We start from the raw sequence: 109,527 nt of genomic DNA, 5'->3' as shown, positions 1-109,527 counted from the left end.
CCTGTTCACCGGATCCGGCAAGGGCTCGATGGGGCCGCTGATGAAGCTGAACATGCGTACGGTCACGGTAACCCGGGTCGGCACCTTCGAGGGCTGCCCGCGCACCGAACGCCGCGTCGCCTCGCGCTGACATGATCGTCGTCACGGGCTGGATCCTCGCCAGGCCCGAGACCCTTTCCGACCTCATCGCCCTCGGCCAGGACCACAGCCGGCGTTCGCGCGCCGAGCCGGGCTGCCTCAGCCATGACCTGTACATCGACAGCGAGAACGGCCTGAAGCTGTTCTTCTTCGAGCGCTGGGCCGACCGCGCGGCGCTGGAGGCGCACTTCGCCGTGCCGGAGTCGAACGAATTCATGCGCAAGGTTCGAAGCCTTTCCGCGGGCGGCTCCCGCGGGCCGGAAATTTTCGACTTGGGCAGCTAATCAGGGGACAGCGTACCTATTTCACGCCCTGCGCGCCGGGCCACGCCGGGGGGGGGAGAAATAGGTAAGCTGTCCCCTGATTAGCCTCTGGCTCGCCTGCGCTAGATATCCCCGCCGACGTTCGGCGGTGACGGGGCGCGGGCGACGTGGATGCCGCACTCGGTCTTGTCCTGGCCCGCCCAGCGACCGGCGCGCACGTCCTGGCCCTCCTCGACGGGCTTGGTGCAGGGCCAGCAGCCGATCGACGGGAAGCCCTGGGCGACCAGCGGATGGGCCGGCAGGTCATACTCGGCGACATAGGCGTCGAGGTCTTCCTTGCCCCAGTTGGCCAGGGGGTTGAACTTGATCTGGCGGTCGGTCTCCTCGACCACCGACAGCCGCAGACGGTCGCCGCCATGGAAGCGCTTGCGGCCCGTGATCCAGGCGTCGAAGCCCTCCAGCGCCTTGTCGAGCGGGATCACCTTGCGGATCTCGCAGCAGGCGTCCGTGTCGGTCTTCCACAGGTCGGCCTTGGGGTCGTGCACGGCGATGTCGGCGAAGCGCGGACGCAGGTCGCGCACGTCGGTCAGGCCCAGCCGGGCGGCCAGCTGCTTGCGGTAGTCGAGCGTCTGGCCGAACAGCATGCCGGTGTCGAGGAACAGCACCGGGATGTCCTTGCTGACCTGGCTGGCGAGATGCAGCAGGACGGCCGACTCCGCGCCGAAGGACGAGACCAGGGCCAGCTTCGGCCCGAACGTCTCCAAGGCCGACTCGATGACGGTGCGCGGGTGGGCCGCGCGCAACTCGGCGTCCAGCCGGGCGGCCAGGGTCGGTGACCGCTCGAGTTGATCGAAGGGCATCAGCCACGCTCCTCGAAGACCGGCGGGCGGCTGTCGACCGCGCGCTGGTAGACATGACGGTAGCGGCCGGCTGCGGCGGCCCAGTCGTCGGCCGTCGCGCCGTCGGCCGGGACGAAGGCGTCAAAGCCGCAGCGGACCATGTTGAAGGCCTGCTCGCGCAGGACATCGCCCACGGCCCTCACCTCCCCCGCGTAGCCGAAGCGCTGGCGCAGCAGGGCGGCGGAGCTGTAGGCCCGGCCGTCGGCGTATTTCGGGAAGGCCAGCGCGACCACGGCGAGCCGCGGCAGGTCATAGGCTAGGTCCTCGACCGCCTCGTCGGGCAGGACGCGCACGCCCACCGGCCGGCCGGCCGACAGCAGCGCGTCGCCCTCGGCCTGGAAGCGGGTCAGGGACAGGATCACCGGCCCCTCGGGGATCGCGTCCTCGTCGGCCACGGTGGTGAAGCTGTCCTCGGCGGCGGCGTAGCGGCCGTCGGAGAGCTTAATGAGCGTCGGCATAGACGGCCTCCTTGAACGGGGCCATGCCCACGCGACGCACGGTGTCGAGGAACCGCTCCTCGCCCTGACGGACGGACAGATAGGTGTCGACGAGGGTCTCGATGGCGTCCGGCACGCGCTCGGCCGACATGCCGGGGCCGAGGATCTGGGCCAGCGAGGCGTCTTCCTGGCCCGAGCCGCCGAGGCTGAGCTGGTAGAATTCCTCGCCCTTCTTGTCGACGCCGAGGATGCCGATGTTGCCGACATGATGGTGGCCGCAGGCGTTGATGCAGCCGCTGATCTTGATCTTCAGCTCGCCGATCAGCTCGGCCCGGTCGGCGTCCTCGAACCGCTGGGCGATGGCCTGGGCGATCGGGATGGCCCGGGCGTTGGCCAGGGCGCAGTAGTCGAGGCCCGGGCAGGCGATGATGTCGCTGATCAGGCCGATGTTCGGCGTGGCCAGACCGGCCGCGGCCAGGGCCGCGTGCACCGCCGGCAGGTCGTCCAGCTTGACGTGCGGCAGGACCAGGTTCTGCTCGTGCGTCACGCGGATGTCGTCGAGGCTGTAGCGCTCGGCCAGGTCGGCCACGAGGTCCATCTGGTCGGCCGAGGCGTCGCCCGGCGTCGCCCCGTGGGCTTTCAGCGAGATCTCGACGATGCCGTAGCCGGGCTTCTTGTGCGGCTTGACGTTGTTGCGGGCGAACCGCGCCAGCGCCGGGCTGGCGGCCCTGGCCGCCTCGAAGGCGTCCGACCGCGCCGGCAGGGCCTCGAAGGCCAGCGGCGTGAAGGCGCCGCGGATGCGGGCCAGCTCGGTGTCGGGCAGGTCGGCCCGGGGCGAGTCGATCTTGCCCCACTCCTCCTCGACCTGGCGGGCGAACTCCTCCGCGCCCAGCGAGGCGACGAGGATCTTGATCCGCGCCTTGTACTTGTTGTCCCGCCGGCCGTGGCGGTTGTAGACGCGCAGGATGGCCTGCAGGTAGCTCAGCAGGCTGTCGACCGGCAGGTGCTCGCGGATGGTCGGGCCTACGTAGGGGGTGCGCCCCTGCCCGCCGCCGACGATCACCTCGAAGCCCAGCGATCCGTCGCGCGCCCGGCGCAGCACCAGGCCGATGTCGTGCACCCGCGCCGCGGTCCGGTCCTTGGCCGCCGCCGTGACCGCGAACTTGAACTTGCGCGGCAGGTAGCTGAACTCGGGATGCAGCGTCGACCACTGGCGGATGACCTCCGACCAGACGCGCGGGTCGTCGATCTCCTCGGCCGTGGCCCCGGCGTAGGGGTCGGCCGTGACGTTGCGGATGCAGTTGCCGCTGGTCTGGATGGCGTGCAGGTCGACCTCGGCCAGCAGGTCGAGGATGTCCGGCACCTGGCCGAGCTTGATCCAGTGCAGCTGCAGGTTCTGGCGCGTGGTGAAGTGGCCGTAGCCCTTGTCGTAGACGCGGGCGATGTGGGCCATCCGGCGCATCTGCCGGCTGTCGAGCGAGCCGTAAGGAATGGCGATCCGCAGCATGTAGGCGTGCAGCTGCAGGTACAGGCCGTTCATCAGCCGCAGCGGCTTGAACTGGTCCTCGGTGATCTCGCCGGAAAGCCGGCGCGCGACCTGGCCGCGGAACTCGGCGGCCCGGTCGGCGAGGAATTCCTTGTCGATGGCGTCGTAGCGATACATGCGGGACTACTTCCTGCGGATCAGGTCGACACGGCCGGTCGAGCGGGCCGCGCCCGTGGCCGCGAGGATCGCCTCGATGCCGGCGCCGCCCTCGGCCTGCTTGCCGTGCGTGGGTTCATTGGTGGGGCCGAGCGCGCGCAGGCGCTCGCGATAGCTGACGGGGGCCCAACCGCCCGGCGCCTCGACGACGTCGATCAGATAGGGTTCGACCACGACCGTGGACTGGGCGAGCGCGGCGTCAACCGCGGCCGGGCCGGCGGCGTCGTCATCGGCGAACCGCTGCGCGTCGGCGAACCGCTCGACCCACTGGCCGTCCAGCCAGAACACGACCTCGCCATCGATCAGGCGGTTTGCGGTGAGAGCTTTCATTGGACGCCTTGCGTGGTTCGAGACGCTCGCCTGAGGGCTCGCTCCTCACCATGACGAACAGTGTGCAGCCCCCCCTGCGCGTCATCCTGAGGAGCTGACGAAGTCAGCGTCTCGAAGGACGCAGGGAGGCCTTGCGAAACAGCCAGCGCCATCGCCTCGCCGACAATCAGCAGCGCAGGCCCGGAAAGCCCTTCCGCCGCGCCGGCGAGCGCGCCGAGCGTCGTCGGATAGCGGGCCTCGTCGGCGCGGCTGGCGTTGACGACGATCAGGGCCGGCGTCGCGGCGTCGCGGCCGGCGGCCATCAGGCGCCCGGCGATCAGGCCGGCGGTCGAGAGGCCCATGTAGATGACCACGGTCTGGTTGGCCCGGGCCAGATGATCCCAGTCGAGGTCCGGCTCGCCGTGTGCGGCATGGCCGGTGACGAAGGTCACGGCCTGGGCCAGGCCCCGGTGGGTCAGCGGCGCGCCGGCGCTCGCCGAGGCGGCCAGGGCGGCGGTCACGCCGGGCACGACCTCGCAGGCGACGCCCGCCGCGCGGCACTCTTCGAGTTCCTCGCCGCCGCGGCCGAAGATGAACGGGTCGCCGCCCTTCAGCCGGACGACATCGAGTCCCTGAAGCGCGAACGCCACGAGCAGGCGGTTGATGTCGTCCTGCGGCAGGGTGTGGCGGCTCTTGCGCTTGGCCACGTCGATCAGGCGGGCGCCCGGCGAGGCCATGGCGAGGATGTCGGCGGAGACCAGGCCGTCATGGACGATGACCCCGGCCGCCGCGATCAACCGCGCGGCCTTGAGCGTCAGCAGCTCGGGATCGCCGGGACCGGCGCCGACCAGCCAGACCTTGCCGGGCGTGGCGTGCGTCGTCGCGCCGTCGAGGGCGACCAGTCCATGCGGTCGGGATGTGCGGGAGGCCCGGGACATTTCGCGATAGTTTCTCTATAAGCCTGACAAATCGGAGCGGGGCGGACCGTGAAGGCCCGCCCCGCCACTTGTCCGGCGGCGAAAAGGGCCGATGCACCGCCGGACAGTTGCAAACTGGGAGCGAGGCGCCCACTTCGCAAACCAAGAGTTCTGCCGGGGGCTTCAGGATTTCTATGGAACGATCGAACGAGCGCCGACGGCTGCCGCCGCTGAACGCCCTGAGGGCTTTCGAGGCCGCCGCGCGCCACCTCAATTTCAGCCGCGCCGCCGACGAACTGTCGGTGACGCCGGGCGCCGTCAGCCAGCAGATCCAGAACCTCGAGGACTATGTCGGGGCGGCCCTGTTCAAGCGCACGCCCAAGGGTCTGTTGCTGACCGACGCGGCCCAGACCGCCCTGCCCGCCCTGCGCGAAGCCTTCGACCGGCTGGCCGAGGCCGCCGGCCTGCTGACCGCCGCCGTCGACGGTCGCCGCCTGACCCTGACCGCCGCCCCCTCCTTCGCCGCCAAGTGGCTCGTGCCCCGGCTCGGCAAGTTCGAGGAGGCCCAGCCGCAGGTCGACGTCTGGCTCAGCGCCGGCATGGAGGTGGTCGACTTCGCCAGCGGCGAGGTGGACCTGGCCATCCGTTACGGCGGCGGCCGCTATCCGGGCCTGGAAGTCACCCGCCTGCTCAGCGAAACTGTGATTCCGGTGATCAGCCCGGCCCTGCTGGCGACCAATCCGCTCAACGATCCGTCCGAGCTGACCGGCCATATCCTGCTGCACGACGGCTCGCCCGACGCCGACGATTCCTGTCCCGACTGGGCCATGTGGCTGGCCGCCCGCGGCGTGAAGACGGTCGACGGCACGCGCGGTCCGCGCTTCAACCAGTCGAGCCTGGTCATCGAGGCGGCGGTCAACGGCCGGGGCGTCGCCCTGGCCAAGCGCACCCTGGCCCAGGCCGACCTCGACGCAGGACGCCTGGTCACGCCGTTTCCCATCGCCACCGCCGTGGACTTCGCCTATTACGTCGTCCATCCCAAGACCAAGGGACGGCTGCCGCAGGTCAAGGCGTTCGTCTCCTGGCTCTCCCAGGAGGCCGCCGCCCATGAGGCGGCGCTCCAGACCATGGACAACGGCGCCGGTATCTGACGTGGCCAAAGATGTATTGAACGCGACCGACATCCTCGCCGAGGGTGGGCGGATCGCGCCGCTTGATTGCACCACCATGATCGAGGTCCGGCAGGGCGTCGACGCCCTCGACCGGGCGCTGGTCGCCCTGCTCGCCGAGCGGCAGGGCTACATGGACGCCGCCGCCCGCATCAAGCCGGACCGCAGCGTCGTGCGCGACGTGGCGCGCATCGAGGACGTGGTCAGCAAGGTCAAGGCCGCCGCCCGCGAGGCCGGCCTGTCGGAGGCCATCGCCGAGCCTGTCTGGCGCACGCTGGTCGACCGCTGCATCGCCTATGAATTCAGCGTCTGGGACCGCACCCGGACCTGATCGCCCCCTAGCCTGACCACCCGGAATGGGACACCCTGCCGGCTCGCGGGGGGATTTCGCATGCGGCGCTGGACGATGGGTCTCATCGGACTGATCGGGGTGGCCCTGATCGTCTGGGGCGTCACGCAGAACTCCACGCCCACGAAGGCGCCTGTAGCCACGACCGGCGGCCCGTTCGCCCTCGCCGATCTGCATCGCCTGGCCGACGTGGCCGAGCCGGTGTTCACGCCCGACGGCGCGGCCCTCGTCTACAGCGTCACCACCGACAATCTCGAGGCCGACCGCCAGGTCAGCGACCTCTGGCGCGTCGACTGGACCACCGGCCGCGCAAGGCAACTGACCCGCACCGCCAGGGCCAGCGAATGGGCCCCGTCGTTCAGCGCCGACGGTCGCTGGCTGGCCTTCCTGTCGGACGGCGACGGCGACAGCGACGTCCAGCTCTGGCGCATGGCCGGCAAGGGCGGCCATCCCCGACAGGCCAGCAAGGTTCCCGGCGGGATCAGCGACTACGCCCTGTCGCCGGACGGACGGAAGGCCGTGGTGGTGGCCGAGACGGGCGGCCCAGCCGCCAACGCCGCCGGCACGACCCCGCCGGTGGTCATCGACCGCTTCCAGTTCAAGGAAGACGGCCGCGGCTATCTCGACGCCCGTCGCCAGCAGCTGCTGATCGTCGACCTGAAGACCGGCAAGGCGACGCCGCTGACCCAAGGCGACTACGATCACTGGCTGCCCAGCTGGTCGCCGGACGGCCGCAGCATCGCCTTCGTCTCCAAGCGCCGCGGCCCCGATCCCGACCGCAATCTCGACTTCGACGTGTTCGTGGTTCCGGCGACCGGCGGCGCGCCGCGCCGGATGGGCGACTTCGCCGGCTCGGACATGGACCCGACCTGGGAGTCGCGGCCCGACTGGTCGCCGGATTCGAAACGGCTGGTCTGGCTGAGGTCGGCCGAGGACCGGTGGATCTACTACGCCCCGCAGCAGATGGTCGTCGGCGACGTCGCCACCGGCCAGGCCCGGCCCGTCGCCTGGATCGACCGCTCGGTTTACCAGCCGCGCTGGTCGGCGGACGGCCGGTCGCTGCTGGCGTTGATCGAACAGGACCGGGACACCTGGCTGGCGCGCATCGACCCGGCGAGCGGCAGGGTCCGCTACCTGACCGGCGGCGCGCGGTTCGCGACCGACTTCGCCATCGGGCCCGGCGGGCGGCTCGCCGTGCTGGACGGCGACAGCGGCCATCCGCCGGCCCTGCGGACGGTCGAGGCGCGCGCCCGCGCCCTGACCCGCGCCAACGCCTGGCTGGCCGACCGCAAGCTGGCCACGACCCGCGACGTGAGCTTCACCAGCGACGGCGTCGAGATCCACGGCCTGCTGACCCTGCCGCCGCGCTATGACCCCGCGAAGCGCTACCCGGTCATCGTCCGGCTCCACGGCGGGCCGGTCTATCAGTTCAGCCACGAGTTCATGGCCGACTGGCAGCTCTACGCCGCCCGCGGCTACGTCGTGCTGGGGATCAACCCGCGCGGCTCATCGGGGCGCGGGTTCGACTTCGCCCGGGCCATCTACGCCGACTGGGGCAATGTCGACGTGCGTGACGTGAAGGCGGGGGTCGACTGGCTGATCGGCGCGGGCATCGCCGATCCGGACCGTCTGGGCGTCGGCGGCTGGAGCTACGGCGGCATCCTGACCAACTACGTCGTCGCCAGCGACCCGCGGTTCAAGGCGGGGATCAGCGGCGCGGGCATGAGCAACTTCCTCGGCGGCTACGGCGCCGACATGTACGCGCGCGAATACGAGCTGGAACTGGGCCTGCCCTGGCAGACCCCCGAGACCTGGACCAGGCTCAGCTATCCGTTCCTGCACGCCGACCGGATCACCGCGGCGGTGATGTTCCAGTGCGCCGGCGCGGACACCAACGTCCCCTGCATCGGCGCCGAGCAGATGTACCAGGCGTTGAAGTCGCAGGGCCGCCAGACCCGGCTGGTCGTCTACCCCGGTGAAAACCACGGCCTGTCCGTGCCCAGCTACCGCGAGGACCGGCTGGCGCGGAACCTCGCATGGTATGACCGCTACCTGAAGCGGTGAGCAGGCTCCCGCTGCGTTTTTCGGCGCCCAGGGATACCATCGCCCGCTGACGCGCTTAGGAGGCGGGCCGGACGTCGCCGGCCCGCTGGACCGTGTCATGAGCCAGACCCTGTTCGAAGACCGCGTGGCGGTCGTCACCGGCGGCGAGTCGGGCATCGGCGCCGCCTGCGCCCTGGCCCTCGGTCAGGCCGGCGCCCGGGTGGCGATCACCTGGTTCCAGGACCAGGCCGCGGCCGACCGGATCTGCGCCGCCATCGGCGGACCCGACCGGGCGCTGGCCGTCCAGGTCGATGTCACGGACGAGGCCGCCGTCGAGCGGTTGTTCGTCGCGGCCGAAGCCGCCTTCGGCCCGGCGTCCCTGCTGGTCAATTCCGCCGGCCTGAACATGAGCGGGGCAAACGTGGTCGACATGTCCCTGGCCCAGTTCGACCGCGTGGTGCGCACCGATCTCTACGGCCCGTTCCTGACCTGCCGCCGGTTCGCCCGCGCCCTGGAGACGGCCGGCCGCGGCGGCCGGATCGTCAATATCTCGTCGATCCACGAGCGGGCCCCGCGCGCGGGCGGCGCGGACTATGACGCGGCCAAGGGCGGCCTGTCGCAACTCACGGCGACGCTGGCCCTCGAACTCGCTCCACGCGGCATCGCCGTGAACGGGGTCGCCCCGGGCATGATCCTCAGCCCGATGAACGCCCGCGCGGTGGCCGACGCCGATTATCGCGCGTCGCTGGAGGACCACATCCCGTGGGGCCGCGCGGGCCGGGCCGACGAGGTCGCCCGCCTGGTGCTGTTCCTGCTGTCGCCGGACGCCGACTACATCACCGGCGCGACCGTGGTGATCGACGGCGCCCTGTCCCTGACGGTCGCCCAGGGAGCCTGACGCCATGACGACCTACAGCATCGAGACGATCGAGGAGGTGACCCTGGCGGAAGGGTCGTCACTCGAGGGCATGGACCTGATGAGCCCCTTTGTCTGGCGGGAGGGCGAGCGCTATCGCATGCTGGTGCGCCGCGTGCCCCGCCCGCTTCGCGATACGGACCCCACCGGGATCATCTGCGGCGGGGAAAGCGCCGACGGCCTGCTGTTCAACATGGATCTGAAGCCGGCCATCCTGCCCGGCCCCGAAGCGTTCGACGCCGGCGGTTGCGAGGATCCGACCGTGCTGGTGCTCGACGACGGCGGCTACCGGGTATTCTACACGGGCGTCGACGCCGGGCGGCGGCAGGGATCGCTCCTCGTGGCGGAGGGGCCCGATCTGATCCACCTCGTCAAGCGGCGGGTGATGCTCAAGGCGCCGCCCGGGGAAGGCAATATCAAGGAGGCGACCCTGGCCCGCGCCGCGTCCGGGGACTGGCGTCTGTTCTACGAATACGCCGCCCATGACGCCTCGCGCATCGGAATGGCCAGCGGGCCCACGCCGCAGGGGCCCTGGACTCTGCTGCCCAACCCGTTTGGCGTTCGCGAGGACAGCTGGGACAACTGGCACCTGTCGACCGGGCCGATCGCCATGGTGGAGGGCGAAGATCCGGTGATGTTCTACAACGGCGCGACGGTGGATGCGCGCTGGCGGATCGGCTGGATCACCTTCGATCCGGACTTCACCCGCGTGACCGGCCGGGGGCTGGAGCCGCTGCTGCTGCCGCCCCCCGCGAAGGACCGGGCCGCCACCGACATCGCCTTCGCCGCCTCGGCCGTCGTCGAGGACGGCCTGATCACCCTCTACTATTCGCTCGAGGACGCCGTCCTGCGCCGGGCCAGGGTCGGCCGCTTCGCGGCCATCGAACCGGCGCGGACGCTCTCGCCGAGCAATTCGGCTGCGCCGGACTCCGGCGTCCCGGTCGACTGATCAGCCCTTCAGCGAGCGCAGCGCCTTCTCGTGGCGGTAGGCGGCGATGTCGAACAGCGCCGCGTCGAGCGCCGCGTGCACGTCGGGCAGCGCGTGCACGCCCTGGATCTCGGCCCGCTCGCAGGCGTCGCCCAGCGCATGGGCCCCGACGCCGCGCGCCGCGCCCTTGACCGTATGCAGCGCGTCACGCCAGCCGTCGGAGGCGGCGTTGATCAGCGGCGACCACATCTGGGCCTGCTCCTGGAACAGTTCCAGCACCTCGTCGACGACCGCGGAATCCCCGGCCGCGAACTGCTCCAGATAGGGAAAATCGACCGCGCCGGTAATGTCTCGTCTGGCCATCAGTATCGCCCTTGCGTCCCCGGTCTTTTCGGCTATGTTCCGCGCCCTCGCCGCCGGGTCCCGCAGGGCTCCCGACCGTCGATACGGGTGCATAGCTCAGTTGGTAGAGCAGCTGACTCTTAATCAGCGGGTCGTAGGTTCGAATCCTACTGCACCCACCATTCCCCTGGTGGATTTCCCTCATTTTCTCTCGAAAGCCGTGTTCCGGGCGCGTGTTGCCGCTTGCGCGGGCAGGACCGACGAGGCGACATCGCGCCCGACGACGCGCGCCGAATCAACCGGGCGCCGCGCGTGAGGGGAAGGAAACCACCATGTTCTCGCACATCATGATCGGCACCAACGATCTGGACCGCGCCAAGAGCTTCTACGACACCGTGCTCGGCACGCTGGGCGTGCCGCCGGCGCACGTCGACGGCCACCGCATCTTCTACATGACGCCGACCGGCGTCTTCTCGGTGTCGAAGCCGATCAACGGCGAGCCGGCCACGGCCCCGAACGGCGGCACCATCGGCTTCGCCTGCGCCTCGCCCGAACAGGCCGACGCCTGGCATGCGGCGGGCCTGGCGGCGGGCGGCACGACCTGCGAAGACCCGCCCGGCGTGCGCGAAGGCGCCACTGGCAAGATGTATCTCGCCTACCTGCGCGACCCGGACGGCAACAAGCTGTGCGGCCTGCACCGGATGTAGGACGGCCTTCGCCGACAGTCCGCTAGGCGCCTCGCGCCGGCGGACTGTCGCGCAACCGATCGCGGGCGGCTTTCACGAAGGCCGCCACGTTCGGAGACGCCGCGCGCCGCGCGGGATAGAGCGCCTGGACCGGCAACCGCGCGGCGCTGAAGGCCCCGAGCAGGGGGACCAGCCGGCCGGCCCCGATGGCCTCCTCGACCTGATAGGACAGCGCCCGGGTGACGCCCGCGCCCTGCTCGGCGGCGGCGATGGCCGCATCGGCGCTGTTGACGACCAGCCGCGGCTCCAGCCGCACGGCGGCGGCGTCGAACCGCCAGTCATTGGTCGTATCGATGGCCTCGAAGGCGACGATGTCGTGGGTCGCAAGATCGGCCGGCGTCTCCGGCGCCCCCCGTCTCCGCAGGTAGTCCGGGCTGGCGACGATGACCCGGCTGACCTCGCCCAGCCTGGCGGCGATCAGGCTGCTGTCCGTCAGGGCTCCGATGCGCACGGCCACGTCGATGCCGTCCTCGACCAGGCGGGTGTTCCGGTCCGACAGGACGAGCCGGACGTTCAGGTCGGGATAGGCCGCGAGCAGCCCGGTCACGACCGGCAACACATGCAGTCGCCCGAACACGACCGGCGCGGCGATGGTCAGATCGCCCCGCGGCGCGGCGTCCTCGCCCCGGACCTGACGCTCGGCCAGATCGAGGTCCTCCAGAATGCGGCAGCAGCTGTCGAGGTAGATCCGGCCCCGGTCCGTCAGCTTCACCGACCGCGTCGTGCGGTTCAGCAGGGTCAGGCCCAGGCGTTCCTCGAGATCGGCGACCGATCGCGTGACGGCGGACGGCGACAGGCGCAGGCGACGCGACGCCTCCGCGAAACTGCCGAGCGTCGCGACGGCGACAAAGGTCCGCATGGCCTGGAGGTGATCCATGCATAATTTCATCACGCGCAATAATGACTTGTCAAATTGCTCAATTATCACGGCAATGGCGAGGCCGTAGGTATCCGGAACCGCCGGCCGAGCCGGCTCATCACTCCGGAGCCTCCCCATGTCCCGCATCGCCATTCCCGCCCGTGCAAGCGCCCTCGACGCCACCCGCCCCCTGCTCGACGCCGTCGAGAAGCAGCTGGGCGTCGTGCCGAACCTGTTCCGCCTCGTCGGCCTCAGCCCGGCCGCCCTGCAGGGCATGCTCGGCCTGAGCGGCGCGCTGTCGAAGACCCTCGACGTCAAGACGCGCGAGCGGATCGCCCTCGCCGTCGCCCAGGTCAACGGCTGCGACTACTGCCTGTCGGCCCACACCTACCTGGGCCTGAACCTGGCGAAACTCGACGCCGCCGAGATCGCCCTGAACCGTCGCGGCGCCTCGTCTGATCCGAAGGCCCACGCGGCCGTGCGCTTCGCCGCCACCGTCGCCGAGACCCGCGGCAAGGTCAGCGACGTCGACCTCCAGGCCGTGCGGGTGGCCGGCGTCAGCGACGCCCAGATCATCGAGATCGTGGCGCTGGTGGCCGAGAACGTCCTGACCAACTTCATCAACAACGTCGCCCGGACGGACATCGACTTTCCGGTCGTCCTCGCCGCCGAGGCGGCCTGATCCCTCCGGCGCCGGCGGTCAGCACCGTCGGCGCCGGCCATCCCCGGGGAGCCACCATGACACGCCGATTTCTCGACATCACCGCGACGCCGGCCGTGATCGACGCGCGAAAGGCCCTCGGCAGCTTCGCGGCCTACGACGGCCCGCCGGCCGGCGACGCCCTGGATCTGCTGACCGACGACGAGGCCGACTTCATCGCCGCGCGGGACAGCTTCTACCTGGCGTCCCGATCGGAGAGCGGCTGGCCCTACGTGCAGCATCGCGGGGGGCCGCCGGGCTTCCTGAAGGTGATCGACGCCACGACGCTGGCCTTCGCCGATTTCCGGGGCAACCGGCAGTACCTCAGCCTCGGCAACGTGACGGCCGACGAGCGGGTCGCCCTGATCCTGATGGACTACCCCAACCGCCGCCGGCTCAAGGTGCTCGGGCGCATGACCGCCAGGAATCTGTCGGACGACGCCGGCCTTGCGGCGCGGCTGGCCCTCCCAGACTACCGGGCCCGGGCCGAACGGGCCTTCGTGATCCAGGTCGAGGCCTTCGACTGGAACTGTCCGCAACACATCACCCCGCGGTTCACGGTCGCCGAGATCGAGGCCGCCACCGCGCCGCTTCGCCAGCGCCTCTCGGCGCTCGAGGCCGAAAACCTGACCCTGCGCGACCGGCTCGCCGGCGCCGCCCCGGAGTCCTGACCATGACCGAACCGACCCTTCGCCCACCCCTTCCGCCGTTCACCCGCGAGACCGCGATCGAGAAAATCCGCAAGGCGGAAGACGCCTGGAACTCGCGCGACCCGGAACGCGTCGCCCTCGCCTATTCGCCCGACAGCCGCTGGCGCAACCGCGACGTCTTCCTGCGCGGACGCGCCGCCATCGTCGCCTTTCTCACGGACAAGTGGGCGCGGGAGCGGGAGTATCGCCTGATCAAGGAGCTGTGGGCGTTCACCGACTCCCGTATCGCCGTCCGCTTCGTCTATGAATGGCGGGACGCGGAAGGCCGGTGGTTTCGCGCCCATGGCAACGAGAACTGGCTGTTCGACGCCGCCGGCCTGATGACCGAACGGCACGCCAGCATCAACGACAGGCCGATCGCCGCCGCGGATCGCCTGTTCTTCTGGGACAGGTCCGCCCCCCGCCCGGATGACCACCCCGGATTGACCGAACTGGGCCTATAGTGGGCTCGCAAAAAACTTTCGTCAGCCAGGGAACCATGGTCCGCGAGCCGCGTTACGGGCGCAGTATTTCCTGCGGTGAGGTGACACCCGCGTGAGACTCGCGCGCCGGCCGCAAAGCCGGCACCCGCCGCGGAAGGTGTCGCCATCGCCACGATCCTCATTCTTGAAGACGACGTCTTCATTCTGCAGCTGGCGGAAATCCTCATCGGCGACCAGGGCCACGTGACCCTGTCCGCCAGAGACGTCGGGGAGGCGCTGGCCCATCTGGCGGCCCCTGGCGTCATCGACATGCTGGTCACCGACATCCGGCTCGAAACCTCGGTGCTGGCGGGGTTCGACGTCGCCCGCCAGGGTGTCGCGCTGCGGCCCGACATGCGCGTGCTCTATGTCAGCGGGTCGGAAATGACCAACGAGACCAATGCCCTGTTCGTCCAGGGCGCGACGTTCCTGCGCAAACCCTACGGCGAGGCCGAGCTGAAGACCTCGATCGACGCCGCCCTGCACTAGCCGGCCCCGTCCGGCCGCCTGGCCGGCGCGATCAGGACCCGTTCCAGGGTCCATAAGGACACGGCGTGAACACCATTTTCGACGACGGCGCGACGTCGCCCGACCGGCCGGGCGCGACCGACAGCCTCTCGCTGCGGCTCGCCGAGGAGAGTCTGCTCAAGGCCGGCGCCCTGCAGAGCGCCATCTTCAACAGCGCCAACTTCTCCTGCATCGCCACCGACGCCCGGGGCGTCATCCAGATCTTCAACGTCGGCGCCGAACGCATGCTCGGCTACGCCGCCGCCGACGTGGTCAACAGCATCACCCCGGCCGACATCTCCGACCCCGCCGAGCTGATCGCCCGCGCCAAGGCGCTCAGCGTCGAGCTGGGCGCCGCCATCACGCCGGGCTTCGAGGCGCTGGTGTTCAAGGCCTCGCGCGGCATCGAGGACATCTACGAGCTGACCTACATCCGCAAGGACGGAACCCGGTTCCCGGCCGTGGTGTCGGTCACGGCCCTGCGCGACGCGGATGAGGCGATCATCGGCTACCTGCTGATCGGCACCGACAACACCGCCCGCAAGCTGGTCGAGGAAGAGCAGCAGCGGTCCGACCAGCGGCTGCGGGACCAGCAGTTCTACACCCGCTCGCTGATCGAATCGAACGTCGACGCCCTGATGACGACCGACCCGCACGGCATCATCACCGACGTGAACAAGCAGATGGAGGCGTTGACCGGCTGCACGCGCGACGAGCTGATCGGCGCGCCGTTCAAGGACTATTTCACCGATCCCGAGCGGGCCGAGGCCGGCATCCGGCGGGTGCTCAGCGAGCGCAAGGTCACCGACTACGAACTGACCGCCCGGGCGCGGGATGGCCAGCAGACCGTGGTCTCCTACAACGCCACCACCTTCTACGACCGCGGCCGCACGCTGCAGGGCGTGTTCGCCGCCGCGCGCGACGTCACCGAGCGCAAGCGGGTCGAAGCGGAGCTGCAGCAGGCCAAGGCGGCGGCCGAGAGCGCCAGCCGCTCGAAGTCCGACTTCCTGGCCAGCATGAGCCACGAGATCCGCACGCCGATGAACGCCATCATGGGCATCGCCGACCTGCTGGCGCAGACGGACCTGACCGACGAGCAGGACAAGTACGTCCAGATCTTCCGCCGCGCCGGCGACAATCTGCTCAACCTGATCAACGACATCCTCGACCTGTCGAAGGTCGAGGCCTCGCAGCTGGAGCTGGAGCAGACCGGCTTCGTGCTGGCCGACCTGCTGGACAAGGCCGTCGAGATGGTCGCGCCCCGCGCGCGGGAGAAAGGTCTGGCCCTGAGCTGCGAGATCGCGCCGGGGACGCCGGCGGACCTGCTGGGCGACCCCACCCGGCTCAGCCAGGTGCTGCTGAACCTGCTCGGTAACGCGGTGAAGTTCACCGAGGCCGGCCGGGTCAGCCTGCGCGTTGAGCCTGACGGCGATCCGTCCACGCCGACCGGTCTGCGTTTCACCGTCTCGGACACCGGCATCGGCATCGAGGAGGACAAGCTGGGCCGCGTCTTCGAGCGGTTCACCCAGGCGGATTCCTCGACCACCCGCCGGTTCGGCGGGTCGGGCCTGGGGCTGACGATTTCGCGCCGCCTCGTCGAGCTGATGGGCGGCCGCATCTGGGTCGAGAGCGAACCCGGCGAAGGCAGCGTGTTCGCCTTCGCCGCGCCGTTCGAGGTCTGGGCCTCGCAGAACCGGCCGGAAGTCCTGGCGGTCGGGGCGGAAGCCGCCGCGCCGCTCGACGCGCTGCATATCCTGCTGGTCGAGGACTCGCCGGACAACTGCACGATCATCACGGCCTATCTGGCCGACACGCCCTATCGCGTTTCCATGGCCCCCACCGGGGCTATCGCCTGCGACATGTTCCTTCTCGGCGACTACGACCTGGTGCTGATGGACCGCCAGATGCCGGTGATGGACGGCCTGACGGCGACGCGGAAGATCCGCGCCTGGGAAAAGGAGTCGGGGACCGGCTCCGTGCCCATCATCGCCCTGACCGCCTCGGCGCTGAAGGGCGACCGAGAAACCTGCCTCGCGGCCGGCTGCACCGCGTTCCTGACCAAGCCGATCAAGCAGGACGTCCTGCTGCGGGCGATCCGCGATGTCATGACCTCGTCCCGCCGCGCCGCGTCGAGCCGCCATCGCGGGTCGGCGAAGGCCCCGCCCCTCAATGCGCGCATCGCCGAGCGCGTGCCGGCCTATCTGGAAAACTGTCGCGAGAACGCCCTGGCGATCCACGCGGCGCTCGGGCGCGACGACCTCGCCCGCGTCGTCCATCTGGCCCACAACCTGCGCGGCTCGGGCGGCGCCTTCGGCTTCCCGGGCATCACCGAAATCGCCGGGGCGCTCGAGGCGGCGGCCGGTCAGGCCGACAGAATGGCCGCCGGTGTGTCGGCGACGGCCCTGTCGGCCTGCCTCGACCAGATCAGCGCCGACCGCAAGCGATCAGCCCTGGCCCCGGCCTGACGTCCGCCGTCTACCTGTAGGTGAAGGCGGCGTCGTCGAGGTCGATCTTCGGCAGTTCGTCCTTCTCGACCCAGTAGTCCTGGGTGTGCTGCCACTCGGGCTTGTCGCCCTTCTTCGGCAGCAGGTGCATGCCGCGCATCAGGTAGCCGGGGTTGAAGTTCTCCGGATCCATCCAGTCGCTCAGCGGCATGTCCTTGTCTTCCGGCCGCAGCTTCACCTCCACGACCGAGACGCCCTTCTTCTGCATGTGGTTCAGCAGGCGGCAGACGAAGTCGCCGATCAGGTCGGCCCGCAGGGTCCAGCTGGCGCGGAAGTAGCCGAACACCCAGACCATGTTGGGCACGCCGGTGAACATCATGCCGCGGTAGGTGACCGTGTCGTGGAAGTTCAGCGGCTTGCCGTCGATGACGAACTTGATGTCGCCCAGGACGCTCAGGTTGAAGCCGGTGGCGGTGATGATGATGTCGGCTTCCAGCTCCTGGCCGGACTTCAGCAGGATGCCCTTCTCGGTGAAGCGCTCGATCTCGTCGGTGACAACCGAGGCCTTGCCCGCGACCACGCCCTGGAACAGGTCGCCGTCCGGCACGAAGGCGATCCGCTGGCGCCACGGGCGATACTTCGGCGTGAAGTGCTTCTCGATGTCGAAGTCGGGCCCGACGAAGGCGCGAACGCCTTCCAGCAGCTCGTTCTTGACCGCCTCGGATTCCTCGACGGCGCGCTTGGTGAAGGCGGCCTGGTCGAACAGCACCTTGCGGCGGACGATGTCGTGCACGAGCATCGGGTCGAGATCCAGCTCACGCAGGACGTTGGCCAGCTCGTTCTCGTTGCGGCCCGGAATGAAATAGGTCGGCGAGCGCTGCAGCAGCGTGGTGTGGGCGGTGTCGCCGGCGATGGCCGGCACCAGCGTCGCGGCGGTCGCGCCCGAGCCGATGACGATGACCTTCTTGCCCTTGTAGTCGAGGTCTTCCGGCCAGGTCTGCGGATGGACGATCTTGCCCTTGAAGGTCGACATGCCTTCCCACTCGGGCGTGTAGCCCTCGGAGTGGCGGTAGTAGCCCTGGCACATCCAGAGGAAGTTGCAGGTGAAGCGCACCGCCGCGCCGGTGTCCTTGCGGACGCCCTCGATGGTCCATTGCTTGTCCGCGCTGGACCAGGTGGCCGAGGTGATCTGGTGGCCGTAGCGAATGTGCCTGTTGAGATCGTTCTCCTCGACGACCTCGCCCATGTACTTGAGAATTTCCTCGGCGCTGGCGATCGGCGCGCCGACCCAGGGCTTGAAGCGGTAGCCGAAGGTGTAGAGGTCGCTGTCCGACCGGATCCCGGGATAGCGGTGCATCCACCAGGTGCCGCCGAAGTTCTCCAGCCCCTCGAGCACGACGAAGCTCTTGTCCGGGCACTGGGTCTTCAGGTGATAGGCGCCGCCCACCCCGGAAATGCCCGCCCCGACGATCAGGACGTCGAAGTGTTCGGTGGTCGTGGCGGCAGGCCGCGCGAGCGTGGCGGTATCGGTCATGAGCTGTTTCCTCTGCCGGCTTGTGCCGGACGATCTGTTCGGCGCCAGAGTTCGGCGCCGCTGATAGGTTATCGTTGATCAGGATCAAACGGGACGCAATCCCGGCCGGGCATTTTCGTGGTCTCGCCGGGCTCAGACCGGCTCGTCGTTGAACCGGATATTGCCGCGCTCGAGCCCTTTCAGCACGACATCGATGCCGCCCGATCGGATCATCCACTCCAGCCGGTGGTCGCGGTACTGGCGCTTGAACAGGCCGGCGTCGACGATCCCGGCAACGGCGGTCATCGCCTTGACCGCGTCGCGGGCGGCCTCGAACGCCGCGGCGACCGATGGCCGGGCCCGGGCCCGCTGCAGCCAGCCGTCCAGCGGCGATCCGGCGGCGGGCGCAAAGCCGAACCCCGCCGCGCCCTGGACAAACGGCGCGGCGCTGAGGTCGGCCCAGCCGAACGTCTCCCCGCCGAACCAGTCGGCCTCGCCCAGCTGCTTTTCGAGCCAGGCGTTCAGCCGGCCGATCTGCTCGCCGGCCGTGGCCAGCATCGCCTCAGCCAGCGCCCCGTCCGCGCGGCGGAAATAGGTGATCTCCGACAGGCCCCAGTTGATCGCCTCGTAGTGGGTGTCGCAGACCTCCTCGAGCATCCGCGCCCTGGCCCGCGCCAGCGGGTCGGCCGGCAGAAGCGCCGGCGTGGGGAAGCGGTCCTCGATGAACTCCAGGATCACCGTCGAGTCGAAGATGGCGCCGCCGTCGGCGAACAGCACCGGCACCTCGCCGCGCGGGCTGGCGGCGCGGAAGTCGCCGGGGGTCGCCCCCGATCCGATCGCGTCAGGCGTGCGGACGGTGAACGGAACGCCCTTCTCGGCCAGGGCGATCTTGACCTTCTGGGCGTAGGGCGACAGCGGGTGTTCGAGGAGCTCTATCATCCCGGCAGTGGGCGGGATCGCGCGCGGCCCGTCAACAACGACGCTGGGGAAGCCGGAGAAGATAGCCCCGGCCCGACGCGCTCGAACCGGGGCCTTCTCACGGCGGGTCGCCCGGACAAGACGACCCGCAAGGACCCGGACCCCCTCCGACAGGAAACCAGGCCCCTTCAGTGAAGACCGGGAATCGCCGGCCGTCAGCCGCGCCGGACCCGACCGGCGGCGTCGCGGGCGAAAAGGCCCCCGACTGCACAATATGGGGGCGTCCCGAGGCCCCTCTGCGCAGGGGACGATCAGAAATCCGAGCAGGACCGGCCCGGCCGCGCCGGTTGCGTCGTCCCGCCTATTTTGCGATGCAGCGTCCCCACATGACCCAGCCCGCCCCCTCACAGCGACGCGCTGACCTAGACTGGATCCGCGTGGCGGCGTTCGGGCTGCTGATCCTGTTCCACGTCAGCCTGGTCTACGCGCCGTGGGACTGGCACGTGCACAGCAAGCACACCTTCGGCTGGCTGGAGGAAGCCACGGCCGCCACCGGCCCCTGGCGGCTGACCCTGCTGTTCCTGGTGTCCGGCGCGGCGCTGCGGTTCATGAGCCGCCGCTATTCCCCGGGCGAGGTGCTGCGCGCGCGCATGGCGCGGCTGGTGCCGCCGCTGCTGTTCGGCGTGCTGGTGCTGGTGCCGCCGCAGTCGTGGCTCGAGGCGGTCGACAAGGGCAGCTGGACGGCCGGTCTCATCCCCTGGTGGCTCAGCGAGTTCAGCCCGCGCGGCCTGGCCGACGGCGTGCCGCTCAATCACCTGTGGTTCGTTGAATACATCGCCGTCTACAGCCTGTTCGCCGTGGCGCTGATGACCCGGCCCGACTGGCTGGCGAAGCTGGAGGCCGCGGTCGAGTGGCTGTTCGGCGGCTGGCGGCTGCTGGTGCTGCCGCTGGTGTTCTTCGCCCTCGCCCGCCAGCTCGCCTATCCGCACTTCGGCCAGACCAACCAGCTGCTGAACGACTGGTACAACCACCTGACCTCGCTCAGCGCCTTCCTGTTCGGCTTCGCCGTAGCCGGCCGCGAGCCGGTGTGGAAGACCTTCGAGGCCAACCGCCGCGCGGCCCTGGCCACCTTCCTCGTCTCCACGCCGCTGCTGATGGCCGTCACCGCCCATCCCGGCGGGATGGCCTTCCATGGCTGGGTCAAGCACGCCCTGTATGGCGTCGAACAGTGGTCGGCGATCGCCGCGGCCCTCGGCTTCGGCAGCCGCTACCTGCGCAACACCGACGGCCCGGCGCTGCGCTACCTGACCGACGCGGTGTTCCCCTGCTACCTGGCGCACCAGACCCTGCTGGTCATCGCCGTCTGCCTCGCCAAGCCGCTGAACCTGCCGGCCCCCGTCGAGGCGTTTGTGCTGCTCACCGCCACCCTGGGCGGCAGCCTGCTGGTCTATGAGCTGGCGCGCCGCAGCGGCCCGCTGCGCCCGCTATGGGGTCTCAAGCGCCATCCGGTCGTCCGGACCGCCGCCGCGCCGCCGGCCGCCGGGACGACGGTCTCCCAGCCGGGCGAACGGCCCGCCGGGGCAGCGTGACCCCCTTCCGGCGCCGACGGATCCTGCTGCGGATCGGCATGGCCGCGCCGGTGCTGGCGCTCGTCACCACCCTGATCGCCGTCGCCCTGTTCCCCGGCTTCGACCACGCCACCCAGTTTCTCAGCGAACTCGGCGCGGGCGGGGCCAGGCATCCGCAGGTGTTCAACGCCGGCGTCGCCTTCTCGGGGATAGGCGCCGGCATCGCCGGCGTCGGCTTCAGTCTGGCTGTCCTGGCTCTCGGCGGGCCGCGCGTCCCGGCGGCGATGACGGCCCTGGCCTTCGTGCTGGCGGCGATCGGCCTGGTGGTCTCGAGCCTCTATCACTGGCCCGACCCGCGCCATCTGGCGATCAACCTGGGCCTCGGCATCCAGCTGGCGCCGCTGTTCCTGCTGTGGGGGCTCGCCCGGGCCAGCGGCGTGGACCGGCTGCGCTGGTTCCTCGTCGCCGTGTTCGTGCTGATGGCCGTGCTGACGGTGATCACCAAGCACCTGGTGTTCAAGGGCACGGTGAACCCGCAGAACGTCGGCTGGTGGGAGCGCGCCTTCGCCATCGTGCTGGTCGGCTGGGTCGGCGTGGCCGCCTTCCTGCTCGAAAAGCGACTCATCCTGCTGGCGAGGGAGACCGCGGAGGCTGACGCCTCGCAGGCGAATCGTCTACCGAACGAGGCGACCGTGATCACGGCGACCTCTCAATTGCGTGACTGACGTTCGATCACGAACTGATCACGACCGAATTTGCGGCATCATCGCAAAAAAGCGCTCGTTTTGCACAGGTTTTGGACAAAACCGCTTGCGCCATCGCACCGCAACATAACATAAGCGTGATCACATTTCGGGTCTGCTTCAGTCCCCGAATTCCCTCTTCGATCACGGCGGTCTTCATGGACGGCACGAGCAACCTGGCGATCCAGTACGACGTTCCGGCCTACTCGCCGTCGTACGCCTCCGCGCCCGAACGCGAGCACCTGCCGGCGGCGGCTCCGCTGTCCATGCCGCGCCAGCCGCTGATCGACGGCGGCGTGATCGCCGACCGTACGCCGGGCACCTCGCCCGCCGACATCAAGCGCCGCCGCACCATCCTGTTCACCGCCACCCTGCTGCTGACCTGCGTCGCGGCGTGGGAGCCGGTTCGGCTGTACGCCAAGGACGGCTTCATGCCGTTCGAGGTGCTGGGCCTGTCGCTGTTCCTCGTCCTGATCACGGCCATCTCCTGCTGGTTCTGCAGCGCCGTCATCGGCCTGACCCTGCTGCTGACCCGCGGCGACAAGGACGAACTCGGCTTCGGCGCGGTCGCGCCGCGCCCGTCGGTCCGCACCGCCCTGCTGATGCCGCTGTACAACGAGGACGCCAAGGCCTCGTTCGGACGCCTGGCGCAGATCGAGCGCTCGCTGGCCCAGCTCAACGTCACCCAGGCGTTCGACATCTTCGTGCTCAGCGACAGCACCGACGACCGCGTCGCCGCCAGCGAGTGGGCCTTCTTCCAGACCTTCCGCCTGCAGTCCAACTGCCGCGTCTACTACCGCCGTCGCCGCGAGAACACCGAGCGCAAGGTCGGCAACCTGTCGGAATGGGTCCGCCGCTTCGGCGGGGCCTACAGCCACATGATCGTGCTCGACGCCGACAGCACCATGACCGGCGAGACCATTCTGCATCTGGTCGACGGCATGGAGCGTCATCCGGACATCGGCCTGATCCAGACCACCCCGGCGATCGTCGAGGGCAAGACCCTGTTCGCCCGCGCCTCGCAGTTCGGCGTGCGCCTGTACGGCCGCGTCGCCTCCGCGGGCCTCGCCTGGTGGTCGGGATCGGAAGCCAGCTACTGGGGTCACAACGCCATCGTCCGCGTCCGCGCCTTCGCCGACTGCTGCGGCCTGCCGAGCCTGCCGGGCCGCAAGCCCTTCGGCGGTCACATCATGAGCCACGACGTCGTCGAGGCCGGCCTGCTCCGCCGCGGCGGCTGGGGCGTGCACGTGACCCCGACCCTGACGGGCAGCTACGAAGAGACCCCGCCCAGCATCCTCGAATTCATGAAGCGCGAGCGCCGCTGGTGCCAGGGCAACCTGCAGCATATCGCCCTGCTTCGCGCGCCGGGCCTGCACTGGATGAGCCGCTTCCAGCTGGTCGTCGGCCTGCTGGCCTACCTGGCCTCGCCGATCTGGCTGATGTCGCTGGTCGCCGGCCTGTACATCCAGATCCACAACAAGCCCGACTGGGGCTCGTGGTGGTACTTCCTGCATCCGCAGCTGAACCCGATGCTGTGGGCCTCGCTGATCACCACCGGCATGCTGCTGGGCCCCAAGCTGATGGGCGTGGCCCTGGTGCTGAGCCGCCCGCACGAGCGCCGCGCGTTCGGCGGGACCAAGGTCCTGATCAAGAGCGTGGCGGCCGAGATGATCCTCTCGGCCCTGACCGCCCCGATCTACATGATCGGCAACACCCGCGCGGTGTTCGAGATCCTCATGGGCAAGGACGCCGGCTGGGTCAGCCAGAACCGCGACGCCGACGGCCTCGACATCGCCGACGCGAAGGTCGCCTTCCGCAACGAGTTCTTCGCCGGGATGTTCTTCCTGGTGCCGTTGCTGATGCGCCCGGACCTCCTGATGTGGATCTGGCCAATCTTCGTGCCGATGCTGTTCGCCCCGCGCATCGCCGCCTGGACCTCCAGCCGCGCCGCCGGCCTGAAGGCCTTCAACGCCGGCCTGCTGATCACCCCGGAAGAACGCGCCGCCCTGGCCGTTGAAGCCGCCGAGCCGCACCACGGCGGCGAGGTGGTCCCCATGCCCGTCCGCGCCGCCAACCCGGCGCTGATGGCGGCGGAATAGACCAGTCACCGCCCGGCCCACGGCCGCCGGCGTTTCGCGATAAAAAAAGCGCCCCGGTCCATGGCCGGGGCGCTTTTCTGTTCTCTGCCGGGAAGACGGCGGGACGGCTCCTACGCCGGTTCGGTCACCTTCGCCGCCGCGCCTTCCAGCCGGGCCTTGAGCGCCGTCAGCTGATCCCACAGTTCCTTCGGCATGCGGTCGCCGAACTTCTCGTAGAAGGCCGGGATCAGCGAGGCTTCCTCGCGCCAGACGTCGACGTCGACGGTCTTGAGCAGCCTGATCTGCGCCTCCGTCAGGCCCAGGCCCACGGTGTCGAGCGAACCCGGCGCCGGCACGCGGCCGATCGGGGAGTCGACGGCTTCGGCCTCGCCTTCGAGGCGGTCGAAGATCCACTTCAGCACGCGGCTGTTCTCGCCGTAGCCCGGCCAGACGAAGCGGCCGTCCTCGCCCTTGCGGAACCAGTTGACCATGAAGATGCGCGGCAGCTTGGCCGCGTCGGCCTTGGCGCCGACGTCCAGCCAGTGGCCGAAATAGTCACCCATGTTGTAGCCGCAGAACGGCAGCATGGCGAACGGGTCGCGGCGCAGCTCGCCGACCTTGTTCTCGGCCGCGGCGGTGCCTTCGGAGGCGACGGTCGAGCCCATGAACACGCCGTGCGCCCAGTCGAACGCCTCGGTGACCAGCGGCACGGCGCTGGCGCGGCGGCCGCCGAACAGGATCGCGCTGATCGGCACGCCCCGGGGATCGTCCCATTCGCTGGCGATGACCGGGCACTGGCCGGCCGGCACCGTGAAGCGGGCGTTGGGATGAGCCGCGGGATCCGGGCTCTCCGGCGTCCAGGGCCGGCCGCGCCAGTCGGTCAGGTGCGCCGGCTTCTCGTCGGTCAGGCCTTCCCACCAGACGTCGCCGTCATCGGTCAGGGCCACGTTGGTGAAGACGGTGTTCTTGTGCAGCGCCTCGATGGCGTTGCGGTTGGTGCCCATGCCGGTGCCCGGCGCCACGCCGAAGAAGCCGGCTTCCGGGTTGATGGCGTAGAGGCGACCGTCGTCGTGGAAGCGCATCCAGCAGATGTCGTCGCCGATCGTCTCCGCCTTCCAGCCGGGAATGGTCGGCTGCAGCATGGCCAGGTTGGTCTTGCCGCAGGCGCTGGGGAAGGCCGCCGCCACGAAGCGCACCGCGCCCTTGGGGCTGGTCAGCTTGAGGATCAGCATGTGCTCGGCCAGCCACCCCTCGTCGCGGGCCATGACGCTGGCGATGCGCAGGGCGTAGCACTTCTTCCCGAGCAGGGCGTTGCCGCCGTAGCCCGAGCCGTAGGACCAGATCTCGCGGCTTTCCGGATAGTGGACGATCCACTTGTCGTCGTTGCAGGGCCACGGCACGTCGGCCTCGCCGGGGCTCAGCGGCGCGCCGAGCGTGTGCACGGCCGGCACGAAGAAGCCGTCGTCGCCCATCATGTCGAGGGCCTGCTTGCCCATGCGGGTCATCACCCGCATCGAGATGGCGACGTAGGCGCTGTCGGTGATCTCCACGCCGAGCGCGCTGATCGGCGAGCCGATCGGGCCCATGCAGAACGGCACGACGTACATGGTGCGGCCGCGCATGCAGCCGTCGAACAGACCGGCCAGGCGGTCGCGCATCTCTTCGGGATCGGCCCAGTTGTTGGTCGGGCCGGCGTCGATCTCCTTCTCGGAGCAGATGAAGGTGCGGCTCTCGACGCGGGCGACGTCGCGCGGGTCGGAGGCGGCGTAGAAGCTGTTGGGGTGCTTGACCGGGTCCAGGCGCTTGAGCGTGCCGGCCGCGACCAGCCGGTCGGTCAGCAGCGTCCACTCCTCGTCGGAGCCGTCGCACCAGTGGATGGCGTCAGGTTTGGTGAGCGCCGCGACAACCCGCACCCAGGCGAGCAGTCGCGCGTGTTTGGTCGGAGCCTTGTCAAGGCTCTCAGCCGTCGTTTCGCCGCCCATCACCGGCGTCCTCCTATGTAACGGGCGTCGGAGAACAGGCCACTTGCTGTGGCTCTTGAAACGACGCCTTGCGCGGGGTTCTGGGTAACCGCCGGGGGGGCCGCGGGCAAGCCGAAAGCGACCTGCCGGACCCTCCGACCAAGGACTTTGGGGAGGAAAAATCCCGTGCCGGGGCCAAACGCCGGCGCCTGCCGGTGACGTTTTCCCTACGTCACCGGTGGGGACACCCCCTTCATTGCGTGTCCCCCTGCTGGTTGCGGCCTCGCCCGGTTGGGAACAGGATCGCCGTCAATATCCGGGGGGAGTCGCATGCGTTGGATCTGGAGAGTATTGCTGGCCATTGTCGGGCTGGCGGTGGGCGCCGCGATCACCCTGGCGCTCAGCAGCCTGGCGACGGCGCCGCGCATGCCGCCGCTGACTCCGCTGATCGAGAAGGCGCGGGCCTATGACGTGGTCATCCGCCGTGACCGCTTCGGCGTGCCGCACATCCTCGGCAAGACCGACGCCGACGCCGCCTTCGGCCTGGCCTTCGCCCACGCCGAGGACGACTTCGAGACCATCCAGACGGTGGCGCTGGCCACGCGCGGAACGCTGGCCGCCAGCGAGGGCGCAAAGGCCGCGCCCGGCGACTACATCGTCAATCTGCTCGGCGTCTGGAACGCCGTGAACGCCCGCTATGACAGGGACCTGCCGCCGGACGTGAAGGCGGTGCTGCAGGCCTACGCCGACGGGGTGAACTACTATGCCGCCCGCAATCCGGGAAAGGTCACTCCCGGGCTGCTGCCGCTGACCGGCAAGGACATCGCGGCCGGCTTCGTGTTCAAGACGCCGTTCTTCTACGGCCTCGACGGCGAGTTGAAGCGACTGACCAACGCGACGGACGACGGCCTGCCCAAGGGCTCCAACGGCGTGGCCGTGGCCCCGTCCCGCTCGTCCGACGGCGCGACGCGGCTGCTGGTCAACTCGCACCAGCCCTATACCGGCCCGGTGGCCTGGTACGAGGCGGTGGTCGAGAGCGGCGAAGGCTGGCACGTGGCCGGCGGCTTCTTCCCCGGGTCGCCGTTCATGCTGCACGGCCACAACGCGCACCTCGGCTGGGCCAACACCGTCAACAATCCCGATCTCGTCGACGTCTACCGCCTGACGATCAACCCGGCGAACAAGGACGAGTACCGGCTCGACGGCAAATGGGTGAAGTTCGAGAAGGGCGTGGCCAGGCTGCGCATCAAGCTCTGGGGGCCGTTCAGCTGGACGGTGAAGAAGGAGGTCCTGCGCTCGGCCCACGGCCCGGCCATGCGGACGAAGGGCGGGGTGTTCGCCATCCGCTACGCCGGCATGGATACGGTGCGCCAGCCGCTGCAGTACTGGCGGCTCGACAAGGCCGAGACCCTCGACCAGTGGCGGGCGGCCATGGCCCTGCAGGCCCTGCCGAGCATCAACTACGTCTACGCCGACGAGAAGGGTAACATCGGCTACGTCTACAACGGCCTGTTCCCCAACCGCCGCGAGGGCGTCGACTGGTCTGGCGTCCTGCCGGGTGACCGCTCGGACCTGATCTGGAAGGGTTATCTGCCGTTCGACCGCACGCCGCAGGTCTGGCAGCCGAAGGGCGGGCTGGTGTTCAACGCCAACAACACGCCGTTCCAGGCCACGGCCTTCGGCGACGGCCTGGACCCGTACGCCTTCAGCCCGACCATGGGCATCCAGACCAACATGACCAACCGCGCGCTGCGCGAGACCGAGACCTTCGCCGCCGACGACCAGATCACGCCGGAGGAGTTCCGCGCCTACAAGTTCGACGTGACCTACAGCCACCGCTCGGCCGTGGCGGCCTTCGTCGGTGAACTGCTGGGCCTCGACCCCAAGGGCGACGCCGACATCGCCGCCGCCCAGGCCATCCTGGGCCGGTGGGACTACACGACCAGGGTGACCAGCCGGGGCGCGGCCCTGGCCATCCTGACCGCCCAGCCGGTGATCACCGCCCGCGACAGCCATGACCCGAAGGCCCCGACCGCCCGCCAGGCGCTGCTCGACACGATCAAGCTGCTCAAGACCCATTACGGACGGCTCGACCCGGAATGGGGCCAGGTCAACCGTATCCGCCGCGGAACCGTCGACCTGCCGATCGACGGCGGGCCGGACACCCTGCGGGCGGTCTACGGCAAGCCTGGCGACGACGGCCGGCTGACGGCGCTGGCCGGCGACACCTTCATCATGTTCGTCACCTGGGACCGTGACGGCGTGCTCTCCAGCCAGAGCATCCATCAGTTCGGGACGGCGACCCTCGACGCGAAGGCGCCGCACTACGCGGACCAGACCGCGCTGTTCGCGGCCCAGCGGTTCAAGCCGGTGCTGTTCACCGAGGCCCAGCTGGCCGGCAACGTCGTCGAGACCTACCGCCCGGGATTCCGCGCCCACTGACGCGGGGTCACGGTTGCCACGCCCGCCGCCGGGCCTACGATCCCGGAAAAATCCGGGAGGACAGGACATGACGGGCAGGCACGAGGTGGTGATCGTCGGCGGCGGCGTCGGCGGATCGGCCCTGGCGGCCAGCCTGGCCGCGGCCGGCGTCGATGTGCTGCTGCTTGAACAGACCGACGTCTACCAGGACCGGGTTCGTGGCGAATGGATCGCGCCCTGGGGCGTGGCCGAGGTGCGCCGCATGGGCCTGCTCGACACCCTGCGGGGCCCGGGCGGCGGCCACTATGTCACCCGCCACGTGACCTATGACGAGAGCCGCACGCCACAGGAGGCCGAGGCCGCGACCCTGCCGCTCGGAATGTTCGCCGCCGACATTCCCGGCCCGCTGACCCTCGGCAACCCGCACCACTGCCAGACGCTGTTCGACGCGGCCACCGGGCGCGGGGCGACCACCCTGCGCGGCGCCATGGTGACGACCATCACGCCCGGCGCCGATCCGTCGGTGACGTATCTGCACAATGACGTCGAGCACACCGTCCATTGCCGGTTGATCGTCGGCGCCGACGGCCGCGCCTCCGCCGTGCGCGAGGCCTGCGGCATCCCCCTGCACCAGGACCGGCCGCACCACTGGTTCGCCGGCATGCTGGTCGACCAGGCGCCCGACTGGCCCGAAGACCTGCAGGCCATCGGCACCGAGGACGACTTCGGCTTCCTCGCCTTCCCGCAGGGCGACGGCAAGGTGCGGCTGTATGGCAGCTACGCCCTCGAACAGAAGCGCCGCTTCGCCGGGCCGGACGGGCCGCGCCAGTTCCTCGACGCCTTCAACGTCGCCTGCAGCCCGATCAACGAGACGCTGGTCGCCGGGACCCCCGCCGGCCCGGTCCTGAGCTTCTTCAACAACGACACCTGGACCGACCAGCCGTTCACCGAGGGCGCGGTGCTGATCGGCGACGCGGCCGGCTGGAACGATCCGATCGTCGGCCTCGGCCAGTCGATCACCTATCGCGACGCCCGCACGGTGCTCGAGGTGCTGACCGGCGGGACCGACTGGTCGCCGGCGGCCTTCGCCGACTACGCCGCCGAACGGGACGAACGCCTGCGCCGCCTGCGGTTCTGCGCCAACATCACCTCGGTGCTCGACGCCGAGTTCGGTCCGGATGCCAGGGCCCGCCGGCGCCGCCACTTCGAGCGCACCCTCGCCGACCCCACGCTCGGCATGCACGGCTTCGCCGTCATGGCCGGCCCGGAGACGCTGCCGCCCGAGGTCTTCACCCCCGAACACCGCGCCCGAGTCCTGGAGACCGCCTGATGGATATCGAAGACTTCAACCGCCGCTGGCTGGCCGCCTGGACCGCCAAGGACGTCGAGGCCCTGATCGGGTTCTACGCGCCGGGCTGCACCTACAAGGACCCGCAGACCGCGGCCGGCATCGTCGGCCATGACGCCCTGCGCGGCTACCTGACCGGCCTGTTCGCCGCCACGCCGCCGATGACCTACGAGCCGGAAACGGTCTGGGCGATCGACAAGGGCTTCTGCGGCCGCTGGTACTGCACCATCGACGGCCCGGACGGCCCGACGCGCATGCGCGGCTTCGATCTGGTCGAATTCGACGGCGACCGCATCGGCTGGAACGAGGTCTACGTCCACCCCCTGCCCTGAAAGAATGGAACCGGCGTCGCCGCGCGGGGTTTCCCGCCCGCATGGCCCGCCTGACCATCTTTCACGAGACGCGCTACAGCTACGAGCGGCCGGTCCGCTTCGGCCAGCATCGCCTCATGCTGCGCCCGCGCGACAGCCACGCGATCCGCGTCATCGAGGCCAGGCTGACCCTGTCGCCGCCGGGCAAGACGCGCTGGGTCTATGACGCGCTCGGCAACTGCGTCTGCCTGTTCGCGCCGGACACGCCGGGGCGGACCCTGTCGATCGTCAGCCGGCTGGTCATCGAGCGGTTCCCCGCGCCCCTGACGCCGGACAACCCGCATACCGCCCTGCCGATCCGCTACCCCGCCGAGGACCGCCTGCTGCTCGCGCCCTTCATGACGCCGGCCACCGACGACGAGGACCCGCGCCTGCTGGCCTGGATGGCCGACCAGGCCGGCCGCCCCGGCGAGCCGGCGCTCGACCGGCTGATGCGCATGACGGCGGCGATCCACGCCGCGTTCGACTACCAGGAACGCCACGCCGAGGGCGTCCAGTCCCCGGCCCGCACGCTGGCGCTCGGCAGCGGCGCCTGTCGCGACTTCGCCTGGCTGATGATCGAGACCCTGCGCCGCCAGGGCTACGCGGCGCGGTTCGTCAGCGGCTACATCAACGGCGGCGCCCGCAAGGGCGGCGGCGCGACCCACGCCTGGGTCGAGGTCTTCCTGCCCGATCTCGGCTGGACCGAGTTCGACCCGACCAACGACCTGACCGAGTCCCCCGACCTGATCCGCGTCGCTGTGGCCCGCACCCCGGCCGAGGCGGCGCCGGTCAGCGGGACGATCTTTGGAAATCCCGGCCCCTCGGAACTGGATGTCACCGTAACGGTTTCGCCAGTGGAGGCCGTCGAGGCCGCCTGATCCCCCGTAAGCGTACCCAGGAGCGGCCCATGACCAGCGGCTTCCAGCAGCAACAGACCCCCCACGGCGCCTTCGCCGCGCCCCGCTCGGCCCCCACGCCGCAACACGGTCAGAAGTCCGACCAGGCCTGCGCCCGCCCTCTGCCGAAGCGCGTCATCGTCCCGCGCCCCGGCCACTGATCCGATACCGCATCGCAGCAACCCGGATTGGGCCAAAAATGTCGCCTGATCGGGATGTTAATCACTCGCGCGCGTCGCGAGCGGGCTTGTTTGTCGTAAAGCCGTGGTTAACGTGCGGCGTGAGGAGCAGGTGGGGAGCTGCGCTTTCATGCGCGCGAGAACAGCCACGGCGGTGTTCACGGTCACGGTGTTGGGGGCGGCAGCCTTCGGCGCCGCGTCGAGCATGAGCGCGGCGACCGACGGCCTGTCCTCGGACTCCCTGATGGCCGGCGCCCACATGGGAGACGCCTTCAGCGGCGCGACCGCGCGCGCCGCCGATGATCCCGACGCCCCGATCGCCACCGGCCGCTGGGCCGAGAACGCCGCGCCGGTCGAACTGGCCGGCGGCCCGTCCGCCCAGACCCCGACCGCCGCGCCCGCGCCCGAACCGATCCGCCTGTCGCGGCCCGCGGCGCCTGCCGCGTCCGGAACCGCCCGTCTGGCCCTGCTGGAGCCGGCGCCCGAACAGGCCGCCCGCGCGCCGGTCAGCGTACCCCTCTCCCGTCTCGCCCTGTCGTCGCCCGCCGGGGCCGCGCCGGCGGCGCCCGAGCCGCGCATCCAGCTGGCCATCAGCGAACAGGGCCTGATCCCGCCGGGCGCGGGACTCGATCTCGGCTCCAGCGTGTTCAGCGAACCGATCGTCAGCCTGCGTCCGTCGCGGCAGTCGGTCGACATCAAGCGCATGACGCTGCGCGTCGGCCCCAGCCGGGTCGGCAAGAAGGGCCGCTGGTTCGTCTTCGCCGCCGGCTCCGGCCAGGCGTTCGGCCTGAACCTGCTGCGCGATCCGCTGCGCGGCTGGAAGCCGGCCGGCTGGTCGGTCGAGCAGCTGGCGGAATTCGGCAAGGCCCAGCTGGGCATCGGCTGGCGCAGGGATTCCCGACAGCTGGCGGTCAGCGTCGCCCGCCGCGAACTGGGCGCCTACGGCATCTCCCGCGAGGACACGGTGTTCGGGATCAGCTTCACCGTCAGCGGCAAGCCCGCGCCGAAGACCCGCTTCGAGCAGCGGCTGCCCCGCGCCCACTGATCCCTTTCCGGCGGTTATTGCGACCGTTTCGCTGATTCCGTTTGAAGCGCGGTCGCGGGCGGCGTTAACACCGGATCGTGCCAGACAGCGAGCCCATCCTGGCGGCGTCCGATGCGCCGCTCCCGCCGCCGCCCCGTGACGTGCCGCGCATCGCCTATCTCGCCGTCGCCAGCGCCCTGTTCATGGAGTTCATCGACTCCACGGCCCTGTCCACCGCCCTGCCGACCCTGGCCCGCGCCTTCCACGCCGACCCGGTTCACCTCAAGCTCGCGCTGACCTCCTACATCCTGGCCCTGGCCGTGTTCGTGCCGATCAGCGGCTGGGCGGCCGAACGCTTCCAGCCGCGCCGGGTGTTCCTCGGCGCGATGGTCGTGTTCCTCGTCGGCTCCGCCCTGTGCGGCTTTTCGACCAGTCTCGGCGAGCTGGTCGCAGCCCGCATCATCCAGGGCGCCGGCGGCGCGTTGATGACCCCGGTGGCGCGGCTGATCGTGGTCGGCTCGGCCCCGCGCAACGACCTGATCCGCGCCATGGGCTGGTTCACAATGCCGGCCCTGGCCGGACCGCTGATCGGGCCGCCGCTGGCCGGCTTCGTGCTGTCGGTGGCCGACTGGCCGTGGATCTTCTTCATCAACATCCCCATCGGCCTGCTGGGGATGATCGCGGTGCTGCGTTTCGTGCCGCGCCTGCCGAGCCTCGACCCCGGCCGGTTCGACTGGAGCGGCTTCTTCCTGTCGGCCGCCGCCATCACCGGCATCGTGGTGGTCGCCGAGACCGGCGGCCTGAGCCTGATCCCCTGGTGGGCGCAGATCGGCCTGGTCGCCGCGTCGGTCACGGCCGGCTGGGGCTATCTGAAGCTGGCCCGGACCAAGGCGCGGCCGATCCTCAATCTCGGCCTGCTGCGCTATCCGACCTTCCGCGCCAGCCTGCTCGGCGGCACGCTGATGCGGCTGGGCGTCGGCGCGGGGCCGTTCCTGATGCCGCTGCTGCTGCAGGTGGCGCTCGGCTGGACGCCGCTGCAGGCGGGCTCGGTGACCCTCGCCGGCGGCCTCGGGGTGTTCGTCTCCCGACCGTTCGCCGCGCCCATGCTGAAGCGCTGGGGCTTCCGCGCGACCCTGCTGACGCTCGTCGCCCTGACCGCCATCCTGACGGCCATGCCGGGCTTCTTCCGCGAGGCCACGCCCGTCTGGCTGATCATGATGTCGCTGGGCCTGTCGGGCTTCATGCGCTCCAGCCAGTTCATCGCCACCAACACCATCGCCTACGCCGACGTGCCGCAGAGCGAGATCGCCCAGGCCTCGACCCTGTCGGTGGTGACGCAGCAGATCGGCCTGGCCCTTGGGGTCAGTTTCGGCGGCATGATGCTGCATCTGGCGCGAGGGTCCGGCGGCGTGCTGACGCCCGACCGCTTCACCCTGCCCTATCTGGCGATCGGCGCGACGACCCTGCTGTCGGCGCTGGTTTACTACCGCCTCGACCGCAACGCCGGGGCGGCGATCAGCGGCGCAAAGTAAGGCTCAGGCGGCTTTCTTCGCGGCCACGGCCCCGGCGATGCGCGCCTTGGCCATCTCGTCGGCGACTTCGTGGGTCGGACGCGTCTCGGCCAGCGAGCGGTCGAGAATCTCGCCGAGGGTCGCGGTCAACCGGGTCAGCTTCGCCTCGACCCAGGCCGGGTCGAATGCGGTTCCCGCCTCGATGGCGGCGATCTCGGCCGCCACATTGATGATGCCGCCGCCGTTGATGACGTAGTCGGGCGCATAGAGCAGGCCGCGCTCGAACAGCAGCGCGCCGATCTCCGGCGAGGCCAGCTGGTTGTTGGCCGCGCCGGCGACGACCCGGCCCTTGATCCGCGACAGGGTTTCGGCGTTGACCGCCCCGCCCAGGGCGCAGGGGGCGAACACCTCGGCCTCGACGTCGAAGATCGCCGCCGGCGGTACGATGGTCGCGCCCGTCCGGGCGGCGACCCGGGCCAGGGCGGCCTCGTTGACGTCGGTGATGATCAGCTCGGCGCCGGCGTCGGCCAGCTTTTCGGCCAGGTAGGCGCCGACATGGCCCACGCCCTGGATCGCCACGCGCACGCCCTTGAGATCGCGGCCGTAGGCGCGCTCGACGCACAGCCGCACACCGCGGAACACGCCCTCGGCGGTGACCGGACTGGGATCGCCCGAGGCGGCCGGATGGCCCTCGAGGCCGGCGACGTAGCGGGTCTGCTTGCGGGCGCTCATCAGGTCGTCCGGCGAGACGCCGACGTCCTCGGCGGTCCAGTACCTGCCGCCCAGACCATCGACCGCGCGGCCGAAGGCCTCGAACAGCGCCGGCGTCTTCTGGGTGCGGGCGTCGCCGATGATCACCGACTTGCCGCCCCCCAGCGGAATGTCGGCCATGGCGTTCTTGTAGGACATGGCCCGCGACAGCCGCAGGGCGTCAGTCAGGGCCGCGTCGTCGGATTCGTACGGCCACATGCGGCAACCGCCGGCGGCCGGTCCCCGCGCCGTGGAGTGAACGGCGATGATCGTCTTGAGGCCGGTCGTTTCGTCAAAGACGGCATGGACGCCTTCGTGGTTCTCGAAGGCGGGATTATCGAAAACAGACATGCCGGGTTCCGGACTGATCAGGGGGAAATCGTGCGCGCGGGTTTACGCTTCGCCAGCCGCCCTCACAACCCAAAACGAGCGATCAGGCGCGGGGTTGCGGCCCGGGCGGCGGGATGGGCGGCGCGTCCGACGGCAGCGGCGCAGCCGGATCGAGGATGAAGCTCTGGATGTCGGCGATCACCACCTCCCGCTGCAGGTCCCGGGTCAGCAGGTGCCAGCCGTGGGCGTAGTAGGCGGTGCGGTCGGCGGCCTTCAGGCGGCTCGCCGCCTTGAAGGCGGCCACCTTGGGGATGACCTCGTCATGGGCCCCGTAGAAGTAGCCGACCGGCGCGGCGATGCGGCCGGTGGACTCCCAAGCCGTCTGCATCAGGTCGACGAGGCCGTAGAGGGTGTCGTTGCGCGCGCCCCAGATCATCATCGGGTCGCGGCCCATGGCGATCAGCTCCTCGCGGTTGTCGCTGGGATGCACCCGGTCGACGACCCACGACGGCGGCCGCAGCACGGTCTCGCCGGCCAGATGGGCGGTGAACCACAGGGCCGTCTTGAACGGCAGCGGCTGGGCCGACCAGCCCCAGACGGCCGGCGCCATCAACACCACGGCGTCGGCGGCCGGCGGGCGGTCCGAGGCGAAGGCCGCGATGGCCACGCCGCCGCCCATGCTCTCGCCGGCCACGACCAGTCTCGCCTTCGGATGGCGCTGGCGCAGCAGGGCGACGAACACCCGCAGATCCTCGGTCATCAGCGCCTCGCCGGCCCAGACCCCGCGCCCGGGCGAGCGGCCGAAGCCGCGCTGGTCGAAGGCGTAGGTGGCGATCCCCGCCTTCGCCCAGACCGGCGCGGCGAAGTGGAAGGCGTTGGAATAGTCGTTCATGCCGTGCAGGGCGGCGACCACCACCGTCGGCTCGCCGTCCGGCAGCCAGCGCTTGAGACCCATCCGGCTCCCGTCGAAGCTGACGAAGGTGTCGTCTTCCAGCCTCGGCCCGCTGAAGCCGACCTCCGGCGCGCCGGCCATCTGAACCATCGGCGCGCAGCCGGTGACGGCGGCGCTGGCGGACAGGAGGAACAGGCGTCGGTTCATGCCGCCAGCATGCCCGCGACCGTCTGGCGAATAAAGGGCGTGACCTCGTCCTCGAACCATGGATTGCGGCGAAGCCAGGCGGTGTTGCGCCACGAGGGATGCGGCGTCGGCAGATAGCCGAGCGGCAGGAAGGCGCGCCACGCCCGCACGGTCTCTGTCATGTTGCCCTTCATCCGGTCGCCGAGCGCCCAGGCCTGGGCGTAGCCGCCGACCAGCAGGGTCAGCTCCACCTTCGGCAGCGCGGCCAGCAGCGGCTTGCGCCAAAGCGCCGCGCATCGTGGCGGCGGCGGATAGTCGCCGCCCTTCGGACTTGTGCCGGGGAAGCAGAACGCCATCGCCGCCACCCCGAACGCCGGATGGCCGTAGAAGGTCTGACGGTCCACGCCGAGCCAGTCCCGCAACCGGTCGCCCGACGGATCGTCAAACGGCAGGCCGCTCTCGTGCACGCGCCGGCCCGGCGCCTGGCCGCAGATCAGCAGCCGCGTCTGCGCGGTGACGCGCACCACCGGCCGCGGCGTGTGGGGAAGATCATCGGCGCAGGCGCGGCAGGCGCTGATGTCGGTGAGGATGGTCTCGAGACTCATCCTCCGGATATGGGTCAGGGCAGACGCAGGCGGTAGACGCCGCGAAAGCTGTCGGGGTCCGCCGGCTTGCCGTGGCGGGTGATGACCACGGTTCCTGCGCGGGCCATGCCGACGGCCGTCGACCGCACCTGGCCCAGCACCCGCTGCCAGCGCTCCGGCTGGATGATCTTGGCCACCTCGGACGGGTCGATACTCTTGCCGGGCGGCAGCGCCTTGAGCAGGTCCAGGATGGTGTCTTCAATCGGAGAGGTCATGGCGAAACCCGTACTACGCCCTGCTCGCTATGGGGCCGCGCCGTCGCTATGAACGGCGCGCGCGGCGATAACAAGCGCCCGGCGCCCGGCGCCTCGGCCGTCCGGCGCGACAATCCGCGCGACGGTCGTGTGAAATCGGCGATTTGCAAAGCCCGCACGCAACCCTAGGGTCTTCCGGCGGCGGAGCTTGACCATGCTGGACGACACGACGCGAGCCACGGTCTTCCGCTTCCTGCAGGACGCCCAGGGCATCGCCACGCTCGAGGACCTCAACGACCGCTTCACCGGCGCGGTGAAGGCGCTCGGGTTTTACGGCGCCGTCTATATCCGCCTGTCGGCGGATGGCCGCCTGCTGCCGCCCCGGCCGGTGTTCGGCGATCCGCCGGAAGGCTGGGTCGACCACTACTTTGCCAACAACTACGCGCGGTTCGACACGGCCATCCCGATGTCGTTCCAGTCGCGCGAGCCGTTCACCTGGAGCGAAGCCGCCGAGCGCGGCATGGAGCGCAAGACCCAGACCCTGTTCGGCGAGGCCTATGAGTGGTGGCGGTCCGAGGTGCTGATCTGCCCCGTTCGGGGAATCAACGGCGGCCTGTCGATCATCGACCTGACCATGGACCGCGGCCGCCGTCTGGCCCCCGAGGAACGCTCGACCGCCCATGCCCTGGCCAGTCTCTACGCGGTGGCGGGCGAGGGCTTCCTCGAACGGCCCGAGCCGCCGCAGGAACTCGACCGTCCGCTCACCTGGCGCGAGGCCGAGTGCGTCTACTGGGTCTGCCTCGGCAAGTCGGACGAGGAGATCGGCCGCATCCTGTCCATCTCGCGCAAGACGGCCAACCACCACGTCGAGTCGGCCAAGACCAAGCTCGGGGTCGCCACCCGCGCGGCGCTTTCCTGGAAGGCCTTCGCCCTGGGGCTGGTCCAGCCGCCGGTGTTCTGACCCAACAATAGGGTGAACGCCCCATAGTGGGGCGGCCGGGCCTGAACGACGCTCGCCTCCACCAGGAGGCAGGCCATGATCCATGTTGTGACCCATGCGCTGCGCGGGGTTTACGCCGACCAGATCGCCGCCATGCATCGCATGCGACGGGAGACCTTCATCGTCGCCCGGGGCTGGGCCCTCGAAGAGCGCGACGGCGGCGAATACGACCGCGGCGACGATGAGCAGGCCCTCTATTTCATGATGCTCGACGAGGACGGCGGCCTGCAGGTCAGCATCCGCGTAAGGCCGGTGCTGGACTGGAGCATCCTGATCGACGAGATGCCGGCCTGCGTCGAGGGCGACGCCGAGGCCCTGCGTCGTCCGGACGTCTGGGAGATGGCCCGGCACCTGGCCAGCGGTCAGGGGCGGTCGGTCGGCGAGGCCAGGCGGCGCGCGGCGGAATTCCGCATCGCCATGCTCGAGGCGGCCCGGGCGCGGGGCGTGACCCGCATCGTCGGCTCGGTGGACGTCGGCCTGCTGGCGCACGGAGTCCGCTCCTGGTTCGACCTGAAGCCGCTCGGGCTGCCGGTGGTCTACCCCGAGGGCGGCGCCGCGGTCGGCTACGAGATTCCGGTCACCGACGATCTGATCCACCGGCTGCGGCGGGCCAACGGCCTGCTGACGCCGGCGGTGTTCGAACTGTCGCCCGACGCGGCCTCGGCGCTCACGCCGGCGCAGCTTGAACGGGCGCATCGCGCCGCCAACACCATGAGTGACACCCCGGCATGATCCCGCCCGACGAAGACTTCGCCAGCCTCGCGATCGATCACCGCGTGTTCCTGGATCTGATGGACCGGCTTTCGCCCGACCGCCGCCGTGTGGTCGGGGTGTTGCTGCAGAAGGTCGCCCTGCTGGAAGCCGAACAGGGCGAATCCGCGGCCCTGTCCCTGATCGACGACATCTCGCTGATCCTCTCCAGCGCCGAAACCACCCACTAGACTCGGTCAGCAACTCGACTCACCATCCGAGTACAGAGCCATCCAGAAGGGCTCGACGGGGGAGATGCTTGGAGAATGCCTGATCCTATTGATGTCGGCGTCGGCGCGCGGATACGCATCCGACGTCGGGAACTGGGCGTCAGCCAGACAACCCTCGGCCAGCACCTGGGGCTGACCTTTCAACAGATCCAGAAATACGAACGCGGGGCCAATCGCGTCTCGGCCTCGATGCTGGTGCGCACGGCCGCCTGTCTGGACTGTTCGGTGGCCTTCCTCGTGGGGGAGCAGGAAGGGTCGGCGGGACACCTTTCAGGCGGGTTGCTGGCGCGACTGGCCGAGCCGGGCGTGGCCGAGCTGGTTGAGGCGTTCAACGCGATCAGGAGCCCCCAGGCGCGCACGGCCCTGATGCAGCTGGCCCGCAGCATGGTCGACGACGACGGCGACGACGACGCCACGCCCGCCTGACCGGCGCCGATGTCCGCTTGAGCGACGACCGATAGCCGCCTATCAGCCAGCCTGAAGGTCGAGGAGAACGGCATGGACGGCGGCAACGAGATTTCGAGCGGACCGCGGCTGACGACGGACGGCGAATGGGCCGGCTGGCGCAGCTGGGACGGCGATCCCTTCGAGACGCAGTCGGGCCCCTACTATTTCCGCGTCGAGGACGACGGGACGACGCGCTGCGCCTTTCGCGCCGAGCGCAAGCACATGAACGGCGGCGGCTTCATGCACGGCGGCTGCATGATGACCTTCGCCGACTTCGCCCTGTTCGCCATCGCCCATGAGCAGCTCGAGGGCGGCCACGCCGTCACGGTCAGCCTCAACGGTGAGTTCATCGGCCCGGCCCACGAGGGCGACCTCGTCGAAGCGACCGGCGAGGTGATCAAGGCCGGCAAGTCGATGGTCTTCATCCGCGGCCTCGTCTCGACCGGCGGCGCGCCGATGCTGTCCTTCTCGGGCGTGATCAAGAAGGTCGCGCGGAGGCTCTGACGTGGCCCTGGTCGACGCCACGCCCGACGACATTCCCGCTATCATGGCGATCGAGCAGGACCCGGCCTACGAGCTGTTCATCGGCAGTTTTGCGGCCGGCGAGCACGCCGCGCGGATGGCCTCGACCAACGATCACTACTTCGTCTGGCGCGAGGACGGACGCGTGCTGGCCTTCGCCATCCTGTCGAAGCTGGACGAACCCCACGGCGTGGTTCTGCTCAAGCGTCTGGGCGCCGCGCGGACCGACACCGGCCTCAGCCGCCGGATGATGCCCGTGCTGATCGACCGGGTGTTCGAGCAGTTCGGCGCCAATCGCTTCGAGCTGGATGTCGCGGTTCTGAACCCCAGGGCCACGCACATCTACCGTCGCGAGGGCTTCGTCCACGAAGGCACGGTCCGCGAGGTCTACCGCTTCCGGGACGGCGCCTATCACTCGTCCCACCTGTTCGCCATGCTGCGCCGGGAATGGGAGGCCCTGCCCCGCCGGCGGGTGACGCAGATTTAATGCGGGTGACACAAGCTTAACTGGGCTTGGGGTTCGGCTCCGGCGACACCATCTCCTGTTCAAGAGGGATGATGATGAAGAACCTGCTCGTACTTGCGATTTCAGCGGCCAGCGCGCTCGGCGCCCTGTGGCTGCTGCTCGCCGTGCCGACCGTGCACAGCCTGGCGTGACGCCTAGGGCGCCGCCACCACCGACACCGACACCACATCGCGCACGCCCCGGTCCGGCCGGGCGTCAGCGTCGATCACCAGCCGCAAGACGCCGTCCCTGCGATCCAGCGGCCCGGTCTTCAGCCGGTCGGCGAGGATGATCGGGGCGTCGCGGAAACTCGGATCGGTCTCGGCGATCGACAGCACCGCGCGATAGCCGTCCTTGCCGGTGACCACGACGAACGCCTGCATCGGCTTGCCGTGCAGGCGCGGGCCCTGCGGCACGCCGGCCTCGCGCAGCACGGCCGACAGGCTGACGCCCTGATAGACCGCCTTGCCGCCCAGACGCGCCTCGGCCCGGGGCAGCGCCGCCAGGGCCTCCGGCGTCAGCGTCGTGACCTTGCCCTCGGCATTGGTCACGGTCAGCGACTGGGCCAGCGCCGCGAGCGGGGTCAGCACCAGCGCGGCGGCGACCAGCAGCGCGCGCATCACGCCGCCACCGTCCCGGCCTTCGCCGCCGGTCGCGCCAGCATGCCGGCGTACCAGCGCGTGACGTTGGCCATTTCTTCGGGAATGGCGAACCTGGCCATGCGCGAGAAGTCGATCGCGGTGGCGGCGAGGATGTCCGCCATGGTGATCCGGTCGGCGGCAATGAACGGGCTTTCGGCCAGCCGCCGGTCGAAGAACTTCAGCGTCCGCGTCGCGCCGGCGCGATTGGTCTCGGCGATCTCCGGAACCTGCTTTTCCAGCGCGGCCAGCGCCGGATGGCTGTGGCGCACGGTCATCATCAGCGGCGTGGCCAGCATCATCTCGGTGCGGCGGCACCACATCTCGATGACCGCAACCTCCTTCGGATCGCGGCCGAACATGTTGGGCTCGGGGAATACGCTCTCCAGGTAGCGACAGATGGCCACCGACTCGGTGATCGCCGTGCCGTCGTCCATCTCCAGCATCGGCACGTTCGCGAGGCCCGCCTTGGCCAGATAGTCCGGCTGCTTGTGCTCGCCGTTGAAGATGCTCACGTCGATGATCTCGACCTGGTCCTCGGCTTCCGCGCCCTTCTCGGCCAGGAACCAGCGCACCCGGCGCGGGTTCGGCGCCCGCAGGCTGTCATAGAGTTTCACGACGTCTCCCCGTTCTCGTTCTTGTCTGTCAGCCGCCGAACAGCATCGCCGGCAGCAGCCCGACCAGCGAGGCGGTCAGGCAGGTGGCGAGGAAGCCGGCCAGCATGGCCTTCCAGACCATGGCCATGACCTCGGCCCGCCGCGTCGGCACCAGCACCGTGTAGCCGGCGACGTTGATCCCGACCGAGGCGATGTTGGCGAAGCCGCACAGGGCGTAGGTCATGATCATCCGGCTGCGCTCGCTCAGGGCGTCGGCCGGCAGTTCGCTCATCTTGATGAAGGCGGTGAACTCGGTCAGCACCAGCTTGGTGCCGAGCAACAGGCCGCCGGTCGGCGCCTCGCTCCACGGCAGGCCCAGCGCATAGGCCAGCGGCGCGAAGGCCGCGCCCAGACCCCGCTCGATGCTCATCGGCGCCCCCCACAGCGGCGGCAGGGCGGCGAGGATCAGGTCGGCCATGGCGATCAGGGCGACGAACACGATCAGGGTCGCGCCGACGTTCAGCACGATGGTCAGGCCGTCGCCCGTGCCCTTGATCAGGGCGTCGACGGAGCTGTCGTAGTGCTTGTCCTCGGCCTCCATGAGGCTGTCGTCGGCCTCGGCCGGATCCGCCGGAATAAGGATCCGCGCCAGCAGCACGCCGGCGGGCGCGGAGATGATCGAGGCGGTCAGAACATGGGCGGCGGCGTCGGGCAGCACGCCCTTCAGGATCGTCGCGTAGGCCACCATGGTCGAGCCGCTGACGCAGGCCATGCCGACCGAGATCAGCATGAACAGCTCCGACCGGGACAGCTTGTCGAGGTAGGCGCGGATGAAGATCGGCCCCTCGACCTGACCCATGAAGATGGTCGCCGCGGTCGCCAGGCCGATCGGCCCGCGCAGGCCGAGGATCTTCTGGAACAGGAAGCCGAAGCCCTGGGTGATCCACTTCAGGATCTTCCAGTGCCACAGCAGCGCCGACAGGGCGCAGACCACCAGGATCACCGGCATGACCTGGAAGGCGAAGATGAACACCCCGCCCGGACCGGTCACCGGATAGGGCTGGTCGCCGCCGGCGAGGAAGCCGAACACGAAGCTTGTTCCGGCGCGGGTGGCGGTCCCCAGGCCCTCGACGGCGGCGCTCGCGCCGTTCAGCACGCCCTGCACGCCGGCGCTCAGCCAGAAGAGCGGGTTGTAGACGTTGTGCGCCGCGTCGAGCCTCGGCAGGCCGAACAGCAGCAGCACCAGCCCGACCTGGATGATCAGCGAGCCGATCGTCAGCTTCAGCGGGAACCGCTTGCGGTTCTCCGACAGCGCCCAGCAGAGGCCGAGCACGAAGACGACGCCGATCAGGCTCTGGGCGTTGGCGGGCTGGAACATGAACTCCCCCTTGGCCGCGAGTCCCCTGCCCGCGTCCAGTCGGCCGATTGACTACGAAGGGGTGCGGCCGCGCAAGGGCCGGGCGTTCTGCCCGACCCCCGGGGCGTGCTTACGCCGCGAGAGAGGTGGTCGTCGCCGTCGTCGAATCCGTCGTGTCGGCGGTCAGCTGGCTGATCAGCCTGGCCAGCAGGGTCGAGGCGTCGCTGGAGAACCCAGACTGCGTCGAGTCCGTGGTCTGTAGCGAGGCGAGCAGTTCGGCCATGCTGACCTTGCCGTCGCCGTTGGTGTCGAGCGGATCGGACGTGCTCGAGGCGCCCGTCGTGTCGTTGGCGGCCGAGGCTTCCTTCGGGCCATGGCCGCCGCCGGGGGGCGGAGGCGGCGCGGCGGCCTTGAACTCGTCGAGCGACAGCGCGCCGTCGCCATCGGTGTCCGCCTTCGCCACCAGGTCGGCCGCGCGCGTCGCCGTGTCGGTCCCGGCGGGCGCGCCCGGCGGAGCGTGCGCGGCCATGTCGGCGGCCAGTTCTTCGGCCGTCAGGGTCCCGTCGCTGTTGGAATCCGCGCCCGAGAAAATCTTCTGGGAGCGGTCCTCCTGCATCGACAATAAGGAACTCATTGTTGCAGAAGCGAAATTCTGGCCTCCGCCTTCGCCGCCGCGCATCGGCCGCGCCGAGCCGGAACTGCCGGGTTGCGGCAGGTTCTGCCCTATCGACTGAAACTCATCGGATGAAAGCTGACCGTCGGCGTTCAGGTCAGCCTTGGCGAACATCGCCTGCAGCTGCTGCTGCAGGGCCGACGAACCGCCTATGCTGGTTAGGGACATGGGATTTCTCCTGTCGGGAGACGCCGGTCGCGGTGTCGGCCGGCGTCGCTCCGGAACGGCCCGGAGCCCTCCAGGACTAGCGAGAACCGTTCCCGGGTCCGGTTTTCGCCACAATCCCGCTCACATTCCGAGCAGTTCCCTGACGAGCGCGTCCCGGCCGTACACCGTGCGCAGGGCTTCGGTGATGGTGGCGGTCGACACCACCACCGTGCGGTTGACGGTCCCGTCGTAGCCGTAGGCCCCGGCGATGCTGTGAATGTTGCCGTCGAACGCCGCGCCGATCACCTCGCCCCGGGCATTGATCACCGGCGAGCCGGAGTTGCCGCCGATGATGTCGTTGGTGGTGACGAAGTCATAGACCGTGTCCGGATTGAGCCGGTCTTTCGCCGCCAGCCAGCTGGGCGCCAGGGCGTAGGGTTCCGCCCCGGTGGCCCGGTCGAACAGGCCGCCGATGGTGGTGAACGGCCCGACCTCGCGGCCCTGCCAGGTCCAGCCGGCGACCTTGCCGTAGGACAGCCGCAGGCTGAAGGTCGCGTCGGGATAGACGCTGTCGCCATAGACCGCGAACCGGGCCTTCGCGACGCGCTCGGCGGCGCTGTCGGTCGGCGCGGTGACCTCGGTCTCCCAGGCGCGCCGGGCCGCGCGGGCCGCCGCGTCGGTGGCCAGGACGTAGCGGATCATCGGATCGTCCGAGGCCTTGATGGCCTCAAGCCCGCCGTCCCACAGCGCCTTGCGCACGGCCGGGTCGCCGAGCTTGGTGCCCGACACCAGCCGCTCGGCCAGCGCCTGGGGGCTCTCCTTGCCGAGCAGCAGCGTGACCGTCTCCGGCTCGGCCGTCAGGTATTCCCGCGCCTTGAGCAGCCAGAACTCCAGGTACAGCTGCTCCAGCTCCGGCTCGACCGGCGTGCCGATCTGCAGGCGGCGCGCGAGCATCGGCAGGCGGCTGTCGCCGAACTCCGGCAGGCGATCCGCCGACGGCAGCGCGCGCTCCTGCGCGCCGCGCACCAGCAGGCGGGCGTAGTCGAACAGGCGCGAGCCGCGGCCCGCGTCGGCCTCGAGCTGGCGATAGGGCGTGTAGTCCCGGGCGTAGGCGGCCTGGACGGCTTCCAGCTCCGCCCACGGATCGCCGACCTCGGCGACCAGCGCCGGATCGGCGGCGACCTTGGCCCGCAACTCGGCCTCGGCCCGGCGCTTGCCGGCCATGAAGGCGGCGTTGTTCAGCGCCAGTTGGCGGCCGTAAGCGACCTTGAAACCGTTCTCGAGGCCGAAGATTGCGTCGGTGACCACGCGCCGGGCCACGGGGCCGCGACGGCCGTACTCGATCAGCCGTCCGCGCAGTTCGGAGCGCTGCAGCTGGGCCAGCGGCACGCCGATGTCGCGCGCTGTTTCCAGCTGGCTCATGGTCAGCAGCCGCTCGGTGGAGCCAGGGTTGCCGGACACGAAGGTCACCTCGCCAGCCTTCGGGGCGGCCGGATTCCAGGTCAGGAAGGTCGGCGTCTTCACCGGCTTGCCGTCGTCATAGAGCCGCACGAAGGCGGCATCGAGGTCGTAGCGGGGGAAGTTGAAATTGTCGGGGTCGCCGCCGAAGAAGGCCGTGGCGAACTCGGGCGCGAACACCAGCCGCAGGTCGGTGTAGCGCTGGTAGCGATAGAGGGCGTAGCGCCCGCCCCGGTACAGGCTGATCACCTGGCAGCGCTGGCCGGACCGTCCGCGGCAGAACTCGTTTTCCACGGCGGTGGTCGCGGCGTCGCGCGCCTGGCCCCAGGCCTCGCCCCGCTTGCCGGCGGTGGCGGCGTTGATCCGGGCGGTCACGTCGGTGATCGCCACCAGCACCTCGCCGGTCATCCCCGGGCAGGTCTTTTCCTCATCCCGCGTGGCCGTCAGGAAGCCGTCCTTCAGATGGTCGACCGGTCCCGCCGACAGCGCCACGAGGCAGCTGCGCACACAGTGGTTGTTGGTCAGCACCAGGCCGTCCTTCGAGACGATCGACGCCGAGCAGCCCGGCAGACGGACCGACGCGGCCTGGACGCGATCCAGCCAGGCCTGGTCGATGGTCACGCCATAGTCGGCCTTCACCCGGGCCGCCGGGAAGGCGTCGAAGGTCCACATGCCCTCGTCCGCGGAGGCGGCGGAGGCGGTCAGCCCGCAGAAGAGCGCGGCGGCGAGGGCAAGGAAAACGCGGTTCATTGAAAAGCCTGCGAAATCGGGGAATAAACTGTCGATGGATAAGGGGAACTAGCGCGGCGGCGCCCGGCTGACCAGCATTTCGGGCAAGCCCTTACCCCGATTTAACTTGGCCGCGCGGTCCGTCCGATACAGAACCGCAAGACGTCCTGCACCGGGCGGTCGGGGAGTTGGGTTTGTCATGTCGCTGGCTCTGGCCACGCTGATTTATGAATGGCGCCGCTACATGGCGGCCGTGGTGGCGTTGGCGTTCTCGGGCCTGCTGGTGCTGGCCCAGGTCGGCATGTTCGTCGGCATCGGCAAGGGATTCACGGCCCAGATCGACCGCTCGCGCGCCGACATCATGGTGCTGGGTCCGGGCGCGACCGACCTGTTCGGCGGCGGCGGCGGCGGCTCGGGCCTGCCGCGTCGCTTCATTCCCATCGTGCTGTCGCATCCCGAGGTGGTCCAGCTGGCCCCGCGCGACGGATCGGGCGGCCGCTTCCAGAACATCGTCGCCAGCGATCCGCTGGCCCCGCCCGGAAAGCAGCCCGCCGGACGCAAGTCCGACTTCGTCCAGGCCACGGCCATCGACGCCATCCCCGGCTACGTGACCGTGCCGACCGACTACAGCAACGAACTGGTCGAGGCGCTGCGCCAGCCGTTCGCCATCGCCATCGACCAGACCGCGCTCAAGCGGCTCGGGGTGAAGCTGGGGGACAAGGCGATCTACAACGGCCGCACCGTGACCGTGGCCGCCGTCACCACCGGCTATCCCAACATGATGAACGCCCAGATCATCATGTCCCGCGACACGCTGCGCATGCTCGGCGAGGCCGACACCGGCGAGCGCGTCGGCCCCCTGATGGTCAAGATCGTCGATCCCTCGCGCGCCGAGATCGTCGCCGCGCAGCTCAACAAGATGGGCGGCGGCAAGTTCCGCGCCTGGACCCGGGCCGAGCTGGGCGAGGCCAACGAAACGGCGCTGTTCAAGGAGCAGTTCATCGCCATCCTGCTCGGTTTCTCGGCCTTCCTCGGCATCCTCATCGGCGTGGCCATCACCTGGCAGACCCTGCGCGGGGCGATCATGGCCAACATCAAGGAATTCGCCTCGCTGCGGGCGATGGGCATTTCCATGGGCAGCCTGCGCGGCATCGTCATGGAGCTGAGCTTCTGGGTCGGGGTGGCCGGGGTGTTCGCCTCGGGCCTGCTGACCTGGGGCGTGTCGAACCTGGCGCTGTCGGGCGGCGTCCCCATGGCCTTCCCGATCAGTCTGATCGCCATGGTCACGGGCTTTCTGCTGTTCATCGCCGTCCTCTCCGGCTTCCTGTCGCTCGGCGTGCTGAAGCAGAGCCAACCCGCGGACCTGCTGCGATGAGCCCCGTGAACGGAAACAACGGCCACAAGCTGGGCGAGAAGGCGATCGACGCCAAAGGCCTGGTCAAGCGGTTCAAGACCGGCCGCACCTTCATCGAGGTGCTCAAGTCGGTCGACTTCGACGCCCGCCACGGCGACGTGACCATGGTCATGGGCCCGTCGGGGTCGGGCAAGTCGACGCTGATCGCCGCCCTGTCCGGCCTGCTCAAGCCCGAGGAAGGCACGGTCCGGGCGCTCGAGGCCAACGACCTGTGGAGCCTGTCGTCGGGCCGCATCGACCGCTTCCGGCTGGACCACTGCGGCTTCATCTTCCAGGGCTTCAACCTGTTCCCCGCCCTCACCGCCCGCCAGCAGGTGATGACCGCCCTGCACTATCAGGGGGTCAGCAAGACCGAGGCGCGCGACCGCGCCCAGGCGGCGCTGGAAGAGGTCGGCCTGGCCGCCAAGGTCAACCAGCGACCCGCGGAGCTCTCCGGCGGCGAGAAGCAGCGCGTGGCGATCGCCCGGGCGCTGGCCAAGAATCCCAACCTGATCTTCGCCGACGAGCCGACCTCCGCGCTCGACGGCGAGAACGGCCAGGTCGTGATCCGGCTGCTGCGGCGGGCCGCGACCGAACGCGGCGCGGCGGTGATCTGCGTGACCCATGACCCGCGCCTGGAGGCCTATGCCGACCGGGTAATCCATATCGAAGACGGCCGCATCCTGGATGACGTTCGGCGCACGCCCGACGCCCATCCCGCGCCGCTCAGCCATTGACTGTGAAGGGACGTTTCATGTTCGGCTTTCTGCGTAGCCGCTGGTTCTGGATTGTAATCGTGCTGGCGGCGCTGGTGGTCGGCGGGGGCTTCTTCATGAAGGGCCGCGCCGAGGCCCGCAAAAAGGAGCTGGCCACGGCGGCCAGCCACATCGCGCCCAGCCCCTTCTCGGCCATCGCCAACGGCAAGGCGGACGTCGAGGGCGGCATCATCCAGGTTGCCGCCCGCCGCGGCGGCGTGGTCAAGGCGGTCTACGTCCAGGAAGGCGACCGCGTCGTCGCCGGCCAGGTTCTCGCCCGCCAGGAAGACGATGATCCCCGCCTGGCGGTCAACCGCGCCAGGGCCGAGGTCGCCCAGGCCCAGGCCCAGATCAACGTGCTGCAGGTCAAGCTCGACGCCGCCCGCCGCGAGCTGGGCCGTCTCAAGGCCCTGTCGGCCAGCAACTTCGTCGCCGGCCAGCGCCTCGACAAGCAGGCCGACGAGATCCGTGACTGGGAAGCCCAGATCGTCGCCCAGCGCGCCGCGGTCGGCACGGCCACCGCGGCCCTGCGCGAGGCGGAATACGCCCTCGAACTGACCGTCATCCGCGCCCCGACCAACGGCCGCATCGTGCGTCGCTACGCCAATCCCGGCGCCGGCGCCTCGACGCTCAACGTGTCCAACATGTTCGACCTCGAGCCGGACACGGCCCGTATCGTCCGCGCCGAGATCGTCGAGGCCGATATTCCCAACGTCGCCGACGGCCAGCAGGTCGAGATCCAGCCGGAGTCCGACCCGAACAAGACCTACGTCGGGGCCGTCCTGCGCCGCGCCGCCGTGTTCGGGGCCCGCAAGCTGGCCTCCGACGACGCCAGCCAGCGCAGCGACGAGCGCGTCGTGGAGGTGGTCGTCAGCGCCGACGGCGCCCCCCTGCTGATCGGCCAGCGCGTGCTGGTGAAGTTCATGAAGCCGGGCTTCAAGGCGGGCGAGAAGCGCGCCGCGCCCAAACCCGCCGCCCCGGCCGGCCAGGGCTAGAGCTTCACCGCCCGTAGCCGCAGCGCGTTGGCGATCACGCTCACCGAGCTGAGCGCCATGGCGGCGGCGGCCAGCTGCGGCGACAGCAGCAGACCGAAGGCGGGGTAAAGGATCCCGGCCGCGATCGGCACGCCGGCGGCGTTGTAGACGAAGGCGAAGGCCAGGTTCTGGCGGATGTTACGCATCGCCGCCCGCGACAGCCGCCGCGCCCGCACGATGCCGTTGAGATCGCCCTGCAGCAGGGTCACTCCCGCGCTCTCGATGGCCACGTCCGTGCCGGCGCCCATGGCGATGCCGACGTCGGCGGCGGCTAGGGCCGGGGCGTCGTTGACCCCGTCCCCGGCCATGGCGACGACATGGCCTTCCGCCCGCAGGCGTTCGACCACGGCGGCCTTGCGGTCCGGAAGGACGTCGGCCTCGACCTCGTCGATGCCCAAGTCGCGGGCCACCGCCTCGGCGGTCACCCGGTTGTCGCCGGTCATCATCACCAGCCGCACACCCTCGGCCTTCAGCGCCGCGATCGCCGCGCGGGTCGTCGGCTTGACCGGGTCGGCGATGGCCAGCAGGCCCTCGGCCCGGCCGTCGACGGCGACGAACACCACCGAAGCGCCGGACCCGCGCAGGGTCTCCGCCTCGGCGTCGAAGGCCGTTGTCGCGATGCCCAGCTCGGCCAGATAGCGGCCGGCGCCGATGGCGACCCGACGGCCGCCGACGATGCCCGTCACGCCCTTGCCGACCGGCGAGTCGAAGTCCGTGACCGGCGACAGGCGCAGCCCCCTCGCCCGCGCGGCCTCGACCACGGCGTGGCCCAGCGGGTGCTCGCTGGACGCCTCCAGGCTGGCCGCCAGAGCCAGCAGATCGTCCTCCGCAATCGAGGCGACACGCATGCCGGTCAGGGCCGGCCTGCCCTCGGTCAGGGTGCCGGTCTTGTCGACCACCAGCACATCGACCTTCTCCAGCCGTTCCAGCGCCTCGGCGTTGCGGATCAGCACCCCGGCCCGGGCCCCGCGACCGACCCCGACCATAATCGACATCGGCGTGGCCAGTCCGAGCGCGCAGGGACAGGCGATAATCAGTACACTGACGGCTGCCACCAGGGCGTTGGCCATGCGCGGGTCGGGACCCCAGATCGCCCAGCCGATGAAGGCAAGGACGGCGGCGGCGATGACCAGCGGCACGAACCAGCCGGCGACCCGGTCGGCCAGCCGCTGGATCGGCGCGCGGCTGCGCTGGGCCTGGGCGACCATATCGACGATCCGCGCCAGCAGGGTGTCGCGTCCGACCCGGTCGGCCCGCATGATGAAGGCCCCGGTCTGGTTGATCGCCCCGCCGACGACGCTGGCGCCGGCGTCCTTGAGCACCGGCATCGACTCGCCCGTGACCATCGACTCGTCGACATGGCTGCGCCCTTCGAGCACCTCGCCGTCGACGGGGATCTTCTCGCCCGGTCGCACCCGCAGCCGGTCGCCCGGATGGATGACGTCGACCCCGACCTCGGCCTCGCTGCCGTCGTCCGCGATCCGCCGGGCCGTGCGCGGCGCGAGGTCCAGCAGGGCGCGGATCGCGCCGCCGGTCTGTTCCCGCGCCCGCAGCTCGAGCACCTGGCCCAGCAGCACCAGCACGGTGATCGCCGCCGAGGCCTCGAAATAGATCGGCGGCAGGCCGTCGTGGCCGTGGAAGGTATGGGGCAGCGCGTCCGGGACCACGGTCGCGACCACCGAATAGAGCCAGGCCGCCCCCGTCCCCAGGGCGATCAGGGTGAACATGTTGAGGTGGCGGCTGAGCAGCGAGGCCCAGCCGCGCTGGAAGAACGGCGCCCCGGCCCACAGCACCACCGGACTGGCCAGAACCAGCTCGATCCAGGCCGTGGTCCGGCCGCTCCAGGGCGGCATGAGACCGAACAGGTGCATGCCCATGTCGAGCGCGAACACCGGGATCGTCAGGGCCAGCGCGATCCACAGCCGCCGCCTCATGTCGGCCAGTTCGGGATTGGGTCCGTCGTCCAGGCTGACCGTCTCGGGCTCCAGCGCCATGCCGCAGATCGGACAGGACCCCGGCCCCTCCTGGCGGACCTCCGGATGCATCGGGCAGGTGTAGATCGTCCCGCTCGGCGCCGCGGCGACCGGCGCGGGGTTCAGATAGCGGTCCGGGTCGGCGACGAACTTCGTTTCGCAGCCGGCCGAGCAGAACCAGTAGTCCTGGCCCGCGTGCACGGCGTGATGCGTCGCCGTCGCCGGATCGACGGTCATGCCGCAGACCGGATCCTTCACCCCGCCCGCGCCCTTGTCGCCCTGCCCGGCGCAGCAGCCGCCCGCGCCGTGCGCGGGGCCGTGGTCATGGTGATGGGCGTGATCGTGCCGGGTCATGGCGGTTTCCTCACAGGGACTTTCACAATCGGTCGCCGGTGGATATATACCCCCCGTAGGTATCGTTCAAGAACCCCCAGGGGGTATATAAATGCAAGACGCCGCCAAGGGCTCCGTGCTCAAACGCCTCAACCGCATTGAAGGTCAGGTGCGCGGGCTGTCGAAGATGATCGCCGAGGACCGCTACTGCATCGACGTCGTCACCCAGATCGCCGCCGTCCAGGCCGCGCTGCGCAAGGTCGAGGAAGAGGTGTTGCGCGACCATGTCGCGCACTGCGTCGAACACGCCATCGCCAGCGGCGACGCCGACGAACAACGCCGCAAGGTGGCCGAGCTGATGGACGTGTTCGGCAGGAGCGGGCGTTAGGTCACCCTTGACGCCTCCTCTGCTGCGCCGCAAAACGCCGCCGAAATCCAATCAGGCGCTAGCGCAGAGGAACTCTCACATGGCCGACATTCGCTTCGACGGTAAGGTCGCGATCGTCACGGGGGCCGGCGGCGGTCTCGGACGTCAGCATGCCCTGGAACTGGCCCGCCGCGGCGCCAAGGTCGTGGTCAACGACCTGGGCGGCTCGATGGACGGCTCGGGCGGCTCCTCCGCCGCGGCCGACGCGGTCGTGGCCGAGATCAAGGCCTTCGGCGGCGAAGCCATCGCCAACGGCAGCTCGGTCACCGACGACGCCGGCGTCGCCCATATGGTCAAGCAGACCATGGACCAGTGGGGCCGTATCGACATCCTGATCGCCAACGCCGGCATCCTGCGCGACAAGTCGTTCTCCAAGATGACCATCGAGGACTTCGAGCTGGTGCTCAACGTCCACCTGATGGGCACGATGAAGCCGACCAAGGCCGTCTGGGAAATCATGAAGGCCCAGAACTACGGCCGGATCGTCGTCACGACCTCCTCGTCGGGCCTGTACGGCAACTTCGGCCAGTCGAACTACGGCGCGGCCAAGCTCGGCATCATCGGCTTCATGAACACCATCAAGCTCGAGGGCCAGAAGAACAACATCCACATCAACGCCATCAGCCCGGTCGCCGCCACGCGCATGACCGAAGGCCTGATGCCGCCGGAAGTGCTGGAAAAGCTGAAGCCCGAGTACGTCACCCCGGGCGTGGTCTACCTGGTCTCGGAAGAAGCCCCCACGGGCGCCATCCTGACGGCCGGCGCCGGCGCCTTCGCCCTGTCGAAGATCGTCGAGACCGAGGGTGTCTACCTCGGCGAAGGCGGCCTGTCGGTCGAGGAAGTCCGCGACAACTGGGCCAGGATCACCGACGACAGCCAGGCCAAGGCCTATTTCGCCGGCGGCGAGCAGGGCCAGAAGTTCTTCCGCAAGATGGCCGGCGGCTGATCCTTCGGGGACATGCGCTTCAGTGCGTGTCCCCGTCTTCAGAGATCCAAAGGGGGACACGGACCGGAGCGGTGCGTGTCCCCTTTTTCCTGCCCCCTACTCCGCGCAGCGGGCCGGGTCGTCGCGGGTGATCACGCAGGCCATGCGCCACCCCCGCTCCGGGCCGTAGACCTCGCCCAGCCGGGCGATGAACCAGGTCCAGCGCGCCTTCGTGTCGTCGGCCGCGACATCCATGGCCCGGCGATAGACGCCGTTCGCCCCGCGCGGCGAGCGGGCCCCGTCCTTGTTGAGCGTCGCGTGCTTGACCCGGCCCTGGCAGTAGAGGGTCTCGGGGAACCCCGCGTAACAGCCGCTGATCAGTCCCTCGGGCATCCGCTCGTCGGGCCAGGCCTGGTCGAGCCAGCCGGCCGGCGTCGCCTGGCCGAGCCCGGGCGGTCCCGAACGGCCCTTTCCCCCGGCCATTGGGTCGACCCAGTTGCTGTGCGAATAGAAGTCCTGCGACGCATGGAAGGCCATGCCGACGGCCTCCAGCACGCCGCACTTGCCGGTGGCGCGGCCATCGTAGGCGCACGGCATGGCGGTCGCCGCCGCATTGATGGTCAGGTCCGGACCGACCAGTTCGGCGGCGCGATTCACCGCCTCTTCCATGCTGACGAAGATGAACGCCCGGCAACTCTCGAGCACTGCCTCGGCCTCGGCCCGCGCGCGCGGATAGCCGGGCGTATCGAGCCAGTCGCCGTTGTCGCAGTGGGCGGCGCTGGTCGACATCAGACCCCGGTCGGGGCGATCCGGCGCGCCGACGGCGCCGAAAGTTCCCCGCTTGCCGGCCAGTTCATCGAGGGTGCGCGAGTCGAGCCCGGACTGCGCCAGCGCCTTGCGCGTGATGCGCTCGTGCTCCGCGTCCTGGCCCATCCCGTGAATGGTGCCGAACGCCAGCGCCGGGAGGGGCGCCAGCAGCATCGCCGCGGTGAGCGCCCATCGGTAGACCTTGATCATCCCGTGTCCTCCAGCCCGGAAACAACCTTGAAGGCGCCGCAACGTCATGTCCAGAAGGCGCTTGCGGTCGTCGTCGGGGCGCCCTCTCATTCGCGCAGGGACGAAACAGACAAGAACCGGAGACACGGTTGTCGAACAAAGATGATGGCGCGAAAGCCGCGCCCGGCGCGCGCCTGCCGTCCGGGGTGCTGGCGGCCTTCTCGATGGCGAGCATCCCCGTAGGGGCGCTGACCACCCCGCTGCTGGTTCACCTGCCGCCCCATTACGCCGGCCTGCTGGGCCTGCCCCTGGCCGCCGTCGGGGGGATCTTCTTCCTCGTCAAGCTGATGTCGATCTTCTTCGACCCGGCCGCCGGCCTGTTCATGGACCTGACCCGCACCCGCGTCGGCCGCTATCGGTTCTGGCTGCTGGTCGCCGCGCCGATCCTGATGCTCGGCGTCTGGATGCTGTTCCGCGCCGAGGTGGGCGTCAGCAAGACCTTCCTGCTCGGCTGGCTGATCGTGCTCTACATCGGCTACTCGCTGCTGGCCCTGTCGCAGGCGGCCTGGGGCGCGGTGCTGGCCACCAGCTACAACGAGCGGTCCCGGGTTTACGCCTGGGCCCACGTCACCGGGACGATCGGCGCGGTGGCCGTGCTGCTGCTGCCCTCCCTGCTGAAGGTCCCCGAGACAGGCGTCGTGCCGTTGATGGGCCTGATGATCGTGGTCTCGATCCCGGTCACCGCCCTGATCGTCGCCTTCGGCGTGCGCGAACCCGTCGTGCCGCGCCGCGCCGCGACCGACCGCCTGTCCATGCGGGACTTCCCCGCCCTGGCGCTGCGCCCGACGATGCGCCGGCTGCTGGCGGCCGACCTGCTGTTCACCTTCGGCCCGGCGATCACCTCGCCGCTCTACCTGTTCTTCATGCAGCAGGCGCGCGGCTACAGCCTGACGCAGTCCAACCTGATGCTGCTGCTGTTCATCCTGGCGGCGGTGTTCTGCGCCCCGCTCTGGGCGCTGGCGGCCTATCGCTGGGGAAAGCACCGCACGCTGATGGCGGCGGCGGCGGCCTATTCGGTGGCCCAGGGCGTGATCTATTTCATTCCGGGCCAGACCTTCTGGCTGATGGCCCCGGCCATGTTCCTCGCCGGCGGCATCCTGGCGGCGCTGAGCTTCCTGGTCCGCGCCATGGTCGCCGATGTCGGCGACGAGGTGCGGCACGAGACGGGCAAGGACCGCGTCGGCCTGCTCTATTCGCTGGTTTCGAGCACCGCCAAGGTCGGCACCGCCTCGGCCGTGCTGGTCACCTTCGCCATTCTCGACAAGGTCGGCTTCAACGCCGCGCCGGGCTCGGTCAACACGCCCGAGGCCATGAACGGCCTGGTGCTGACCTACGCCATCGCCCCGGTGATCCTGGTCATGGCGGGGGCCTTCGCCATGCGCGGCTACAGCCTGACGCGCGAGAAGCACGCGGCCATCCGGACGGAACTGGACGCCCGCGACGCGGCGCAGGCCTCCAGCGTTCCGTCGGCCGCCGACATGCTGACCGCCTCGCCGACGCCGGCGACCTAGAGCAGCGCCTTCGCCGCGGCGCGGAAGGCCTCGGCCGCCGCGCTGTGGCCGGCGCCGGCGGTCAGCGGCGCGCCGTCGTCGCCGGCCTGGCGCAGGGCGATCTCGATCGGGATCTCGGCCAGCAGCGGCACGCCCAGCGTCTGCGCCTCGGCCCGGGCCCCGCCCGTGCCGAAGATCGGGATCGGCGCGCCGGTCGACGGGTCGGCGAAGAAGGCCATGTTCTCGATCACGCCGAGGATCGTCGCCCCGGTCTTCTGGAACATGCCCACGGCCCGGCGGGCGTCGATCAGGGCGATTTCCTGCGGCGTGGAGACGATCACCACCCCGTCGACGGCGAAGTTCTCGACCAGCGTCAGATGGATGTCGCCGGTGCCCGGCGGCATGTCGATGACCAGGATGTCCAGCGGCGCCTCGGGCGTGGCCCAGCGCACGTCGTTGACCATCTGGCGCACGGCGGACGAGGCCATCGGCCCGCGCCAGATCATCGGCGAGCCCTCGTCGACGAGGAAGCCGATCGACATGACGGTGACGCCGTGCGCCTGCAGCGGCTGCAGCTTGCCGTCGATGAACAGCGGCTCGCCGTCGACGCCCATCATGCGCGGGGCCGAGGGGCCGTAGACGTCGGCGTCGAGCAGCCCGACCTTCAGGCCGAGGCCGGCGAAGGCGCAGGCCAGGTTCACGGCGACGGTCGACTTGCCCACCCCGCCCTTGCCGCTGGCCACGGCGATGACCCGCTTGACGTTCTCGGGCCGCTTTACCTCCTTGCGGGGCTTCAGCTCGGCCTTGGGATCGCCGGCGACGCGGGCGCCCTTGCGCTGGCGGGTCACGCCCGCGGGGGCCGAGGCGGTCAGCACCACCTGGGCCTTTTCGACGCCCGGCAGCGCCGCCAGGGCCTTTTCGGCGGCCTCGCGGATGTAGGCGTAGCGCGCGGCGTCCTCCGCCGGCACCTCCAGCATGAAGCCGGCGCGGCCGTCGCGCAGGACCAGTCCCTGCACCAGTCCGGCGGCCGCGAGGCCCTTGCCCGAGCGGGGGTCGGTTATCTTGTCCAAAGCGCGAAGCGCGGTGTCTCGATCTGCGGATGTATGAAAGGTCATGGGGACAGCTTGCCTTGACGGGCGCGGCGTCTCATATCCGCTTGACCGCGCCGGCTTGCAAGCCCGCCGAACCACGACGGAAAAGCGACGCACGAAATATGCCCTGGAACGACAACGGCAATCCCGGACCCTGGGGCGCTCCGCCCCCTTCCGGCGGCAAGGGTCCCTCCGGGGACGAACCGAAACGACCTTCCGGTCCCGGCCCCGGGCCCCGCCGGCCTCCGGGCCAGCCGGACCTGGACCAGTTCCAGCAACAGCTGAAGGCCCAGCTGCGCGACCTGCTCGGCGGATCGGGGGGCGACATGTCGCCCCGGCGCATGGCGCCGCTGATCGCCGGCGGCCTGGTCGCCCTGTACCTGGCCTCGGGCATCATCGTCGTCGGGGCCAAGCAGGAGGCGGTGGTCACCACCTTCGGCGCCTGGACCCGCAGCTACGGGCCTGGCGTGGGTTATCACCTTCCGCTGTTCGAGCGGGCGATCAAGGTCGGCACGACGGAACTGCGCGAGACGGTGGTCGACGGCGCCAACGGCGCGGCCAACGACACCCTGATGCTGACCGGCGACGAGAACATCGTCGACCTGTCCTTCACCGTGCAGTGGTACGTGAAGAACCCGGCCAACTACCTGTTCAACATCCAGGACCCGGACGACACGGTGAAGGCCGTGGCCGAAAGCGCCATGCGCGAGGTCGTCGGCCGCAACGCGATCATCGGCATCATCGGCCGTGACCGCGGCCGGGTGCAGATCGAGGTCGCCGAGCTGATGCAGCGCATCCTCGACAGCTACCACGCCGGCATCGTCATCGACGGCGTCCAGGTCAGCGAGGCCGGTCCGCCGACCGAGGTCAACGACGCGTTCCGCGATGTGAACAACGCCAGCCAGAACGCCGAGTCCTACGCCAACCAGGCGCGGGGCACGGCCGCCCAGATCATCCAGCAGGCCAAGGGCTACCAGGCCCAGGTGGTCCGCGAAGCCGCCGGTGAGGCCGCCCGCTTCAACCAGGTCTACGAACAGTACCGCCTGGCTCCCGGTGTGACCCGTGACCGCCTGTACATCGAGACCATGCAGCGGGTGCTCGAGAACTCGAACAAGGTGATTATCGACGGCAAGGGCGTGACCGCCCCGATCGTCCTGTCGCCGGACACCTTCAAACCGCGCGCGCCCGCTGCGCCGACGGCCACCAGCGCGGCCCAGCCGCAGGTTCGCCAGCCGGGAGCGGCCCAATGACCAGTCAACGTGGCACGCTCTACGGCATCGTCGCCGCCGTCGTCCTGATCGTTCTGAGCCAGACCTTCTTCGTGGTCGACCAGACCCACCAGGCGGTGATCATCCGCGTCGGCGAGGTCGTCCGCACGGTCAACGCCGGCCCCGACGACGGTCCCGGCCTGAAGATCAAGCTGCCGTTCTTCGAGAACGCCATCCTGTTCGACAAGCGCAACCTGAACCTGCCGGTGAACCAGCACGAGATTCTCGCCGGCAACCAGGAACGGCTGATGATCGACGCCTTCGTGCGCTATCGCATCAGTGACCCGGTGCGGTTCTACGTCCGCCTCGGCGACGAGCGTTCGGCCCCGGTGCGGCTCAACTCGGTCATCAACGCCTCGCTGCGTCAGGTGCTCGGCACGGCCAGTTCGGAAGAGATCATCTCCACCCGCCGCAGCCAGCTGATGCGCCGCATGCGCGACGACCTGGGCGGCCGGGCCCGCGCTTCGCGCTTCGGCATCGAGGTGATCGACGTGCGCATCCGCACCGCCGACCTGCCCCAGGCCAACCAGGCGGCGGTGTTCGAGCGGATGAAGACCGCCCGCCAGCAGGAGGCCGCGCGTATCCGCGCCACCGGCCTGCAGCAGCAGCGCGAGATCATCGCCACCGCGACCGAGGAGGCCGAGACCATCCGCGGCCAGGCCGACGCCGAACGGGCGAAGATCTTCGCCGCCAGCTTCGGCAAGGATCCGAGCTTCGCCGCCTTCTACCGCTCGATGCAGGCCTACGAGGCCTCGATGGGCAAGGGCGACACCACGCTGGTCCTCAGCCCCGACAGCGCCTTCTTCCGCTACTTCAGCAAGGGCGGCGGCGGCTGATCCCGTCATGGCCCGGCTTGTCCGGGCCACCCAGGAACACCAGGATTCAGGAAGGGCGCGGCTTCGGTCGCGCCCTTTTCTGTTAGCCGGTCACGCATGGGTGGCCCGGACAAGCCGGGCCATGACGGCTATGGGCCACGGGGTCAGCCAGCGAACTCTTCCCGCCGGTAGCCCTGGAAGTACAGTAACGCCGTCAGGTCGGCGTGGTCCACGCGGGCGTCGGCCCGGGCCGCGACGATCGGCTTGGCGCGGTAGGCGACGCCGAGGCCGGCCGCCTCAATCATCGCCAGATCATTGGCCCCGTCGCCGATGGCCAGGGCTGCGGCGGGCGTGACGCCCAGCGCTTCGGCCTCTTCCCGCAGCGCCGCCAGCTTGGCCTCGCGGCCGAGGATCGGCTCCCCGACCAGGCCGGCCAGCACGCCGCCTTCCTCGATCAGGGTGTTGGCGCGGTTGTCGTGGAAGCCGGCGGCGGTCGCCACCCGGCCGGTGAAGAAGGTGAAGCCGCCCGACACCAGCACGCAGCGCGCGCCGTGCGCGGCCATTGTCCGGACCAGGGTCTCGGCGCCGGGGTTCAGCCGCACCCGCGCGTCATAGCAGGCCTGCAGGGAGTCGATCGCCAGGCCCTTGAGCATGGCCACCCGCTCGCGCAGCGCGCCCTCGAAGGCCAGTTCGCCGGCCATGGCCCGCTCGGTGATGGCCGAGACCTGCGCCTTGACCCCGGCGAAGTCGGCCAGCTCGTCGAGGCATTCGACGTTGATGATGGTCGAGTCCATGTCGGCGACCAGCAGCCGCTTGCGGCGCCCCTCGGCCGGCTGGACGCAGACATCGACGCGGCGGCCTTCGAGCGCGCCCTCGGCCCGCTCGCGGATCAGCGCCGGAAACGCGCTCTCGACCGGCAGGTCCGCCGCGTCGGGGCCGAGCAGGTCCGGCTCACCCACGGCCGCCCCCGTGCCGGCGACGGCGATCTCCACCGCTTCCATGGCGGCGGCAAGATCATGGGGATCGGCGGCGACGAGGGTGACGACGAGCTGCATGCGCGCCGCCTAGCCTGCTTTCACGGGAATGGGAACCTTGGTTGCGTGGTTCGGCACGCGCCTTCGGCGCTGCTCACCATGACGTAGCAGAAACGCAGCAACACAAATGCCCGTCATCCTGAGCAGGCCCGAAGGGCCGTGTCGAGGACGCAGGGCCTATCGGTGGCGAAGCCGCGCCGCTTGGCTTAAGGCGGGACCATGACGAGTCAGATCCTGCTGATCGCCGGGCCGACCGCGAGCGGCAAGTCCGCCCTTGCCCTGCGCGCGGCGCGGGCTTTGGATGGCGAGATCGTCAACGCCGACGCCCTGCAGCTGTACGCCGACCTGACCGTTCTCTCGGCCCGGCCGACGGTCGAGGAGCAGGCGGGGGTCCCCCACCACCTGTTCGGCGTGGCCGACGGGGCCGACGGCTGGTCGGTCGGCCGCTGGCTGCGCGCCGCCTCCCCTGTGCTGGCCGATATCCAGGCCCGCGGCCGCACGCCGGTGGTGGTCGGCGGCACCGGCCTCTATTTCAAGGCGCTGACGGAGGGTCTGGCTGACGTCCCGCCGACGCCCGCCGCCGTCCGCCAGAGCGTCACCGGCCTGTACGACTCCCTCGGCGAGGCCCGCTTCCGCGACCTGCTGGCGTCCGCCGACCCCGACGCCGCCCGCCGCATCGAGGCCGGCGACCGCATGCGCCTGCAACGGGCCATGGAGGTGCTCGAAGCCACCGGCCGGCCGCTGAGCGCCTGGCAGGCCGACACCGCCCCGGCGCTCGAGCCCGACGCGTGGCGCGCCGTGGCCATCGTGCCGGACCGCGCCGGGCTCTACGCCCGCTGCGACGCCCGCTTCGACGCCATGCTGGCGGCCGGCGCGCTGGACGAGGTGCGGACCCTGCTGTCGCGCGGCCTGGACCCGCAGCTGCCGGTGATGAAGGCCGTCGGCGTGCGCGAACTGGCCGCGCATCTGGCCGGCGAAATGCCGCTCGACCAGGCCGCCGACCTCGCCCGCCAGGAAACCCGCCGCTACGCCAAGCGCCAGCTGACCTGGCTGCGTAACCAGACTCCTGACTGGCCGAAGATCACCGAAACGGCCTTGGACGCGGCCTGGGGGCAATTCCTTGCGCTTGACCCCGCCTTGACGCCCGCGTCGTAGCGTGGCATCTCCAACTCCTGCGATTTGGAGCAAACATCGTGCGCAACTCAAGCGTCGTACTTACCGAGCGGCCGACAGCGGCGTGACCTGAACGGTCACGCTGTCGCCGGTCGCGCGCACTCAGGGCCCTTACCGGGCCTTTTTTATTGCCTTTTTCGTCCCCCGAAGAGCCGAACCATGACCGCCTCCACCACCACGTCCGCCCCGCCCAGGACCATCGCCCGCGAAATGACCGGCGCCGAAATCGTCGTGCAGGCGCTGATCGACCAGGGCGTCTCGACCCTGTTCGGCTATCCGGGCGGCGCGGTGCTGCCGATCTATGACGCCCTGTTCCAGGACAACGAGCGCCACGGCGACCGCCTGCGCCACATCCTCGTCCGTCACGAGCAGGGCGCGACCCACGCGGCCGAGGGCTATGCCCGGTCGACCGGCAAGCCCGGCGTGGTGCTGGTCACCTCGGGCCCCGGCGCGACCAACGCCATCACCGGCATCGTCGACGCGCTGATGGACTCGATCCCGATGGTCGTCTTCACCGGCCAGGTGCCGACCCACCTGATCGGCACCGACGCCTTCCAGGAGGCCGACACCGTCGGCATCACCCGCGCCTGCACCAAGCACAACTACCTGGTGAAGGACGTCGCCGACCTGCCGCGGATCATCCACGAGGCCTTCCACATCGCCACCAGCGGCCGGCCCGGCCCGGTGCTGATCGACATCCCCAAGGACGTGCAGTTCTCGAAGGGCGTCTACCTCGGCCCCGACGAGGTGACGTTCAGCCACGGCTACGCCCCGCGCATCAAGGGCGACCCCGCCCGCATCGCCGAGGCGGCCAGGCTGATCGCCAAGGCCCGCCGGCCGGTGTTCTACACCGGCGGCGGCGTGATCAACGCGGGCCCGAAGGCCAGCGAGAGCCTGCGCACGCTGGCGGCCCTGACCGGCGCGCCGGTGACCTCGACCCTGATGGGCCTGGGCGCCTTCCCGGCGGCCGACCCGGCCTGGCTGGGCATGCTGGGCATGCACGGCACCTTCGAGGCCAACCACGCGATGCACGACTGCGACGTGATGATCTGCGTCGGCGCCCGCTTCGATGACCGCGTCACCGGCCGCCTCGACGCCTTCTCGCCGAACAGCAAGAAGATCCACATCGATATCGACGCCTCCTCGATCAACAAGAACGTGCGGGTCGACATCGGCATCGTCGGCGACGCCGGCAGCGTGCTGGACGACCTGATCGCGGCCTGGAAGGATCTCGACCTCAAGCCCAACCGCAACGCCCTGGACGACTGGTGGCGGCAGATCGACGGCTGGCGCGCGCGCCAGTGCCTGGCCTTCCGCACCAACGACACGACCATCAAGCCGCAGCAGGCCATCGACCGGCTGTATGCCCTGACCAGGGACCGCGACACCTACATCACCACCGAGGTGGGCCAGCACCAGATGTGGGCCGCGCAGCACTACCGCTTCCAGGAGCCGAACCGCTGGATGACCTCCGGGGGCCTCGGCACCATGGGTTACGGCATGCCGGCCGCCATCGGCGTGCAGCTGGCCCATCCGGACAGCCTGGTCATCGACATCGCCGGCGAAGCCTCGATCCAGATGTGCATCCAGGAGCTGTCGACGGCGATCCAGTACGATCTGCCGATCAAGATCTTCATCCTCAACAACGAGTGGATGGGCATGGTCCGCCAGTGGCAGCAGCTGCTGCACGGCGAGCGCTATTCCCACAGCTACTCCGAAAGCCTGCCGGACTTCGTCAAGCTGGCCGAGGCCTACGGCGCGGTCGGCATCCGCTGCAGCGACCCGGCCGAGCTGGACGCGAAGATCCTCGAGATGATCGACAGCCCGCGCCCGGTGGTCTTCGACTGCCGCGTCGAGAAGAACGAGAACTGCCTGCCGATGATCCCGTCGGGCAAGGCGCACAACGAGATGATCCTGCCCGACGGCGGCGAGGACATGGGCTCGGTGATTGACGAAGCGGGCCGGCGGCTGGTCTAGGAAGCGATCATGAGCACCGATCCCCAGCCCGCCTCCGCCTACGACCTTGCCCATACGGACGAGGTCGAGAGCCTCGCCACCTTCGCCCTGCTCGTCGACAACGAGGCCGGGGTGCTGCACCGCGTGGTCGGGCTGTTCGCCGCCCGCGGCTACAACATCGAAAGCCTGACGGTCGCCGAGACCGACCACAAGGCCCACACCAGCCGCATCACCATCGTCACCCGCGGCGCGCCGCATGTGCTGGACCAGATCGAGGCCCAGCTCAGCAAGGTGATCAGCGTCCGCCGCGTGCATGACGTCACCCGCGACCCGCGCGGCATCGAGCGCGAGCTGGCCCTGGTCAAGGTGCGCGGCGAGGGCGTGAACCGTGTCGAGGCCCTGCGCGTGTCGGACATCTTCCGCGCCAAGGTGGTCGACACCACCTCCGAGAGCTTCGTGTTCGAGATCACCGGCGCGCCGTCGAAGATCGACAGCTTCGTGGAACTGATGCGGCCGCTCGGACTTGTGGAACTGTCCCGCACCGGCGTCCTCTCGATCGAGCGAGGCGCCGAGGGCATGTAGGGGAGACCCGACCTGCCGGCTCTTTTTCTCGCCCTGACGATTATGGCGGCGTCCGCGCCGCCCCCGCCCGACATCCTGCCGCCGCCCGATCCGGCGGCCTGGTGGACCGAGCCCTGGCCCAAGCCGCCGGAAGCGGCCGATCCGCTGGGCGGCCGACGCGCCGGTCGCAACGAGCGCCCGCCGCCGATCGACAACGGCGTCGACCCCCTGCTCTACCGCCTCTGGAGCCTCCCGCCGCTGCAGACACAGCTGGTCCGGCGCGGCGACATGATCCTCGAGGCCTGGGTCCGGCCGACCGGCGGCGTGCGCCAGGGCGTTGTTCGGGTCACCCTGCGCGGCGACGGCCAGGCCTTCGTCCAGGGCCGGGCGGGCCTCGGCTGCTGCACGCCGCGCATCGCCCGGCTGGTGGCGTTCGACGAGGCGCTGCCCCAGGACCGGATCGCCGCCTTCCGCGCGCTGGCCGAGCATCCGATGTGGGCGCAGCCGCAACTGACCGAGATCGAGGAGGCCGACGGCTCGGCCTCGGCCCTGTGCGTCGACGGCGTGGCCTGGGACCTGACCCTGGTCACCCCCGGCGCCAGCCGGCGGCTGCACCGCGCCTGCCTCGGCGAGGAGATCGGCTCGATCGCCGACGCGCTCGGCCCGCTGGTCGCCGCCGCGCTGGGCCAGGATCCGCGCTTCGACCTGCTGTTCCCGCGCGGCGCGGACTTCAGCCGCGAGGTCGCCGACTACCAGGCGCTGCTGGCCCGCGGCGGCCGCCTCAAGCCCGCCCGCGCCAACCGGCCCCAGCCGCCGATGATTCCCGTCCCCGAGGCGGGAGACCAATAGACGCAGCGGTCCTTCCCCCCACGCCCGTTCGCCCCTATATTGGGAGTGTTCGGGCTTGCCCGGGCTATGGACATAAACGCGCGTGTAATAAGCGGACTGGACCCGGGTGCGATTCCCGGCGGCTCCACCAATTCCTTCTTCGGGTTATCGCCGGAAGTATGGGGCCGATCAGCATCGACAGACGTCTAAAGGCGTTGCTTTGTCCCGGCGTGGCTCACCGATTCGGGCCATTAAACTAACTGCGAACGATAACTTCGCTGAAGAGTATGCGATCGCCGCGTAATGCGGTGCTAGCGCACTCAGCCTAAACTCCTGGGGGTTCAGATCCTCAGGCGGGGCCCGGAGGGGGCCTGCCAACAGAACCCCTCCACCTTTCCCCTCTTTCCTTGGCCCCTCACCGCTTTGCGAGTGCGTCGCGACAGGCTACGCTTGTTCTTCACACAGGCGTCTTGAGTCATGGCCACCCAACAGAAACCGCCCGAAGACCTGATGAACTACGAGGCGCTGGCCCAGGACGCCCTGCGCGGCGTGGTCAAGGCCGCGCTCAAGGTCGCCGCCGCCCCCGGCGGCATCCCCGGCGATCACCATTTCTACATCAGCTTCCGCACCAAGGCGCCGGGCGTCTCGGGCCCGCCGGACCTGCTGGGCAAGTATCCGGACGAGATGACCATCGTCCTGCAGCACCAGTACTGGGATCTGGCTCCCGGCGAGACCTTCTTCACGGTCACGCTGAAGTTCGGCGGCTCGCCCAAGAAGCTGTCGGTGCCCTATGCCGCGGTGACCCGCTTCTTCGATCCGCACGTGCAGTTCGGCCTGCAGTTCGAGCCGCCGCCGGCGGACCTCGAGCCGGTCGGCCTGGACGAGCCGGTCGAGCCGGACGCGCCCAAACCCCCGCTCGACGACGGCCCGAAGGTCGTGTCGCTCGACCAGTTTCGCAAGAAGTGAGGCGCCGTTGAGCGACGTCGCCGCCGAGGAACCGCAAAGCCTGACGGACGAGGCCATCCTCGCCCGCTTCGCCAACGCCAAACGCCGGCCGCCGGGCTCCGAGCTGCTGGGCTTCCGCATGGTGCGGGTGACCCAGGCCGACCGCGAGGTCGAGGTCGCCTTCGAGGCCACCGAGCAGCTGACCAATCCGATGAAGCAGATCCAGGGCGGCTACCTCTGCGCCATGCTGGATGAATGCATGAGCGTGGCCTGCATGGTCGCCTCGGGCATGACCTGCGTCGCGCCGACGGTCGAGATGAAGACCAGCTTCTTCCGCCCGGCCCTGCCCGGCTCGATCACCGGCATCGGCCGGGTGGTTCGCTGGGGCAAGACCATCGCCTTCACCGAGGGCGAGCTGCGCGACGCCGAGGGCCGCACCCTGGCCCGGGCCACCGGCACCGCGATGCCGACTCCCTTCACCCGGTACAAGGCCTGAGACCAGTGCACAGGGGGCTTCTCGCGATCATCGGATTGCTGGCCTTCTGCATCGCCGGTCCTGCATTCGCCGCCAACGCGCCGGCGAGCCCGTTCAACAACTGGGCCTCGATCGTCGTCGCCGGCGACTGGCGCGCCCATGACGGCGGCCCGACCGAGGCCTTCGACAACGCCCGCCGCGACGTCGCCGCGACCCTGGTGGGCCTGGGCTTCCGGCCCGAGGCCATGACCCAGCTCTCGACCCGGCCGGAGCGCTACGCCGACACCCGACCGACGCGGCTGACGGCCCAGACCATGCTCGACACGCTCAAGGCGGCCACGGCCAGGGCCCCGGCGGGCTGCCTTGTCTACTACACCTCGCATGGCTCGCCCCAGGGCGCGGTGGCCGACGACAACGGGCAGATGAAGCTGCTCGCGCCCTCGGACATGGCCGCGCTGCTTGATGCGGCCTGCCCCAACCGGCCGACCATCGTGATCATCTCGGCCTGCTTCTCCGGCGTCTTCATCCCCTGGCTCGAAGGGCCGCAGCGGATGGTGATCACCGCGGCCCGCAAGGACCGCAGCTCGTTCGGCTGCAGCTCGGAAGACAAGTATCCGTTCTTCGACGCCTGCTTCCTCGAGTCGGTCGGGACCGTGCGCAACTTCCCGGCCCTCGCCCCGGCCATCCAGGCCTGCGTCGCGCGGCGGGAGACCCAGATGCAGCTGTCACCGCCGTCCGAGCCCCAGGTGGCCATCGACGGAACCCTGCGCCTGCGGCTCGGCATGATGCCCTTCCCGCCGGGCGCCCACGGCGTGCAGTCACCATGACGCCACTGACCGCAGACTGACCTTTGCCCGGCGTCCCCGGCGCCCTAGAAGTCCGTTGAACACCTATTCCCCGGGGACATCTCCTTGCCATCGCCCGTCAAAGCCGCGCTCGCGGCTGCGCTCTCCATTCTGATCGCCGTCGCTCCGGCGGCCAGCCCGGCGCAGAGCCCCCTGCCCGCGGCGCCCGTCATCACGCCGGTCCCGGTCGCCCCACGCCCCGGCGTCGCGCCGCTGCCCCCGGCGGAGCTGGAAGCCTATGTCGACGGCATGGTGCGCGACGCGATGGCCGCCGACCGCATTCCCGGCGTGACTGTTTCGGTGGTCCAGAACGGCCAGGTGGTGCTGAAGAAGGGCTACGGCTTCGCCCGGCTGGCCCCCGCGGCCCCGGTCGACCCGGACCGCACGCTGTTCCGCATCGCCTCGATCTCCAAGACCTTCACCTGGATCGCCGTGATGAAGGAGGTCGAGGCCGGCCGCATCCGGCTCGACGCCCCGATCAACCTCTATCTGCCGGAGAAGATCCAGGTCCGCGACCAGGGCTTCGACCATCCGGTGCGGGTCATCGACCTGATGGGCCACGCCCCCGGCTTCGAGGACCGCGCCCTTGGCCAGCTGTTCGAGCGTGACGCCGATCGCGTGCGGCCGCTGGACGTCTATCTGCGCCAGGAACGGCCCCGCCGCGTGCGTGAGCCGGGCGTCGCCCCGGCCTATTCCAACTACGGCGTGGCGCTGGCGGGCGCAGCCGCGTCCTGGGTCTCGGGCAAGCCGTACGAACGGCTGATCGAAAGCGAGATCACCGGCCCCCTCGGCATGAGCCACACGACCTTCCGCGAGCCCTATCCGGCGCGCAAGGACCTGCCCACGCCCCTGTCCCCCGCGCTCGCCCGTGACATGGCGACCGGCTATCTGTGGACCAGCGCGGGCTGGCGCGAGCGCCCCTACGAGTACACGACCCAGGTCGCCCCGGCGGCCGGCGCCTCGACCACGGCCGGCGACATGGCCCGCTACATGACCATGATCCTCGGCGGCGGCGTGCTGGACGGCGTGCAGGTCTACAGCCCCGCCACCGCCGCCGGCTTCAGCCGCGCGCAGTCGCGGCCGAAGCCGGGCGTCTCGGGCTTCGCCCACGGCTTCCGCGAGTTCCAGCTGCCCGGCGGCCGGAGCGGCTGGGGCCACGACGGCGTGCTGCTGTCGTTCCGGTCGTCGATGGTCGTGGTCCCCTCGCTGAACCTCGGCGTGTTCATCGCGACCAACTCCGAAACCGGCGAGCGCCTGACGGCCCAGATCACCGGCCGCATCGTGCAACGCTTCTACGGCCCGCCCCCGGCCCTGCCGGACGCGGGTTCACCCTGGCTGAAGCAGAACGCCGACGTGTTCAGCGGCGAATACATCAGCACCCGGCGTTCCTATCGTGGCCTGGAGCAGTTCGTCGGCCTGATCGACGCCCGCACGCGGGTGGCGGTCACCGACGCCGGCTACCTGCGCTTCACCAATCGCGACGGCTCGTCGCTGTGGGTTCCGGAAGGGACCGGCGGCCAGTTCCGCGAGATGGGCGGCTGGCGGCGCATGGCCTTCGTCCTCAAGGACGGCCGGGCGACCGCCTACTACCCGTCGTCGGGCACGGCGATGTACCAGCGGGCCGGCTTCTTCGGAACGCAGGGCTGGCTGGTCAATCTGGCCGTGCTGGCGCTGATCGCGGCCCTGGCCACCCTCGGCGGGCTGATGATGCGCGACCGCAAGGAACATCGCGAGACGCCGATGCAGCGCCGCGCGAGCCTGATGCAGACGACCCAGGCGATTCTCTGGCTGCTGTCCTTCGGCGCGCTGGCGATCTGGGCCAACCGGGCCGACGATGTCGCGGCGATCTTCTTCGACTGGCCCGGCGGCTGGATGCTGACGGCCTCGTCCTGCGCCCTGGTGGCGGCCTTCCTGGCGGCGGTGACGCTGGTGCTGCTGCCGTTCATCTGGCGGGGCGGACGCAGGGTCGAGAGCTGGACGGTCGGCCGCAAGCTGCGCTTCACGGCCACCACCCTGGTCTATGTCGGCCTGTCGCTGGTGCTGCTTTTCCGCGGCGCACTCGTGCCCTGGGCGAGCTGACTTTTCACGCCCGCGACACTGCGCCACCTTTCTGGCGCCGCCCTCGCATCCCCAGGATGGAAACGGGTGGTTCGGGGTGGTTGTCGTGTCAAAAGAAGACGGTCTGACGTTCGGTCTGGCGGGGCTCGTGGCCTTCCTGGTCTCGACCTCCTGGTACGCGGCCTTCGGAGCGGGTCTGCTCGAGAAGGCCTTCTGGTTCTACGCGGTCAACGCCTTCCTCGTCGGCGGCGCGGTGGTGTTCCTGTTCCATGTGGTGGCCCGCCTGCGCCGGCTCCCGCGCCGCAAGCGCCTGCTGGCGGCGGCGATCTTCGCCGCACCGGGCCTGATCGGTGCGGGCGTCATGCTGGCGCTGTTCAAGGACATCTTCCCGGAATGGGATCCGGTCAGCATCGGCCGTTACGGCGCCTTCATCCTGGTGGGCGACGCCCTGCTGGCGGGACTGGCTCTGGACCGCGCGAAGAAAGCCGTGTCACGCGCACGGTGACCCGTTCGCGGTCGCCCGCGCGCCGCTCGACCAGCAGTCGGGCGACCTGCGCGTCATCATGGAAGGCGTAGCCCTTGATCGCGTCGAGGATCGCCTTGGCCAGGTTGTCGAGGTCCATCCACGGCGGATCGCCCTCGTAGTCCATGTAGATCTCGACGCCGAAGTCGCCCCAGCTGGGCCGCGCGCCGCGCCAGTCCTTGCGGAAGAACTCGTAGATCAGCGGCTTGTAGTACTTCGCCTGGGTCGTCAGCCCGTCGACCACGAGCTCGAAAACGCCGCCGCCCTCCCGCGCGCGCACCTTCCCCCGGGCTGTCCAGTCGTCGGTCATAGGCGTCCATAACGCCTTGCACGCTTGCAGTCTCGCGCCCCGGCGCTAAACCGGCGCTGCAAGTTTCGCCGGGAAAGATCATGACCGCCACGCGCACCGAGACCGACACCTTTGGCCCCATCGAAGTGGCCGCCGACCGCTACTGGGGCGCCCAGTCGCAACGCAGTCTGGGCAACTTCAAGATCGGCTGGGAAAAGCAGCCCCTGCCCGTCGTCCGCGCGCTCGGCATCGTCAAGCGGGCCGCCGCCGAGACCAACCTGGCGCTGGGCAAGCTCGATCCGAAGATCGCCGAGACGATCGTCGCCGCGGCCAACGAGGTCATCGAGGGCAAGCTCAACGACCACTTCCCGCTGGTCGTCTGGCAGACCGGCTCGGGCACCCAATCGAACATGAACGCCAACGAGGTGATCTCGAACCGCGCCATCGAGATGCTGGGCGGCGAGATGGGCTCCAAGAAGCCGGTCCACCCCAACGACCACGTCAACATGAGCCAGTCGTCGAACGACACCTATCCGACGGCCATGCACATCGCCTGCGCGGAGCAGGTGGTCCACGACCTGCTGCCGGCCCTCAAGCATCTGCACGCCGCGCTGAAGGCCAAGGCCGACGCCTGGCAGCACATCATCAAGATCGGCCGCACCCACACCCAGGACGCCACGCCGCTGACCCTCGGCCAGGAGTTCGGCGGCTATGCGCAGCAGGTCGCCAACGGCATCCACCGCATCGAGCAGACCCTGCCGCAGCTGATGGAGCTGGCCCAGGGCGGCACCGCCGTCGGCACGGGCCTCAACGCCCCCGTCGGCTTCGCCGAGAAGGTCGCCGAGCGCATCGCCGCGATCACGGGCCTTGGCTTCACCACCGCGCCGAACAAGTTCGAGGCCCTGGCCGCCCACGACGCGATGGTCTTCAGCCACGGCGCGATCAACACGGTCGCCGCCAGTCTGTTCAAGATCGCCAACGATATCCGCTTCCTCGGCTCGGGCCCGCGCTCGGGTCTCGGCGAACTCAGCCTGCCGGAAAACGAGCCGGGCAGCTCGATCATGCCGGGCAAGGTCAACCCGACCCAGTGCGAGGCCCTGACGATGGTCTGCGTCCAGGTGTTCGGCAACAACGCCGCCCTGACCTTCGCCGGCGCCAGCGGCCACTTCGAGCTGAACGTGTTCAACCCGGTGATGGCCTACAACTTCCTGCAGTCGGTCCGCCTGCTGGCCGACGCGGCGATCAGCTTCACCGACAACTGCGTCGTCGGCATCGAGCCGCGCGAGGACAACATCAAGCGCGGCCTCGACAACTCGCTGATGCTGGTCACGGCCCTCAACGGCAAGCTGGGCTACGACGCCTGCGCCAAGATCGCCAAAACGGCCCACAAGAACGGCACCACCCTGCGCGAGGAAGCCGTCGGCGGCGGCTACCTGACCGACGCGGAATTCGACGAGGCCGTGCGGCCGGAGAAGATGATCTCGCCGGGGTGAGCGGATGCGGTTCCTGAGCGGACTCGACGCCTTCACCGGCGACCGGCCCTGGGCCTCGACCCCGGTCGGCGAGGTCGACGACGTGACGGTGCGGGTGCACTGGACCGACGCGCCCTACCGCTGGCACGTCAACGACGGCGCCGAGGTCTTTCTGGTGCTGTCGGGGACCGTCGACATGCACTATCGTGAGGCTGGCGCGGAACGCGTGCGGCGGCTGAACGCCGGCGACGCCTGTTTCGCCGAGGCAGGCGACGAACACGTCGCCCATCCGCTCGGCGAGGCCCGCATCCTGGTCGTGGAGCGCAGGGACAGCATCTGACCCCCATGGCCGGCCTCACCACCCCCTACTGGATCGAGGCGCAGTTCGTCCGGCGCGAAGGGTGGGACGAGGCCGTCTATCCGTTCAACCTGCCGGTCGTGCGCAGCCTGCACAGCCTGCAGTTCCACCCGCGGGTGACCTTCCTGGTCGGCGAGAACGGCTCCGGCAAGTCGACGCTGATCGAGGCGCTGGCGGTGGCCTGGGGCTTCAACGCCGAGGGCGGCTCGCGGGACCACCAGTTCGCCACCCATGCCAGCCATTCGGACCTGCACCGGTTCATCCGCCCGGTCCGCGACGCGAAGCAGCCCCGGGCCCACGACGGCTTCTTCCTGCGCGCCGAGAGCTTTTTCAACGTCGCCACCTACCTCGAACAGAACGCCGGCAGCCGCTACGGCGACCGGTCGCTGCATGAGCAGTCGCACGGCGAGGCCTTCTTCGCCCTGTTCGAGAACCGGCTGACGGGCGACGGCCTCTACATCATGGACGAGCCGGAGGCGGCCCTGTCGCCGCAGCGCCAGCTGGCCTTCCTGGCCAAGCTGCACCAGCTGGTGCTGGCCCGCTCGCAGCTGATCATCGCCACCCACTCGCCGATCATCCTCGGCTACCCCGACGCCTGGATCTACCAGGCCTCCGAACACGGGCTCGACCGGGTCGAATACGAGGACACCGAGCACTACGGCGTGACGCGGAATTTCCTCAACCGGCGGGAGTCGTTCCTGAAAATCCTGCTGGAAGAGGACTAGGGCCCCGCGCCTACCGCTTCTCCACCACGATCTTCCCCACCGGCGCGAAGGCGATCTGGGCCAGCTGCAGGTCCTTGAAGGCGAACGGCAGGCCGATGATGGTGATGCCCTCGAAGAAGGCCGCCACGACGTGCGACAGGGCGATGTACCAGCCGGCGAAGACGAACCAGATCACGTTCAACACGAAGCCCAGCGGGCCGGTGCCGATGTCATGCGAGCCGGTGACGATCTCGCGTGAGACGATTTCCTTGCCGAACGGCCAGAAGGCGAAGCCGGCGATGCGCCAGGCGGCGGCGGTGTACGGCAGGCCAACGATGGTCAGGGCCAGCACCAGACCGCCCAGCAGCCACAGCAGACCGCTCAGCCAGCCGCCGAAGATGAACCACAGGATGTTGAGCAACAGACGCATGAACGGGATCCCGGAAACGACACGAGGTCGGAGGTGGTGACCATCCTACGGCTTTTCGAGGGCCTGCCGCATGGATTCGACGTCATGTCGGCCGAGGCGACCGCCGAGGGGGTGCGCAACATGGCCCGGCTGGCCGCCGAACGTGGATCGGCCGATGATCCCTTCGCCGAGCCCGGCGGCGCGTTGTTCTCGGCCCTCGTCGACGGCGCGCTCGCCGGCGTCGGGGGCGTGACGCCGGAACGGTCGCTCGCCGAGCCGGCCATGCGCCTTCGCCGGCTCTATGTGCGGCCGGCCTTCCGGCGGGCGGGCGTGGCCACCGCCCTCGCCGGCGCGATGACGCAGCAGGGCTTCCAGACCGCGCCGCTGCTGACCCTCAACGCCCGCGCCTCGCCCGCCGCCGCGCCGTTCTGGGAAGCGATGGGATTCGCGCGGGTCGAGTGGAGTGGCATTACGCACGCCTTGCGATTGTAATTTGACACCCGGCCTCCAAGGGACATCATCGACGGCATGGCGAAGACTCCTGTCACATTGCAACTCGATCCCCTGATGCTGGCGCGCGCCGAGGCGCTTGGTCTGGATCTGGCTTCCGCCCTTGAAACGACCATCAGGCGGCTTGCGCCGGCCGACGGCGTCGCTGAGGCCGGCGCGCCGTTCGAAGCGGGGGAAAATCCCGAAGCGATCGCCGACTACAATCGCCGCATTCGTGAGAGAGACTGTTTCGGCGACACCTGGCGAAGCTAGACGGCGATGCGGCAATTCGACGTCGTCTGCAATCCAAAGGCCGGCGGGCAGCCCTACGCTCCGTTTCTCGTGTCATTGCAGTCGCACCACCTCGACGACTTCGACACCGTCGTGATTGCGCCGATGATCCAGGCCGAGGCGCGGGTTCCTACCCGCCTGGACGTCCCTGTCGAATTCGACGGCCGGCAGTTGCTCGTTGCGGTGTCGGAACTGACCAGCACGGCCTTGGCCGGCCATCTCCGCGTCGTCGGTGATCTCAAGACGCGCGAAGACACCATCCGCCGCGCGCTCGACCGGCTGTTCAGCGGCTTCTGACCTCGTCGACCGCTGCCGCGACCTGGTCGACGTCGAGGTCGGCCAGATCCGGCGCGCGCAGGGTCAGCACCGGTTGGTCGGAGCGGATCGCCCGCGGCGCGTTGAGCGCCGGATCGCTTTCGTTCGAGAACAGCACCACCGCGGGACTGCCGGCCGCCACGGCCAGATGGGTCGGGCCGGTGTCGTTGCCGATGGTCAACGCCGCGCTGCGCGCCAGGTCGGCGATGTCGCCCACGGACGTGCGGCCGACCAGGCTGATCGCCCCCGGCGCGCCGGCGAGGATCGTGTCCGCGAGGGCGGCCTCGCCGGCCCCGTGACCCAGCACCACCGGGGTCAGGCCGGCTTTCGACAGTCGCAGCGCCAGCCCCGCGAACCGCTCGGCGGGCCAGCGCTTGGCCGGCCGGTGGGGCGAGCCGCCCGGGATCAGCAGGGCGTAGGGCGACGGCAGATTCGCCGCCGCGCCCTCCCCGCCGGTCAGCCAGCCGATGTCCGGCGGCCCGACCTCGGCGATGCCCGCGAGGCGCAACTGCTCGCGCTGGGAGTCCTGGATGTGCAGCCGGTCCCGCGCCGCGCCGCGATAGGCGAACGCCGCCCCCGGCGCATTGCCGGACCACAGCGGCCGGCGCGGCCAGAGCAGCTGGAAATAGCGGATCGTGCGGCTCTGGGTCTGCAGGTCGTAAACCCGGTCGAACCGGGCCGCCCGCATCCGTGCGATCAACCGCCAGACCGCGCGCAGGTCGCCCCAGTCCGGCCGTCCGTCGTCCCAGATCTCGTCGAACCAGCCTGTCGCCCGGCCCATGACCGCGTAGGGGGCCGTGGTCAGCAGGGTGATGCGCGCGCCCGGGTGGGCGGCGCGGATGGCCTTCATCGGCCCGGTGGCCTGGATGAAGTCGCCCAGGGCCGACAGCTTGATGACGAGGATGCGGTCGGTCATGCGGCGACGATACGCTCGGACGGCGGGGCGCTGAGATCATAGCGGACGCCTTCGGGTGCGAAGGTCAGCACACCCTTGCCGCCGATGTCGCGCGGCAGGCCGTGTTCGATCATCCGCACGCCGAAGCCCGGCCTGGCCGGCGCCTGCACCGTGGGCCCGCCCCGCTCGCGCCAGGACAGGGCGAAGCCCTCGCCATCCAGCCGCCAGTCGACGCTCACCCGCCCGTCGGCGCGTGTCAGCGCCCCGTGGCGCAGGGCGTTGGTGGCCAGTTCGTGGGCGACCAGCAGGAAGCTGACCGCCGACTCCGGCTTCAGCCGCACCGCCGGGCCGCGCAGCGACACGCGCGCCAGATCGTCCGGCGGGATCGCGCGACGCAGGACATCCTCCAGGCCGCCGCCGCGCCAGCCTTCGAGCGCCATCAGCTCGTGCGCCTGGGACAGCGCCATCAGCCGGCCGTTGAACGCCTCTGTAAACGCCGTCGGCGAGGCGGTGGTGCGGAGGGTCTGGTTGGCGATCGACAGGGCCGCGGCGAGGGTATTCTTCACCCGGTGATCCAGCTCGCGGATCAGCTTGTCGCGCTGCGCCAGAGCCGCCTCCAGACTGTGCAGCAGGGCGACGTTCTGCAACGCGGTGGCGGTGGCCCGGGCGATCACCGACAGGGCCGACACCTCGTCGGGCGACGGTTGCCGGACGGTCGACCAGTAGGCGCCGATCGCGCCGACCGGATCGTCCGGTCGCACCGGGGTCATCACCAGGCTCTTCACGAACGTGGCCCGGTAAGCGTCATGCGGAATACGGGCGTCGGCATAGACGTCGGGGATCACGACCGTTTCGCCGTGCGTCATGGCCCAGCCCGAGATGCAGCGATCAATGGGGAAGCGACGGCCCTTCCACAGCGGTCCGACCGCATCCTCGTCGAGGTAGTGGCAGAAGTCGCCGTCGCGCAGAACGATGCTGACTCCGTCGGCGCCGGAGATGGCCCGCGCCCGGGTCCGGACGATGGCGGCGACGTCCTCGGCGGTCCGCGCCGCCGACAGCTGCTCGATCGCCTCGACCAGCATCAGCAGCGCCGACGGGTCGGCCGATCCGTTCTCGCCTGACGTTTCGCTCACCCTGGGCTCCGAAAGGTCCTGTCGAACAGTATCAGACCGGCGCCGGGGTGGGCGCCCGTCGGTCAGGTCCGTCGGCTGACGGCGAAGTCGGCCAGGTCTTCCAGCGCCGCGCGCCAGGCGTTGGCCTCGGTGCGGCCGAGGGCGGCCTTGGCCTCCTCGGCGAACTGGTGGGCCAGGTCGAGGGTCGCTTCGGCCGCGCCGGTGCGCAGGATCAGGTCGCGGGCCCGGCGGAAGTCCTCGTCGGTCTGTTCCCGGCGGCCGATGGTCCGCTCCCAGAAGGCCGCCTCGGACGCGCCGGTGCGGGCGATGGCCAGCAACAGCGGCAGGGTCGCCTTGCCTTCGCGGAAGTCGTCGCCGGCGTTCTTGCCCAGGGCTTCGGTCGTGCCGCCGTAGTCGAGGGCGTCGTCGACCAGCTGGAAGGCCAGACCCAGGTTCAGGCCATAGGCGCGCATCGACCGGCGCATCTCGTCCGGGGCCCCGGCGCTGACGGCGCCCGCCTCGGCGGCGGCGGCGAACAGTTCGGCGGTCTTGGCGCGGATGATCTCGAGATAGACGTCCTGCGACAGGTTCAGGTCGTGGGCGCGCGTCAGCTGCAGCACCTCGCCCTCGGAAATCACGCCGGCGGCCTTGGCCAGGATGTCGAGTGCGGTCAGCGACCCGGCCTCGACCATCAGCTCGAAGGCGCGGGCGAACAGGTAGTCGCCGACCAGCACGCTCGACGGCGCGCCCCAGATCAGGTGGGCGGCGACCTTGCCGCGGCGCAGCTGCGAGGAGTCGATGACGTCGTCGTGCAGCAGCGTGGCCGTATGGATGAACTCCACCGCCGCCGCCAGCTTGAGGCAGGAGTCGTCGACCGCCCCGACCAGCCGCGCGGTGGCCACGGTCAGCAGCGGCCGCAGCCGCTTGCCGCCGGCGTTGATCAGATGGTCGGCCAGCGCCGGGATCACCGACACGGGGCTCTGCATGCGCGCGGAAATGATGGCGTTGACGCCCGCCATGTCATGGGACGCCAGCTCCACCAGTCCGTCGACGGAGCCCGTCGGACGGGCCACGGCCGCATTTGCTGCGTCCAACACCTGCGCTCCTTCATCCTCGCTCAATGGCCCAGCGCCGTTGCGGGATGCCTCCCGGGCGGGATAGGTCAGGGAAGAGACGAGGGCAAGGCCGAGATGGCTGACCACAGCGACGTAACCGACGATCGGCTGCTGAACGGACGGGTTTTCCTGCGCCAGCCGACGCGCGGCTATCGCGCCGGCATGGATGCGGCCCTGCTGGCGGCGGCGTGCGACGCGAGCCCCGGCGCGCGGGTGCTGGAGGCCGGCTGCGGCGCGGGCGGGGCCCTGCTGGCGGCGGCGTTCCGGCGGCCGGAGGCGGTGTTCACCGGCGTCGAGCGCGATCCGGCCGCCGCCGCCCTGGCGCGTGAAGGCGTGGCCCTGAACGGGTTTGGCCCGCGGGTCACGATCATGGACGGCGATGTCCAGGCCGGCTTCCGGGCCCTGGCCCAGCCGGTGTTCGACGCGGTGATGGCCAACCCGCCGTTCTTCGATGATCCCGGCGAGCTGCGCGGCCCGGCCCCGGAGAAGTCCGGCGCCTGGATGGCCGACGGCGGGCTGCAGGCCTGGACGGGCTTCCTGCTCAAGGCCGTGCGCGAGGGCGGGACCATCACCGTCATTCATCGCGCCGACCGGCTGGGCGACCTTCTGTCGCTGCTGGGGGCCAAGGCGGGCTCGTTCCGCGTCCGGCCGGTCCACCCGTTCGCCGACCAGCCGGCCAAGCGGGTGCTGGTGCGGGCCGTGAAGACCGGCAAGGCCCCGCTGGTCCTGCTGCCGCCGCTGGTGTTGCACGATCGCGACGGCGGCCAGCACAGCGCGGCGGCGGAAGCGATCCTGCGGGGCGAGGCCGCGCTGGCGTGGGATTGAGGGGACATGTACCGCAGGTACGTGTCCCCTAAACCCGCCACTCGATTGGGGGACACGTACCTGCGGTACATGTCCCCGTGCATTCAATCTTCCGCGTATTGCCGCACGGCCTCGAGGCACAGCTGCAGGCCGGTCACGTCGCCCTGGGTGTCGGGGGTGACGATGACGAACAGCCGCCGCGCCTCGGCCCACAGCATCAGGGTCTCGGGCAGGCCGAGATCCTCGATCAGGCAGCCCTCGCCGTCGCGCCAGACGCCGTCCTCGTCGAGCTGGGCGCCGAAATGGGCGTCGACCCGGTCGCGGTACTCGGCGTCATGCTCGTAGCTGATGTTCATATAGGCCCATACGGGCTTGCCGAGACCCGACAGGAAGCCCGCCTCGAACGCCGAACCCGGATCCGCGCCCGGTCCGCGCCAGGGCGTCAGGTTGACGATCGCCGCGTCGGCCCGGCGCATGCGCGCCACCCGCTCGGCGTAGATCTCGCGGGCCATCACCTCGCCCGGCTCCCGCTCGCGCAGCTCGCGCGTGTTGGCCTGCAGCAGGGTGAAGCCGGCGTTCTCGCACAGCGCCTGGCGCTGGGCCATGTGCGAGCCGAGATTGGGGTACCAGACCTCGGGTCCGGCCAGGTAGATCGTGTCGATGCGTTTCATGCGCCCCAGCTAGGGCGCAGCGGGCGCGGGCGCAACCGCGAGGGCCTCGATGCGGATCGGCACGTCCTCGCCGATCAGCCCGGCCGGCAGCGCCGCGCCGATGTTGAAGTCGCGGCGATGCACCGAGCCGGTGATGGTGAAGCCGGCGGCCGGCTTGCCCGAGCCGGGCGCCTTGCCGATCTTGTTCAGCTTGACCTTGAAGGTCACCGGCTTCGTCACGCCGTTCAGGGTGAAGTCGCCGGTCACGTCGGCCGTGTCGGGACCGGTGGTCACGACCTTCGTCGACTTGAAGGTGATGGTCGGGTTGGCCGCGGCGTTGAGCCAGCGCTCGCCCTTCACATGCTCCTCGCGGGTGGCGTCGCCGGCATAGAGGCTGGCGGTCGCGACCTGGGCCTCGACCCGTGAATTGGCCGGGCTGGCTTCGTCAATCCAGATCGTGCCGGACGCCGTGGTGAACGCGCCCAGGATGGTGGTGAAGCCGAACCGGTCGACGGTGAAGGTCGTCTGGGTGTGGCTGGGATCGATGGTGTAGGCCACGGGCGCGGCCAGCGCCGGCGCGGCGGTCAGGGTCAGGGCGGCGGCGAGGATCAGGCGTTTCATCGGAGCGGCTCCACAGGGACGCCGCCAGCCTAGGGCGCCGTTTTGCGCGTGAACAGGGCCACGACCTGGGACTCGTCCTGGGCGTTCAGGGTGCAGGCCGCGCCGTTGCCGACCGGCTCGCAGCCGACCCACTGCACGGTCCAGTCGACGCCGTAGCGGCCTTCGCTCTGGGCCGCCAGCACCAGCGGCGCCTTGCGGCGCATGCGAAGCCAGCACTGCCGGTTCTCGCGGGTCATGTACTGGTAGCGCGCGCCGCCGCAGGCCATGCCGGGCGGCGCACTGGTCACGAAGGTGGACTCGCCGAGATCGCCGGCCACGGCGATGGACACCCTCACGTCGGTGTCGGCGACGATGACGATGCCCTCGAGGTCGGTCGGCGAAGCGGACGGCGCGGCGGTTTCCGCCCCCGCGCCGCCGGCGAGAAGACAGAGACCGGCCGCGATCAGACCGATAGGAACACGAGACACCAGGCCATCCCCTCGCCGCATATCAACGGCGGGAGATGGATCAGTTCTTCGCCTTGTCCACCAGTTGATTCTTCGTAATCCAGGGCATCATGGCGCGCAGGCGACCGCCGACTTCCTCGATCTGGTGTTCGGAAGCGCGACGGCGGGTGGCCTTGAAGCTCGGCTGGCCGACCTGGTTCTCGAGCATGAAGTCGCGCACGAAGCGGCCCGACTGGATGTCCTCGAGGATGCGCTTCATCTCCGCCTTGGTTTCGGAGGTGACCACGCGCGGCCCGCTGACGTAGGCGCCGTACTCGGCCGTGTTGCTGATCGAGTAGCTCATGTTGCTGATGCCGCCCTCGTAGATCAGGTCGACGATCAGCTTCACCTCGTGCAGGCATTCGAAGTAGGCCATCTCCGGCGCGTAGCCGGCCTCGACCAGGGTTTCGAAGCCGGCCCGGATCAGCTCGGCCAGGCCGCCGCAGAGCACGGCCTGCTCGCCGAACAGGTCGGTTTCGCATTCCTCGCGGAAGTTGGTCTCGATGATGCCCGAGCGGCCGCCGCCGATGGCGCTGGCATAGGCGAGGCCCAGGTCCATGGCGTTGCCGGTGGCGTTCTGGTGGACGGCGATCAGGCAGGGCACGCCGCCGCCCTTGAGATACTCGCCGCGCACGGTGTGGCCGGGGCCCTTGGGCGCGACCATCAGCACGTCGACGCTGGCCTTCGGCTCGATCAGGCCGAAGTGGACGTTCAGGCCGTGGGCGAACAGCAGCGCCGCGCCGTCACGGATGTTGGGGGCGATCTCGTTCTCGTAGATGCCGCGCTGCAGCTCGTCGGGCGCGAGGATCATGATGGCGTCGGCCCAGGCGGCGGCTTCGGCCACCGTCATGACCTTCAGGCCTTCGCCTTCGGCCTTCCTGGCCGAGGCCGAACCGGGGCGCAGGGCCACGGCAACGTTCTTGAGGCCGGAGTCGCGGAGGTTCAGCGCGTGGGCGTGGCCCTGGCTGCCATAGCCTACGATCGCAATCTTCCGGTCCAGAATGCGGGCCAGATCGGCGTCGCGGTCATAGTAGACGCGCATGATTTTTCTCCGGGTCGGACGTTTGCGCCGCACCTGCGCAACGGCAGTGCAACAAAGGCCGGGCTATCGAGCGGAATTTTGCGCGCAGGTCAAGGCGGCAGGGACGCGAAATCGCTTGCCCGCGCCTCGAGGCCGCAGCGTTCGCCATACGAAAAAGCCCCGGAGTCGCCTCCGGGGCTTCATCCTGTGGCCGGCCTGCGCCTACCAGAAGATGCCGTAGTAGACCGACAGGATACGGCCCGACCAGACATCCACCAGCAGCGCGTCCTGGCCGACGCGGACCCATTCGCAACCGATCGGCGGGTACGGCAGGCCGTAGGCGCCCCAGTTCAGATAGTAGGACGAGCTGTACCAGCCGAACGGCAGGTAGTCGCCGAAACTCCAGCTGCGGACGTACCAGCCGCGGGGATAGCGATAGGGGGCGATGCGGTAGCGGTGGTGCGACCGGTAGGACCGTTGCCACGACCGCTCGTCGTACCAGCGCCGCCCGTGGTCGCGATCGCGCATGCCGCGCCCCTCGCCCGGACGGTGACCGTCCCAGCGCGAGCCGCCGCCGCGTCCGTCGCGATCCCAGTCGCCACGACCCGGCCCCTGGCCGCCGGGACGGCCGTCGGGACGACCATCGCCGTTGCGGTCCCAGCCGCCCTGGCCTTGACCGCCCGGGCCTCCCGGACGACCGGGGCGCCCGTCGGGACGTCCGTCGCCATCGCGGTCCCAGCCGCCCTGACCCTGACCGCCCGGACCTTGTCCGCCCGGGCCGCCCGGCCGACCGGGACGTCCGTCGGGACGGCCGTCTCCATCGCGGTCCCAACCGCCCTGGCCCTGACTGGGGCCGCCCTGGCCCTGACCGCCGGGACGACCCGGACGACCATCGGGGCGACCGTCGCCGTCGCGGTCCCAGCCGCCCTGACCCTGTCCTTGGCCCTGGCCTTGTCCGCCCTGACCGCCGGGGCCGCGCGGCCGGCCGTCGGGACGACCGTCGCCATCACGATCCCAGCCGCCCTGGCCGCCCTGACCGGGGCCGCCCTGTCCGGGGCCGCCGGGACGTCCGGGCCGGCCGCTCGGACCCTGGCCGCCCTGACCTTGCGGCGCGCCCTGCGGCTGGCCTTGCGGTTGCCCCTGGGGGCCGGGGGGATGGGCGCCACGCGGCGGACCGCCGTCGCGCCGCTCCGTCCGGGGCGGCGGCGGGGCATCGGCCGGCCGCGCGTCATCGGGGTTGTTGTTGCGGCCGCGACCGTAATCCTGCTGGGCGAAGGCCGCCGTGCCGCCCAGCAACGTCAGCACGAGGGCCGTAGTGATGGTCTTCTTCATCGTTGTGCTCCTGGAGTCCGGCCGCGCGGGCCCCTCTGTGTCCCTTTGCACCAAGGGTTGCGACTCCGAACCTGAACCGTGGTTGAACAAGAACGCGCGTTGCGCCAGCTTCGTGGCATGACGGCCAATCCAGTTGATGTGATCGGGTACTGGCGCCACGCCGGACCCCAGAAATGGTTTCGCAAGGATCCCCGCTTCGACGAGGCCCTGCGCCTGCGGTTCGAGCCGGTGCACTTCCGCGCGGCGCGCGGGGAGTACGATGGCTGGATGGGCACGGCCGACGGCTGCCTCGCCCTGTTGCTGCTGCTGGACCAGTTCCCGCGCAACCTGTGGCGCAAGTCGCCGCACGCTTTCGCCACCGACGCCATGGCCCGCCGCGTGGCGCGGCACATGGTCCTGTCGGACTTCGACCAGGAGATCGAGCCCCAGCTGCGGCCGTTCTGCTACCTGCCGTTCGAGCACTCCGAGGACCTCGCCGACCAGGAGTTGTCGGTGCGCCTGTGCGAGGCGCTGCGCGACGCCACGGGCGACGAGGACACGCTGAAATGGGCGGTCGTGCACCGCGACATCATCGTCCGTTTCGGCCGCTTCCCCCACCGCAACGCCATGATGGGCCGCGAAACCACGCCGGAGGAGCAGGCGTTTCTCGACGAGGGCGGGTTCGGCGGCTGATCGCCTGTGGACGGTTGCGCTTCATGACTTGGCGGGCCGGTGATTCGGGGCGACGCTCGACGCCATCATGAACGTCATCGCGCCCGTCATCGCCGTCCAGGAAAAGGCCCCGGCCGACCATCCGGAGCGGCAGTATCTCGGCCTGCTGGCCGACATCATGACCAACGGCGTGCAGCGCGGCGATCGCACCGGCACCGGCACGCTCGGCGTCTTCGGCCGCCAGATGCGCTTCGACCTGGCGCGGGGCTTTCCGCTGCTGACGACCAAGAAGCTTCACCTCAAGTCGATCATCCTCGAGCTGCTCTGGTTCCTGCGCGGCGACACCAACGTCCGCTGGCTGCAGGAGCGGGGCGTCAGCATCTGGAACGAGTGGGCCGACGAGTCCGGCGAACTGGGCCCGGTCTACGGCCGCCAGTGGCGCAGCTGGGCCACGCCCGACGGCCGGGTCATCGACCAGATCAGCGCCGTGGTCGAAAGCCTGAAGACCAATCCCAACAGCCGCCGCCACATCGTCAGCGCCTGGAACCCGGCCGACGTCGAGGACATGGCCCTGCCGCCCTGCCACTGCCTGTTCCAGTTCTTCGTCGCGGACGGCAAGCTCAGCTGCCAGCTCTACCAGCGCAGCGCCGACGTCTTCCTCGGCGTGCCGTTCAACATCGCCAGCTACGCCCTGCTGACGCAGATGATGGCCCAGGTCGTCGGCCTGCAGCCGGGCGAGTTCATCCACACCTTCGGCGACGCCCACCTCTATCTGAACCACCTCGACCAGGCGAAGGAGCAGCTCCGCCGCGAGCCCCTGCCCTTCCCGACGCTGACGCTGGCGCCGAAGCGCGACCTGTTCGCCTTCGACTACGAGGACTTCACCGTCGAGGGCTACCAGGCCCACCCGGGCATCAAGGCGCCGATCGCGGTTTAGCTGTGGCTCGATGCACTTGAAAGTTGTTCTCGGTTCGTTCAGAATCGGGGCGATGATCAGCGAACTCCCACCATCAACCCGGGACATGCGCCACCTCGACCCCGAGGTGCGAAAGGAGCGCGTGAAGCTCGGCGCCGCCGGCCTGAACGCACTTGGTCTTGCGCTCTGCATCGGCGCGCTCGTAGCGCCAATCGTGGATGCCACACGGTCGTTCGAGGCGTCGCGTGTGATCCTCGGCGTCACGCTCGGCATCGCCTGCATATTCTCGTCGCAGGCGCTTCTGCGCTATATGAAGGCCAAGGAGACCGCCTGATGGATCCCTTCGTCGCCACCGTTCTGTTGATGCTCGGCATGGCCCTTGTACTCGTGCCGCCGCTTGCGTGGCTGTTTCCGAAAGTGGACCGCGCCCTGGGCCGCCTCTCCGACTACCTCGACGCCCGCAAGGTCCGCTGACAGGCGCCGCCCCGCGCGGTAGTCAGGATGTCATGCTGAAACCGCTCGCCCGCGCCCTCGCCGCCTGCGCCCTCCTCGCCGCCCTGCCGGCCGGGGCCCACGCCCAGGCTCCCGCCCCCGCCCCCGCCACGCCGCCGCCGGCCGCGACTGTCGTGGGGGCCGCCGAAGGCCTGGCGTGGCGCGGGTTCCAGGCCTGCCTGGCCGTCCAGCGCGGCGCCCCGCTGGACAAGGCCGCCGCGGAAGCCGGCTTTCACAAGGACGACAAGGGCTGGGTCGCCGAGGCCGGCGAACGGACCCTGACCATCGAACTGGCCACGCCTCCGGCGCCGCCGGGCGCGAAGGCCTGCGTGGTCGTCTCGCGCGGGCCACTGGCCGACCACACGGGGTTCAACAAGCGCGTCGCGACCTGGGCGGCCAAGGAAGGGTTCGCCGCGCCGCAGTCGGGCGTCACGGCCGGCGGCGGCCGCACGGAGCAGTACGCCGTGCCGGACGGATCCCGCGTGGTGGTCGTGGCCTTCTATCCCGACACGGGTCAGCCGCAGCAGCCGACGCGCTCGCTGGTGTTCGTCGGCTGGACCCCGCCGGCCGCACCGCCGCCCTAGGGCAGCAGCACGACCTTGCCGGCCACGGCGCTGCTTTCCAGCGTCTGCTGCGCCTTCGCCGCCTCGGCCAGCGGGAAGGTCGCGCCGACCAGCGGGTCGATCCGCCCGTCGGCGATGCGCGCGAGGATCTCGGTCAGGTCGGCGCGATAGACCTCCGGCCGCGCGTCACGCCAGAGGGAGACATTGTAGCCGACCACGCCCTGGCTCTCGCCGAACAGGCGCAGGCTGGAGAGGCTGTTGTGCAGCGCCATGTCGATCAGCGCGCCGGGCCGGACCTTGCCGCCGCGGGTAGCATCGTAGCCGCCGTACAGCACCGCCGTCCCGCCCCGCCGCAGGGACGCGATGGACACGGCCTTCAGATGCTTGCCGCCGATATGGTCGTAGGCCGCGACCACACCCCCGCCGGAGATGTTGCGGATGCGTTTGACGAGGTCTTCGCCGCGATAGTCGAGGTGCACGCCGCCGCGCGCCTCGACCACCACCTTCTTGCCGGCCGAGGCTGTGCCGATGGCCCGCACCCCGGCCGAGCGGGCCAGATCGAGCAGCAGGGCGCCGACGCCCCCGGCCGCGCCGTGCACCAGCACCCATTCGCCCGGGCCGGCGACGGCGATGCGGTGGAACATCTGCCAGGCGGTCAGGCCGTTGAGCACGCCCGCGACCAGCCGGTCGGCCGGCGCGTCCTCGGGCGCGGGCGCCAGCCAGCGGGCCTCGATGTTGCGACGACTGGCGTAGGAGCCGGTGACGGTCAGGGCGGCGACCCGCTGACCGACCCTGAAGCCCTCGACGCCCGGGCCGAGCGCCTCGACCCGCCCGATGAAGTCGTAGCCCGGCGTCACCGGGGCCTTCACGCCCGGATACAGCCCCTGGCGCATGACGATGTCGGCATAGGCCACGCCGGTCGCCTCGATCGCCACCCGCGCCTCGCCCGGTCCCGGCGGCGGAAGCCGGCGCTCCAGCGGCGTCAGCACCGTGGCCGCGCCCGTGCGCGGCATGGTCATCTCGAAGGCCAGATCGGTCATGCGCATCCCCGTTTCCCCGAACCAGCCTAGCGGCCTCCCCGCCGCGATCAATGGCGGGACAGCCGGGCCGGGAGCGGCTAATCAGGAGTCATGACCATTCCCATCGCGCTCGGCCCCGTCGCCCGTGGCCGCAACGGCGTCATCGGCGTCGACGGCAAACTGCCCTGGCGGCTGAAGTCGGACCTCGCCCTGTTCAAGCAGGTGACGATGTTCAAGCCGGTGATCATGGGCCGCAAGACCTGGGACAGCCTGCCGTTCAAGCCCCTGCCCGGCCGCCTCAACCTGGTTCTGTCGAAGGACGGCTCGTTCGAGCCGAATGGCGCGGTGGTCTGCGAAAGCTTCGGCGAGGCGCTCGAGATCGCCCGCGAGCAGGCCGAGGAGGACGGCGCGGAGGAGGTCTGCGTCATCGGCGGCGCGGCGCTCTACGCCCTGGCCCTGCCCCGGGCCAAGCGCATGTACGTCACCGAGGTCGACGCGGCGCCGGAAGGCGACGTCTACTTTCCGGCGTTCGACGAATCCGGCTGGACCGAGGTGCGCCGCGAGGCTCATCCCGCCGGCGAGGGCGACGACCACGCCTTCGTCTTCCGGGTTCTCGAGCGCCGCTAGCCGAGGCCGCTTGCGCTGACGCGGCGTCAGGCGGTTCTATCCCTGCAACGAGAAAATCAGGGAGTGCGTCGCATGGACATCGAACTCGTCGCGGAGGGACTGCGGTTCCCCGAAGGCCCCATCGCCATGAATGACGGGTCGGTGATCTTCACCGAGATCGCCGGCCAGCGGCTGACGCGCGTCACGCCCGACGGCAAGACCTCGGTGGTCGCCGAGACCGGCGGCGGGCCGAACGGCGCGGCGATCGGACCGGACGGCGCGATCTATGTCACCAACAACGGCGGCAGCTTCGAGTGGATGGACGCCCAGGGCCTGCTGATCCCGGGCCCGACGCCCGCCAGCCACGTCGGCGGCATGATCCAGCGCGTCGACATCGCCACCGGCAAGGTCGAGACGATCTACGACAGCTGTGACGGCAAGCGCCTCGTCGGCCCCAACGACCTGGTCTTCGACAAGCAGGGCGGCATGTGGTTCACCGATCACGGCTGCACAACGCCGGACGGCCGCAAGAACGGCGCGCTCTACTACGCGAAGATCGACGGTAGCCACATCAGCCGCCAGCGCGACCACTTCATCTCGCCCAACGGCGTGGGCCTCTCGCCGGACGAGACCGTCGTCTACATGGCCGACACCAACCTCGGCCGGCTGTGGGCGTTCGACATCGCCGAGCCGGGCGTGCTGGCCGAGCCGCCGCCGTTCCAGCCGGGCCGGGTGGTCTGCAACCTGCCGGGCTTCCAGCTGCTCGACAGCCTGGCGGTCGAGGCCGGCGGCAAGGTCTGCGTGGCGACGATCATCAACGGCGGCATCACCGCCTTCGACCCGGACGGCTCGACCGAGCACTATCCGTTCCCGGACATCCTGGTGACCAACATCTGCTTCGGCGGGCCGGACATGACCACCGCCTGGATCACCGCGTCGGGCACCGGCAAGCTCTACAAGGCCAAATGGCCGCGTCCCGGCCTGAAGCTGAACTTCAACGCCTGATCAGACGGGGACATGTACCGAAGGTACGTGTCCCCGGACGTCTAACGCGACATCCAGGGCTTCGACTTCGAGGCGGACGCGTGCGCGGCCGCCTGCTCGCGCTGGAACCGGCCGCCGCGCGGGGCCTTGGGCCGGGCGTCGAGCGCCGCCTGCTTCAGGCGCAGGGCCTTCTGCATCGGCGTTTCGTCGGGCGGGGGCTGGTCCGGCGTGTCGGTCACGAGTCAGGATCTCCGGCGCAAGGGAACAGGCAGTCTAGGGCCTGTTCCCTTGACCGACTACTTCGCCGGCTTGTCGTCGCCTTCAGCCAGCTCTTTCGCCTTGCCGAAGGCGTCCTTCACCTCGGCCTCGGTGATGCGGGCTTCGGGATGGCCCGGCTGGCCAAGGTTCTGCTCCTCGGTGCCGTCGCCCATCACGCCGGGCTGCGAGCCGTCGGTCTTCTGCACGTTTTCGGTCATTTCGATCACCCTTCTGCAAGTCACCTGTCGCCAACGGATCAGGATGGCGCCCGTTCCGGGCCCGGCCCGGACCAGGCGATTGCGACGACTCACCGGCTACCGAAATCTGGCCGAACTGGATTCTCCAGGAGGGGTGACAATGATGACGACCAGAACCATGACCGCGGCGATCGTGCTCGCCGCAACGTTGACGGCGGCCGGCGCGGCCGGCGCGCAGGACCAGGGCTACTTCCAGCAGCGCGCCGACCAGGCGCTTCAGGGCGAGACCGTCGCCCTGCGATGGACCGTGCCGTTCGGCGACCGCAAGACGGACCGCGCCGCGGCCCCGTCGCTCGCGCTGAGCTTCTCGCAGGCCTCGGCCGAAGGCTCGGTCCGGATGATGGACGTGGCGAGCCTGTCGTTCGCCAGCAATGGTCGCCAGTTCGTCTCGCCCTTCCAGAACAATTTCGGCGAGGGCGCCGGCCACTGGATCGCCATGCACCCGTATCTCGCCACGCTCGGCGCCGGCCTGGTCCTCGTCGGCGTGGCCGAAGCGACCAAGGAAGAAGACACGCCGGACTGCCGCAGCCGCAACAGCAACAGTCTGGGCGCGCCGCTGCCCGAAGGCGGCTCCAGCGCCATCTGCAAGAAGTAGCCGACGCAAGCGGAAGTGGACGATAGTGTGAGGCTGGCCGGACTCCTGTCCGGCCAGCCTCGATCTGTCCGCAGGAGACGCCGGCATGTCCATTGCCCTTGACCGCCGCCTGATGATCGCCGGAGGCGGCGTGCTGGCCCTGGGCGCGGCCGGAACCCTGGCGCTGCGGCCCGGCGACCATGGCGGGGTCCATTCGCCCTACTTCCTCGGCCTGCAGGCCGCGCTGAAGGCCGCGGGCCTGGCGCGGCCGACCCTGGTCATCGACCAGCGGCGGCTGCAGGCCAACATCGCCGCGGTGAAGGGCTTCCTGCCGGCCCGCCAGGGTCTGCGGGTGGTGGTCAAGTCGCTCCCGTCGCTCGGCCTGCTCGACGCCGTGGCCAGGGGTGTCGGCACAAGCCGCTTCATGGTCTTCAACGGCCCGATGCTGGCGACCATGGCCGCCGCACGGCCCGACGGCGACTATCTGATGGGCAAGCCGCTGGCCGCCGCCGAGGCGCACGGCTTCTACGCCGCAGGGCCCGGCAGGGCGGCCGGCTTCGATCCCGCCCGCCGGCTGCAGTGGCTGATCGACACGCCCGCCCGGCTGGACCAGTACGCGGCCATCGCCCGCGCCGCCGGGACCACGATGCGGGTCAGCCTGGAAATCGACGTCGGCCTGCATCGCGGCGGGTTCAGCACACCCGCCGACTTCGCCGCCGCCCTGCAACGCATCGACGCCGACCCGGCGCTCAGTCTGGGCGGCCTGATGGGCTACGATCCGCACCTCAGCCACGTGAAGGCCGGTCATGGCCGCGACAAGGCCCTGGCCCACAGCCGGAGCCTCTACCAGGGCTTCCTCGACCAGCTGCGCGACGCGCAGGGCGCGGCATTCAATCCCGCCGCCCTGACGCTGAACACCGCCGGCTCGCCGACCTACCGGCTGCACCACGACAGCCCCTACGCCAACGACATCTCGGTCGGCTCGGCCTTCGTCAAACCGCTGGATTTCGACGTCGACACCCTGGCCGCCCACGTTCCGGCGGCCTTCATCGCCACGCCGGTGCTCAAGGCCCTGCCGCGCACCGACCTGCCGACTGCCGAGTCCCTGACGCCGCTGTTCCGCCTGTGGGACCGCAACACCGAGCGGGCCTTCTTCATCCATGGCGGCCACTGGCTGGCTGCGCCGGTTTCGCCGCCGGGCCTGCAATATTCGTCGCTGTTCGGCCGTTCATCGAACCAGGAGCTGCTGACCGGCTCGGACAGGGTCTCCCTGAAGGCCGACGACACCGTCTTCCTGCGCCCGACCCAGAGCGAGGCGGTGCTGCTGCAGTTCGGCGATCTGGCCGTCTGGGACGGCCAGGCGATCAGCGCGATGTGGCCGGTGTTCCCGACGTCGGCGTGACCGGCTCGACTCGTTCGGGCTTGCCGGACCAGCGCCAGGCCATGCTCGGCCGCGACACGCCCAGCATCATTCCGCCGAGCGTCGCCGGGTGCAGCCACAGCTGGTCGGCGGTCAGGGCCGGGTCGCGGTCGTCCGGCCGGTCGAGCGTGATCCCCGCCCCGGCCTCGGCCGCCAGCCGCTCGATCAGCGGCATCTCCGCGCTCTCGGCGAAGGCCATGTAGTAGGACGCGCCCTCCCGCCGGTAGTAGCGGCCCATGGTCTTGTCCATGTCGATCGGGGTGATGACCTCGAAGCGGTGCAGCCGGTCCGGATGGAACAGCGTCAGCACCCCGGTATAGCCGAACGCCTCGGAGGTGATGGTCGTGAACGCCGACGGATCGAGGTTGAAGGTCCGCGCGATCCGGTCGACCGCGGCGGCCTGGTCGGCGGCCAGCACAGTGGCCTCGTAGAGGAAGTCGACATTGCCGGCGGGCATCCGCGCCTCGGCCGGCGAGACGACGAAGCGGATCGGCGCGCCCTCGATGCCGAGCGTCACATAGTGGCGGTCATCGGCGTCGACGCAGGCCGCCCCGGCCCCGGCGGCATGGCGCGCGACGCCGGCCGCGTCCTCGCTCTGGGCCCCGGCCGCGAACAGATGCGCCCGCCCCCGCCGCGCCAGTTCGTCGGAGACCGGGCCGGTTCCGTCCGGTTCGAGGAACTCGATGTCGGTGGTCCCGACCCGCAGGGTCATGCGCTGGGCGCCGAGGCTGCCCAGCCGGTCCCGCCCGACGAACTCGGCCCCCAGCAGGTCGCGCCAGGGCATCGCCGAGCCGACGGCGTCGGGCGTGGCCAGCAGGATGCGGTCGATCTCGGTCAGCATGGCGCGTGCTCCAACGGGGACATGTACCGAAGGTACGTGTCCCTCAATCGAGCGGCCACTGTTTAGGGGACACGTACCTTCGGTACATGTCCCCGACACGTCTAGTACAGCACCGCCATGGCCGAGCGGTCGAAGGTCTTCAGTTCGGCGGTGCGGCCCTCGCGGACCTTCACCACCCATTCGGGGTCCTGCAGCAGCGCGCGGCCGACAGCGACCATGTCGAACTCGCCGCGGTCCATGCGCTCGACCAGGTTGTCCAGCGACGCCGGCTGGCTCGCCTCGCCGCCCCAGGCGGCGATGAACTCGCCGGTCAGGCCCACCGAGCCGACGCTGATGGTCGGCTTGCCGGTCAGCTTCTTGGCCCAGCCGGCGAAGTTCAGGTCGCTGCCCTCGAATTCCGGCTCCCAGAAGCGGCGCTGCGAGCAGTGGAACACGTCCGCCCCCGCGTCGGCCAGCGGCTGCAGCCAGGCCTCCATCTCGGCCGGCGTTTCGGCGAGCCTGGCGGTGAAGTCCTGCTGCTTCCACTGCGACAGGCGGATGATCACCGGATAATCCTCGCCGACCTCGCGGCGGACGGCCTTGAGGATCTCGGCGGCGAAGCGCGACCGTTCCGGCAGCGTGGCGCCGCCCCAGCGGTCGGTGCGCAGGTTCACGCCGTTCCAGAAGAACTGGTCGATCAGGTAGCCGTGGGCCCCGTGCAGCTCGATCGAGTCGAAGCCGAGCGCCTTCGCCGCGCCGGCGGCCCTGGCGAAGGCGTCGACCGCGTCGGCGACCTCTTCGTCGCTCATCGCCTCGCCGAACTGCTTGCCCGGACTGGAAAGGCCGGACGGGCTGTCATAGCCGCCCTCGGGGTTCCACGTCGGATCCTGCGAGCGGACGGCGCCGACATGCCAGAGCTGCGGCGCGATCTTGCCGCCCTCCCCGTGCACGGCGTCGGAGACGGTCTTCCAGGCGGCCAGTTCGGCGTCGCCGTGGAAGCGCGGCACATTGCGGTCGTTGAGCGAGGCCGGACGGGCGACGCCCGTGCCTTCGGTCACGATCAGCCCGACCTCGTTGTGCGCCCGGCGGGCGTAGTAGGCCGCCACATCGGCGGTCGGCACGCCGCCGGGGGAGAAGGACCGCGTCATGGGCGCCATGACGATGCGGTTCTTCAGGGTCAGGGATTTGATCGTCAGCGGCTGGAAGAGGATGTCGGCGGACACGGGCGGCTCCGGTTGTTTGAAGGCGCCGGTTTAAACGCTTGTTCGAACGGGCTGCTACGCAGAAATTCTCCTACCGGAATTGGGGAGTCGGCCGTTCGGAGAGTCCTGTTCTCCCCGGCCCGATCCGCGCTACAGTCAGGGGGCATCCGGTCGAGGGACCCGGATGGAGGTTCACCTGTGCTGAAGAAACTCGAGTACGGTTTTCCCGAGATCATGCGGGAGAGGCTGGCCGAGGGGCGCCCGTCCCAGGCCATCCTTGAAGACTGGGCCGCGTTGGCCTGGGCGCTGGACCGTGACCCCGAAGCCCTGACCGCCGCGCTGACCGAAGCCTCGCAGATCGCCACCGGTCGCGCCTCGGCCACCGTGGCCCCGCGATCGGCCATCGGCGTGGCCATTGTCGAGGCCGGCGGCGAGCTCGCCCTGGCCGATGAGGTTTTCTCGAAATGGTTCGGCGGACAGCCCGATCTGGCCGCGTTTCGCCGGCTGGTCCGGCTCGCCGTGCGCGACGGTCTGGCCACCGGCCTGGTCGAGGGCGCGGACGGCGCGGCCCTGGCCGCCTGCGCCGGCTCGCGCGAAGCGGCCGCCGGCTGGCCCCTGTCCGACGCCTGCCGCGCGGCCCTGGCCGGCCCCGCCCGCCGCATCGCCCTGCTCTGCTTCGCCCCCTCGCGCGCCAGCGACCTGGCGGCCCGCGCCAGCGACGCCTTCGGCCTGACGCCTCTCGAGGCCCGCCTCGCCGAGGCCCTGCTCGACGCCCCCAACCTGGAGGCCGCCGCCCTCCGCATCGGCGTCGGTCGCGAGACGGCCCGCGAGGCCCTCAAGAAGGCGATGAAGAAGGCCGGGGCCCGCCGCTCGCCGGACCTCGTGCGGCGGATGATGGACCTGATGTGCGGCGACCACGCCACGCCGCCGGCGCTGGAGACCGTGCTGGCCACGACCTTCGGGGCCACGGCCGCGGAGGCCCGCGCCGCCGCCCGCTTCGCCCAGGGCCTGACAGCGCGCGAGGTCGCCGAGGCGCTCGGCGTCAAGGACGCGACGGTGCGCGGCCAGCTCAAGGCGGTGTTCGCCAAGACCGGGGTCAACAAGGCCAAGGACCTGGTGCGGCTCGCGGCCGAGACCAGCACACTGGCGGCCCTGTCCGGCGCGGCCGAGACGGTGCTGGAGCCGGCCGATCCCAACGGCCGGCTGCGGGTCGTCGCCTCGGGCGATCGCCGCATCGCCGTCACCGACTACGGCCCGCGCAGCGGCAAGCCCGTGCTGGTCATGCATGGCGCGACCACCGGACGGCGGCTGCCGCCGGCGCTGGTCGTGGCCCTGCACGCCCGCGGCTATCGCCCGCTGGTGCCGCAGCGTCCGGGCTATGGCCTGACCGACGTCGCCGCCATGCCCTATCTCGAGCAGGCCGCCGACGACATGGCCCGCGTCATGGACGCCCTGCGCATCGACCGGGCCAAGGTGCTGATCCGCGACTCCAGCACCCCGGCCGGCCTGTTGTTCACCTGCCTGCACCCGGACCGGGTCGTCGCCGGCGTGGCGGTGAACCCCAAGTGGCCCGCCAGCGCCGACCGGAAGCTGACCGTCCGACTGCCGACCTCGATGCTGGGCGTCCTCGGCAAGGCGTTCATGGAAAACCCGCACATGATCGACCTGGTCGCCGAGATCCTGCGCCGCCAGACCCGCAGCGACCTGATGGAAAAGGTCATGCGCCAGTCCCTGACCCATATTCCCTGCGACCTGCAGGCGCTGAAGACGCCGGGCGTGATGGAATCCCTGGTGCGCGACGCCCAGGCCATGTTCGCCCGTTCGAGCGCCGGGTTCGCCGCCGAGCACCGCGCCTTCGTGGCCGGCTGGGAGGTGCCATCCAACGTCGGCGGCGAACGCTGGACGATCGCCGAGTGCGGCCACGTGGCCATGCCCGACGCGCGGGTCATCTGGGGCGGCCTGCCCAACGCGCAGTTCCGGATCATCGAGGATGCCGGCCTGCTGGTCTATTTCACCCACCCGACCCTGATCGCCGACCTCGTGGCCAACGCCTGACAGGTCCCCCCATTCGGGGGGCGTCGGCCGGTCTTCACGGGGCCACTGTACCGGCTCAGGATCGCGGGCGGATTCCGCCCACTGCCGGCGGCGTCTTGACGGGACGTCACGGCCCCCGTCGATCCCCACGGACGAACCCTTGGAGGGAAGTAATGCGCAAAATCGTAGAAGGCGTCGTCGGAATCGCCCTGGCGGCCATGGTCCTGGCTCCGGCCAGCCCCGCGTTCGCCCAGTACGGCATGGACCGGAAGAAGCCGGCGAACGCCGCCACGCCGGAAATGCCCAAATGCGACCGGCCGCTCGGCGTGATCGCGATCCAGGAGCCGGAGAAGCAGTGGTGGACCGAACTCGGCCTCTCCAGCCCCGAAACCCTGATCAAGCTGTTCGCGTCGCGCTCCGGCTGCTTCCGGGTCGTCGACCGCAACGCCGGCCTGGCGATGCGCGGTCAGGAGCGTGACCTGGCCGGGTCGGGCGAACTGGCGCGCGGGTCGAACATCGGCCGCGGCCAGGTGATCGCGGCGGACTTCTTCCTCGTGCCCGACATCGCCAACTCGAACTCCAATTCCGGCGGCAACGCCATCGGCGCGATCGCCGGCAGCGTGATCCCGGGCGGCTTCGGCGCCCTGGCCGGCCAGATCCGCACCAAGAAGTCCGAAGCCCAGGTGATCATCACCGTCGTCGACGCCCGCACGACCGAACAGCTCTACGTCGCCGAAGGCACGGCCAAGAAGACCGACATCGGCTTCGGCGTGGGCGGCGGCGCGCTGGGCAGCACGGGCTTCGGCGCGGCGGCCGGCGGCGGCTACAGCAACACCGAGATCGGCAAGGTCATCACGGCGGCCTACTTCAACGCCTTCATCGACCTGATCCACTACGCCCAGGGCGGCGCCCTGCCGACCGGCGAACAGGCCTCGGCCAATGCCGGCCCCGCCGCCATGGTGGCCACGCAGTCGATGCCGATGCGCTCGGGCCCGAACCCGACGGCCGCGATGGTGCTGAACGTGCCGGCCGGCGCGATCCTCTACCCCACGGGCGGCCGCAACGGCGTCTGGATGGAGGTGGACGACGAGCACGGCAACCGCGGCTGGGTGTCCTCGGCCTTCCTGACTGCGCGGTAGACGATCCTCGATCCGAAACGACGAAGGGCGGAGCGCCAGGCGCTCCGCCCTTTTTCATTGCCCGGTCGGCTGGATCAGAGACCCAGCACCAGCTTGGCCATGATGTTGCGCTGGATCTCGTTCGAGCCGGCGTAGATCGAGGCCTTGCGGTAGTTGAAGTAGCTGGGCGCCACCGGCGCGGCGTAGTCGGGGCCGGGCCTGGGGTCGTTGGTCATCGCCCAGGTGTCCTGGATGAACGGCGTGGCGTAGCCGCCGACCGCCTCCAGGGCCAGTTCGGTGATCGCCTGCTGGGCTTCGGAGCCCGCGCACTTGAGCATCGAGGAGGCCGGACCGACCGGCTTGCCCGAGCCCATGGCCGAGAAGATCTGCATCTCCGTGGCGTTGAGCGACTCGATGCGGATCTCCATCTCGGCCAGCTTGCGCTGGAAGTCGCGGTCGCGGATCAGCGGCTCGCCGCCGTCGCCGAGCTCGGCCGAGGCGATCTTGCGCACCTTCTGCAGCTGGTTCATCAGCCCCGGCGCGTAGGCGTTGCCGCGCTCGAACTCGAGCAGGTACTTGGCGTAGGTCCAGCCCTTGCCCTCCTCGCCGATGCGGTTGGCCACCGGCACGCGGACGTTGTCGAAGAAGACCTGGTTGATTTCCTGCTCGTTGGTCGCGGGACCGTCGAGCGTCGGCAGCGGCTTGATCTGGATGCCCGGCGTGTCCATGCGCAGCAGCAGGAAGCTGATGCCGTTCTGCGGCTTGCCGCTGGCGTCCGTCCGCACGAGGCAGAACATCCAGTCGGCCCACTGGGCGTGGGTGGTCCAGATCTTCGAGCCGTTGAGGACGTAGTCGTCCCCGTCCCGCTCGGCCTTCATCTGCAGGCTGGCGAGATCGGAGCCGGAGCCGGGCTCGGAGTAGCCCTGGCACCACCAGATGTCCGAATTGATGATCGGCGGCAGGTGCTGCGCCTTCTGCTCCGGCGTGCCGAAGGCCATGATCACCGGGGCGACCATCTTCAGGCCCATGGGCGAGGCCGTGGGCACGCCCGCCAGGCTCATCTCCATGTTGAAGATATAGGCCTGGGACGGGGTGAAGCCGGGACCGCCATACTCGACGGGCCAGTTGACCGTGGCCCAGCCCCTGGAGGCCAGCTTCTTCTGCCACTTCACCTGGCCGGCCTTGTTGAGATAGCCGTTCTTCGACTGTCCCATCATGCGCCGCAGGTCGTCGTCGTAGTTCTCGGCGATCCAGTCGCGGACCTCGCGCTGGAAGGCCTTGTCGTCATCCGAAAACGCGAGGTCCATCGGATCAGACCGCGTCGAGGTATTCGATCGACGGACGGCCGCCCAGGCACGCGCCGATGCCGGCGCCGGCGGCCTTGAAGTAGTCCGTGCCGCCGTGGGCCGTCAGGGCGTCCTGCGAGGCGTACAGCTCGAGCACCTTGTAGACGTTCGGCTCGGTGCGGCTCTTGGTCAGCTGGTACATCAGGCAGCCCGGCTCGTTGGCCTTCACCTTGGCCGCGAGATCCGCGAACACCGCTTCCAGGTCAGGGCCCTTGCCCTCCGCAACCGTCAAGGTCGCCACTACGCCGATCATGTTTCGCTCCCGAACACTTGTTTGAAGGCGGGACAATGCGGCGGAGGCGGGAGCGGCGCAAGGGGGGCGTTGGGGCGTGTGCGTGGTTCGACACGCGCCCTTCAGGCGCTGCTCACCATAACGTATGTCTTGAAGCCCACCCCTCGACGTCATCCTGAGCAGGCCCGCAGGGCCGTGTCGAAGGACGCAGGTTCGGCGTTCTTACCGCCGCTCGTTCCAGCCGTAGGCGACCCAGGAGTGGCCGCCGACGTTGCGGGCCTCGATGATGTCGGGATCCCCGGTCGGCGCGGCGCGCACGGTGCGCTTGGCGCGCATCGCGACCCCGGCCAGACCCAGCAGGGCGCTGGACATCAGGGCGATGAGGACGACAGTCGCGGCGGCGAACACCGCCAGCACGGCCCCGACCGCGAGCGCGGCGCAGGTGGCGAGCGTGCCGGCCAGCCAGGCGAGGCCCTTCAAGGCCGAACGAGAACCCCCCGCAGAGTTCAATCTGTCCATCTTGTCCTCGGTGGGCCGCGAGAGGCGCGGCCACGGATTACTATTTTGTCGTTAACCGCTGAACGTCAACTGAACACATGCCAAACGGGTGCGAATTCGGCGCCTGCCCGTTCAGACGGCGCCGACCAGCGCCAGCTCGCGGCGTTCCTGCATGATGGCGTCGAAGGCGGCGTTGATCGAGGCGGTCTTGGTTTCGGCCACCGCGATGAACTCGCTCGGCAGGCCGCGGCCGCGCGCCCGGTCGGGGTGCGCGTCCGACACGCGGTCGCGCCAGGCCGCCCGCACCACGGCGTCGTCCGCGTCGGGCAGCACGCCGAGGATCACGTAGGGGTCGTCCGGCCCGGCGCCCAGATGGGTCGCCTTCAGCCGCCGGAAGGTCAGCGGCGAGAAACCGAACAGCTCCGAGACCGTCTCCAGATAGGCCAGTTCGTCATGGGTCACCGCGCCGTCGGAGCGGGCGATGTGGAACAGGCCGTCCAGCACGTCCTCGAGCAGCTGCGGGCAGTTGCGGTAACGCTTGGCGAGTCGCTTGGCGTAGCTCTCGAATCCCCGCGTCGTCTGGCGCGCCAGATCGTACAGGCGGTGGACGTTGCGCTCCGACCCCGAGTCGGGCTGGAACACGACGGAGAAGGCTTCGAACTCGTCCTGGTCGGCCCTGCCGTCCGCCTTGGCCAGCTTGGCCCCGAGCGCCGTGACGGCGGTCGTGAAGGCGGGGTCCTCTCCCGGGGGACCGGGAGGACAGTCGGGGCATTCGGCGTCGTCGACGCGACGCGCCGCGAGGCCTGCTATGGTGCGCCAGAAACTCATGGGATCGACTTGCAGCTTATGATCGTGGCGCGGACATGACAACGGTTGCTGAAAACGGCCCCGGCTGGACGTTCTGGATCGACCGGGGCGGCACCTTCACCGACGTGATCGGCCAGGCGCCGGACGGCTCGGAGCAGACGCTGAAGCTCCTGTCCGCCTCGCCCTCCTATCCGGACGCGGCGGTCGAGGCGATGCGCCGCCTGCTGGCGGTTGAACCGGGCGCGCCCTTTCCCGCCCACCGGGTCGCGGCGATCAAGATGGGCACCACGGTGGCCACCAACGCCCTGCTCGAGCGCAAGGGCGCCAAGACCCTGCTGGTCACGACGGCCGGCTTCGCCGATGCGGTCGTCATCGGCGACCAGTCGCGGCCCGAGCTGTTCGCCCTCGACATCCTGCGGCCCGCCCCCCTCTACAGCGGCGTGGTCGAGGCCGGAGAGCGGCTGGCGGCGGACGGCGCGGTGGTCGCGGCGCTCGACACGGCGACCCTGGCGGCGGATCTCGCCCGCGCCCGCGCCGACGGCTTCACCAGCGTCGCCATCGCCTTCCTGCACAGCGACCTGAACCCGGCCCATGAGCTGGCCGCCGGCGAGATCGCCCGCGCCGCCGGGTTCGACGATGTGGCGCTGAGCCACGAGGTCAGCCCCCTGCCCCGCTTCGTGCCGCGCGCCGAGACGGCGGTGGCCGACGCCTATCTGACGCCCGTGCTGCGCGCCTATGTCGACCAGGTCGCCCGCGCCGTGGACGGCGCCCCGCTGTGGTTCATGACCTCGGCCGGGGCGCTGGTCCGGGCCGGGGCGTTCCGGGGCAAGGACGCGGTGGTCTCCGGACCCGCCGGCGGCGTGGTCGGGGTGGCCCGCACCGCGGAAGCGGCCGGCGCGGCCGCCGTGCTGGGCTTCGACATGGGCGGCACCTCGACCGACGTCTGCCGCTTCGCCGGCGTGCTGGAGCGGCGCGACGCGGCGAAGGTGGCGGGCGCGAAGCTGCGCAGCCCGATGCTCGATGTTGAGACGGTGGCGGCGGGCGGCGGCTCGATCCTGACCTTCGACGGCGCCCGCGCCCGGGCCGGTCCCGCCAGCGCCGGCGCCGATCCAGGCCCGGCCTGCTACGGCCGGGGCGGTCCCGCGACGGTGACCGACGCCAACCTCGTGCTCGGCCGGCTGGACCCGGCCTTCTTCCCGCCGGTGTTCGGCCCGAACGGCGACGCCCCCCTGGATCCTGCCGCGGCCCGCGCGAGGCTGGCCGACCTGGCCGACGCCATGGGCCTGTCGGTCGAGGCCGCCGCCGAGGGCTTCGTCGCCGTGGCCGTCGAACAGATGGCCCAGGCCGTGCGCCGCATCTCCACCGAGCGCGGCTTCGACCCGCGCGGCCATGCGCTGGTGGCGTTCGGCGGCGCGGCCGGCCAGGTCTGCTGCCAGGTCGCCGACGCGCTCGGCGTCACCGAGGTGCTCAGCCCCCGCCACGCCTCCCTGCTGTCCGCCTGGGGCATCGGCCAGGCGCGGGTGGGCGCGCTGAGGCAGGCGGGGCTGGAAGCGCCGCTGGACGCCGCCGGCCTGACGGCCGCGGTCGCCCTGGCCGACCGTCTGGAACAGGAGGCCCGCGCCGCCCTCACCGCCCAGGGCGCGGCCGCCGGATCCGCCGATCGCCGCCTGCGCCTGCGCTATGACGGCGCCGACGCGGCCCTGCCGATCGCGCCGGATGGCCTGACGACCGTCAAGGCCGCCTTCGAGAGCGCCCACCAGCGCCTGTTCGGGTTTGTGGAGCCTGAGCGGACGATCCTGATCGCCAGCGTCGAGGTGGAGGCGACGGCCTCTGGATCCTCCCCATCGGGGGAGGTGGCTGGCCGAAGGCCAGACGGAGGGGGTCATCCGGACCGTCGACCGACATCTGAGCGGACCCCCTCAGTCGGCTTCGCCGACAGCTCCCCCAACGGGGGAGCATCCGCGATCGTTCACGCCGCCGACCTCACTGCCCTCGCCGGCCCCGCCCTGATCATCCGCAGCGACACCCAGATCGCCGTCGCCGCCGGCTGGCGGGCGACCGCCGAGGCGGACGGTCTGATCCGCCTCAACCGCACCGTTCCGCTGACCGCCGGCGTCATTGCCGCCGACGCGCCTGATCCGGTGACCCTGGAGCTGTTCAACCGCCGCTTCACGGGCGTCGCCGAGGCCATGGGCGCGGCGCTGGAGCGGACAGCCCACTCGGTCAACATCAAGGAGCGGCTCGACTTCTCGTGCGCCCTGTTCGACGCCGGCGGCGGGCTGGTGGCCAACGCGCCGCACATGCCGGTGCACCTGGGCAGCATGGGCGCCAGCGTGCGGGCGACGACGGCGCGCCATCCGGTGCTGAAGCCCGGCGAGGCCTTCGCGCTCAACAACCCCTACTTCGGCGGCACGCACCTGCCCGACATCACCGTGGTCATGCCGGTGTTCATGGACGAGGCCGCGCCGCCCGCATTCTACGTCGCCGCGCGCGGGCACCATGCCGACGTCGGCGGGGTGCAGCCCGGCTCCATGCCGCCGTTCTCGACCACGCTCGACGAGGAAGGCGTGCTGCTCGACGCCGTGCCGATCATGAAGGACGGCCGCTTCCTCGAGGCCGAAACCCGCGCGGCCCTCGCCACGGGCCGATGGCCGGCCCGGGCGCCGGACCGCAACCTCGCCGACCTCAAGGCCCAGATCGCCGCCTGCCAGGCCGGCGCCGCGGCGGTGGCGGCGATGATCGACGCCTACGGGCCGGACGCCGTCGCCCGCTACATGACCTTCGTGCAGAAGAACGCCGAACAGGCCGTGCGCCGGGCGGTGACGAAGCTCCGCGACGGCGAGGCCCGCGTGCCGATGGACGGCGGCGGCGAGATCGTCGTGACGATCCGGGTCGACGCGGCGGCCGGCGAGGCGGTGCTCGACTTCAGCGGCTCGGCCGACCAGTTGACCAGCAACTTCAACGCCCCCTCCGCGATTGTCGACGCCGCGGCGCTGTACGTGTTCCGCAGCCTGGTCGACGACGACATCCCGCTGAACGCCGGCTGCCTGACGCCGCTGAAGATCGTCACGCGGCCCGGCTCGATGCTCGACCCCGAGCCCCCGGCGGCCGTGGTCGCCGGCAACGTCGAGACCAGCCAGCATGTGGTCGACGCCCTCTATGCGGCGCTGGGGGTGATGGCCAACAGCCAGGGCACGATGAACAACTTCACCTTCGGCGACGCGGACCGGCAGTATTACGAGACCATCTGCGGCGGCGCGGGCGCGACGCTTAACCGGGCCGGCGCCGGCGCGGTCCACACCCACATGACCAACAGCCGCCTGACCGATCCGGAGATTCTCGAGCGGCGTTTTCCGGTGCGGGTCGAGACCTTCCACACCCGCGCCGGCTCGGGCGGCGATGGCCTGCATCGCGGCGGCGACGGGGCGGTGCGCCACATCCGCTTCCTGGCGCCGATGGAAGTCGCCCTGCTCTCGTCACGCCGAAGCCACAGTCCGCAGGGAATCTGTGGCGGTGGCGCCGCGCTCCCCGGCCGCCAGCGTTTGAGAACGGCCGACGGCGCTGTAAGGGAACTTACAGGCTGCTTTTCGATTTCCGTGCGGCCGGGCGACGTTGTCGAGATCGAGACCCCGGGGGGCGGTGGATTCGGTCATCCCATCGGCGACCACGCCTGACGCAACTTTTTTCAGGACCTTGAATGGCCCCGTTCCTCTTCGCCCTCGCCCTGTTCGCCCAGGATGCTCCCCCCGCCGCGTCCGATGGCCCCATGGCCACGGCCGTGCCCCGCAAGCAGGAGGTCGCCGCCCTGCCGATCCAGGGCGGCGCCGTCTCGGCCCCCAGCGATGACTACGGCTACGTCGGCTGGTGCTACGGCGCGATGTCGGCCTACGTCGAGCTCTACGACCGCGCCATGCCGGAGGTGATCCGCATCGAGCGGGCCTGGCCGACGCCGAGCACCGAAGACAACATCGCCAAGGTCTATCCGGCCCAGCGCGACGAAGCGAAGAAGAACATCGTCCTGTTCGCCCGCGCCATGCAGGCGGCCGAGAAAGCCAGTCCCTCGCCGATCCAGAACCAGGGCGTTGACGCCATCCGTCGCGGCCGGGCCGTGTGGACCGGCGCGACCAGCGTGCCCAAGGCCCAGCTGGCGCAGTTCTGGATGTCCTGGTCGCCGCCGGCGAAGTGCGAGGAGACGGCCAAGGCCCTGGAGGCCCGCTCGCTGATCTTCGGCCAGGCCCTGACCTACAACAACAAGGGCGCCGCGGCGGCTCCTCTCCCGGCGGCGCCCGTTGCGCCGGCCGCCGAGGAACCCGCGCCTGCTCCCGCCCCGGCCGCCGACGCCGCGCCGGCGCCGGAAGCCCAGGCGGAGCCCGCTTCGCCCGCGCCGGCGCCGGTCATGGCCAGCGACGGCGTGCTCGCGATGACCCCGGTACCGGTGGAAGACGCCGACGCCCCGGCGGAGACGACGGACACGCCGCCGGCGGCCGCGCCCGACGAGGCCCCCGCCTCGGCTATCGACGCCCTGATGCCGACGCCCGCCGCCGCGCCCGCGACGCCGGCCGCCGCCGAAGCCGCGCCGCCGACGCCCGCGCCGACGGCCCCGGCGAAGAAGCGCAAGCGCGGCCTGAAGGACACCCTCACCGGCATGCGCGGCGCGCAGTAGCCCTGCTCCTCCCCATGAAGGGGAGGGAGATCAGGCCGCCGCGTCGCGGTCCACCGCGTCCGGGTCATAGGCCAGGATCGGCGCCAGCCAGCGTTCGGCCGTGGCCAGATCCCAGCCCTTGCGGGCCGCGTAGTCGCTGACCTGGTCGCGGTCGATGCGGCCGACGCCGAAGTAGTGGGCGTCGGGATGGCTGAAATAGAGGCCGCTGACCGCCGCCGCCGGGCTCATGGCGAAGCTCTCGGTCAGCTTCATGCCCGTCTGAGCCTCAGCGTCCAACAGCTTGAACAGCGTGGCTTTTTCCGTGTGATCCGGCTGGGCCGGATAGCCCGGCGCCGGGCGGATGCCGCGATAGCGCTCGCCGATCAGGTGGTCGAGGTCGAAGGCCTCGTCCGGCGCGTAGCCCCACAGTTCGGTGCGCACGCGGTGGTGCATCGCCTCGGCGAAGGCCTCCGCCAGCCGGTCGGCCAGGGCCGCCGCGAGGATGGCCGAGTAATCGTCGCCCGCGTCCTTGAACCGCTTGGCGATCTCCGGTTCGCCATGACCGGCCGTCACCGCGAAGCCGCCGATCCAGTCGGCCGGGCCGCCGATCGGGGCGATGAAGTCGGACAGCGCGGCGTTGGCCTTGTCGCCCGTCTTGGCCATCTGCTGGCGCAGGGTGTGCAGCCGCGCCAGCTCGGTCGTCCGGCTCTCGTCGGCATAGACGACAATGTCGTCGCCGTCGGACTGCGCCGGCCAGAAGCCGACCACGCCGCGCGCCTGGAACCAGTTCTCCTCGACGATCCTGGCCAGCATGGCCTGGGCGTCCTTCCACAGGTCGCTGGCGGCCTCGCCGACCACGTCGTCCGTGAGGATGTCGGGGAACCGCCCGACCAGCTCCCAGCTGGCGAAAAACGGCGTCCAGTCGATGTATTTCGCCAGCGTTTTCAGATCATAGGAGTCAAAGGCTCGCGTGCCGGTAAAGCTAGGCTTCGGCGGCGGAGACCCCGTCAGATCAATAGCGAAGCGGTTGGCACGGGCCCGGGCGATCGGCGTGCGGGTCTTCTGCTCCTGGCCGCGCGCGAACTGCTCCCGGACCTTCACATAGTCGGCGCGGGTCTGGGCCTCGAAAGCCGCCTTATCGGTCTTCGACAGCAGCTGCGACACGACCCCGACTGCGCGACTGGCGTCGAGCACATAGGTGGTCGAGGCGGCGCGATAGGCCGGGGCGATCTTGACCGCCGTGTGGGTCTTGCTGGTCGTCGCCCCGCCAATCAGCAACGGGATGTCGAACCCACGCCGCTCCATTTCCGAGGCGACGAAGACCATCTCGTCCAGCGAGGGCGTGATCAGGCCCGACAGGCCGATGATGTCGACGTTGTGCGCCTTGGCCTCGTCGAGGATCCGGTCGGCCGGGACCATCACGCCGAGATCGATGACCTCGTAGTTGTTACACTGCAGGACCACGCCGACGATGTTCTTGCCGATGTCGTGCACGTCACCCTTCACCGTGGCCATCAGGACCCGGCCGGCCTGCTCGCGCGGCTTGCCTTCCTTCTCGGCCTCCATGAACGGCATCAGCCAGGCCACAGCCTGCTTCATCACACGGGCCGACTTGACCACCTGCGGCAGGAACATCTTCCCGGCCCCGAAAAGGTCGCCGACGATGTTCATCCCGTCCATCAGCGGGCCTTCGATGACGTGCAGCGGCCGCTCGACGGTCAGCCGGGCCTCTTCCGTGTCCGCGTCAATGAACTCGGTGATGCCGTTGACCAGCGCATGGGCCAGCCGCTCGGCGACCGGCAACGCGCGCCAGGCCTGGTCGGCGACCTGGACCTTGCTGCCGTCGCCCTTGTACTTCGGCGCCAGGTCGACCAGCCGCTCGGTCTGACTGCCGCCGGCCCTGGGACGCCGGTTGAGGATCACGTCCTCGACGGCCTCGCGCAGCTCCGGCTCGATGTCGTCATAGACCGGCAGGTCGCCGGCGTTGACGATGCCCATGTCCATGCCGGCGTTGATCGCGTGGTACAGGAACACGCTGTGGATCGCCCGGCGCACCGGCTCGTTGCCGCGGAAGCTGAACGAGACGTTCGACACTCCGCCCGACACCCGCGCGTAGGGCAGCAGCTGCTTGATGCGCCGCGTCGCCTCGATGAAGTCGACGGCGTAGTTGTCGTGCTCCTCGATCCCCGTCGCCACGGCGAAGATGTTGGGATCGAAGATGATGTCCTCGGGCGGGAAGCCGACCTCGTCGACGAGGATGCGGTAGGCGCGCTCGCAGATGGCCACCTTGCGGTCGGCGGTGTCGGCCTGGCCTTCCTCGTCGAAGGCCATGACCACCACGGCCGCGCCATAGCGCAGGCAGAGCTTCGCCTGGGCGATGAACTCCGCCTCGCCGGCCTTCATCGAGATCGAGTTGACGATCGCCTTGCCCTGCACGCAGCGCAGGCCGGCCTCGATGACTTCCCACTTGGAGCTGTCGATCATCACCGGCACCCGGGCGATGTCGGGCTCGGCGGCGATCAGGTTGAGGAAGGTGACCATCGCCGCCTTCGAATCCAGCAGCCCCTCGTCCATGTTGACGTCGATGATCTGCGCGCCGGCCTCGACCTGCTGGCGGGCCACCGACAGGGCGGCCGCATAGTCGCCCTCGGCCACCAGTTTGCGGAATCTGGCCGAGCCGGTGACGTTGGTGCGCTCACCGATATTGACGAAGACAGGTCTCATAACACTCAAATTCCGCTCATCCCGGCGAAGGCCGGGACCCAGGTGTTTTTGCTTTCGAACCGCCGACGCCAGCGCTTTCCGGAAAAAGCCTGGGTCCCGGCCTTTGCCGGGATGAGCGGTGGAGGGATCATTGCGAGATCTCGACCGGCGCTTCCCGACCCGCCAAGGCGAGCCTCCGGCTAAGAATGGCTTGCGGGGCGCCGGCGGCGACGAGGCCGGGCCAGCATTTGGGATCGAGGGTGCGGTGCTCGGCCAGCGTCGCCACCAGCCGCGACAGGGTGGCGATGTCGGCCGTGGCGGCGATCTTCACCACCAGCGGCCCGGACAGCACCTTGGCCGGCACGGCCGTGGTCGGCGGGATATCGGCCCGCGCACAGGCCGTCAGGAAGGCCGCGCCCAGCGAGAACAGCGCCGCGTCGCTGACCGCCCGCCGGTTCAGCCGGCTGCGGATATCGCGGAGCATCTCGGTCTCGATCGGGCCGAGAGCGAGGGTGACCTTGAGGGCGGTCATCACGCCAGCTCGAACGCTTCCAGCCCGGCCAGCCGCATGGCGGTCGGGCGCTCGGGCAGCGCGCGCGGGGCCATGCCCGCGACCGACTGGGTCACATGGGCGATGTGGTCCGGCGTCGTGCCGCAGCAGCCGCCGACGATGTTGACGATGCCGCTTTCAGCCCATTCGTGCAGGGCGCAGGCCGTCTGGTGCGGCTCCTCGTCGTACTGACCCATGGCGTTGGGAAGGCCGGCGTTGGGATAGGCCGCGACCAGGGTGTCGGCGATGCGCGACAGCTCGGCGATGTGCGGCCGCATCAGGTCGGCGCCCAGCGCGCAGTTCAGGCCGATGGCGAAGGGTTTGGCGTGGCGCACGCTGTTCCAGAAGGCCTCGACCGTCTGGCCCGACAGGGTGCGGCCCGAGCGGTCGGTGATCGTGCCGCTGATCCAGATCGGCAGCTCCTCGTGGCCCTCCTCGTCACGCAGATCGAGGATCGCCTTGATGGCCGCCTTGCAGTTCAGGGTGTCGGTGATGGTCTCGATCAGGAACAGGTCGACCCCGCCCGCGTAGAGCCCCCTCACCTGCTCGCGATAGGCCTCGTAGACCTGGTCGAAGGTCACCGTGCGCGCACCGGGATCGTTCACGTCCGAGGACATCGACAGCATCACGTTCAGCGGCCCGATCGAGCCGGCGGCGAACCGCGGCTTGTCCGGCGTCTTCTCGGTCCAGCGGTCGGCCGCGGCCCGGGCCAGCTTCGCGCCCTCGAGGTTGATGTCGTAGGCCGCGCTTTCGAGGCTGTAGTCGCGCTGGGCGATGGTCGTGGCGCTGAAGGTGTTGGTCTCGCTGATGTCGGCGCCGGCCGCGAAGTAGGCGTCGTGCAGCCCGGCGATGATGTCGGGCCGGGTCAGGCAGAGGACGTCGTTGTCGCCCTTCAGCTGGCCGTTGTGGTCGGCGAAGCGCTCGCCGCGGAAGTCGGCCTCGCTCAGGCCCTGGCGCTGGATCATCACGCCCCAGGCCCCGTCGAGCACGAGGATGCGCTCCTTCGCGGCGGCCTTGAGGGCGGCGATGCGGTCCTGGCGGGTCATTGGGCGGCTCCCTGCTGGCGCGCCAGCTCGGTTTCAAAGGCCGCGCGCGAGTCGGCGATGCGCCGGCCGGCTTCGGTCGGGTCGACGAACGGACTGGGCTTGCCCGGCGCCATGGCCGCGCGCTTTTCGGCGAAACCGAACTGGTCGGGATGCGGCGCGAGGAAGACGTCGGCCTTCATCGCGGCCAGCCGCGTGAAGCTGGCGCGGTAGTCGGCGACGATGGTCGGATACTGCGGCTTCGGGGCCAGCCGGTTGCCGGCCACCGTCGTGCTGCACCAGAGCAGCGCCCTGCGCACCGCCCCGTCGATCTTCACCGGGAAGGTCCAGGTGGTGCAGCCGGGCGTATGGCCCGGCGTGATGTTGGCCGTCAGGGTCACGCCGCCGAGGGTGACCGTGTCGCGATCCTTGAGCACCGCGTCGACCTTGACCGGCTTGAAGCGCAGCCAGGCGACGTCCTCGGCCCCCGGGTAGACGCCCTTCTCCAGCAGCGGCCTGTCGCCGGCGCTGGCCAGCAGCGCCGCGCCGGTGTCGGCCTTCAGCTGGGCGAACCCGGCCGCGTGGTCGAAGTGGGCATGGGTGTTGAGCAGGATCTTGACGTCCGACAGCCTGAAGCCGAGCGCCTTGATGTTCGCCTCGATGCCGGCGACGTTCTGCTCCATCGGCCCGTCAATCAGGATCAGCCCCTTGGGCGTGACGATCAGATACGCCGAAAGCCCCTCGCTGCCGACGTAGTAGAGGTTCTCGCCGATCCGCACCGGTTTGGCCGGGCGGATCCACTCCGGCGGCAGGGTCTGGGCGATGGCCACGCCGGCCAGGGCGACGACGGCCAGAGCGGCCGGAATCCAGAAGCGCTTCTTCATGCCGCGGCCTCCTTCGGCGCGGTCGGAGTCTCGCGCACGCCCAGCACGCGGCAGATGGCGTAGACGAGGTCGGCCCGGTTGAGGGTGTAGAAGTGGAAGTCGCTGAAGCCTTCCTCGGCCAGTCGGGCGCACATCTCGGCGGCCACCGATCCGGCGATCAGCCGGCGGGTGTCGGGATCGTCGTCCAGCCCGTCGAACAGCCCGCCCAGCCAGGCCGGCAGCGGAATGCCGCACGGCTCGGCCATGCGCTGCAGGCCCTTGAAGTTGCTGACCGGCATGATCCCGGGCGAGATCGGGATGGTCACCCCGGCCTTGCGCACCCTGTCCATGAACCGCAGGAACACGTCGGTGTCGAAGAAGAACTGGGTGATCGCCCGGGTCGCGCCGGCGTCGACCTTGGCCTTCAGCACGTCGATGTCGTGGTCGATGCCCGGGCTCTCGGGGTGCACCTGCGGATAGAGGCTGACCGACACCTCGAACGGCGCGACCTTGAGGATGCCGGCGGTCAGTTCGGTGGCGTTGAGATAGCCGTCGGCGCGCGGCTCATAGGCGCCGCCGATGGCGCCCGGCGGGTCGCCGCGCAGGGCGACGATGTGGCGGATGCCGCTTTCCCAGTAGTCGCGCACCACCGCGTCGACCTCCTCGCGGGACGCCCCGACGCAGGTCAGGTGGGCGGCGGGCTTCAACGTGGTCTCGTCGAGCATCCGCTTGACCGTGCGGTGGGTGCGCTCGCGGGTCGAGCCGCCCGCGCCGTAGGTCACCGAGACGAACGACGGGTTCAACGGCTCCAGCCGGCGGATGGCGGCCCACAGGCTCTCCTCCGCCTGCGGCGTCTTGGGCGGCGAGAATTCGAACGATACGCGCACGCCATTGTCGCGGCCGCCGGCGCGGGCGACGGGTCCCAGGGACGAAGGCGGGGTCATGCGGCGCTCCTTTCGGCCAGGGCGGGCCGTCGGGCCGTCCAGATCTTCACGGTCAGTCCCGCCTCGGCCGCGGGCGGCAGGGCGGCGGCGGTTTCCAGTTCCAGCCCGGCGGCGGTCACCCAGCGGCCGATCTCCTCGTCGGAGAAGCCGAGCCGGCGGTGCTGGTGCTGCTCGCGCAGGTACTCCAGCGCGTGCGGGGCGAAGTCGACGATCAGCAGCCGGCCGGTCTCGGCGACCAGTCGCGCGGCCTCGGCCACGGCGGCGGCCGGGTCGCCGAGGTAGTGCAGCACCTGGTGCACGGTCACCAGATCGGCGCAGCCGCCGGGCAGTCCAGTATCGAAGATGTCGCCGTGGCGCAGCTCGCAGGCCGGCAGGCCCGCCTCCCCGACATTGACCCGGGCGATGTTGAGCATCTGCTGCGACAGGTCCAGCCCGACCGCGCGGCGCGCCTGCCCGGCCAGCAGGGTCAGCATGCGCCCCGTCCCGGCGCCGAGGTCGACCATCAGGCCGAGCGGCCCCTGGCCGACCGCCTTGCGGATTTCCGCCTCGACCTCGGCCTCGGCGACGTACAGCGAGCGCATCTCGTCCCAGCGGGCGGCGTTGCGCGCGAAGTAGGCGGCGGCTTCGGCCCCGCGCTCGGTCGCCACGCGCGACAGCCGGTCGGCGTCCGCGGACAGGTCGGGGTCGGCGGGATCGATCAGCGCCAGCGTCTGGTCGGCCAGCGCCCGCCCCCCGCCCTGGGCGGCCAGGCGGTAGAACACCCAGGCTCCGTCCGGGAAGCGTTCGACCAGCCCCGCCTCGGCCAGCAGCTTGAGGTGGCGCGAGACACGCGGCTGGCTCTGGTCCAGCACGGTGCACAGCTCGAGCACCGACAGCTCTTCCCGCGCCAGCAGGGCGAGGATGCGCAGACGCGTCGGCTCGCCCGCCGCGCGCAAGATCTCCACCACCTGTCCCGATGCCATCGTCATGGGGACATAAAGATATCTTTATATGATCAAGTCAAGCGTGGTCGGACAAGGGTTCCCCTGAGTGCGACACTGAATCGCGCGGGACAGACGCCCGTCCGAATCCATTGGCCAAAGTGATATCACTTTGATATTGATTCACCACCGGCGGGGAAAACCCCGCCTCCCCGGAGGAGCTTCCGATGCTCGGCGCCGTTCTGAAATCCCCGCGTAAACGGCTGGTCGCCGCGATCCTGTTCGGCGCGCTCCTGGCCGGCGGCGTCGGGCTGCTGCTGCTTCAGGCCTGAACGGGAGACAGCAGCGGCTCCTGATGGAAGAACCGGCGCAGGTTTTCCAGCGTCTGGCCGACCATCCTGGGGATGCTCTCGAGCGTGCCGCCGGCGGTGTGCGGCGTCAGCACGGTGTTGGGCACATCCGCCCAGCGCGCCGCCGGCGTCGGTTCGGTCTCGAACACGTCCAGCGCCGCCATGCCCAGCCGGCCGTCCTTCAGCGCCGCGATCAGCGCGTCCTCGTCGACGACGGAGCCGCGCGCAACATTGACCAGGCAACCGCGCGGGCCGAGCGCCTCGATCACGGCGGCCGAGATCAGGTGATGGTTGGCCGCGTCGCCGCGGCAGCAGACGAACAGGGCGTCGCTGTCGCGGGCCAGCGCCAGCAATCCTTCGGCCTTTGGCCAGGGGCTCTCCTTGTCGTTGGGTCCCCACCAGGCGACCGTCATGCCGAAGGCCTCGACCCGCCGGGCGATGGCCTGACCGATGTGACCCAGCCCGACGATGCCGGCCTTGCGGCCCATCAGGCCCGGCCGGGGCCGCATGCGCTCGGCGTGGGTCCAGCGCCCTTCCCGCACGATCCTGTCCCCCAGCACGATGCCGCGCCAGGCCGCCAGGAAGGCGCCCACGGCATGGTCGGCGACATCCTCGGCGTTGAGCCCCTGGGAATGGCTGACGGCGATGCCGTGGGCGCGACACCAGGGCACGTCCACGCCGTCATAACCGACGCTGACGCAGGCGATCAGGCCCAGCATCGGCATATCGCCCAGCAGGTCGGGCGAGAGCTTGATCTCGCCGGCGTGGACGATGGCCTGGACCTCGCGGCCCGGTCCGGCGAGGAACGCGGCGCGGTCAGGGTGCTCCCACAGGCGGATGACCCGGTAGGCCGGTTCAAGGGCCGCCTGCAGCGGCAGCAGCATCTCGTGCGATATCAAGACGACGGGTGGAGTCTGGGCATTGGTCATGCGCCGACAATGCCCCCGCCGACGGGCGCGTCAATCGAAGAGGTCGTGAGCAGCGCCGGAGCCGTGCGCCCGCGCCCTGATGTCGGG

General features: G+C 70.1%; 115 protein-coding genes, 1 tRNA gene and 1 other RNA gene (1 of these 117 running past the window's edge). 68 read left to right on the top strand and 49 right to left on the bottom strand.

Annotated elements, in window-relative coordinates; translation table 11 throughout:
- Positions 1–130, top strand: the 3' end of a protein-coding gene (locus AC1RN0_RS04500; protein WP_492786230.1) for a 3D domain-containing protein. It extends 386 nt beyond the left edge of the window; the window shows 130 of its 516 coding nt (coding positions 387–516); the start codon falls outside the window, past its left edge; the stop codon is at positions 128–130.
- A 1-nt stretch (position 131) separates the two neighbouring features.
- Entirely contained in the window at positions 132–422 is a 291-nt protein-coding gene (locus AC1RN0_RS04495) for a putative quinol monooxygenase (RefSeq protein WP_492786229.1), read from the top strand.
- 101 nt (positions 423–523) lie between these two features.
- Here AC1RN0_RS04495 and AC1RN0_RS04490 read toward each other — a convergent pair whose 3' ends face one another.
- Genes AC1RN0_RS04490 through cobA form a run of 5 tightly spaced genes read right to left on the bottom strand, consistent with a single transcriptional unit; the run spans position 524 to position 4,686 of the window.
- Complete coding sequence (locus AC1RN0_RS04490; protein ID WP_492786228.1) at positions 524–1,261, bottom strand: phosphoadenylyl-sulfate reductase; 738 nt, start codon at positions 1,259–1,261, stop codon at positions 524–526.
- Complete coding sequence (locus tag AC1RN0_RS04485; RefSeq protein ID WP_492786227.1) at positions 1,261–1,758, bottom strand: DUF934 domain-containing protein; 498 nt, start codon at positions 1,756–1,758, stop codon at positions 1,261–1,263. Before AC1RN0_RS04485 ends, AC1RN0_RS04490 begins: the two co-directional genes overlap by 1 nt.
- Positions 1,742–3,400, bottom strand: coding sequence for a nitrite/sulfite reductase (locus tag AC1RN0_RS04480; protein ID WP_492786226.1), 1,659 nt, complete (start codon positions 3,398–3,400; stop codon positions 1,742–1,744). The genes AC1RN0_RS04485 and AC1RN0_RS04480 overlap by 17 nt, the downstream gene beginning before the upstream one ends.
- Positions 3,401–3,406: 6 nt before the next feature.
- Positions 3,407–3,769 (bottom strand): DUF2849 domain-containing protein, encoded by a 363-nt coding sequence (locus AC1RN0_RS04475; RefSeq protein ID WP_492786225.1) that lies wholly within the window; start codon positions 3,767–3,769, stop codon positions 3,407–3,409.
- On the bottom strand, positions 3,766–4,686 hold the full coding sequence (gene cobA, locus AC1RN0_RS04470) for a uroporphyrinogen-III C-methyltransferase (protein WP_492786224.1): 921 nt from the start codon (positions 4,684–4,686) through the stop codon (positions 3,766–3,768). Before cobA ends, AC1RN0_RS04475 begins: the two co-directional genes overlap by 4 nt.
- Positions 4,687–4,859: 173 nt before the next feature.
- On the opposite strand from cobA, the gene gcvA reads away from it, so the two are divergent.
- The 5 genes from gcvA to AC1RN0_RS04445 all read left to right on the top strand — a co-directional run bounded on the left by gcvA (position 4,860) and on the right by AC1RN0_RS04445 (position 10,091).
- On the top strand, positions 4,860–5,816 hold the full coding sequence (gene gcvA, locus AC1RN0_RS04465; RefSeq protein ID WP_492786223.1) for a transcriptional regulator GcvA: 957 nt from the start codon (positions 4,860–4,862) through the stop codon (positions 5,814–5,816).
- A gap of 76 nt (positions 5,817–5,892) precedes the next feature.
- Complete coding sequence (locus AC1RN0_RS04460) at positions 5,893–6,165, top strand: chorismate mutase (protein ID WP_492786418.1); 273 nt, start codon at positions 5,893–5,895, stop codon at positions 6,163–6,165.
- A gap of 60 nt (positions 6,166–6,225) precedes the next feature.
- A complete protein-coding gene (locus AC1RN0_RS04455; RefSeq protein WP_492786222.1) occupies positions 6,226–8,247 on the top strand; it encodes a S9 family peptidase in 2,022 nt (673 codons plus the stop codon).
- 97 nt (positions 8,248–8,344) lie between these two features.
- The gene (locus AC1RN0_RS04450) at positions 8,345–9,124 is read left to right on the top strand and encodes an SDR family NAD(P)-dependent oxidoreductase (protein ID WP_492786221.1); all 780 of its coding nucleotides are present in this window, start codon (positions 8,345–8,347) and stop codon (positions 9,122–9,124) included.
- A 4-nt stretch (positions 9,125–9,128) separates the two neighbouring features.
- Positions 9,129–10,091: a glycoside hydrolase family protein gene (locus AC1RN0_RS04445; protein ID WP_492786220.1), complete on the top strand. Its 963-nt coding sequence runs from the start codon at positions 9,129–9,131 to the stop codon at positions 10,089–10,091.
- Here AC1RN0_RS04445 and AC1RN0_RS04440 read toward each other — a convergent pair whose 3' ends face one another.
- Positions 10,092–10,433, bottom strand: a complete 342-nt coding sequence (locus tag AC1RN0_RS04440) for an Hpt domain-containing protein (protein ID WP_492786219.1) — start codon at positions 10,431–10,433, stop codon at positions 10,092–10,094.
- A gap of 85 nt (positions 10,434–10,518) precedes the next feature.
- On the opposite strand from AC1RN0_RS04440, the gene AC1RN0_RS04435 reads away from it, so the two are divergent.
- Both AC1RN0_RS04435 and AC1RN0_RS04430 read left to right on the top strand, forming a co-directional pair.
- A tRNA-Lys gene (locus tag AC1RN0_RS04435) sits at positions 10,519–10,594 on the top strand.
- Between the two features lie 150 nt (positions 10,595–10,744).
- Entirely contained in the window at positions 10,745–11,119 is a 375-nt protein-coding gene (locus AC1RN0_RS04430; RefSeq protein WP_492786218.1) for a VOC family protein, read from the top strand.
- A 22-nt stretch (positions 11,120–11,141) separates the two neighbouring features.
- Here AC1RN0_RS04430 and AC1RN0_RS04425 read toward each other — a convergent pair whose 3' ends face one another.
- Positions 11,142–12,035: a LysR family transcriptional regulator gene (locus AC1RN0_RS04425; RefSeq protein WP_492786217.1), complete on the bottom strand. Its 894-nt coding sequence runs from the start codon at positions 12,033–12,035 to the stop codon at positions 11,142–11,144.
- A 118-nt stretch (positions 12,036–12,153) separates the two neighbouring features.
- Here AC1RN0_RS04425 and AC1RN0_RS04420 point away from each other — a divergent pair, with 118 nt between their 5' ends.
- From AC1RN0_RS04420 to AC1RN0_RS04400, 5 genes are all read left to right on the top strand, one after another.
- A complete protein-coding gene (locus tag AC1RN0_RS04420; protein ID WP_492786216.1) occupies positions 12,154–12,699 on the top strand; it encodes a carboxymuconolactone decarboxylase family protein in 546 nt (181 codons plus the stop codon).
- A 56-nt stretch (positions 12,700–12,755) separates the two neighbouring features.
- A complete protein-coding gene (locus tag AC1RN0_RS04415) occupies positions 12,756–13,388 on the top strand; it encodes a pyridoxamine 5'-phosphate oxidase family protein (RefSeq protein ID WP_492786215.1) in 633 nt (210 codons plus the stop codon).
- Positions 13,389–13,390: 2 nt separating this feature from the next.
- Positions 13,391–13,870 (top strand): nuclear transport factor 2 family protein, encoded by a 480-nt coding sequence (locus AC1RN0_RS04410; RefSeq protein ID WP_492786214.1) that lies wholly within the window; start codon positions 13,391–13,393, stop codon positions 13,868–13,870.
- 144 nt (positions 13,871–14,014) lie between these two features.
- Positions 14,015–14,377, top strand: a complete 363-nt coding sequence (locus tag AC1RN0_RS04405) for a response regulator (RefSeq protein ID WP_492786417.1) — start codon at positions 14,015–14,017, stop codon at positions 14,375–14,377.
- Positions 14,378–14,442: 65 nt separating this feature from the next.
- Positions 14,443–16,860: a PAS domain-containing hybrid sensor histidine kinase/response regulator gene (locus AC1RN0_RS04400; RefSeq protein WP_492786213.1), complete on the top strand. Its 2,418-nt coding sequence runs from the start codon at positions 14,443–14,445 to the stop codon at positions 16,858–16,860.
- A 10-nt stretch (positions 16,861–16,870) separates the two neighbouring features.
- Here AC1RN0_RS04400 and AC1RN0_RS04395 read toward each other — a convergent pair whose 3' ends face one another.
- Together AC1RN0_RS04395 and AC1RN0_RS04390 are read right to left on the bottom strand one after the other, a co-directional pair.
- Positions 16,871–18,373, bottom strand: a complete 1,503-nt coding sequence (locus AC1RN0_RS04395) for a flavin-containing monooxygenase (protein ID WP_492786212.1) — start codon at positions 18,371–18,373, stop codon at positions 16,871–16,873.
- Between the two features lie 132 nt (positions 18,374–18,505).
- Positions 18,506–19,291 carry a glutathione S-transferase family protein gene (locus tag AC1RN0_RS04390; protein ID WP_492786211.1) on the bottom strand — a complete coding sequence of 262 codons (786 nt, stop codon included), beginning with the start codon at positions 19,289–19,291 and terminating at the stop codon, positions 18,506–18,508.
- 365 nt (positions 19,292–19,656) lie between these two features.
- Here AC1RN0_RS04390 and AC1RN0_RS04385 point away from each other — a divergent pair, with 365 nt between their 5' ends.
- The 3 genes from AC1RN0_RS04385 (at position 19,657) to mdoH (ending at position 23,680) form a co-directional block, all read left to right on the top strand.
- Positions 19,657–20,859, top strand: coding sequence for an acyltransferase family protein (locus tag AC1RN0_RS04385; protein ID WP_492786210.1), 1,203 nt, complete (start codon positions 19,657–19,659; stop codon positions 20,857–20,859).
- Positions 20,856–21,563, top strand: a complete 708-nt coding sequence (locus tag AC1RN0_RS04380; protein ID WP_492786209.1) for a DUF998 domain-containing protein — start codon at positions 20,856–20,858, stop codon at positions 21,561–21,563. The genes AC1RN0_RS04385 and AC1RN0_RS04380 overlap by 4 nt, the downstream gene beginning before the upstream one ends.
- A 176-nt stretch (positions 21,564–21,739) precedes the next feature.
- Complete coding sequence (gene mdoH, locus AC1RN0_RS04375; RefSeq protein WP_492786208.1) at positions 21,740–23,680, top strand: glucans biosynthesis glucosyltransferase MdoH; 1,941 nt, start codon at positions 21,740–21,742, stop codon at positions 23,678–23,680.
- 110 nt (positions 23,681–23,790) lie between these two features.
- Here the strand turns inward: mdoH and AC1RN0_RS04370 are convergent, their stop codons facing one another.
- The gene (locus AC1RN0_RS04370; protein WP_492786207.1) at positions 23,791–25,641 is read right to left on the bottom strand and encodes a phosphoenolpyruvate carboxykinase (GTP); all 1,851 of its coding nucleotides are present in this window, start codon (positions 25,639–25,641) and stop codon (positions 23,791–23,793) included.
- Between the two features lie 309 nt (positions 25,642–25,950).
- On the opposite strand from AC1RN0_RS04370, the gene AC1RN0_RS04365 reads away from it, so the two are divergent.
- The 7 genes from AC1RN0_RS04365 (at position 25,951) to AC1RN0_RS04335 (ending at position 33,373) form a co-directional block, all read left to right on the top strand.
- On the top strand, positions 25,951–28,062 hold the full coding sequence (locus AC1RN0_RS04365; RefSeq protein WP_492786206.1) for an acylase: 2,112 nt from the start codon (positions 25,951–25,953) through the stop codon (positions 28,060–28,062).
- Positions 28,063–28,129: 67 nt separating this feature from the next.
- A complete protein-coding gene (locus AC1RN0_RS04360; RefSeq protein WP_492786205.1) occupies positions 28,130–29,371 on the top strand; it encodes an FAD-dependent oxidoreductase in 1,242 nt (413 codons plus the stop codon).
- Entirely contained in the window at positions 29,371–29,721 is a 351-nt protein-coding gene (locus AC1RN0_RS04355) for a nuclear transport factor 2 family protein (RefSeq protein ID WP_492786204.1), read from the top strand. Before AC1RN0_RS04360 ends, AC1RN0_RS04355 begins: the two co-directional genes overlap by 1 nt.
- Before the next feature lie 41 nt (positions 29,722–29,762).
- The gene (locus AC1RN0_RS04350; RefSeq protein WP_492786203.1) at positions 29,763–30,620 is read left to right on the top strand and encodes a transglutaminase family protein; all 858 of its coding nucleotides are present in this window, start codon (positions 29,763–29,765) and stop codon (positions 30,618–30,620) included.
- Between the two features lie 29 nt (positions 30,621–30,649).
- Complete coding sequence (locus AC1RN0_RS04345) at positions 30,650–30,799, top strand: hypothetical protein (protein WP_492786202.1); 150 nt, start codon at positions 30,650–30,652, stop codon at positions 30,797–30,799.
- A 148-nt stretch (positions 30,800–30,947) separates the two neighbouring features.
- The gene (locus tag AC1RN0_RS04340) at positions 30,948–31,862 is read left to right on the top strand and encodes a hypothetical protein (protein WP_492786201.1); all 915 of its coding nucleotides are present in this window, start codon (positions 30,948–30,950) and stop codon (positions 31,860–31,862) included.
- 77 nt (positions 31,863–31,939) lie between these two features.
- The gene (locus AC1RN0_RS04335; protein ID WP_492786200.1) at positions 31,940–33,373 is read left to right on the top strand and encodes an MFS transporter; all 1,434 of its coding nucleotides are present in this window, start codon (positions 31,940–31,942) and stop codon (positions 33,371–33,373) included.
- A gap of 3 nt (positions 33,374–33,376) precedes the next feature.
- On the opposite strand, the gene AC1RN0_RS04330 is transcribed toward AC1RN0_RS04335, so the two are convergent.
- From AC1RN0_RS04330 to AC1RN0_RS04315, 4 genes are all read right to left on the bottom strand, one after another.
- Entirely contained in the window at positions 33,377–34,453 is a 1,077-nt protein-coding gene (locus tag AC1RN0_RS04330; protein WP_492786199.1) for a Glu/Leu/Phe/Val family dehydrogenase, read from the bottom strand.
- An 82-nt stretch (positions 34,454–34,535) separates the two neighbouring features.
- On the bottom strand, positions 34,536–35,531 hold the full coding sequence (locus AC1RN0_RS04325; RefSeq protein ID WP_492786198.1) for an alpha/beta fold hydrolase: 996 nt from the start codon (positions 35,529–35,531) through the stop codon (positions 34,536–34,538).
- Positions 35,528–36,115, bottom strand: coding sequence for a uracil-DNA glycosylase family protein (locus tag AC1RN0_RS04320; RefSeq protein WP_492786197.1), 588 nt, complete (start codon positions 36,113–36,115; stop codon positions 35,528–35,530). The genes AC1RN0_RS04325 and AC1RN0_RS04320 overlap by 4 nt, the downstream gene beginning before the upstream one ends.
- 14 nt (positions 36,116–36,129) lie before the next feature.
- Positions 36,130–36,369, bottom strand: coding sequence for a DUF3253 domain-containing protein (locus tag AC1RN0_RS04315; protein ID WP_492786196.1), 240 nt, complete (start codon positions 36,367–36,369; stop codon positions 36,130–36,132).
- Positions 36,370–36,562: 193 nt separating this feature from the next.
- On the opposite strand from AC1RN0_RS04315, the gene AC1RN0_RS04310 reads away from it, so the two are divergent.
- From AC1RN0_RS04310 to AC1RN0_RS04285, 6 genes are all read left to right on the top strand, one after another.
- Positions 36,563–37,309, top strand: a complete 747-nt coding sequence (locus tag AC1RN0_RS04310) for a helix-turn-helix transcriptional regulator (RefSeq protein ID WP_492786195.1) — start codon at positions 36,563–36,565, stop codon at positions 37,307–37,309.
- A 75-nt stretch (positions 37,310–37,384) separates the two neighbouring features.
- On the top strand, positions 37,385–38,080 hold the full coding sequence (locus AC1RN0_RS04305) for an acyl-homoserine-lactone synthase (protein WP_492786194.1): 696 nt from the start codon (positions 37,385–37,387) through the stop codon (positions 38,078–38,080).
- The gene (locus tag AC1RN0_RS04300) at positions 38,077–38,289 is read left to right on the top strand and encodes a hypothetical protein (protein WP_492786193.1); all 213 of its coding nucleotides are present in this window, start codon (positions 38,077–38,079) and stop codon (positions 38,287–38,289) included. The genes AC1RN0_RS04305 and AC1RN0_RS04300 overlap by 4 nt, the downstream gene beginning before the upstream one ends.
- Before the next feature lie 75 nt (positions 38,290–38,364).
- Positions 38,365–38,754, top strand: coding sequence for a helix-turn-helix domain-containing protein (locus tag AC1RN0_RS04295; protein WP_492786192.1), 390 nt, complete (start codon positions 38,365–38,367; stop codon positions 38,752–38,754).
- A gap of 72 nt (positions 38,755–38,826) precedes the next feature.
- On the top strand, positions 38,827–39,279 hold the full coding sequence (locus AC1RN0_RS04290) for a PaaI family thioesterase (RefSeq protein WP_492786191.1): 453 nt from the start codon (positions 38,827–38,829) through the stop codon (positions 39,277–39,279).
- A gap of 1 nt (position 39,280) precedes the next feature.
- Complete coding sequence (locus AC1RN0_RS04285; protein ID WP_492786190.1) at positions 39,281–39,784, top strand: GNAT family N-acetyltransferase; 504 nt, start codon at positions 39,281–39,283, stop codon at positions 39,782–39,784.
- Positions 39,785–39,957: 173 nt separating this feature from the next.
- Here the strand turns inward: AC1RN0_RS04285 and AC1RN0_RS04280 are convergent, their stop codons facing one another.
- The 5 genes from AC1RN0_RS04280 to AC1RN0_RS04260 form a co-directional block, all read right to left on the bottom strand.
- Complete coding sequence (locus tag AC1RN0_RS04280) at positions 39,958–40,425, bottom strand: molybdopterin-dependent oxidoreductase (protein ID WP_492786189.1); 468 nt, start codon at positions 40,423–40,425, stop codon at positions 39,958–39,960.
- On the bottom strand, positions 40,422–41,057 hold the full coding sequence (locus AC1RN0_RS04275; RefSeq protein WP_492786188.1) for a glutathione S-transferase family protein: 636 nt from the start codon (positions 41,055–41,057) through the stop codon (positions 40,422–40,424). The genes AC1RN0_RS04280 and AC1RN0_RS04275 overlap by 4 nt, the downstream gene beginning before the upstream one ends.
- A gap of 28 nt (positions 41,058–41,085) precedes the next feature.
- Positions 41,086–42,414, bottom strand: coding sequence for a NupC/NupG family nucleoside CNT transporter (locus AC1RN0_RS04270; RefSeq protein WP_492786187.1), 1,329 nt, complete (start codon positions 42,412–42,414; stop codon positions 41,086–41,088).
- A 109-nt stretch (positions 42,415–42,523) separates the two neighbouring features.
- Complete coding sequence (locus AC1RN0_RS04265; RefSeq protein WP_492786186.1) at positions 42,524–43,234, bottom strand: EF-hand domain-containing protein; 711 nt, start codon at positions 43,232–43,234, stop codon at positions 42,524–42,526.
- A 120-nt stretch (positions 43,235–43,354) separates the two neighbouring features.
- Entirely contained in the window at positions 43,355–45,421 is a 2,067-nt protein-coding gene (locus AC1RN0_RS04260; protein ID WP_492786185.1) for a S46 family peptidase, read from the bottom strand.
- Between the two features lie 178 nt (positions 45,422–45,599).
- Here AC1RN0_RS04260 and AC1RN0_RS04255 point away from each other — a divergent pair, with 178 nt between their 5' ends.
- The 3 genes from AC1RN0_RS04255 to AC1RN0_RS04245 are packed head-to-tail and all read left to right on the top strand — an operon-like array spanning position 45,600 to position 48,543.
- Positions 45,600–46,775: an ABC transporter permease gene (locus AC1RN0_RS04255; protein WP_492786184.1), complete on the top strand. Its 1,176-nt coding sequence runs from the start codon at positions 45,600–45,602 to the stop codon at positions 46,773–46,775.
- Positions 46,772–47,530, top strand: coding sequence for an ABC transporter ATP-binding protein (locus tag AC1RN0_RS04250; RefSeq protein ID WP_492786183.1), 759 nt, complete (start codon positions 46,772–46,774; stop codon positions 47,528–47,530). The genes AC1RN0_RS04255 and AC1RN0_RS04250 overlap by 4 nt, the downstream gene beginning before the upstream one ends.
- Positions 47,531–47,547: 17 nt before the next feature.
- Complete coding sequence (locus tag AC1RN0_RS04245; RefSeq protein WP_492786182.1) at positions 47,548–48,543, top strand: HlyD family secretion protein; 996 nt, start codon at positions 47,548–47,550, stop codon at positions 48,541–48,543.
- On the opposite strand, the gene AC1RN0_RS04240 is transcribed toward AC1RN0_RS04245, so the two are convergent.
- Positions 48,540–50,909, bottom strand: a complete 2,370-nt coding sequence (locus tag AC1RN0_RS04240; RefSeq protein ID WP_492786181.1) for a heavy metal translocating P-type ATPase — start codon at positions 50,907–50,909, stop codon at positions 48,540–48,542. The genes AC1RN0_RS04245 and AC1RN0_RS04240 overlap by 4 nt on opposite strands.
- A 91-nt stretch (positions 50,910–51,000) precedes the next feature.
- On the opposite strand from AC1RN0_RS04240, the gene AC1RN0_RS04235 reads away from it, so the two are divergent.
- Together AC1RN0_RS04235 and AC1RN0_RS04230 are read left to right on the top strand one after the other, a co-directional pair.
- Entirely contained in the window at positions 51,001–51,276 is a 276-nt protein-coding gene (locus tag AC1RN0_RS04235; protein WP_492786180.1) for a metal-sensitive transcriptional regulator, read from the top strand.
- Positions 51,277–51,355: 79 nt separating this feature from the next.
- Positions 51,356–52,261: an SDR family NAD(P)-dependent oxidoreductase gene (locus tag AC1RN0_RS04230; RefSeq protein WP_492786179.1), complete on the top strand. Its 906-nt coding sequence runs from the start codon at positions 51,356–51,358 to the stop codon at positions 52,259–52,261.
- A 96-nt stretch (positions 52,262–52,357) separates the two neighbouring features.
- Here AC1RN0_RS04230 and AC1RN0_RS04225 read toward each other — a convergent pair whose 3' ends face one another.
- Positions 52,358–53,257: a hypothetical protein gene (locus tag AC1RN0_RS04225; protein WP_492786178.1), complete on the bottom strand. Its 900-nt coding sequence runs from the start codon at positions 53,255–53,257 to the stop codon at positions 52,358–52,360.
- A 128-nt stretch (positions 53,258–53,385) separates the two neighbouring features.
- Between AC1RN0_RS04225 and AC1RN0_RS04220 the strand changes: the two genes are divergently transcribed.
- Positions 53,386–54,807 carry an MFS transporter gene (locus AC1RN0_RS04220; protein ID WP_492786177.1) on the top strand — a complete coding sequence of 474 codons (1,422 nt, stop codon included), beginning with the start codon at positions 53,386–53,388 and terminating at the stop codon, positions 54,805–54,807.
- On the opposite strand, the gene AC1RN0_RS04215 is transcribed toward AC1RN0_RS04220, so the two are convergent.
- Positions 54,804–55,901 carry an Mrp/NBP35 family ATP-binding protein gene (locus tag AC1RN0_RS04215; RefSeq protein WP_492786176.1) on the bottom strand — a complete coding sequence of 366 codons (1,098 nt, stop codon included), beginning with the start codon at positions 55,899–55,901 and terminating at the stop codon, positions 54,804–54,806. The genes AC1RN0_RS04220 and AC1RN0_RS04215 overlap by 4 nt on opposite strands.
- Before the next feature lie 302 nt (positions 55,902–56,203).
- Here AC1RN0_RS04215 and hflK point away from each other — a divergent pair, with 302 nt between their 5' ends.
- Positions 56,204–57,127, top strand: coding sequence for an FtsH protease activity modulator HflK (gene hflK, locus AC1RN0_RS04210; RefSeq protein ID WP_492786175.1), 924 nt, complete (start codon positions 56,204–56,206; stop codon positions 57,125–57,127).
- Positions 57,124–57,981, top strand: a complete 858-nt coding sequence (hflC, locus tag AC1RN0_RS04205) for a protease modulator HflC (RefSeq protein ID WP_492786174.1) — start codon at positions 57,124–57,126, stop codon at positions 57,979–57,981. Before hflK ends, hflC begins: the two co-directional genes overlap by 4 nt.
- Before the next feature lie 143 nt (positions 57,982–58,124).
- Here hflC and serB read toward each other — a convergent pair whose 3' ends face one another.
- A complete protein-coding gene (gene serB, locus AC1RN0_RS04200) occupies positions 58,125–59,015 on the bottom strand; it encodes a phosphoserine phosphatase SerB (RefSeq protein ID WP_492786173.1) in 891 nt (296 codons plus the stop codon).
- A 198-nt stretch (positions 59,016–59,213) separates the two neighbouring features.
- Between serB and miaA the strand changes: the two genes are divergently transcribed.
- The 10 genes from miaA to AC1RN0_RS04150 all read left to right on the top strand — a co-directional run bounded on the left by miaA (position 59,214) and on the right by AC1RN0_RS04150 (position 68,340).
- Entirely contained in the window at positions 59,214–60,149 is a 936-nt protein-coding gene (miaA, locus tag AC1RN0_RS04195) for a tRNA (adenosine(37)-N6)-dimethylallyltransferase MiaA (protein ID WP_492786172.1), read from the top strand.
- A 177-nt stretch (positions 60,150–60,326) separates the two neighbouring features.
- Positions 60,327–62,144: an acetolactate synthase 3 large subunit gene (locus AC1RN0_RS04190; RefSeq protein ID WP_492786171.1), complete on the top strand. Its 1,818-nt coding sequence runs from the start codon at positions 60,327–60,329 to the stop codon at positions 62,142–62,144.
- A gap of 9 nt (positions 62,145–62,153) precedes the next feature.
- Positions 62,154–62,705: an acetolactate synthase small subunit gene (gene ilvN, locus AC1RN0_RS04185; protein ID WP_492786170.1), complete on the top strand. Its 552-nt coding sequence runs from the start codon at positions 62,154–62,156 to the stop codon at positions 62,703–62,705.
- A 42-nt stretch (positions 62,706–62,747) separates the two neighbouring features.
- Positions 62,748–63,533 (top strand): hypothetical protein, encoded by a 786-nt coding sequence (locus tag AC1RN0_RS04180; RefSeq protein WP_492786169.1) that lies wholly within the window; start codon positions 62,748–62,750, stop codon positions 63,531–63,533.
- Between the two features lie 8 nt (positions 63,534–63,541).
- Positions 63,542–63,905, top strand: a transfer-messenger RNA (tmRNA) gene (gene ssrA / locus AC1RN0_RS04175).
- Positions 63,906–63,989: 84 nt separating this feature from the next.
- The gene (locus tag AC1RN0_RS04170; protein ID WP_492786168.1) at positions 63,990–64,478 is read left to right on the top strand and encodes an SspB family protein; all 489 of its coding nucleotides are present in this window, start codon (positions 63,990–63,992) and stop codon (positions 64,476–64,478) included.
- A 7-nt stretch (positions 64,479–64,485) separates the two neighbouring features.
- On the top strand, positions 64,486–64,953 hold the full coding sequence (locus AC1RN0_RS04165; protein WP_492786167.1) for a PaaI family thioesterase: 468 nt from the start codon (positions 64,486–64,488) through the stop codon (positions 64,951–64,953).
- 5 nt (positions 64,954–64,958) lie between these two features.
- The gene (locus tag AC1RN0_RS04160) at positions 64,959–65,759 is read left to right on the top strand and encodes a C13 family peptidase (protein WP_492786166.1); all 801 of its coding nucleotides are present in this window, start codon (positions 64,959–64,961) and stop codon (positions 65,757–65,759) included.
- 84 nt (positions 65,760–65,843) lie between these two features.
- Entirely contained in the window at positions 65,844–67,856 is a 2,013-nt protein-coding gene (locus AC1RN0_RS04155; protein ID WP_492786165.1) for a serine hydrolase domain-containing protein, read from the top strand.
- 85 nt (positions 67,857–67,941) lie between these two features.
- Positions 67,942–68,340, top strand: a complete 399-nt coding sequence (locus tag AC1RN0_RS04150) for a DUF5367 family protein (protein WP_492786164.1) — start codon at positions 67,942–67,944, stop codon at positions 68,338–68,340.
- Here AC1RN0_RS04150 and AC1RN0_RS04145 read toward each other — a convergent pair.
- The gene (locus AC1RN0_RS04145; protein ID WP_492786163.1) at positions 68,264–68,668 is read right to left on the bottom strand and encodes a RusA family crossover junction endodeoxyribonuclease; all 405 of its coding nucleotides are present in this window, start codon (positions 68,666–68,668) and stop codon (positions 68,264–68,266) included. The genes AC1RN0_RS04150 and AC1RN0_RS04145 overlap by 77 nt on opposite strands.
- A gap of 80 nt (positions 68,669–68,748) precedes the next feature.
- On the opposite strand from AC1RN0_RS04145, the gene fumC reads away from it, so the two are divergent.
- Genes fumC through AC1RN0_RS04130 form a run of 3 tightly spaced genes read left to right on the top strand, consistent with a single transcriptional unit; the run spans position 68,749 to position 71,202 of the window.
- On the top strand, positions 68,749–70,140 hold the full coding sequence (gene fumC, locus AC1RN0_RS04140; protein ID WP_492786162.1) for a class II fumarate hydratase: 1,392 nt from the start codon (positions 68,749–68,751) through the stop codon (positions 70,138–70,140).
- 4 nt (positions 70,141–70,144) lie between these two features.
- Positions 70,145–70,459 carry a cupin domain-containing protein gene (locus AC1RN0_RS04135; RefSeq protein WP_492786161.1) on the top strand — a complete coding sequence of 105 codons (315 nt, stop codon included), beginning with the start codon at positions 70,145–70,147 and terminating at the stop codon, positions 70,457–70,459.
- Between the two features lie 5 nt (positions 70,460–70,464).
- The gene (locus tag AC1RN0_RS04130; protein ID WP_492786160.1) at positions 70,465–71,202 is read left to right on the top strand and encodes an AAA family ATPase; all 738 of its coding nucleotides are present in this window, start codon (positions 70,465–70,467) and stop codon (positions 71,200–71,202) included.
- A gap of 10 nt (positions 71,203–71,212) precedes the next feature.
- On the opposite strand, the gene AC1RN0_RS04125 is transcribed toward AC1RN0_RS04130, so the two are convergent.
- Entirely contained in the window at positions 71,213–71,611 is a 399-nt protein-coding gene (locus tag AC1RN0_RS04125) for a YccF domain-containing protein (protein WP_492786159.1), read from the bottom strand.
- A 33-nt stretch (positions 71,612–71,644) separates the two neighbouring features.
- Between AC1RN0_RS04125 and AC1RN0_RS04120 the strand changes: the two genes are divergently transcribed.
- From AC1RN0_RS04120 to AC1RN0_RS04110, 3 genes are read left to right on the top strand one after another with little or no spacing between them, the layout of a single operon-like run.
- Complete coding sequence (locus AC1RN0_RS04120) at positions 71,645–72,082, top strand: GNAT family N-acetyltransferase (protein WP_492786158.1); 438 nt, start codon at positions 71,645–71,647, stop codon at positions 72,080–72,082.
- Between the two features lie 36 nt (positions 72,083–72,118).
- Positions 72,119–72,352 carry a type II toxin-antitoxin system CcdA family antitoxin gene (locus tag AC1RN0_RS04115; RefSeq protein WP_492786157.1) on the top strand — a complete coding sequence of 78 codons (234 nt, stop codon included), beginning with the start codon at positions 72,119–72,121 and terminating at the stop codon, positions 72,350–72,352.
- Positions 72,353–72,358: 6 nt separating this feature from the next.
- Positions 72,359–72,667, top strand: a complete 309-nt coding sequence (locus AC1RN0_RS04110; RefSeq protein ID WP_492786156.1) for a CcdB family protein — start codon at positions 72,359–72,361, stop codon at positions 72,665–72,667.
- Here the strand turns inward: AC1RN0_RS04110 and AC1RN0_RS04105 are convergent.
- The 3 genes from AC1RN0_RS04105 to AC1RN0_RS04095 form a co-directional block, all read right to left on the bottom strand.
- Complete coding sequence (locus AC1RN0_RS04105; RefSeq protein ID WP_492786155.1) at positions 72,654–73,601, bottom strand: glycosyltransferase family 9 protein; 948 nt, start codon at positions 73,599–73,601, stop codon at positions 72,654–72,656. The two genes, AC1RN0_RS04110 and AC1RN0_RS04105, sit on opposite strands and share 14 nt — an antisense overlap.
- Positions 73,598–74,713, bottom strand: coding sequence for a sensor histidine kinase (locus AC1RN0_RS04100; protein WP_492786154.1), 1,116 nt, complete (start codon positions 74,711–74,713; stop codon positions 73,598–73,600). Before AC1RN0_RS04100 ends, AC1RN0_RS04105 begins: the two co-directional genes overlap by 4 nt.
- Positions 74,714–74,775: 62 nt before the next feature.
- The gene (locus AC1RN0_RS04095; protein ID WP_492786153.1) at positions 74,776–75,786 is read right to left on the bottom strand and encodes a polyprenyl synthetase family protein; all 1,011 of its coding nucleotides are present in this window, start codon (positions 75,784–75,786) and stop codon (positions 74,776–74,778) included.
- Between the two features lie 96 nt (positions 75,787–75,882).
- Between AC1RN0_RS04095 and AC1RN0_RS04090 the strand changes: the two genes are divergently transcribed.
- The gene (locus AC1RN0_RS04090) at positions 75,883–76,632 is read left to right on the top strand and encodes a tRNA1(Val) (adenine(37)-N6)-methyltransferase (RefSeq protein ID WP_492786152.1); all 750 of its coding nucleotides are present in this window, start codon (positions 75,883–75,885) and stop codon (positions 76,630–76,632) included.
- 83 nt (positions 76,633–76,715) lie between these two features.
- Here the strand turns inward: AC1RN0_RS04090 and AC1RN0_RS04085 are convergent, their stop codons facing one another.
- The 5 genes from AC1RN0_RS04085 to AC1RN0_RS04065 form a co-directional block, all read right to left on the bottom strand.
- Positions 76,716–77,282: a nucleoside 2-deoxyribosyltransferase gene (locus tag AC1RN0_RS04085; protein ID WP_492786151.1), complete on the bottom strand. Its 567-nt coding sequence runs from the start codon at positions 77,280–77,282 to the stop codon at positions 76,716–76,718.
- Between the two features lie 9 nt (positions 77,283–77,291).
- Complete coding sequence (locus AC1RN0_RS04080; protein WP_492786150.1) at positions 77,292–77,882, bottom strand: YceI family protein; 591 nt, start codon at positions 77,880–77,882, stop codon at positions 77,292–77,294.
- Between the two features lie 29 nt (positions 77,883–77,911).
- Entirely contained in the window at positions 77,912–78,349 is a 438-nt protein-coding gene (locus tag AC1RN0_RS04075) for a hypothetical protein (protein WP_492786149.1), read from the bottom strand.
- Between the two features lie 40 nt (positions 78,350–78,389).
- Positions 78,390–79,409, bottom strand: a complete 1,020-nt coding sequence (ilvC, locus tag AC1RN0_RS04070) for a ketol-acid reductoisomerase (protein WP_492786148.1) — start codon at positions 79,407–79,409, stop codon at positions 78,390–78,392.
- A gap of 201 nt (positions 79,410–79,610) precedes the next feature.
- Positions 79,611–80,720: an RcnB family protein gene (locus AC1RN0_RS04065; RefSeq protein WP_492786147.1), complete on the bottom strand. Its 1,110-nt coding sequence runs from the start codon at positions 80,718–80,720 to the stop codon at positions 79,611–79,613.
- Between the two features lie 117 nt (positions 80,721–80,837).
- On the opposite strand from AC1RN0_RS04065, the gene AC1RN0_RS04060 reads away from it, so the two are divergent.
- The 5 genes from AC1RN0_RS04060 (at position 80,838) to AC1RN0_RS04040 (ending at position 83,363) form a co-directional block, all read left to right on the top strand.
- Entirely contained in the window at positions 80,838–81,392 is a 555-nt protein-coding gene (locus tag AC1RN0_RS04060) for a DUF924 family protein (protein WP_492786416.1), read from the top strand.
- 67 nt (positions 81,393–81,459) lie between these two features.
- Complete coding sequence (locus tag AC1RN0_RS04055; protein ID WP_492786146.1) at positions 81,460–82,308, top strand: thymidylate synthase; 849 nt, start codon at positions 81,460–81,462, stop codon at positions 82,306–82,308.
- Between the two features lie 52 nt (positions 82,309–82,360).
- Entirely contained in the window at positions 82,361–82,621 is a 261-nt protein-coding gene (locus AC1RN0_RS04050) for a hypothetical protein (RefSeq protein WP_492786145.1), read from the top strand.
- Positions 82,621–82,761: a hypothetical protein gene (locus tag AC1RN0_RS04045; RefSeq protein ID WP_492786144.1), complete on the top strand. Its 141-nt coding sequence runs from the start codon at positions 82,621–82,623 to the stop codon at positions 82,759–82,761. The genes AC1RN0_RS04050 and AC1RN0_RS04045 overlap by 1 nt, the downstream gene beginning before the upstream one ends.
- Before the next feature lie 32 nt (positions 82,762–82,793).
- Positions 82,794–83,363: a hypothetical protein gene (locus AC1RN0_RS04040; RefSeq protein ID WP_492786143.1), complete on the top strand. Its 570-nt coding sequence runs from the start codon at positions 82,794–82,796 to the stop codon at positions 83,361–83,363.
- Here the strand turns inward: AC1RN0_RS04040 and AC1RN0_RS04035 are convergent.
- Complete coding sequence (locus tag AC1RN0_RS04035) at positions 83,360–84,388, bottom strand: alcohol dehydrogenase catalytic domain-containing protein (RefSeq protein WP_492786142.1); 1,029 nt, start codon at positions 84,386–84,388, stop codon at positions 83,360–83,362. The two genes, AC1RN0_RS04040 and AC1RN0_RS04035, sit on opposite strands and share 4 nt — an antisense overlap.
- Before the next feature lie 84 nt (positions 84,389–84,472).
- Between AC1RN0_RS04035 and AC1RN0_RS04030 the strand changes: the two genes are divergently transcribed.
- Positions 84,473–84,988 carry a dihydrofolate reductase gene (locus tag AC1RN0_RS04030; protein WP_492786141.1) on the top strand — a complete coding sequence of 172 codons (516 nt, stop codon included), beginning with the start codon at positions 84,473–84,475 and terminating at the stop codon, positions 84,986–84,988.
- Positions 84,989–85,060: 72 nt separating this feature from the next.
- Positions 85,061–85,972 (top strand): SMP-30/gluconolactonase/LRE family protein, encoded by a 912-nt coding sequence (locus tag AC1RN0_RS04025; RefSeq protein ID WP_492786140.1) that lies wholly within the window; start codon positions 85,061–85,063, stop codon positions 85,970–85,972.
- A 41-nt stretch (positions 85,973–86,013) separates the two neighbouring features.
- On the opposite strand, the gene AC1RN0_RS04020 is transcribed toward AC1RN0_RS04025, so the two are convergent.
- Entirely contained in the window at positions 86,014–86,190 is a 177-nt protein-coding gene (locus AC1RN0_RS04020) for a hypothetical protein (RefSeq protein WP_492786139.1), read from the bottom strand.
- 57 nt (positions 86,191–86,247) lie between these two features.
- Positions 86,248–86,427: a hypothetical protein gene (locus AC1RN0_RS04015; RefSeq protein ID WP_492786138.1), complete on the bottom strand. Its 180-nt coding sequence runs from the start codon at positions 86,425–86,427 to the stop codon at positions 86,248–86,250.
- A 139-nt stretch (positions 86,428–86,566) separates the two neighbouring features.
- Here AC1RN0_RS04015 and AC1RN0_RS04010 point away from each other — a divergent pair, with 139 nt between their 5' ends.
- Together AC1RN0_RS04010 and AC1RN0_RS04005 are read left to right on the top strand one after the other, a co-directional pair.
- Positions 86,567–87,061: a hypothetical protein gene (locus AC1RN0_RS04010; protein ID WP_492786137.1), complete on the top strand. Its 495-nt coding sequence runs from the start codon at positions 86,567–86,569 to the stop codon at positions 87,059–87,061.
- Between the two features lie 85 nt (positions 87,062–87,146).
- Positions 87,147–88,442: an alanine racemase gene (locus tag AC1RN0_RS04005; RefSeq protein WP_492786136.1), complete on the top strand. Its 1,296-nt coding sequence runs from the start codon at positions 87,147–87,149 to the stop codon at positions 88,440–88,442.
- On the opposite strand, the gene AC1RN0_RS04000 is transcribed toward AC1RN0_RS04005, so the two are convergent.
- A complete protein-coding gene (locus AC1RN0_RS04000) occupies positions 88,405–89,301 on the bottom strand; it encodes a VOC family protein (RefSeq protein WP_492786135.1) in 897 nt (298 codons plus the stop codon). The two genes, AC1RN0_RS04005 and AC1RN0_RS04000, sit on opposite strands and share 38 nt — an antisense overlap.
- A 101-nt stretch (positions 89,302–89,402) precedes the next feature.
- Positions 89,403–90,503 (bottom strand): NADH:flavin oxidoreductase, encoded by a 1,101-nt coding sequence (locus tag AC1RN0_RS03995; protein WP_492786134.1) that lies wholly within the window; start codon positions 90,501–90,503, stop codon positions 89,403–89,405.
- Positions 90,504–90,680: 177 nt separating this feature from the next.
- Between AC1RN0_RS03995 and AC1RN0_RS03990 the strand changes: the two genes are divergently transcribed.
- Positions 90,681–92,537, top strand: coding sequence for an alpha/beta fold hydrolase (locus tag AC1RN0_RS03990; RefSeq protein WP_492786133.1), 1,857 nt, complete (start codon positions 90,681–90,683; stop codon positions 92,535–92,537).
- A gap of 152 nt (positions 92,538–92,689) precedes the next feature.
- A complete protein-coding gene (locus tag AC1RN0_RS03985) occupies positions 92,690–93,655 on the top strand; it encodes a CsgG/HfaB family protein (RefSeq protein WP_492786132.1) in 966 nt (321 codons plus the stop codon).
- A 74-nt stretch (positions 93,656–93,729) separates the two neighbouring features.
- On the opposite strand, the gene AC1RN0_RS03980 is transcribed toward AC1RN0_RS03985, so the two are convergent.
- The 4 genes from AC1RN0_RS03980 to AC1RN0_RS03965 form a co-directional block, all read right to left on the bottom strand.
- Positions 93,730–94,941 carry an acyl-CoA dehydrogenase family protein gene (locus tag AC1RN0_RS03980; protein ID WP_492786131.1) on the bottom strand — a complete coding sequence of 404 codons (1,212 nt, stop codon included), beginning with the start codon at positions 94,939–94,941 and terminating at the stop codon, positions 93,730–93,732.
- Positions 94,942–94,945: 4 nt separating this feature from the next.
- Positions 94,946–95,233: a putative quinol monooxygenase gene (locus AC1RN0_RS03975; RefSeq protein ID WP_492786130.1), complete on the bottom strand. Its 288-nt coding sequence runs from the start codon at positions 95,231–95,233 to the stop codon at positions 94,946–94,948.
- 201 nt (positions 95,234–95,434) lie between these two features.
- Positions 95,435–95,692, bottom strand: coding sequence for a hypothetical protein (locus tag AC1RN0_RS03970; protein WP_492786129.1), 258 nt, complete (start codon positions 95,690–95,692; stop codon positions 95,435–95,437).
- Positions 95,693–95,842: 150 nt separating this feature from the next.
- A complete protein-coding gene (locus AC1RN0_RS03965) occupies positions 95,843–96,538 on the bottom strand; it encodes a TerB family tellurite resistance protein (protein ID WP_492786128.1) in 696 nt (231 codons plus the stop codon).
- 35 nt (positions 96,539–96,573) lie between these two features.
- Here AC1RN0_RS03965 and AC1RN0_RS03960 point away from each other — a divergent pair, with 35 nt between their 5' ends.
- Both AC1RN0_RS03960 and AC1RN0_RS03955 read left to right on the top strand, forming a co-directional pair.
- Positions 96,574–100,191 carry a hydantoinase B/oxoprolinase family protein gene (locus tag AC1RN0_RS03960; RefSeq protein WP_492786127.1) on the top strand — a complete coding sequence of 1,206 codons (3,618 nt, stop codon included), beginning with the start codon at positions 96,574–96,576 and terminating at the stop codon, positions 100,189–100,191.
- A 23-nt stretch (positions 100,192–100,214) separates the two neighbouring features.
- Positions 100,215–101,180 carry a hypothetical protein gene (locus tag AC1RN0_RS03955; RefSeq protein ID WP_492786126.1) on the top strand — a complete coding sequence of 322 codons (966 nt, stop codon included), beginning with the start codon at positions 100,215–100,217 and terminating at the stop codon, positions 101,178–101,180.
- A 30-nt stretch (positions 101,181–101,210) separates the two neighbouring features.
- Here the strand turns inward: AC1RN0_RS03955 and metH are convergent, their stop codons facing one another.
- The 7 genes from metH to AC1RN0_RS03920 form a co-directional block, all read right to left on the bottom strand.
- A complete protein-coding gene (metH, locus tag AC1RN0_RS03950; protein WP_492786125.1) occupies positions 101,211–103,883 on the bottom strand; it encodes a methionine synthase in 2,673 nt (890 codons plus the stop codon).
- A 127-nt stretch (positions 103,884–104,010) separates the two neighbouring features.
- Positions 104,011–104,394, bottom strand: a complete 384-nt coding sequence (locus AC1RN0_RS03945) for a hypothetical protein (protein ID WP_492786124.1) — start codon at positions 104,392–104,394, stop codon at positions 104,011–104,013.
- On the bottom strand, positions 104,394–105,458 hold the full coding sequence (locus AC1RN0_RS03940) for a homocysteine S-methyltransferase family protein (RefSeq protein ID WP_492786123.1): 1,065 nt from the start codon (positions 105,456–105,458) through the stop codon (positions 104,394–104,396). Before AC1RN0_RS03940 ends, AC1RN0_RS03945 begins: the two co-directional genes overlap by 1 nt.
- Positions 105,455–106,318 carry a subclass B3 metallo-beta-lactamase gene (gene bla, locus AC1RN0_RS03935; protein ID WP_492786122.1) on the bottom strand — a complete coding sequence of 288 codons (864 nt, stop codon included), beginning with the start codon at positions 106,316–106,318 and terminating at the stop codon, positions 105,455–105,457. Before bla ends, AC1RN0_RS03940 begins: the two co-directional genes overlap by 4 nt.
- Positions 106,315–107,241, bottom strand: coding sequence for a methylenetetrahydrofolate reductase [NAD(P)H] (metF, locus tag AC1RN0_RS03930; RefSeq protein WP_492786121.1), 927 nt, complete (start codon positions 107,239–107,241; stop codon positions 106,315–106,317). The genes bla and metF overlap by 4 nt, the downstream gene beginning before the upstream one ends.
- Positions 107,238–108,209 carry an ArsR/SmtB family transcription factor gene (locus AC1RN0_RS03925; protein ID WP_492786120.1) on the bottom strand — a complete coding sequence of 324 codons (972 nt, stop codon included), beginning with the start codon at positions 108,207–108,209 and terminating at the stop codon, positions 107,238–107,240. The genes metF and AC1RN0_RS03925 overlap by 4 nt, the downstream gene beginning before the upstream one ends.
- Positions 108,210–108,483: 274 nt before the next feature.
- A complete protein-coding gene (locus tag AC1RN0_RS03920; RefSeq protein ID WP_492786119.1) occupies positions 108,484–109,440 on the bottom strand; it encodes a 2-hydroxyacid dehydrogenase in 957 nt (318 codons plus the stop codon).
- Positions 109,441–109,527 lie beyond the last annotated feature (87 nt).

This window comes from Caulobacter sp. GW821-FHT12F03 (assembly GCF_058806855.1).
Note: the sequence above shows the minus strand (reverse complement) of the source record. Positions and strands in the feature narration are given on the sequence as shown.

Coding starts and splice junctions, on each gene's coding strand:
- AC1RN0_RS04495 (WP_492786229.1), top strand. CDS start 132: ATGATCGTCGTCACGGGCTGGATCCTCGCCAGGCCCGAGACCCTTTCC.
- AC1RN0_RS04490 (WP_492786228.1), bottom strand. CDS start 1,261: ATGCCCTTCGATCAACTCGAGCGGTCACCGACCCTGGCCGCCCGGCTG.
- AC1RN0_RS04485 (WP_492786227.1), bottom strand. CDS start 1,758: ATGCCGACGCTCATTAAGCTCTCCGACGGCCGCTACGCCGCCGCCGAG.
- AC1RN0_RS04480 (WP_492786226.1), bottom strand. CDS start 3,400: ATGTATCGCTACGACGCCATCGACAAGGAATTCCTCGCCGACCGGGCC.
- AC1RN0_RS04475 (WP_492786225.1), bottom strand. CDS start 3,769: ATGAAAGCTCTCACCGCAAACCGCCTGATCGATGGCGAGGTCGTGTTC.
- cobA (WP_492786224.1), bottom strand. CDS start 4,686: ATGTCCCGGGCCTCCCGCACATCCCGACCGCATGGACTGGTCGCCCTC.
- gcvA (WP_492786223.1), top strand. CDS start 4,860: ATGGAACGATCGAACGAGCGCCGACGGCTGCCGCCGCTGAACGCCCTG.
- AC1RN0_RS04460 (WP_492786418.1), top strand. CDS start 5,893: ATGATCGAGGTCCGGCAGGGCGTCGACGCCCTCGACCGGGCGCTGGTC.
- AC1RN0_RS04455 (WP_492786222.1), top strand. CDS start 6,226: ATGCGGCGCTGGACGATGGGTCTCATCGGACTGATCGGGGTGGCCCTG.
- AC1RN0_RS04450 (WP_492786221.1), top strand. CDS start 8,345: ATGAGCCAGACCCTGTTCGAAGACCGCGTGGCGGTCGTCACCGGCGGC.
- AC1RN0_RS04445 (WP_492786220.1), top strand. CDS start 9,129: ATGACGACCTACAGCATCGAGACGATCGAGGAGGTGACCCTGGCGGAA.
- AC1RN0_RS04440 (WP_492786219.1), bottom strand. CDS start 10,433: ATGGCCAGACGAGACATTACCGGCGCGGTCGATTTTCCCTATCTGGAG.
- AC1RN0_RS04430 (WP_492786218.1), top strand. CDS start 10,745: ATGTTCTCGCACATCATGATCGGCACCAACGATCTGGACCGCGCCAAG.
- AC1RN0_RS04425 (WP_492786217.1), bottom strand. CDS start 12,035: ATGGATCACCTCCAGGCCATGCGGACCTTTGTCGCCGTCGCGACGCTC.
- AC1RN0_RS04420 (WP_492786216.1), top strand. CDS start 12,154: ATGTCCCGCATCGCCATTCCCGCCCGTGCAAGCGCCCTCGACGCCACC.
- AC1RN0_RS04415 (WP_492786215.1), top strand. CDS start 12,756: ATGACACGCCGATTTCTCGACATCACCGCGACGCCGGCCGTGATCGAC.
- AC1RN0_RS04410 (WP_492786214.1), top strand. CDS start 13,391: ATGACCGAACCGACCCTTCGCCCACCCCTTCCGCCGTTCACCCGCGAG.
- AC1RN0_RS04395 (WP_492786212.1), bottom strand. CDS start 18,373: ATGACCGATACCGCCACGCTCGCGCGGCCTGCCGCCACGACCACCGAA.
- AC1RN0_RS04390 (WP_492786211.1), bottom strand. CDS start 19,291: ATGATAGAGCTCCTCGAACACCCGCTGTCGCCCTACGCCCAGAAGGTC.
- AC1RN0_RS04385 (WP_492786210.1), top strand. CDS start 19,657: ATGACCCAGCCCGCCCCCTCACAGCGACGCGCTGACCTAGACTGGATC.
- mdoH (WP_492786208.1), top strand. CDS start 21,740: ATGGACGGCACGAGCAACCTGGCGATCCAGTACGACGTTCCGGCCTAC.
- AC1RN0_RS04370 (WP_492786207.1), bottom strand. CDS start 25,641: ATGGGCGGCGAAACGACGGCTGAGAGCCTTGACAAGGCTCCGACCAAA.
- AC1RN0_RS04365 (WP_492786206.1), top strand. CDS start 25,951: ATGCGTTGGATCTGGAGAGTATTGCTGGCCATTGTCGGGCTGGCGGTG.
- AC1RN0_RS04360 (WP_492786205.1), top strand. CDS start 28,130: ATGACGGGCAGGCACGAGGTGGTGATCGTCGGCGGCGGCGTCGGCGGA.
- AC1RN0_RS04355 (WP_492786204.1), top strand. CDS start 29,371: ATGGATATCGAAGACTTCAACCGCCGCTGGCTGGCCGCCTGGACCGCC.
- AC1RN0_RS04350 (WP_492786203.1), top strand. CDS start 29,763: ATGGCCCGCCTGACCATCTTTCACGAGACGCGCTACAGCTACGAGCGG.
- AC1RN0_RS04345 (WP_492786202.1), top strand. CDS start 30,650: ATGACCAGCGGCTTCCAGCAGCAACAGACCCCCCACGGCGCCTTCGCC.
- AC1RN0_RS04340 (WP_492786201.1), top strand. CDS start 30,948: ATGCGCGCGAGAACAGCCACGGCGGTGTTCACGGTCACGGTGTTGGGG.
- AC1RN0_RS04330 (WP_492786199.1), bottom strand. CDS start 34,453: ATGTCTGTTTTCGATAATCCCGCCTTCGAGAACCACGAAGGCGTCCAT.
- AC1RN0_RS04325 (WP_492786198.1), bottom strand. CDS start 35,531: ATGAACCGACGCCTGTTCCTCCTGTCCGCCAGCGCCGCCGTCACCGGC.
- AC1RN0_RS04320 (WP_492786197.1), bottom strand. CDS start 36,115: ATGAGTCTCGAGACCATCCTCACCGACATCAGCGCCTGCCGCGCCTGC.
- AC1RN0_RS04315 (WP_492786196.1), bottom strand. CDS start 36,369: ATGACCTCTCCGATTGAAGACACCATCCTGGACCTGCTCAAGGCGCTG.
- AC1RN0_RS04310 (WP_492786195.1), top strand. CDS start 36,563: ATGCTGGACGACACGACGCGAGCCACGGTCTTCCGCTTCCTGCAGGAC.
- AC1RN0_RS04305 (WP_492786194.1), top strand. CDS start 37,385: ATGATCCATGTTGTGACCCATGCGCTGCGCGGGGTTTACGCCGACCAG.
- AC1RN0_RS04300 (WP_492786193.1), top strand. CDS start 38,077: ATGATCCCGCCCGACGAAGACTTCGCCAGCCTCGCGATCGATCACCGC.
- AC1RN0_RS04295 (WP_492786192.1), top strand. CDS start 38,365: ATGCCTGATCCTATTGATGTCGGCGTCGGCGCGCGGATACGCATCCGA.
- AC1RN0_RS04290 (WP_492786191.1), top strand. CDS start 38,827: ATGGACGGCGGCAACGAGATTTCGAGCGGACCGCGGCTGACGACGGAC.
- AC1RN0_RS04270 (WP_492786187.1), bottom strand. CDS start 42,414: ATGTTCCAGCCCGCCAACGCCCAGAGCCTGATCGGCGTCGTCTTCGTG.
- AC1RN0_RS04265 (WP_492786186.1), bottom strand. CDS start 43,234: ATGTCCCTAACCAGCATAGGCGGTTCGTCGGCCCTGCAGCAGCAGCTG.
- AC1RN0_RS04260 (WP_492786185.1), bottom strand. CDS start 45,421: ATGAACCGCGTTTTCCTTGCCCTCGCCGCCGCGCTCTTCTGCGGGCTG.
- AC1RN0_RS04255 (WP_492786184.1), top strand. CDS start 45,600: ATGTCGCTGGCTCTGGCCACGCTGATTTATGAATGGCGCCGCTACATG.
- AC1RN0_RS04250 (WP_492786183.1), top strand. CDS start 46,772: ATGAGCCCCGTGAACGGAAACAACGGCCACAAGCTGGGCGAGAAGGCG.
- AC1RN0_RS04245 (WP_492786182.1), top strand. CDS start 47,548: ATGTTCGGCTTTCTGCGTAGCCGCTGGTTCTGGATTGTAATCGTGCTG.
- AC1RN0_RS04240 (WP_492786181.1), bottom strand. CDS start 50,909: ATGACCCGGCACGATCACGCCCATCACCATGACCACGGCCCCGCGCAC.
- AC1RN0_RS04235 (WP_492786180.1), top strand. CDS start 51,001: ATGCAAGACGCCGCCAAGGGCTCCGTGCTCAAACGCCTCAACCGCATT.
- AC1RN0_RS04230 (WP_492786179.1), top strand. CDS start 51,356: ATGGCCGACATTCGCTTCGACGGTAAGGTCGCGATCGTCACGGGGGCC.
- AC1RN0_RS04225 (WP_492786178.1), bottom strand. CDS start 53,257: ATGATCAAGGTCTACCGATGGGCGCTCACCGCGGCGATGCTGCTGGCG.
- AC1RN0_RS04215 (WP_492786176.1), bottom strand. CDS start 55,901: ATGACCTTTCATACATCCGCAGATCGAGACACCGCGCTTCGCGCTTTG.
- hflK (WP_492786175.1), top strand. CDS start 56,204: ATGTCGCCCCGGCGCATGGCGCCGCTGATCGCCGGCGGCCTGGTCGCC.
- hflC (WP_492786174.1), top strand. CDS start 57,124: ATGACCAGTCAACGTGGCACGCTCTACGGCATCGTCGCCGCCGTCGTC.
- serB (WP_492786173.1), bottom strand. CDS start 59,015: ATGCAGCTCGTCGTCACCCTCGTCGCCGCCGATCCCCATGATCTTGCC.
- miaA (WP_492786172.1), top strand. CDS start 59,214: ATGACGAGTCAGATCCTGCTGATCGCCGGGCCGACCGCGAGCGGCAAG.
- AC1RN0_RS04190 (WP_492786171.1), top strand. CDS start 60,327: ATGACCGCCTCCACCACCACGTCCGCCCCGCCCAGGACCATCGCCCGC.
- ilvN (WP_492786170.1), top strand. CDS start 62,154: ATGAGCACCGATCCCCAGCCCGCCTCCGCCTACGACCTTGCCCATACG.
- AC1RN0_RS04180 (WP_492786169.1), top strand. CDS start 62,748: ATGGCGGCGTCCGCGCCGCCCCCGCCCGACATCCTGCCGCCGCCCGAT.
- AC1RN0_RS04170 (WP_492786168.1), top strand. CDS start 63,990: ATGGCCACCCAACAGAAACCGCCCGAAGACCTGATGAACTACGAGGCG.
- AC1RN0_RS04145 (WP_492786163.1), bottom strand. CDS start 68,668: ATGACCGACGACTGGACAGCCCGGGGGAAGGTGCGCGCGCGGGAGGGC.
- fumC (WP_492786162.1), top strand. CDS start 68,749: ATGACCGCCACGCGCACCGAGACCGACACCTTTGGCCCCATCGAAGTG.
- AC1RN0_RS04135 (WP_492786161.1), top strand. CDS start 70,145: ATGCGGTTCCTGAGCGGACTCGACGCCTTCACCGGCGACCGGCCCTGG.
- AC1RN0_RS04130 (WP_492786160.1), top strand. CDS start 70,465: ATGGCCGGCCTCACCACCCCCTACTGGATCGAGGCGCAGTTCGTCCGG.
- AC1RN0_RS04125 (WP_492786159.1), bottom strand. CDS start 71,611: ATGCGTCTGTTGCTCAACATCCTGTGGTTCATCTTCGGCGGCTGGCTG.
- AC1RN0_RS04115 (WP_492786157.1), top strand. CDS start 72,119: ATGGCGAAGACTCCTGTCACATTGCAACTCGATCCCCTGATGCTGGCG.
- AC1RN0_RS04110 (WP_492786156.1), top strand. CDS start 72,359: ATGCGGCAATTCGACGTCGTCTGCAATCCAAAGGCCGGCGGGCAGCCC.
- AC1RN0_RS04105 (WP_492786155.1), bottom strand. CDS start 73,601: ATGACCGACCGCATCCTCGTCATCAAGCTGTCGGCCCTGGGCGACTTC.
- AC1RN0_RS04090 (WP_492786152.1), top strand. CDS start 75,883: ATGGCTGACCACAGCGACGTAACCGACGATCGGCTGCTGAACGGACGG.
- AC1RN0_RS04085 (WP_492786151.1), bottom strand. CDS start 77,282: ATGAAACGCATCGACACGATCTACCTGGCCGGACCCGAGGTCTGGTAC.
- AC1RN0_RS04080 (WP_492786150.1), bottom strand. CDS start 77,882: ATGAAACGCCTGATCCTCGCCGCCGCCCTGACCCTGACCGCCGCGCCG.
- ilvC (WP_492786148.1), bottom strand. CDS start 79,409: ATGCGCGTCTACTATGACCGCGACGCCGATCTGGCCCGCATTCTGGAC.
- AC1RN0_RS04065 (WP_492786147.1), bottom strand. CDS start 80,720: ATGAAGAAGACCATCACTACGGCCCTCGTGCTGACGTTGCTGGGCGGC.
- AC1RN0_RS04060 (WP_492786416.1), top strand. CDS start 80,838: ATGACGGCCAATCCAGTTGATGTGATCGGGTACTGGCGCCACGCCGGA.
- AC1RN0_RS04055 (WP_492786146.1), top strand. CDS start 81,460: ATGAACGTCATCGCGCCCGTCATCGCCGTCCAGGAAAAGGCCCCGGCC.
- AC1RN0_RS04050 (WP_492786145.1), top strand. CDS start 82,361: ATGATCAGCGAACTCCCACCATCAACCCGGGACATGCGCCACCTCGAC.
- AC1RN0_RS04045 (WP_492786144.1), top strand. CDS start 82,621: ATGGATCCCTTCGTCGCCACCGTTCTGTTGATGCTCGGCATGGCCCTT.
- AC1RN0_RS04040 (WP_492786143.1), top strand. CDS start 82,794: ATGCTGAAACCGCTCGCCCGCGCCCTCGCCGCCTGCGCCCTCCTCGCC.
- AC1RN0_RS04035 (WP_492786142.1), bottom strand. CDS start 84,388: ATGCGCATGACCGATCTGGCCTTCGAGATGACCATGCCGCGCACGGGC.
- AC1RN0_RS04030 (WP_492786141.1), top strand. CDS start 84,473: ATGACCATTCCCATCGCGCTCGGCCCCGTCGCCCGTGGCCGCAACGGC.
- AC1RN0_RS04025 (WP_492786140.1), top strand. CDS start 85,061: ATGGACATCGAACTCGTCGCGGAGGGACTGCGGTTCCCCGAAGGCCCC.
- AC1RN0_RS04015 (WP_492786138.1), bottom strand. CDS start 86,427: ATGACCGAAAACGTGCAGAAGACCGACGGCTCGCAGCCCGGCGTGATG.
- AC1RN0_RS04010 (WP_492786137.1), top strand. CDS start 86,567: ATGATGACGACCAGAACCATGACCGCGGCGATCGTGCTCGCCGCAACG.
- AC1RN0_RS04005 (WP_492786136.1), top strand. CDS start 87,147: ATGTCCATTGCCCTTGACCGCCGCCTGATGATCGCCGGAGGCGGCGTG.
- AC1RN0_RS04000 (WP_492786135.1), bottom strand. CDS start 89,301: ATGCTGACCGAGATCGACCGCATCCTGCTGGCCACGCCCGACGCCGTC.
- AC1RN0_RS03985 (WP_492786132.1), top strand. CDS start 92,690: ATGCGCAAAATCGTAGAAGGCGTCGTCGGAATCGCCCTGGCGGCCATG.
- AC1RN0_RS03980 (WP_492786131.1), bottom strand. CDS start 94,941: ATGGACCTCGCGTTTTCGGATGACGACAAGGCCTTCCAGCGCGAGGTC.
- AC1RN0_RS03975 (WP_492786130.1), bottom strand. CDS start 95,233: ATGATCGGCGTAGTGGCGACCTTGACGGTTGCGGAGGGCAAGGGCCCT.
- AC1RN0_RS03965 (WP_492786128.1), bottom strand. CDS start 96,538: ATGAGTTTCTGGCGCACCATAGCAGGCCTCGCGGCGCGTCGCGTCGAC.
- AC1RN0_RS03960 (WP_492786127.1), top strand. CDS start 96,574: ATGACAACGGTTGCTGAAAACGGCCCCGGCTGGACGTTCTGGATCGAC.
- AC1RN0_RS03955 (WP_492786126.1), top strand. CDS start 100,215: ATGGCCCCGTTCCTCTTCGCCCTCGCCCTGTTCGCCCAGGATGCTCCC.
- metH (WP_492786125.1), bottom strand. CDS start 103,883: ATGAGACCTGTCTTCGTCAATATCGGTGAGCGCACCAACGTCACCGGC.
- AC1RN0_RS03945 (WP_492786124.1), bottom strand. CDS start 104,394: ATGACCGCCCTCAAGGTCACCCTCGCTCTCGGCCCGATCGAGACCGAG.
- AC1RN0_RS03940 (WP_492786123.1), bottom strand. CDS start 105,458: ATGACCCGCCAGGACCGCATCGCCGCCCTCAAGGCCGCCGCGAAGGAG.
- bla (WP_492786122.1), bottom strand. CDS start 106,318: ATGAAGAAGCGCTTCTGGATTCCGGCCGCTCTGGCCGTCGTCGCCCTG.
- metF (WP_492786121.1), bottom strand. CDS start 107,241: ATGACCCCGCCTTCGTCCCTGGGACCCGTCGCCCGCGCCGGCGGCCGC.
- AC1RN0_RS03925 (WP_492786120.1), bottom strand. CDS start 108,209: ATGACGATGGCATCGGGACAGGTGGTGGAGATCTTGCGCGCGGCGGGC.
- AC1RN0_RS03920 (WP_492786119.1), bottom strand. CDS start 109,440: ATGACCAATGCCCAGACTCCACCCGTCGTCTTGATATCGCACGAGATG.